This is a genomic window from Micromonospora sp. NPDC005806, assembly GCF_042871425.1.
Classification (GTDB): domain Bacteria; phylum Actinomycetota; class Actinomycetes; order Mycobacteriales; family Micromonosporaceae; genus Micromonospora.
The window spans coordinates 1-113,006 of sequence record NZ_JBIAIL010000010.1; the positions used below are offsets into that span (position 1 = coordinate 1).

99 protein-coding genes and 4 pseudogenes (1 of these 103 running past the window's edge) are annotated in these 113,006 nt (G+C 72.9%); 64 read left to right on the forward strand and 39 right to left on the reverse strand.

Translation table 11 applies throughout. The features are described 5' to 3' along the window. Positions 1-472 precede the first annotated feature (472 nt). A complete protein-coding gene (locus tag ACFYOS_RS13150) occupies positions 473-1,195 on the reverse strand; it encodes a hypothetical protein (RefSeq protein ID WP_387139620.1) in 723 nt (240 codons plus the stop codon). Between the two features lie 78 nt (positions 1,196-1,273). Between ACFYOS_RS13150 and ACFYOS_RS13155 the strand changes: the two genes are divergently transcribed. Then, positions 1,274-1,642, forward strand: coding sequence for an ArsC/Spx/MgsR family protein (locus ACFYOS_RS13155; protein WP_387139623.1), 369 nt, complete (start codon positions 1,274-1,276; stop codon positions 1,640-1,642). Between the two features lie 33 nt (positions 1,643-1,675). On the opposite strand, the gene ACFYOS_RS13160 is transcribed toward ACFYOS_RS13155, so the two are convergent. Continuing rightward, positions 1,676-1,888 carry a hypothetical protein gene (locus tag ACFYOS_RS13160; protein ID WP_387139625.1) on the reverse strand — a complete coding sequence of 71 codons (213 nt, stop codon included), beginning with the start codon at positions 1,886-1,888 and terminating at the stop codon, positions 1,676-1,678. On the opposite strand from ACFYOS_RS13160, the gene ACFYOS_RS13165 reads away from it, so the two are divergent. Continuing rightward, complete coding sequence (locus tag ACFYOS_RS13165) at positions 1,887-2,549, forward strand: hypothetical protein (RefSeq protein ID WP_387139628.1); 663 nt, start codon at positions 1,887-1,889, stop codon at positions 2,547-2,549. The two genes, ACFYOS_RS13160 and ACFYOS_RS13165, sit on opposite strands and share 2 nt — an antisense overlap. Positions 2,550-2,555: 6 nt before the next feature. Further along, positions 2,556-2,978: a hypothetical protein gene (locus tag ACFYOS_RS13170; RefSeq protein WP_387139631.1), complete on the forward strand. Its 423-nt coding sequence runs from the start codon at positions 2,556-2,558 to the stop codon at positions 2,976-2,978. Positions 2,979-2,987: 9 nt separating this feature from the next. Here ACFYOS_RS13170 and ACFYOS_RS13175 read toward each other — a convergent pair whose 3' ends face one another. After that, positions 2,988-3,533: a GNAT family N-acetyltransferase gene (locus ACFYOS_RS13175; RefSeq protein ID WP_387139634.1), complete on the reverse strand. Its 546-nt coding sequence runs from the start codon at positions 3,531-3,533 to the stop codon at positions 2,988-2,990. Positions 3,534-3,797: 264 nt separating this feature from the next. Here ACFYOS_RS13175 and ACFYOS_RS13180 point away from each other — a divergent pair, with 264 nt between their 5' ends. The 3 genes from ACFYOS_RS13180 to pulA all read left to right on the forward strand — a co-directional run bounded on the left by ACFYOS_RS13180 (position 3,798) and on the right by pulA (position 10,896). Continuing rightward, positions 3,798-4,475 (forward strand): hypothetical protein, encoded by a 678-nt coding sequence (locus ACFYOS_RS13180; RefSeq protein ID WP_387139637.1) that lies wholly within the window; start codon positions 3,798-3,800, stop codon positions 4,473-4,475. A 99-nt stretch (positions 4,476-4,574) separates the two neighbouring features. Continuing rightward, positions 4,575-5,225: a cellulose binding domain-containing protein gene (locus ACFYOS_RS13185; protein WP_387139640.1), complete on the forward strand. Its 651-nt coding sequence runs from the start codon at positions 4,575-4,577 to the stop codon at positions 5,223-5,225. A 172-nt stretch (positions 5,226-5,397) separates the two neighbouring features. Then, positions 5,398-10,896, forward strand: a complete 5,499-nt coding sequence (pulA, locus tag ACFYOS_RS13190) for a pullulanase-type alpha-1,6-glucosidase (protein ID WP_387139643.1) — start codon at positions 5,398-5,400, stop codon at positions 10,894-10,896. A gap of 77 nt (positions 10,897-10,973) precedes the next feature. Here the strand turns inward: pulA and ACFYOS_RS13195 are convergent, their stop codons facing one another. From ACFYOS_RS13195 to ACFYOS_RS13205, 3 genes are all read right to left on the reverse strand, one after another. Continuing rightward, complete coding sequence (locus ACFYOS_RS13195; RefSeq protein WP_387139645.1) at positions 10,974-12,998, reverse strand: hypothetical protein; 2,025 nt, start codon at positions 12,996-12,998, stop codon at positions 10,974-10,976. A gap of 361 nt (positions 12,999-13,359) precedes the next feature. Next, on the reverse strand, positions 13,360-15,636 hold the full coding sequence (locus ACFYOS_RS13200) for a hypothetical protein (RefSeq protein WP_387139648.1): 2,277 nt from the start codon (positions 15,634-15,636) through the stop codon (positions 13,360-13,362). Between the two features lie 104 nt (positions 15,637-15,740). After that, positions 15,741-17,216: an aminopeptidase P family protein gene (locus ACFYOS_RS13205; protein ID WP_387139652.1), complete on the reverse strand. Its 1,476-nt coding sequence runs from the start codon at positions 17,214-17,216 to the stop codon at positions 15,741-15,743. A 112-nt stretch (positions 17,217-17,328) separates the two neighbouring features. Between ACFYOS_RS13205 and asnB the strand changes: the two genes are divergently transcribed. Together asnB and ACFYOS_RS13215 are read left to right on the forward strand one after the other, a co-directional pair. Beyond that, positions 17,329-19,290 (forward strand): asparagine synthase (glutamine-hydrolyzing), encoded by a 1,962-nt coding sequence (asnB, locus tag ACFYOS_RS13210; protein ID WP_387139655.1) that lies wholly within the window; start codon positions 17,329-17,331, stop codon positions 19,288-19,290. A 67-nt stretch (positions 19,291-19,357) separates the two neighbouring features. Beyond that, positions 19,358-20,290 carry a carbohydrate kinase gene (locus ACFYOS_RS13215; protein ID WP_387139658.1) on the forward strand — a complete coding sequence of 311 codons (933 nt, stop codon included), beginning with the start codon at positions 19,358-19,360 and terminating at the stop codon, positions 20,288-20,290. A gap of 10 nt (positions 20,291-20,300) precedes the next feature. Here the strand turns inward: ACFYOS_RS13215 and ACFYOS_RS13220 are convergent, their stop codons facing one another. Then, positions 20,301-21,524 carry a multidrug effflux MFS transporter gene (locus tag ACFYOS_RS13220; RefSeq protein WP_387139661.1) on the reverse strand — a complete coding sequence of 408 codons (1,224 nt, stop codon included), beginning with the start codon at positions 21,522-21,524 and terminating at the stop codon, positions 20,301-20,303. Positions 21,525-21,604: 80 nt separating this feature from the next. Between ACFYOS_RS13220 and ACFYOS_RS13225 the strand changes: the two genes are divergently transcribed. Continuing rightward, on the forward strand, positions 21,605-22,093 hold the full coding sequence (locus tag ACFYOS_RS13225; protein WP_387139664.1) for a MarR family transcriptional regulator: 489 nt from the start codon (positions 21,605-21,607) through the stop codon (positions 22,091-22,093). Between the two features lie 18 nt (positions 22,094-22,111). On the opposite strand, the gene ACFYOS_RS13230 is transcribed toward ACFYOS_RS13225, so the two are convergent. Together ACFYOS_RS13230 and ACFYOS_RS13235 are read right to left on the reverse strand one after the other, a co-directional pair. Further along, the gene (locus tag ACFYOS_RS13230) at positions 22,112-22,942 is read right to left on the reverse strand and encodes an MBL fold metallo-hydrolase (RefSeq protein WP_387139667.1); all 831 of its coding nucleotides are present in this window, start codon (positions 22,940-22,942) and stop codon (positions 22,112-22,114) included. Continuing rightward, on the reverse strand, positions 22,939-23,343 hold the full coding sequence (locus ACFYOS_RS13235; RefSeq protein WP_387139670.1) for a thioesterase family protein: 405 nt from the start codon (positions 23,341-23,343) through the stop codon (positions 22,939-22,941). Before ACFYOS_RS13235 ends, ACFYOS_RS13230 begins: the two co-directional genes overlap by 4 nt. 114 nt (positions 23,344-23,457) lie before the next feature. Here ACFYOS_RS13235 and ACFYOS_RS13240 point away from each other — a divergent pair, with 114 nt between their 5' ends. Next, on the forward strand, positions 23,458-24,579 hold the full coding sequence (locus ACFYOS_RS13240) for a phosphatase PAP2 family protein (RefSeq protein ID WP_387139673.1): 1,122 nt from the start codon (positions 23,458-23,460) through the stop codon (positions 24,577-24,579). A 7-nt stretch (positions 24,580-24,586) separates the two neighbouring features. Here the strand turns inward: ACFYOS_RS13240 and ACFYOS_RS13245 are convergent, their stop codons facing one another. Genes ACFYOS_RS13245 through ACFYOS_RS13255 form a run of 3 tightly spaced genes read right to left on the reverse strand, consistent with a single transcriptional unit; the run spans position 24,587 to position 26,821 of the window. Further along, complete coding sequence (locus tag ACFYOS_RS13245; RefSeq protein ID WP_387139676.1) at positions 24,587-26,044, reverse strand: PH domain-containing protein; 1,458 nt, start codon at positions 26,042-26,044, stop codon at positions 24,587-24,589. Then, complete coding sequence (locus ACFYOS_RS13250) at positions 26,041-26,568, reverse strand: PH domain-containing protein (protein ID WP_387139679.1); 528 nt, start codon at positions 26,566-26,568, stop codon at positions 26,041-26,043. Before ACFYOS_RS13250 ends, ACFYOS_RS13245 begins: the two co-directional genes overlap by 4 nt. Before the next feature lie 22 nt (positions 26,569-26,590). Then, a complete protein-coding gene (locus tag ACFYOS_RS13255; RefSeq protein WP_387139682.1) occupies positions 26,591-26,821 on the reverse strand; it encodes a hypothetical protein in 231 nt (76 codons plus the stop codon). 241 nt (positions 26,822-27,062) lie between these two features. Here ACFYOS_RS13255 and ACFYOS_RS13260 point away from each other — a divergent pair, with 241 nt between their 5' ends. The 7 genes from ACFYOS_RS13260 (at position 27,063) to ACFYOS_RS13290 (ending at position 34,188) form a co-directional block, all read left to right on the forward strand. Further along, a complete protein-coding gene (locus ACFYOS_RS13260; protein WP_387139685.1) occupies positions 27,063-28,172 on the forward strand; it encodes an AAA family ATPase in 1,110 nt (369 codons plus the stop codon). Beyond that, positions 28,151-29,149 (forward strand): DUF58 domain-containing protein, encoded by a 999-nt coding sequence (locus ACFYOS_RS13265; protein ID WP_387140142.1) that lies wholly within the window; start codon positions 28,151-28,153, stop codon positions 29,147-29,149. Before ACFYOS_RS13260 ends, ACFYOS_RS13265 begins: the two co-directional genes overlap by 22 nt. Next, positions 29,146-30,096 carry a VWA domain-containing protein gene (locus ACFYOS_RS13270; RefSeq protein ID WP_387139687.1) on the forward strand — a complete coding sequence of 317 codons (951 nt, stop codon included), beginning with the start codon at positions 29,146-29,148 and terminating at the stop codon, positions 30,094-30,096. Before ACFYOS_RS13265 ends, ACFYOS_RS13270 begins: the two co-directional genes overlap by 4 nt. Before the next feature lie 637 nt (positions 30,097-30,733). After that, the gene (fabG, locus tag ACFYOS_RS13275) at positions 30,734-31,438 is read left to right on the forward strand and encodes a 3-oxoacyl-ACP reductase FabG (protein WP_387139690.1); all 705 of its coding nucleotides are present in this window, start codon (positions 30,734-30,736) and stop codon (positions 31,436-31,438) included. A 21-nt stretch (positions 31,439-31,459) separates the two neighbouring features. Then, positions 31,460-32,227, forward strand: a complete 768-nt coding sequence (fabI, locus tag ACFYOS_RS13280) for an enoyl-ACP reductase FabI (RefSeq protein ID WP_387139693.1) — start codon at positions 31,460-31,462, stop codon at positions 32,225-32,227. A 114-nt stretch (positions 32,228-32,341) separates the two neighbouring features. Further along, positions 32,342-33,373 (forward strand): ferrochelatase, encoded by a 1,032-nt coding sequence (locus tag ACFYOS_RS13285; protein WP_387139696.1) that lies wholly within the window; start codon positions 32,342-32,344, stop codon positions 33,371-33,373. After that, the gene (locus tag ACFYOS_RS13290; protein WP_387140145.1) at positions 33,322-34,188 is read left to right on the forward strand and encodes an HAD-IIA family hydrolase; all 867 of its coding nucleotides are present in this window, start codon (positions 33,322-33,324) and stop codon (positions 34,186-34,188) included. Before ACFYOS_RS13285 ends, ACFYOS_RS13290 begins: the two co-directional genes overlap by 52 nt. 13 nt (positions 34,189-34,201) lie before the next feature. Here ACFYOS_RS13290 and ACFYOS_RS13295 read toward each other — a convergent pair whose 3' ends face one another. Next, entirely contained in the window at positions 34,202-34,996 is a 795-nt protein-coding gene (locus ACFYOS_RS13295; protein WP_387139699.1) for a hypothetical protein, read from the reverse strand. 162 nt (positions 34,997-35,158) lie between these two features. Here ACFYOS_RS13295 and ACFYOS_RS13300 point away from each other — a divergent pair, with 162 nt between their 5' ends. After that, positions 35,159-35,971 (forward strand): DUF3097 domain-containing protein, encoded by an 813-nt coding sequence (locus ACFYOS_RS13300; protein WP_387139701.1) that lies wholly within the window; start codon positions 35,159-35,161, stop codon positions 35,969-35,971. Positions 35,972-35,989: 18 nt separating this feature from the next. Here the strand turns inward: ACFYOS_RS13300 and ACFYOS_RS13305 are convergent, their stop codons facing one another. Then, positions 35,990-36,436 carry a MarR family winged helix-turn-helix transcriptional regulator gene (locus tag ACFYOS_RS13305; RefSeq protein ID WP_387139704.1) on the reverse strand — a complete coding sequence of 149 codons (447 nt, stop codon included), beginning with the start codon at positions 36,434-36,436 and terminating at the stop codon, positions 35,990-35,992. A gap of 115 nt (positions 36,437-36,551) precedes the next feature. Here ACFYOS_RS13305 and ACFYOS_RS13310 point away from each other — a divergent pair, with 115 nt between their 5' ends. Further along, positions 36,552-37,028 (forward strand): MarR family winged helix-turn-helix transcriptional regulator, encoded by a 477-nt coding sequence (locus ACFYOS_RS13310; protein WP_387139707.1) that lies wholly within the window; start codon positions 36,552-36,554, stop codon positions 37,026-37,028. A gap of 14 nt (positions 37,029-37,042) precedes the next feature. Here the strand turns inward: ACFYOS_RS13310 and ACFYOS_RS13315 are convergent, their stop codons facing one another. Next, positions 37,043-38,356 (reverse strand): serine hydrolase domain-containing protein, encoded by a 1,314-nt coding sequence (locus ACFYOS_RS13315; RefSeq protein WP_387139710.1) that lies wholly within the window; start codon positions 38,354-38,356, stop codon positions 37,043-37,045. A 93-nt stretch (positions 38,357-38,449) separates the two neighbouring features. Between ACFYOS_RS13315 and ACFYOS_RS13320 the strand changes: the two genes are divergently transcribed. The 4 genes from ACFYOS_RS13320 (at position 38,450) to ACFYOS_RS13335 (ending at position 43,356) form a co-directional block, all read left to right on the forward strand. After that, positions 38,450-38,923 (forward strand): NfeD family protein, encoded by a 474-nt coding sequence (locus tag ACFYOS_RS13320; protein WP_387139713.1) that lies wholly within the window; start codon positions 38,450-38,452, stop codon positions 38,921-38,923. A 5-nt stretch (positions 38,924-38,928) separates the two neighbouring features. Beyond that, positions 38,929-40,035, forward strand: a complete 1,107-nt coding sequence (locus ACFYOS_RS13325; protein WP_387139716.1) for an SPFH domain-containing protein — start codon at positions 38,929-38,931, stop codon at positions 40,033-40,035. 151 nt (positions 40,036-40,186) lie between these two features. Then, positions 40,187-41,011 carry a hypothetical protein gene (locus tag ACFYOS_RS13330; RefSeq protein ID WP_387139719.1) on the forward strand — a complete coding sequence of 275 codons (825 nt, stop codon included), beginning with the start codon at positions 40,187-40,189 and terminating at the stop codon, positions 41,009-41,011. 128 nt (positions 41,012-41,139) lie between these two features. Further along, positions 41,140-43,356 carry a transglycosylase domain-containing protein gene (locus tag ACFYOS_RS13335; protein ID WP_387139722.1) on the forward strand — a complete coding sequence of 739 codons (2,217 nt, stop codon included), beginning with the start codon at positions 41,140-41,142 and terminating at the stop codon, positions 43,354-43,356. Positions 43,357-43,409: 53 nt separating this feature from the next. Here ACFYOS_RS13335 and ACFYOS_RS13340 read toward each other — a convergent pair whose 3' ends face one another. Together ACFYOS_RS13340 and ACFYOS_RS13345 are read right to left on the reverse strand one after the other, a co-directional pair. Further along, on the reverse strand, positions 43,410-43,847 hold the full coding sequence (locus ACFYOS_RS13340; RefSeq protein WP_387139726.1) for a GNAT family N-acetyltransferase: 438 nt from the start codon (positions 43,845-43,847) through the stop codon (positions 43,410-43,412). Positions 43,848-43,856: 9 nt separating this feature from the next. Further along, positions 43,857-44,468: a dTMP kinase gene (locus tag ACFYOS_RS13345; RefSeq protein WP_387139729.1), complete on the reverse strand. Its 612-nt coding sequence runs from the start codon at positions 44,466-44,468 to the stop codon at positions 43,857-43,859. A 131-nt stretch (positions 44,469-44,599) separates the two neighbouring features. Between ACFYOS_RS13345 and ACFYOS_RS13350 the strand changes: the two genes are divergently transcribed. The 4 genes and pseudogenes from ACFYOS_RS13350 to ACFYOS_RS13365 form a co-directional block, all read left to right on the forward strand. Continuing rightward, positions 44,600-45,157, forward strand: a complete 558-nt coding sequence (locus ACFYOS_RS13350) for a dihydrofolate reductase family protein (RefSeq protein WP_387139732.1) — start codon at positions 44,600-44,602, stop codon at positions 45,155-45,157. Between the two features lies 1 nt (position 45,158). Then, positions 45,159-46,004, forward strand: coding sequence for a TrmH family RNA methyltransferase (locus tag ACFYOS_RS13355; RefSeq protein ID WP_387139735.1), 846 nt, complete (start codon positions 45,159-45,161; stop codon positions 46,002-46,004). A 59-nt stretch (positions 46,005-46,063) separates the two neighbouring features. Then, a pseudogene (locus ACFYOS_RS13360) lies at positions 46,064-47,432 on the forward strand (PucR family transcriptional regulator ligand-binding domain-containing protein); the annotation flags it as partial. Positions 47,433-47,539: 107 nt separating this feature from the next. Further along, positions 47,540-48,034: pseudogene (locus ACFYOS_RS13365) on the forward strand (PucR family transcriptional regulator); the annotation flags it as partial. 8 nt (positions 48,035-48,042) lie between these two features. Here the strand turns inward: ACFYOS_RS13365 and ACFYOS_RS13370 are convergent. After that, positions 48,043-49,392 (reverse strand): hypothetical protein, encoded by a 1,350-nt coding sequence (locus ACFYOS_RS13370; RefSeq protein ID WP_387139738.1) that lies wholly within the window; start codon positions 49,390-49,392, stop codon positions 48,043-48,045. Between the two features lie 90 nt (positions 49,393-49,482). On the opposite strand from ACFYOS_RS13370, the gene murD reads away from it, so the two are divergent. Then, positions 49,483-50,829, forward strand: a complete 1,347-nt coding sequence (gene murD, locus ACFYOS_RS13375) for a UDP-N-acetylmuramoyl-L-alanine--D-glutamate ligase (RefSeq protein WP_387139741.1) — start codon at positions 49,483-49,485, stop codon at positions 50,827-50,829. Between the two features lie 43 nt (positions 50,830-50,872). Here the strand turns inward: murD and ACFYOS_RS13380 are convergent, their stop codons facing one another. Further along, entirely contained in the window at positions 50,873-51,844 is a 972-nt protein-coding gene (locus ACFYOS_RS13380; RefSeq protein WP_387139744.1) for a hypothetical protein, read from the reverse strand. Positions 51,845-51,932: 88 nt separating this feature from the next. Here ACFYOS_RS13380 and ACFYOS_RS13385 point away from each other — a divergent pair, with 88 nt between their 5' ends. Both ACFYOS_RS13385 and ACFYOS_RS13390 read left to right on the forward strand, forming a co-directional pair. After that, positions 51,933-52,805 (forward strand): hypothetical protein, encoded by an 873-nt coding sequence (locus tag ACFYOS_RS13385; RefSeq protein WP_387139747.1) that lies wholly within the window; start codon positions 51,933-51,935, stop codon positions 52,803-52,805. A 12-nt stretch (positions 52,806-52,817) separates the two neighbouring features. Then, positions 52,818-53,723: a hypothetical protein gene (locus ACFYOS_RS13390; protein WP_387139750.1), complete on the forward strand. Its 906-nt coding sequence runs from the start codon at positions 52,818-52,820 to the stop codon at positions 53,721-53,723. A gap of 72 nt (positions 53,724-53,795) precedes the next feature. Here the strand turns inward: ACFYOS_RS13390 and ACFYOS_RS13395 are convergent, their stop codons facing one another. Next, positions 53,796-54,692, reverse strand: a complete 897-nt coding sequence (locus ACFYOS_RS13395) for a glutamate cyclase domain-containing protein (protein WP_387139753.1) — start codon at positions 54,690-54,692, stop codon at positions 53,796-53,798. A gap of 259 nt (positions 54,693-54,951) precedes the next feature. On the opposite strand from ACFYOS_RS13395, the gene ACFYOS_RS13400 reads away from it, so the two are divergent. Beyond that, complete coding sequence (locus ACFYOS_RS13400) at positions 54,952-56,256, forward strand: aspartate aminotransferase family protein (protein ID WP_387139756.1); 1,305 nt, start codon at positions 54,952-54,954, stop codon at positions 56,254-56,256. Further along, complete coding sequence (locus tag ACFYOS_RS13405) at positions 56,253-57,743, forward strand: CoA-acylating methylmalonate-semialdehyde dehydrogenase (protein ID WP_387139759.1); 1,491 nt, start codon at positions 56,253-56,255, stop codon at positions 57,741-57,743. The genes ACFYOS_RS13400 and ACFYOS_RS13405 overlap by 4 nt, the downstream gene beginning before the upstream one ends. On the opposite strand, the gene ACFYOS_RS13410 is transcribed toward ACFYOS_RS13405, so the two are convergent. Further along, positions 57,715-59,097 carry an acyltransferase gene (locus tag ACFYOS_RS13410; RefSeq protein WP_387139763.1) on the reverse strand — a complete coding sequence of 461 codons (1,383 nt, stop codon included), beginning with the start codon at positions 59,095-59,097 and terminating at the stop codon, positions 57,715-57,717. The two genes, ACFYOS_RS13405 and ACFYOS_RS13410, sit on opposite strands and share 29 nt — an antisense overlap. 208 nt (positions 59,098-59,305) lie before the next feature. Here ACFYOS_RS13410 and ngcE (ACFYOS_RS13415) point away from each other — a divergent pair, with 208 nt between their 5' ends. From ngcE (ACFYOS_RS13415) to ACFYOS_RS13445, 7 genes are all read left to right on the forward strand, one after another. After that, positions 59,306-60,721 carry an N-acetylglucosamine/diacetylchitobiose ABC transporter substrate-binding protein gene (gene ngcE / locus ACFYOS_RS13415; protein ID WP_387139766.1) on the forward strand — a complete coding sequence of 472 codons (1,416 nt, stop codon included), beginning with the start codon at positions 59,306-59,308 and terminating at the stop codon, positions 60,719-60,721. A gap of 67 nt (positions 60,722-60,788) precedes the next feature. Beyond that, positions 60,789-61,697, forward strand: a complete 909-nt coding sequence (locus ACFYOS_RS13420; RefSeq protein ID WP_387139769.1) for a carbohydrate ABC transporter permease — start codon at positions 60,789-60,791, stop codon at positions 61,695-61,697. Then, positions 61,694-62,602: a carbohydrate ABC transporter permease gene (locus ACFYOS_RS13425; protein ID WP_387139772.1), complete on the forward strand. Its 909-nt coding sequence runs from the start codon at positions 61,694-61,696 to the stop codon at positions 62,600-62,602. The genes ACFYOS_RS13420 and ACFYOS_RS13425 overlap by 4 nt, the downstream gene beginning before the upstream one ends. A gap of 101 nt (positions 62,603-62,703) precedes the next feature. Continuing rightward, positions 62,704-63,078 carry a glyoxalase superfamily protein gene (locus ACFYOS_RS13430; RefSeq protein WP_387139775.1) on the forward strand — a complete coding sequence of 125 codons (375 nt, stop codon included), beginning with the start codon at positions 62,704-62,706 and terminating at the stop codon, positions 63,076-63,078. A gap of 4 nt (positions 63,079-63,082) precedes the next feature. Next, positions 63,083-63,391 (forward strand): ArsR/SmtB family transcription factor, encoded by a 309-nt coding sequence (locus tag ACFYOS_RS13435; RefSeq protein ID WP_387139778.1) that lies wholly within the window; start codon positions 63,083-63,085, stop codon positions 63,389-63,391. Beyond that, positions 63,384-63,659 carry an SRPBCC domain-containing protein gene (locus ACFYOS_RS13440; RefSeq protein WP_387139780.1) on the forward strand — a complete coding sequence of 92 codons (276 nt, stop codon included), beginning with the start codon at positions 63,384-63,386 and terminating at the stop codon, positions 63,657-63,659. The genes ACFYOS_RS13435 and ACFYOS_RS13440 overlap by 8 nt, the downstream gene beginning before the upstream one ends. A gap of 3 nt (positions 63,660-63,662) precedes the next feature. After that, positions 63,663-63,815, forward strand: coding sequence for a hypothetical protein (locus ACFYOS_RS13445; protein ID WP_387139783.1), 153 nt, complete (start codon positions 63,663-63,665; stop codon positions 63,813-63,815). 243 nt (positions 63,816-64,058) lie between these two features. Here the strand turns inward: ACFYOS_RS13445 and ACFYOS_RS13450 are convergent, their stop codons facing one another. Both ACFYOS_RS13450 and ACFYOS_RS13455 read right to left on the reverse strand, forming a co-directional pair. After that, entirely contained in the window at positions 64,059-64,628 is a 570-nt protein-coding gene (locus ACFYOS_RS13450; RefSeq protein ID WP_387139786.1) for a TMEM175 family protein, read from the reverse strand. 225 nt (positions 64,629-64,853) lie between these two features. Beyond that, entirely contained in the window at positions 64,854-65,843 is a 990-nt protein-coding gene (locus ACFYOS_RS13455; protein WP_387139789.1) for an N-acetylglucosamine kinase, read from the reverse strand. A 198-nt stretch (positions 65,844-66,041) separates the two neighbouring features. Between ACFYOS_RS13455 and ACFYOS_RS13460 the strand changes: the two genes are divergently transcribed. The 7 genes from ACFYOS_RS13460 (at position 66,042) to ACFYOS_RS13490 (ending at position 73,693) form a co-directional block, all read left to right on the forward strand. Then, on the forward strand, positions 66,042-67,004 hold the full coding sequence (locus ACFYOS_RS13460) for a MurR/RpiR family transcriptional regulator (protein WP_387139792.1): 963 nt from the start codon (positions 66,042-66,044) through the stop codon (positions 67,002-67,004). Further along, a complete protein-coding gene (locus tag ACFYOS_RS13465) occupies positions 67,001-67,750 on the forward strand; it encodes a sugar isomerase domain-containing protein (RefSeq protein WP_387139795.1) in 750 nt (249 codons plus the stop codon). Before ACFYOS_RS13460 ends, ACFYOS_RS13465 begins: the two co-directional genes overlap by 4 nt. A gap of 25 nt (positions 67,751-67,775) precedes the next feature. Next, a complete protein-coding gene (gene ngcE, locus ACFYOS_RS13470; RefSeq protein ID WP_387139798.1) occupies positions 67,776-69,188 on the forward strand; it encodes an N-acetylglucosamine/diacetylchitobiose ABC transporter substrate-binding protein in 1,413 nt (470 codons plus the stop codon). A gap of 22 nt (positions 69,189-69,210) precedes the next feature. After that, positions 69,211-70,152, forward strand: a complete 942-nt coding sequence (locus ACFYOS_RS13475) for a carbohydrate ABC transporter permease (protein ID WP_387139801.1) — start codon at positions 69,211-69,213, stop codon at positions 70,150-70,152. A gap of 13 nt (positions 70,153-70,165) precedes the next feature. Continuing rightward, positions 70,166-71,119, forward strand: coding sequence for a carbohydrate ABC transporter permease (locus tag ACFYOS_RS13480; RefSeq protein WP_387139804.1), 954 nt, complete (start codon positions 70,166-70,168; stop codon positions 71,117-71,119). 163 nt (positions 71,120-71,282) lie between these two features. After that, the gene (locus ACFYOS_RS13485) at positions 71,283-72,956 is read left to right on the forward strand and encodes a bifunctional 3'-5' exonuclease/DNA polymerase (protein ID WP_387139807.1); all 1,674 of its coding nucleotides are present in this window, start codon (positions 71,283-71,285) and stop codon (positions 72,954-72,956) included. A 143-nt stretch (positions 72,957-73,099) separates the two neighbouring features. After that, on the forward strand, positions 73,100-73,693 hold the full coding sequence (locus ACFYOS_RS13490) for an NTP transferase domain-containing protein (RefSeq protein ID WP_387139808.1): 594 nt from the start codon (positions 73,100-73,102) through the stop codon (positions 73,691-73,693). Between the two features lie 73 nt (positions 73,694-73,766). On the opposite strand, the gene ACFYOS_RS13495 is transcribed toward ACFYOS_RS13490, so the two are convergent. The 4 genes from ACFYOS_RS13495 to ACFYOS_RS13510 form a co-directional block, all read right to left on the reverse strand. Beyond that, a complete protein-coding gene (locus tag ACFYOS_RS13495) occupies positions 73,767-74,678 on the reverse strand; it encodes an amidohydrolase family protein (RefSeq protein WP_387139811.1) in 912 nt (303 codons plus the stop codon). Between the two features lie 5 nt (positions 74,679-74,683). Then, entirely contained in the window at positions 74,684-75,493 is an 810-nt protein-coding gene (locus tag ACFYOS_RS13500; RefSeq protein ID WP_387139814.1) for a metal-dependent hydrolase, read from the reverse strand. Positions 75,494-75,611: 118 nt separating this feature from the next. After that, positions 75,612-76,937, reverse strand: coding sequence for a glycosyltransferase family 4 protein (locus ACFYOS_RS13505; RefSeq protein ID WP_387139816.1), 1,326 nt, complete (start codon positions 76,935-76,937; stop codon positions 75,612-75,614). Positions 76,938-77,069: 132 nt separating this feature from the next. After that, on the reverse strand, positions 77,070-79,013 hold the full coding sequence (locus ACFYOS_RS13510; protein WP_387139819.1) for an amylo-alpha-1,6-glucosidase: 1,944 nt from the start codon (positions 79,011-79,013) through the stop codon (positions 77,070-77,072). A 42-nt stretch (positions 79,014-79,055) separates the two neighbouring features. Between ACFYOS_RS13510 and ACFYOS_RS13515 the strand changes: the two genes are divergently transcribed. The 6 genes from ACFYOS_RS13515 (at position 79,056) to ACFYOS_RS13540 (ending at position 86,195) form a co-directional block, all read left to right on the forward strand. Continuing rightward, the gene (locus ACFYOS_RS13515; RefSeq protein WP_387139822.1) at positions 79,056-81,758 is read left to right on the forward strand and encodes a glucosidase; all 2,703 of its coding nucleotides are present in this window, start codon (positions 79,056-79,058) and stop codon (positions 81,756-81,758) included. Between the two features lie 80 nt (positions 81,759-81,838). Beyond that, positions 81,839-82,537, forward strand: a complete 699-nt coding sequence (locus ACFYOS_RS13520; RefSeq protein ID WP_387139825.1) for an HAD family hydrolase — start codon at positions 81,839-81,841, stop codon at positions 82,535-82,537. 22 nt (positions 82,538-82,559) lie between these two features. Continuing rightward, positions 82,560-83,351: a DUF4184 family protein gene (locus ACFYOS_RS13525; protein WP_387139828.1), complete on the forward strand. Its 792-nt coding sequence runs from the start codon at positions 82,560-82,562 to the stop codon at positions 83,349-83,351. A 395-nt stretch (positions 83,352-83,746) separates the two neighbouring features. After that, positions 83,747-84,385, forward strand: a complete 639-nt coding sequence (locus ACFYOS_RS13530; protein ID WP_387139831.1) for a L,D-transpeptidase — start codon at positions 83,747-83,749, stop codon at positions 84,383-84,385. Between the two features lie 89 nt (positions 84,386-84,474). After that, positions 84,475-85,407, forward strand: coding sequence for a rhomboid family intramembrane serine protease (locus ACFYOS_RS13535; protein WP_387139834.1), 933 nt, complete (start codon positions 84,475-84,477; stop codon positions 85,405-85,407). Between the two features lie 92 nt (positions 85,408-85,499). Next, positions 85,500-86,195, forward strand: a complete 696-nt coding sequence (locus ACFYOS_RS13540; protein WP_387139837.1) for a hypothetical protein — start codon at positions 85,500-85,502, stop codon at positions 86,193-86,195. 57 nt (positions 86,196-86,252) lie between these two features. Here the strand turns inward: ACFYOS_RS13540 and ACFYOS_RS13545 are convergent, their stop codons facing one another. Together ACFYOS_RS13545 and ACFYOS_RS13550 are read right to left on the reverse strand one after the other, a co-directional pair. After that, positions 86,253-86,528 (reverse strand): hypothetical protein, encoded by a 276-nt coding sequence (locus tag ACFYOS_RS13545; RefSeq protein WP_387139840.1) that lies wholly within the window; start codon positions 86,526-86,528, stop codon positions 86,253-86,255. 47 nt (positions 86,529-86,575) lie between these two features. Continuing rightward, complete coding sequence (locus ACFYOS_RS13550; RefSeq protein WP_387139843.1) at positions 86,576-87,007, reverse strand: hypothetical protein; 432 nt, start codon at positions 87,005-87,007, stop codon at positions 86,576-86,578. A 409-nt stretch (positions 87,008-87,416) separates the two neighbouring features. Between ACFYOS_RS13550 and ACFYOS_RS13555 the strand changes: the two genes are divergently transcribed. The 5 genes from ACFYOS_RS13555 (at position 87,417) to ACFYOS_RS13575 (ending at position 93,068) form a co-directional block, all read left to right on the forward strand. Beyond that, positions 87,417-88,700, forward strand: a complete 1,284-nt coding sequence (locus ACFYOS_RS13555) for an ABC transporter substrate-binding protein (RefSeq protein WP_387139846.1) — start codon at positions 87,417-87,419, stop codon at positions 88,698-88,700. After that, entirely contained in the window at positions 88,697-89,692 is a 996-nt protein-coding gene (locus ACFYOS_RS13560; RefSeq protein WP_387139849.1) for a carbohydrate ABC transporter permease, read from the forward strand. Before ACFYOS_RS13555 ends, ACFYOS_RS13560 begins: the two co-directional genes overlap by 4 nt. Position 89,693: 1 nt before the next feature. After that, positions 89,694-90,530 carry a carbohydrate ABC transporter permease gene (locus ACFYOS_RS13565; protein WP_387139852.1) on the forward strand — a complete coding sequence of 279 codons (837 nt, stop codon included), beginning with the start codon at positions 89,694-89,696 and terminating at the stop codon, positions 90,528-90,530. A 9-nt stretch (positions 90,531-90,539) separates the two neighbouring features. Then, entirely contained in the window at positions 90,540-91,748 is a 1,209-nt protein-coding gene (locus ACFYOS_RS13570) for an ABC transporter ATP-binding protein (RefSeq protein WP_387139855.1), read from the forward strand. 141 nt (positions 91,749-91,889) lie between these two features. Then, positions 91,890-93,068, forward strand: coding sequence for an aromatic ring-hydroxylating dioxygenase subunit alpha (locus ACFYOS_RS13575; protein WP_387139858.1), 1,179 nt, complete (start codon positions 91,890-91,892; stop codon positions 93,066-93,068). A 33-nt stretch (positions 93,069-93,101) separates the two neighbouring features. Here the strand turns inward: ACFYOS_RS13575 and ACFYOS_RS13580 are convergent, their stop codons facing one another. From ACFYOS_RS13580 to ACFYOS_RS13600, 5 genes are all read right to left on the reverse strand, one after another. Next, positions 93,102-95,201, reverse strand: a complete 2,100-nt coding sequence (locus tag ACFYOS_RS13580) for a xanthine dehydrogenase family protein molybdopterin-binding subunit (protein ID WP_387139861.1) — start codon at positions 95,199-95,201, stop codon at positions 93,102-93,104. Beyond that, complete coding sequence (locus ACFYOS_RS13585; RefSeq protein ID WP_387139864.1) at positions 95,198-96,190, reverse strand: FAD binding domain-containing protein; 993 nt, start codon at positions 96,188-96,190, stop codon at positions 95,198-95,200. The genes ACFYOS_RS13580 and ACFYOS_RS13585 overlap by 4 nt, the downstream gene beginning before the upstream one ends. Continuing rightward, positions 96,187-96,729 carry a 2Fe-2S iron-sulfur cluster-binding protein gene (locus tag ACFYOS_RS13590; RefSeq protein ID WP_387139867.1) on the reverse strand — a complete coding sequence of 181 codons (543 nt, stop codon included), beginning with the start codon at positions 96,727-96,729 and terminating at the stop codon, positions 96,187-96,189. Before ACFYOS_RS13590 ends, ACFYOS_RS13585 begins: the two co-directional genes overlap by 4 nt. A gap of 132 nt (positions 96,730-96,861) precedes the next feature. Beyond that, complete coding sequence (locus ACFYOS_RS13595; protein WP_387140148.1) at positions 96,862-97,923, reverse strand: winged helix DNA-binding domain-containing protein; 1,062 nt, start codon at positions 97,921-97,923, stop codon at positions 96,862-96,864. A 151-nt stretch (positions 97,924-98,074) separates the two neighbouring features. Beyond that, positions 98,075-98,806, reverse strand: coding sequence for a YsnF/AvaK domain-containing protein (locus tag ACFYOS_RS13600; RefSeq protein ID WP_387139870.1), 732 nt, complete (start codon positions 98,804-98,806; stop codon positions 98,075-98,077). A gap of 367 nt (positions 98,807-99,173) precedes the next feature. On the opposite strand from ACFYOS_RS13600, the gene wrbA reads away from it, so the two are divergent. Then, positions 99,174-99,791 carry an NAD(P)H:quinone oxidoreductase gene (gene wrbA / locus ACFYOS_RS13605; protein ID WP_387139873.1) on the forward strand — a complete coding sequence of 206 codons (618 nt, stop codon included), beginning with the start codon at positions 99,174-99,176 and terminating at the stop codon, positions 99,789-99,791. Positions 99,792-99,859: 68 nt separating this feature from the next. On the opposite strand, the gene ACFYOS_RS13610 is transcribed toward wrbA, so the two are convergent. Further along, complete coding sequence (locus ACFYOS_RS13610; RefSeq protein WP_387139876.1) at positions 99,860-101,863, reverse strand: anthranilate synthase family protein; 2,004 nt, start codon at positions 101,861-101,863, stop codon at positions 99,860-99,862. A 262-nt stretch (positions 101,864-102,125) separates the two neighbouring features. Between ACFYOS_RS13610 and ACFYOS_RS13615 the strand changes: the two genes are divergently transcribed. The 3 genes from ACFYOS_RS13615 (at position 102,126) to ACFYOS_RS13625 (ending at position 106,727) form a co-directional block, all read left to right on the forward strand. Further along, positions 102,126-103,529 carry an FGGY family carbohydrate kinase gene (locus ACFYOS_RS13615; RefSeq protein ID WP_387139879.1) on the forward strand — a complete coding sequence of 468 codons (1,404 nt, stop codon included), beginning with the start codon at positions 102,126-102,128 and terminating at the stop codon, positions 103,527-103,529. Positions 103,530-103,752: 223 nt separating this feature from the next. Beyond that, positions 103,753-106,308 (forward strand): nitrate- and nitrite sensing domain-containing protein, encoded by a 2,556-nt coding sequence (locus ACFYOS_RS13620; RefSeq protein ID WP_387139882.1) that lies wholly within the window; start codon positions 103,753-103,755, stop codon positions 106,306-106,308. 5 nt (positions 106,309-106,313) lie between these two features. Next, positions 106,314-106,727, forward strand: coding sequence for a roadblock/LC7 domain-containing protein (locus ACFYOS_RS13625; protein ID WP_200215717.1), 414 nt, complete (start codon positions 106,314-106,316; stop codon positions 106,725-106,727). A 259-nt stretch (positions 106,728-106,986) separates the two neighbouring features. Here ACFYOS_RS13625 and ACFYOS_RS13630 read toward each other — a convergent pair. Next, positions 106,987-107,671 (reverse strand): annotated as a pseudogene (locus ACFYOS_RS13630) (DUF3159 domain-containing protein). Positions 107,672-107,760: 89 nt separating this feature from the next. Here ACFYOS_RS13630 and ACFYOS_RS13635 point away from each other — a divergent pair. After that, positions 107,761-108,648 carry a phosphatase PAP2 family protein gene (locus ACFYOS_RS13635; RefSeq protein ID WP_387139887.1) on the forward strand — a complete coding sequence of 296 codons (888 nt, stop codon included), beginning with the start codon at positions 107,761-107,763 and terminating at the stop codon, positions 108,646-108,648. On the opposite strand, the gene ACFYOS_RS13640 is transcribed toward ACFYOS_RS13635, so the two are convergent. Beyond that, positions 108,649-109,089 (reverse strand): YbhB/YbcL family Raf kinase inhibitor-like protein, encoded by a 441-nt coding sequence (locus ACFYOS_RS13640; RefSeq protein ID WP_387139890.1) that lies wholly within the window; start codon positions 109,087-109,089, stop codon positions 108,649-108,651. A 124-nt stretch (positions 109,090-109,213) separates the two neighbouring features. Between ACFYOS_RS13640 and ACFYOS_RS13645 the strand changes: the two genes are divergently transcribed. After that, a complete protein-coding gene (locus tag ACFYOS_RS13645) occupies positions 109,214-109,882 on the forward strand; it encodes a maleylpyruvate isomerase N-terminal domain-containing protein (RefSeq protein WP_387139893.1) in 669 nt (222 codons plus the stop codon). A gap of 47 nt (positions 109,883-109,929) precedes the next feature. On the opposite strand, the gene ACFYOS_RS13650 is transcribed toward ACFYOS_RS13645, so the two are convergent. Both ACFYOS_RS13650 and ACFYOS_RS13655 read right to left on the reverse strand, forming a co-directional pair. Continuing rightward, entirely contained in the window at positions 109,930-110,793 is an 864-nt protein-coding gene (locus ACFYOS_RS13650) for a DUF1028 domain-containing protein (RefSeq protein ID WP_387139896.1), read from the reverse strand. Between the two features lie 92 nt (positions 110,794-110,885). After that, a complete protein-coding gene (locus ACFYOS_RS13655) occupies positions 110,886-112,100 on the reverse strand; it encodes a low temperature requirement protein A (RefSeq protein ID WP_387139899.1) in 1,215 nt (404 codons plus the stop codon). 150 nt (positions 112,101-112,250) lie between these two features. Here ACFYOS_RS13655 and ACFYOS_RS13660 point away from each other — a divergent pair. Beyond that, positions 112,251-113,006 (forward strand): annotated as a pseudogene (locus ACFYOS_RS13660) (LLM class F420-dependent oxidoreductase) (its annotated part continues 216 nt past the right edge of the window); the annotation flags it as partial.

The window sequence follows — 113,006 nt, forward strand, 5'->3', positions numbered from 1 at the left end:
CGGTGGCGGATCATTCCGCCGGCCGGGCGGCCCGTGGAGGCGGGCCAGGGGACCGCACTGGTTGCGGCGCGGTCAGCCATGTACAACGACCCGCGCCCCGGCTTCATTCCAGCCCCCGGGCGGCCCCGACCACGACACAGGTGGCCATGAACCGGACACCCGGCGCACGAGCAGACAGTTCATCCGGACATTTCACTGGGAGTCAGCCGGCTCGGCGACGCCGTCCGGTGCCGAGGCGCCGGGCAGCTTGCAGATCTTGGGGCAGCTGCCACTCGTGGCGGCCGGAACGGTCCGAGATCGCGTTCGTCACCGGTGGGTGGAACGCCATGGAGGTCTCCGGGCCCGCGAGGCCTCCATGGCGTTCCACCCGAGGCGCCTGCCTGGGTGATATGCCCGACTCGCCGACCAGCGGCGGGCACCAAGGGTTTGGGGAGGTGGGACTTTCCGTGCGGTTGAGTGGAGCTTGAGCGGGTCAGGGGGCGGTCAGGAGGCGGAGGATCTCGTCGCGGGCGGCGCGTACGGCGGTGCGGGACTGGTCGGTGTGGTCCAGGGCGTCGAAGCCGTGCCGGCCGTCCGGTACGTCCAGTACGCGAACCGGCGTCCCCCGACGCGCCGCTTCCGCCAGGAACGCCTCGATCGTCGCCGCTACGTCCGGACGTTCCTGACCGGCCCGGGTCAGGACGAGGGGCGGCGGGGCGTCGGCCTCGGCGAGCGCGTCGAGCGGCCGGTAGCGCGGCTCGACCGCCCAGCCGGGCAGCGGGGCCAGCAGCGGGTAGGTGGCCGCCAGGCCGCGCAGCCACGGCGGCGGTTCCCGCAGCCAGTCGCCCAGCAGCAGGCCGCTGCCGGAGAAGAACCAGAGCGCCAGCCGCTCGGGATCCACTCGTTTGTCGGCGCGGACCAGGTCCACCGCCGCCACCAGCGCGGCTGCCTCCGGCGGGCCTGCCGGCATGTGCACCGGGAGGCTGGGGACTGCCGCCACCACTCCCTGCTCGGCGAGGAGCGCGCCGTAGCCCCGGTAGAGCAGCCACTCGCGCGGGTCGGGCGCGGCGGGTGGGAACGGTGCGCCGTGCACCAGGACCACGGCGGGGTGCGGGCCGTCGCCCGACGGCAGGTGCAGATCGACCTGGTCGTGCCGCTCGACCGGGGCCGGCGGCGGCGAGAGGACAAACGGTGTCTCCCAGAAACTGTTTCCCATGGAACCAATAATAGCGACCGAAGTCGAGGCGCGCACCATCCACGATGGACGGACAGCGGATCTGTCACCATGTCCGTCATGGAGATCTGGCACAACCCGTCCTGCTCGAAATGCGCCACCGCCCGGGCCACCCTGGACGAGGCGCGGGTGCCGTACCGGCTGCGGGCGTACCTGACCGAGCCGCCCACCGCGGCCGAGGTGATCGAGGTGCTGCGCCGGCTGGACGCCCGGGCCTGGGACATCTGCCGCACCGGCGAGCCGGCCGCCGCCACCCTCGGCATGGCCGACTGGCCCCGCGACGACGACACCGAACCCCGCTGGATCGCGGCGATGGTCGCGCACCCGGAGCTGATCCAGCGCCCGATCCTGCTGCTCGACGACGGCAGCGCGCTGGTCGCTCGTACCCCGGAAGCCCTGGACGAGGCGGTGCGCCGCACCGACCGGTGACGCGGGCCCGGCGGGGTCGTGATCGGAGGGCGGTCAGCGCCGACCGTCGGCCGGGGCGGCATCCCCGGTGGCCCGCGCGTGCCGCTCGCGCAGCCGGTCCCGGATCTCCTCCGGGGTGTACGCCCGACGCCGCCGCTCCGCCCGGACCACGACCACGCCGGTCGCCGCGACGCCGGCGAGACCGGCCAGCCCGAGCACCTTCCACCACCGCATCCGTTGCCGCTTCGGCATAAGGTAGACCTCCATGAGCATCAGCCTGGACGAGGCGGTGGAGCTGACCCGGACCGGTGACGTGTGGGTCTTCCGCGGGCGCAGCGTGCCGGACCGCGCCATCCAGCTCACTACCAACAGCCCAGTCAACCACGTGGGCATGGCAGTGACCCTGGACGACATGCCGCCGCTGATGTGGCACGCCGAGCTGGGCCGCTCGCTGCCGGACCTGTGGACCGGCACCCACCAGCGCGGCGTCCAGCTGCACGACCTGCGGGACGCGGTCTGCGTCTGGGCCAACCGGTACGGGCAGCGGGCCTGGCTGCGCCAGCTCGAACCGTCGGCCGACGCCGCGATGGAGGAGGCGGTGCTCCGTACCGTGGCCCGCCTCGACGGCACCCCGTTCCCGTCCACCGCCCAGCTCGCCTGGCGGTGGGCCCGGGGCCGGGTGCCCGACCTGCGCCGCCGGCCGTGGTCCACTCCGGACAGCGGCGGGGTGCCGGTGCGCGACCGGGCGTTGGAGACGGCCTACTGCGCCGAGGTGGTGGCGGTGACCTACGAGGCGATGGGACTGCTGCCCGCCGGCCGCCGGCCCAACTGGTACGACCCGGGCCGGTTCTGGAGCGGCGACGACCTCGACCTGACCAGCGGTGCCCAGCTCGGCGCGGAGATCGAGCTACGCATCCCGCCGCGCTGACCAGGTTTGCCGGGTCGTCCACGCGGCAATGGAGAGTCCCGTGAAGGCTTCACGGATCTCGACGCGCTGACGGACTTCTTCGACCGGTACGGCGTGGCGCTGACCACCGGCGACCTACCGGTCATCGCCGGCTGCTACGCCCTGCCCGGGCTGGTGGTGGCCGACACGTACAGCTTCTCGTTCACCTCCCCGGCGGCGGTGGCGCTCAGCTTCGTCGGGGCGGCCCCCGACTACCGGGAGCGGGAACTGATCGCGGCCAACGCGCAGATCGAGGACGTGCAGCAGGTCTCCGCCCTGATCACCGAGGTGGCGGTGCGCTGGGAGTTCCTGGACAGCCAGGGCCGGGCGGTGCCCGGCGAACGCTACCGCTACCTGCTGCGGGCAACCGACGACGGCCCGGCCATCTGCACCGTCATCCGTACCGCCTGAGCAGGGCGGTCAGCGGGTCGCCGTCGGCACCCAGAACCGGAGCTTGCCGGCCCGCTCGTCCTCCAGCACGCCGCCGTTGCGTTCGATCACCCGTCTCGAGGCCACGTTGTCCACGTCGCAGGTGACCAACGCCGGATCGATGCCCAGGCCACGCGCCCTCGGCAGGACCGCGCGCAGCATCGCGGTGGCGTGACCCCGGCGGCGGGCACCCGCGCGCACGTCGTACCCGATGTGGCCGCCCAGCTCTAGCAGGGCCGGGGTGAGCCGGTGTCGGACGGCGATCCGGCCCAGGTACTCGTCGCCCTCGACCCACCAGAGCGTGGTGACGGGCACCCAGCCCTCGGGTCGGGGCGTCTCCTCCCGTTCCTGGAGGCGCAGCTCGGTGACGTATCGGGCGAAGCCCTGGGCGGTGTGCCACGTGGCGGCGTGCTCGCGCAGCTCCCGACCGATCATGGTGAGGTCCTGCCCGGCACCGCGCCCCTCGGCGCGGAACTCCGCCATGGCGGCGAGGAAGCTGGCCTGCACCCGTGCCGTGGGTGGGATCATCGTGGGCACGGTGCCGAGTAGACCACGCCGGCCGGCGGCCCGGGGGCCCGCCGACGGGTTTTCCACAATGCACGGATTCAGTGACCTTGAGCGATATCGCCCAGTTCTGAGCCATTTCACACCAGGAGCCGGTGTGGCGGGGGCCGAACCGCGCGAGTCGATCATCCGTTCCGCCCGTCCGCTCGACCGGACGGCCGGAACGCGACTGCCCTGCTGGGAACCACCGACGACCATGGCTACGCTGGCGCCTCGGCTGCTATGAGGGGGGACATGATGAGCGCCGGGCAGGATCGGCCGTCCGGGCCGTCGTCGGCACCGCGGGTGTTGACGTCGGCGCCGTGGATCGTGGTGATGCTCGGTGTGGGGCTGCTGGCCAGCCTCCTGCTGGTCGCCCTGTTCTCCCTGCGCGAGGAGGAGCCGCGGACCGTCGGCGCCGCCGTCGACCCGCCGATCTACCTGCCGACGGCCGGGGCGCAGGCCACCTCCGCCGCGCCGAGCGACGCACCGCTCGCCGCGGTGGAAACCCCGGCCTCGCCGACCCCGTCGCAGAGCGTCCGGCCGCCGGCGACGGGCACCCCGGCCCGACCCTCGGCGTCGCCGACTCCGGCCACCTTGACCGCCCCGTCCACCGGCACCGTCACCGCCGCGTACGAGGCCACCGGGAGCGGCCGGGACTGGTTCGAGGCCCGGCTGACCGTCGCCAACGGCTCCGGCCGGAGCCGGAGCTGGGAGGTGGAGCTGCTCTTCGCCGGCAACGTGAAGAGCCTCCAAGCCTCCTCCCCCTCCGGGGTCTCGGTCAGCAACCAGGGCAGCGGTGCATTCGTGCTGCGCGGCACCGGGCCGCTGCCGTCGGGGAAGACCGCCGTGGTGAGCCTGCGATTCGTCCGTACGGGCACCGGTGACCGGCCGGGGCAGTGCACGGTCAACGACACGGACTGCGTCATCCGCTGAGCGGCGCGCTCCGGTGGGCGCGCCCGGGTGACGGGTAGGCACTTTCCGACATTGCTCCCGATCGCTACGCTCGCCGGACGGCACCGACAGGGGAGGGTCATGTCCGGCACGCGTCGCGACCGCCTGTCGCTCGGCGCGGCCATCGCCTCCGCACCCTGTATCCTGGTCTCGATCGGTGTGCTCGTCATGGTGGCGCTGCTGGTCGTCGCGCTGGGCGCGGCCCGGGGCCGGCGCACGCACGCCGGCTTCCCGCCGAGCCTGCCCGCCGCCACGGCGTCGCGCGTCCCGGCATCCGCCGGTGCCCCGGTGCTGCCCGGGCTGTCGCCCCGGTCGACCGTGCTGCCCAGCCCGCCGGTGGCGAGCCCGTCGGTCACCTCGGGCGCCGCCGGCGGCAGCGCCCGGCCCGGGCCGCCGGCGCCCCTGCCCCCGGCGTCGCCGATGACCGGACGGTTCGCGGTGGTGACCCGTTTCGACACCGGCTTCGTCGGCGAGGTGCTGATCGTCAACGCCGGCACGACCGCCCAGGGCTGGACGGTGCGGCTGACCTTCCCCGGTGGACAGGTGGCCGACACCTGGGTGGCCGAGGCGGAGCAGGGCCGGGCCACGGTGTCCGGCGGTGACCTGACGTACCGGAGCGGGGTGGACCTGGCGCCCGGCGCCTCGGCGCGGCTGCGGTTCCGCATCGAGCCCGCCGCCGGAACCAGCCCGGATGTCTGCACCGTCAACGGCGCGCGCTGCGCCGGCTTCTGACTGGGCACGGCACGGCACCGTCGATCGTGGCCCACCCTGACCGCGCGACCCGTCCAGGCCGGCCACGTTTCGCAAGACGACTGCTTTGTTGCGACTTGGTTTGCAAGGTATTGCAGAATGTTTCGGCAAGGGCTAGCGTGCGGGCGAATCAGCGACCAGAGAAAGGCCGTCGATGAAACCCCCGCCGATATCTCGCAAGGCGCTGCTCGCCTTGCTTTCCTCCCTGGTGCTCACCCTCGTCGGCGTGCCGGTGGCCATCCACCAGTTGGGTGCTGATGGCAGTGCCCGGTCCGCCACCCCCGACGTGCTCGCCGCCGCCGGGGCGCCGCAGTGGCGTACCGAGCCGTCCGCCGAGGCGCTGCTCGAGGCCGGCAGCAACAGCGCCCGGGCCGAGCAGTTCTACTTCGTGCTGCCGGACCGCTTCGCCAACGGCGACAAGCGCAACGACACCGGCGGCCTCACCGGCGACCGGCTCACCACCGGGCTGGACCCGAAGGACAAGGGCTTCTACCACGGTGGTGACCTCAAGGGCGTCATCGACAAGCTGGACTACATCCAGGGTCTCGGCACCACGGCCATCTGGCTCGCCCCGGTCTTCAAGAACCGACCCGTGCAGGGCACCGGCGCCGACGTCTCCGCCGGCTACCACGGCTACTGGATCACCGACTTCACCCAGGTGGACCCGCACTTCGGCACCAATGAGGAGCTGAAGAAGCTGGTCGGCCTCGCCCACCAGCGCGGCATCAAGGTCAACCTCGACATCCTCGTCAACCACACCGCGGACGTCATCAGGTACGCCGAGAACAGGTACGGCTACGTCGACAAGAAGACCGCGCCCTACCGGGACGCGCAGGGGCGGGCCTTCGAGGACCGCAACTACGCCGACGGCACCCGCGCGTTCCCGCAGGTCAACGAGAAGTCGTTCCCGTACACCCCGACCTTCGCCAGTGCGGCCGACGCGAAGGTGAAGGTCCCGGCGTGGTTGAACGACCCGACCATGTACCACAACCGCGGCGACTCCACCTTCGCCGGCGAGAACAGCGAGTACGGCGACTTCTTCGGCCTCGACGACCTCTGGACCGAACGTCCCGAGGTGGTCCGGGGCATGACCGACATCTACGGACAGTGGATCGGCAAGGCCGGGGTCGACGGCTTCCGCCTCGACACCGTCAAGCACGCCAACCTCGACTTCTGGCCGCAGTTCACCCAGGGCATCAACGCGGCCGCCGCCAAGGCCGGCAAGCCGGACTTCTTCATGTTCGGCGAGGTCTACAGCGCCGACCAGGAGATCGAGTCGACCTATGTGCGGCAGGGCGGCCTGCCGGCCACCCTCGACTTCTCCTTCCAGGAGGCCGCGCGCGGCTACACCGCCGCCGACGGCTCGGCCAAGGCGCTCGCCGACGTGTACGCCCGGGACGACCTGTACGCGGCCCGGAACACCGACGCCAACCGGCTGACCACCTTCCTCGGCAACCACGACATGGGCCGGATCGGCTCGTTCATCGCGGCGGCCGGCGGGGACGACGTCAGCCAGCTGCGCCGCGACCAGCTCGCCCACCAGCTGATGTTCCTCACCCGCGGCCAGCCCGTCGTCTACTCCGGTGACGAGCAGGGGTTCACCGGTCCCGGCGGCGACAAGGACGCCCGGCAGGACATGTTCGCCAGCCGGACCGCGGACTACCTCGACGACGACCTGATCGGCACCACCCGTACCCACGCCAGCGACCAGTACGACACCAGCCACCCGCTGTACCGGACCATCGCGGAGCTGGGCGAGCTGCGGCAGGCCCACCCCGCGCTGCGGGACGGCATCCAGGTCACCCGGTACGCGGCCGACGGCCCGGGCGTCTTCGCCTTCTCCCGGATCCTGCCGAAGGACCGCACCGAGTACGTCGTCGCGGTGAACAACGCCGCGACGACGCAGACTGTCAGCGTGGACACCTGGTCGTCCGGCGCCACCTTCACCGGCGTCTACGGCGGCGCCGCGACCGCGACGGCGGGCGCCGACGGCAAGCTGAGCCTGACCGTGCCGGCGATGTCGGCCGTGGTGCTCAAGGCCGACCGCACGATCCCGCAGGCGGGCGCCGCCCCGGGCATCACCCTCACCGAGCCCGGCGACGCCCCGGTGGCCACCAACGCCGCCGTCACCGCACAGGTCACCGGCGACCCGCTGGCCACCGTCACCTTCGCGGCGCGGGTGCCCGGCGGCAAGTGGACGCTGCTGGGCAGCGCGCACCAGGCGCCGTACACCGTCCACCACGACCTCACCGGCCTGGCCGGCGGGACGAAGGTCGAGTACAAGGCCGTCGTCCGCGACGGCAAGGGCCGCATCGCCAGCGCCCGCACCACCGGCGTGGTCGGCACCCCGGCGCAGAGCGCGTCGCGGGACTGGGCGATCGTGCACTACCAGCGCCCGGCCGGCGGGTACGCCGACTGGGGCCTCTACACCTGGGGCGACATCGACCCGGCGTACCAGACCGACTGGCCCAAAGGGCAGCCGTTCGCGGGTGAGGACTCCTTCGGCCAGTTCGCCTGGGTCAAGCTGAAGCCGGGCGCGAAGTCCGTCGGTTTCCTGGTGGTGGACTCCAACGGGACCAAGGACGTCCCGAACGACCGCGCCATCGACGTCACGCAGACCGGCGAGGTCTGGGTGAAGCAGGGCGACCCGACGCTCTACCCGACCCGGCAGGCCGCCACCGGCGAGCCCGACCCGCCGGTCGACCAGAGCACCGCGGTCATCCACTGGCGCAAGGCGGACGGCAACTACGACGGCTGGGGCCTGCACCTCTGGGACGGCGCGGCCAACCCGACCGACTGGGGCAGCCCGCTCAGGCCGGAGAAGATCGACTCGTTCGGCGCGGTGTTCCGGGTGCCCCTGGCCGCCGGCGCCACCGGGCTGAGCTACATCGTGCACGCCGGCGACGTGAAGGACCAGCCCGATGACCAGCGGCTGGACTTCGGCGCCGCCGGGCACGAGATCTGGCTCCTGGCCGGGGTCAAGGGCCGGCTGCTCCCGTCGACCTCCTCCGGGGTCGCCAAGGACCTCGACATCACCAAGCAGAAGGCGCAGTGGATCGACCGGTCCACCGTCGCCTGGCAGACCGGTCCCACCGACGGCAAGCGGTACGCCCTGCTCGCCGCCCCGACGGGCGGACTGAGCATCACCGACGGCGAGCTGGCCGGGACGTACACCACCCTGCCGCTGCGGGCGGAGCGCAACGGGCTCACCGAGGCCCAGCGCGCGGCCTGGCCGCACCTGTGGTCCTACCACACCTTCACGCTGGACCAGGCCGACCTGGCCAAGGTGCCGGCGGCGCTGCGCGGGCAGCTGGTGGTGACCGAGCGGGACGCCGACGGGCGGCTGCTCGGCGCGACCGGGGTGCAGATCCCCGGCGCCCTCGACGACGTCTACCGGGCCGCCACGCAGGCGAAGCTCGGGCCGACGTTCGCCGGCAAGGTGCCCACCCTGGCGGTCTGGGCGCCGACCGCCCGTACGGTGTCGCTCCAGCTCTTCGACTCGCCGGCGGCCCAGCCGACGACGGTGGCGATGAGCCGGAACGACACCACCGGCGTCTGGTCGGTGCGCGGCACGAAGGGCTGGACCGGCAAGTACTACCGCTACCAGGTCGAGGCCTGGCAGCCGGCGGCGCAGAAGCTGGTCACCGCCTCGGTGACCGACCCGTACTCGGTGGCCCTGGCGCCGGATTCGACGCACAGCCAGATCGTCGACCTGGCCGACCCGGCGCTGGCCCCGGCCGGCTGGGCGGGCCTGCGCAAGCCGGCGGCGGTGCCGTCGTCGAAGGCGCAGATCCAGGAGGCGTCGGTCCGCGACTTCTCCATCGCCGACACCACCGTCCCGGCCGAGCGCCGAGGCACCTACCTCGCCTTCACGGACCCGGAGACGGCCGGGATGAAGCACCTGAAGGCGCTCGGCGACGCCGGGGTCAACTACCTGCACCTGCTGCCGGCGTTCGACTTCGCCACCATCCCCGAGAAGCGGGCCGACCAGGCGCAGCCCGCCTGCGACCTGGCCGCGCTGCCGGCCGACTCCGACCAGCAGCAGAAGTGCGTCACGGCCGTGGCCGACAAGGACGGCTACAACTGGGGGTACGACCCGCTGCACTACACCGTGCCGGAGGGCGGCTATGCCGTCGACCCGGCCGGCGCGAAGCGGACCACCGAGTTCCGGCAGATGGTCGCCGGGATCAACAAGGCCGGCCTGCGCGTGGTGATGGACGTCGTCTACAACCACACCTCGGCCGCGGGCACCGACCCGAAGTCGGTGCTCGACCAGGTGGTGCCGGGCTACTACCAGCGGCTGCTGGAGGACGGCAGCGTCGCCAACTCGACCTGCTGCGCCAACACCGCCCCCGAGCACGCCATGATGGGCAAGCTCGTGGTGGACTCCCTGGTCACCTGGGCCCGGCAGTACAAGGTGGACGGCTTCCGGTTCGACCTGATGGGTCACCATCCGAAGGCGAACATCCTGGCCGTACGCGCCGCGCTGGACAAGCTCACCCTGGCCGACGATGGCGTGGACGGGAAGAGGATCCTGCTGTACGGCGAGGGCTGGAACTTCGGCGAGGTCGCCAACGACGCCCGGTTCGTGCAGGCCACTCAGGCCAACATGGCCGGCACCGGGATCGGCACCTTCAACGACCGGCTCCGCGACGCGGTGCGCGGCGGCGGGCCGTTCGACGGCAACCCGCGGATCCAGGGCTTCGCGTCCGGCCTCTGGACGGATCCGAACGGCGACGACGTCAACGGCTCGGCGGCGGAGCAGAAGGCCCGGCTGCTGCACCAGCAGGACCTGATCAAGGTGGGGCTGACCGGCAACCTGCGCGGCTACCGGTTCACCGACTCGTCCGGCCGGCAGGTCACCGGGGCCCAGGTCGACTACAACGGCTCGCCGGCCGGCTACACCGCCGCGCCCGGGGAGGCGGTCACCTACGTCGACGCGCACGACAACGAGATCCTGTACGACGCGTTGGCGTACAAGCTGCCGCAGGGCACCTCGGCCCAGGATCGGGCCCGGATGCAGGTGCTCGCCCTGAGCACGGTGGTGATGGGGCAGGGGACCGGTTTCGTGACGGCCGGCTCGGAGCGGCTGCGCTCCAAGTCGCTGGACCGCAACTCGTACAACTCGGGGGACTGGTTCAACCAGATTCGCTGGGACTGCACCCGGGGCAACGGCTTCGGCGCTGGTCTGCCGCCGGCGGCGGACAACGAGAGCAAGTGGTCGTACGCCAAGCCACTGCTGGCCGACCCGAAGCTGGTGCCAGACTGCGCGGCGATCGACCTGGCCGACGCCCGCTTCGCGGAGCTGCTGGAGATCCGCCGGTCCGCGCCGGTGTTCGGGCTGACCACCGCCGACCAGGTGCAGCAGCGGGTCGCCTTCCCGCTCTCGGGTGAGCAGGAGACGCCCGGCGTGGTCACCATGACCCTCGACGCCCGGGGTCTGGACGGAAAGTGGAAGTCGATCACCGTGGTCTTCAACGCCACGCCGGAGGCGGCGAGGCAGACGGTGACCGGGCTGCGCGGGGCAAACGTGGCGCTGCACCCGGTGCTGCGGAACTCGGCCGACCCGGTGCTCCGTACGGCCTCGTTCGACCGGGCCAGCGGCACGTTCACCGTGCCGGCCCGCAGCGTGGCGGTCTTCGTCCAGAGCTGACCCGACGACGGTCCGGCCCCCTGCCACCGAGGTGGCAGGGGGCCGGACGCCTGCGTCGATCCGTACGTGATCTTGGTTCAGTTGAAGCAGTCCTTGACGGTGCCGGCGCAGTTGGTGGGGTCGTTGTCGTTGACGGTGGAGTCGTCGTCGAGCTTGACCTTGCCGTTGTTGTTGAGGATGCCGCCGGCGACGCGGTGGGTCTTGGACGAGTCGGTGGCGGTGTTCTTCTTGACGCGGGTGTCGGTCAGGGTGACCTTGCCCTCGTTGTTGAAGATGCCGCCGCCGTTGAGGGCGGTGTTGTTCTTGATGTCGGTGTGCCGCAACACCAGGGTGGCGTCGTTGTCGTCGCCGTCCTTGTCCTTGCCGTCGTGCTCTTCCTTGAAGCCTTCCTTGAGCTCGACGTCGGTGTCGCCGTTGAAGATGCCGCCGCCGAAGCGTCCGGCGGTGTTCTCGATGATGTCGCTGTCGGAGATGGTGGCGGTGGCTTCCCGCTCCTTCTCGTCCTTCTTGTCGCCCTCTTCCTTCTTGTCGCCGCCGTAGGACGACCATTCCTTCTTCTTCTCGTCGTCGCTGGTGGTGTTGACGATGCCGCCGCCGTCCTTGTCGGCGTGGTTCTTGGCGACGACGACCTTTTCGAGCTTGAGGTCGGTGTCGACGGCGTAGATGCCGCCGCCGCTCTTGCTGGCGGTGTTGTTCTTGATCACGGTGAGGGTGATCTTGACGAAGCCGTCGGAGCTGAACACGCCGCCGCCGTTCTTGCCGGCCCGGTTGTCCTCGATGATGCTCTTGGACTCGTCCTTGCCGTTGTCGGAGCCGACGATCTCGACGGTGCCGGCCTCGTCGCGGTCCTTGCGGTCCTTGTCGTAGGAGCCGCTGTCGTAGCCGTTCTTGTCGTGGTCGTCCTTGTCGTTCTTGCCCTCGCCGTTGGCGATGGCGCCGCCGTTCTTGCCGGCGGTGTTGTTGCGGAATTCGGTGTCCTTGACCTTGAGGACGCCCTCGTTGAAGATGCCGCCGCCGTTCTTCCCGGCGTGGTTGTCCTCGACCTTGCTGTCCTCGATGGTGACCCGGCCGAAGTTGGCGATGGCGCCGCCGTTGTTCTCGGCGTTGTTGCGGGTCAGCTTCACCTTCTCCAGGTGGGCGCTGCCGCCCCGCTCGACCAGCAGCGCACCGCCGTCGCCCTCGCCCTCGTCCTTCTTGCGGTCGTCCTTCTTGTCCTTTTCCTTGTCCTTTTCCTTGTCCTTTTCCTTGTCGCCCGACCACGAACCCGGACCCTGCGAACCCGACCACGGACCCTGCGAGCCAGAGCCCGAGCCCGAGCCCGGCGCGGCCAGGGCCGCCGGCGCGGCCTGCACGGCCGCTCCGGTCTGGGCGGCGGGCGCCATCTGCACGCCCTGCCCGCCCAGGGCGGCCGGCGCACCCTGGGCACCCGGCGCGCCACCCGGCGCACCCTGGGCACCCGGCGCGCCACCCGGCGCACTGCCACCCGCGCCGCCCTGCCAGTCGGAGCCCTGCGAGCCGGAACTCGGCGCGGACCCGTACTTGAACTCGGCGGCGTTGCCGTCCTTGATGGTGAGGTCCTTCAGGGTCAGGTCACCACCGTCAGCGACCCGGAAGATCCGGAAGGCATCCTCGGAGTCCCGCTTGATCGTCGCGTCGTTGCCCTTGATCGTGATCTCCTGCTTGATCGTGGGCAGACCCGTGCCGGACTTCTTGTCAGCGAAGTCCAGCTCGTAGGTGCAACGCTCGGCCAGCTTCAACGTGCCGCCCTCGTCCCGGTTCAACAGATCGATCGCCTCGACCAGTTCCTCGTCGTCACACGGCACCTCCCGCACATCCCGATCGTCACGGTCCTTGTCGTCACGGTCCTTGTCGTCCCGGTCCTTGTCCCGCGCGTCGTCGCTGGTGAGCTGCTGGGCGGTCGACCACTTCACGTCGGCGAGCCGGTGGGGCCCGGTGACTCCGGTGGTCGCGTACGCCACACCGGCGAGGCTGACCGCTCCCGTCAGGCCCACGACGCCCGTGGCCAGCCAGATCCGGCGACGACGAATCGGGGAGGTCGTCTCCCGGGCGGCGTCATCGTTATTGCGAAGGTAGTTGGACATCGGAGCTCTCTGCCCTCTCCTTGTACCCGACAAGGTCGCTTCGCCACGGCGAGGCGGCCTTCGCTACAAATCGGTTGTAGCTGCTGAAGACCACCGTATGAGAACCTTCTTCACCTCGTGGACGTATACGAAAAAACCCCACATTAGGGGCGGGGGGTGCGGCCGGCCGCACGGCGGACCGCAGGGCAGCAGTGGGTCACGGCTGGCGAAGGGTGCTGCGGAGGGCGGAAAGCTAGCGGTCGTTTCCAGACCGACCCGCAAGGGTGACGACGGCCACGAACCGCTCGGTGGGGACGCCGGGGGAGAGGGGTCCCTTTCCGCCGTGGCCCGGCGGAAAGGGACCCCTCGGTTATGTGGTGGTTCAGTTGAAGCAGTCCTTGACGGTGCCGGCGCAGTTGGTGGGGTCGTTGTCGTTGACGGTGGAGTCGTCGTCGAGCTTGACCTTGCCGTTGTTGTTGAGGATGCCGCCGGCGACGCGGTGGGTCTTGGACGAGTCGGTGGCGGTGTTCTTCTTGACGCGGGTGTCGGTCAGGGTGACCTTGCCCTCGTTGTTGAAGATGCCGCCGCCGTTGAGGGCGGTGTTGTTCTTGATGTCGGTGTGCCGCAACACCAGGGTGGCGTCGTTGTCGTCGCCGTCCTTGTCCTTGCCGTCGTGCTCTTCCTTGAAGCCTTCCTTGAGCTCGACGTCGGTGTCGCCGTTGAAGATGCCGCCGCCGAAGCGTCCGGCGGTGTTCTCGATGATGTCGCTGTCGGAGATGGTGGCGGTGGCTTCCCGCTCCTTCTCGTCCTTCTTGTCGCCCTCTTCCTTCTTGTCGCCGCCGTAGGACGACCATTCCTTCTTCTTCTCGTCGTCGCTGGTGGTGTTGACGATGCCGCCGCCGTCCTTGTCGGCGTGGTTCTTGGCGACGACGACCTTTTCGAGCTTGAGGTCGGTGTCGACGGCGTAGATGCCGCCGCCGCTCTTGCTGGCGGTGTTGTTCTTGATCACGGTGAGGGTGATCTTGACGAAGCCGTCGGAGCTGAACACGCCGCCGCCGTTCTTGCCGGCCCGGTTGTCCTCGATGATGCTCTTGGACTCGTCCTTGCCGTTGTCGGAGCCGACGATCTCGACGGTGCCGGCCTCGTCGCGGTCCTTGCGGTCCTTGTCGTAGGAGCCGCTGTCGTAGCCGTTCTTGTCGTGGTCGTCCTTGTCGTTCTTGCCCTCGCCGTTGGCGATGGCGCCGCCGTTCTTGCCGGCGGTGTTGTTGCGGAATTCGGTGTCCTTGACCTTGAGGACGCCCTCGTTGAAGATGCCGCCGCCGTTCTTCCCGGCGTGGTTGTCCTCGACCTTGCTGTCCTCGATGGTGACCCGGCCGAAGTTGGCGATGGCGCCGCCGTTGTTCTCGGCGTTGTTGCGGGTCAGCTTCACCTTCTCCAGGTGGGCGCTGCCGCCCCGCTCGACCAGCAGCGCACCGCCGTCGCCCTCGCCCTCGTCCTTCTTGCGGTCGTCCTTCTTGTCCTTTTCCTTGTCCTTTTCCTTGTCCTTTTCCTTGTCGCCCGACCACGAACCCGGACCCTGCGAACCCGACCACGGACCCTGCGAGCCAGAGCCCGAGCCCGAGCCCGGCGCGGCCAGGGCCGCCGGCGCGGCCTGCACGGCCGCTCCGGTCTGGGCGGCGGGCGCCATCTGCACGCCCTGCCCGCCCAGGGCGGCCGGCGCACCCTGGGCACCCGGCGCGCCACCCGGCGCACCCTGGGCACCCGGCGCGCCACCCGGCGCACTGCCACCCGCGCCGCCCTGCCAGTCGGAGCCCTGCGAGCCGGAACTCGGCGCGGACCCGTACTTGAACTCGGCGGCGTTGCCGTCCTTGATGGTGAGGTCCTTCAGGGTCAGGTCACCACCGTCAGCGACCCGGAAGATCCGGAAGGCATCCTCGGAGTCCCGCTTGATCGTCGCGTCGTTGCCCTTGATCGTGATCTCCTGCTTGATCGTGGGCAGACCCGTGCCGGACTTCTTGTCAGCGAAGTCCAGCTCGTAGGTGCAACGCTCGGCCAGCTTCAACGTGCCGCCCTCGTCCCGGTTCAACAGATCGATCGCCTCGACCAGTTCCTCGTCGTCACACGGCACCTCCCGCACATCCCGATCGTCACGGTCCTTGCCGTCACGGTCCTTGCCGTCACGGTCCTTGCCGTCACGGTCCTTGCCGTCCCGGTCCTTGTCGTCCCGGTCCTTGTCCCGCGCGTCGTCCCGCGCGTCGCTGGCCTTCTGCGGCCCGGCCGCGTGGTTCTCCGCGACGCGCTTCGCGCCGTCGGACTTGTTGTCCCGAGCGGCGAGGCCACCGAGCGCCGCCAGCCCGACGACGCCGGTAAGCCCGGCCACGCCGGTGGCGACCCAGAGCGCTCGCCGCCTGCTCGTCGGCGGGGTCATCGGGGCCCCGCCGTCGGAAGTCGTTACGTCGTTGGACATCAGAGCTTCCGCCCTTTCGGTGTCTACCAAAGGGGTCGCACCACCCGAGGCGGTGCGACCAGCTACAAACCGGTTGTAGCCTCTGATCGACACCGTATGAGAAGGATCCTCGCGACGCGGACGGATACGAAGAAATCGCACATTAGACCCAGACACGATTGGGTGGCGCGGCGAGGGAGCGACGGCCCGCAACGGCCGCGAGCAGCGCAAACGGCGACGGGCCCGCCACCGACGTCCCACCACGACAAAGGTCGCAGACGTCGGCGGACGGGCCCGCCGTGGGTCGTACCTCCCGGTCAGCCCGGGAGGCGGGGGCCGGCCTCGCGCTGCTCGGCCAGCCAGGTCTCCACCTCGTCGGAGCGCCGCGGCAGCCCGGCGGAGAGGTTCACCGGGCCGTCGGCGGTGACCAGGATGTCGTCCTCGATCCGGACGCCGATGCCGCGCAGCTCCTCGGGGACCAGCTCGTCCTCCGGCTGGAAGTACAGCCCCGGCTCGACGGTGAGCACGTACCCCTCGCCGAGCGGGCCGTCCCGGTAGGTCTCCTTCCGGGCGTTGGCGCAGTCGTGCACGTCGATGCCGAGCATGTGGCTGGTGCCGTGCAGGGTCCAGCGCCGGTAGATCGTCGAGGCCGGGTCCATCGCCTCGTCCACGCTCACCGGCAGCAGGCCGAGGTCCTTCAGCGCCTCGGCGAGCACCCGCATCGAGGTCAGGTGCACGTCCCGGAATGCCACGCCCGGCTTGATCACGTCGATGCCGGCCTGCTGGGCGGCGTGGACCGCGTCGTACACCTGGCGCTGGAGCGGGGTGAACCGGCCGTCGACCGGCAGCACCCGGGTGACGTCCGCGGTGTAGAGGTTGCGGTTCTCCACGCCCATGTCCATCAGCAGCAGCTCACCCGGGCGGGTGGCGCCGTGGTTGTGCACCCAGTGCAGGATCGTCGCGTGCTCGCCGGCGCCGACGATCGAGCCGTACCCGACGTCGTTGCCGTCGTGCCGGGCGCGCAGCGCGAAGATCCCCTCGAGCAGCCGCTCGGAGACCGCGCGGTCCGCCGGCAGCGCCCGGGCCACGTCCTCGAACCCGCGGACGGTGGCGTCGCACGCCTCCTGGAGCTGGGCGATCTCCCACTCGTCCTTGACCAGCTTCAGCTCGGAGATCGTGATGGCCAGCTCCCGGTCGCGGCCCGGCTGGCCGTCGACCCGGGCCCCGTCGTACGGGCGCACCGCCGCGTCCACCCGGCCGTCGAAGCCGCGCAGCACCCGGGTACGCCCCGGCGCCAGGTCGGCCAGCGCCGCGTCCAGCTCGGTCAGGTCGGCGGTGGGCAGCCCCAGCTCGGTCGACTTCTCGTGCAGCGTCGGCCGCCGGCCCACCCACAGCTCGCCGTGCCGGCTGCGGAAGAACTCGTCGGTCTTCCGGGAGGACCGGGGCCGCAGGTACAGCGTGGCGTCACCGTTGGGCCGCAGCACCAGCACGCTGTCCGGCTCGAGATCGCCGGTCAGGTACGCGAAGTCGCTGCCCGGGCGGAACCGGTGGTCGGTGTCGTTGGCGCGTACCTTCTCGTTGCCGGTGGGGATGACCAGCGTCTCCCCGGGGAAGGCCGCGGCGAGCGCGGCGCGCCGCTTAGCGTAGTTGGGCACCTCCGGGCGAGGGCCGACCGGCAGTTCGGTGTCCCGCCAGCCCTGCCGCATGAACGCCAGGAACGCCTCCGGGAAGTCCGGGTCGTGCGACTCCGTGCCGTCCGCCGGCTTGCCCTGCTGCGTCCGCTCCTCGGCCATGATCCGTCCTCCTCGAGCCTCATCGCTGGTCCAGACGGTATCGCGCGCACGACGGCGGCGAGAGCCTGCGGTGCCGCGACGTCCGCTCAGGCCGCGTGGAAAGATGACCACCATGTGCGGACTCCTGGCCTTTTTCAGCGCGCGCGGTGACGCCGCCGCCCACCGCGACCACATCGCCGGAGCATTGGAGTGCCTGCACCACCGCGGCCCGGACGAGACCGGGGTCGAGGTGGTCGGCGACGCCTCCGGCCGGTACGCGGACGGAGTGTTCGCGCACAAGCGTCTGGCGATCATCGACGTGGCGCTCAGCCACGAGCCGCTGCCGTACGCGAACGGCCGCTACCTGCTCACCTTCAACGGTGAGATCTACAACTACATCGAGCTGCGGGACGAGCTGATCCGAGACTTCGGCGCGCAGTTCGCCACGAACGGGGACGGCGAGGTGATCGTCGCCGGCTACCACTACTGGGGTGAGCAGGTGCTCACCAAGCTGCGCGGCATGTTCGCCTTCGTGATCTGGGACCGGCAGGAGCGCCGGGCCTTCGGGGCCCGGGACTACTTCGGCATCAAGCCGCTGCACTACCTGGAGACCCAGGACGGGCTCTACCTCGCCTCCGAGAAGAAGGCGCTGCTGCCGTTCGCCCAGTCGGCCTTCCAGGGCGACGCCGGGATCGACACGGCCAACCTGAGCCACTACCTGACCCTGCAGTACGTGCCGGAGCCGGGCACCCTGCACAAGGGGATCAGCCGGATCGGGTCGGGGGAGTACCTGACCTGGAGCCCGGGCGGCCGGATCGAGGTGCGCCGCTGGTACCGGCCGGTGTTCCACCCCGCGCCGGTCGCCGACGAGCAGAAGCTCTACCACGAGATCCGGGAGACGCTGCGGGAGAGCGTCCGGATGCACATGCGGTCGGACGTGCCGGTCGGCTCGTTCCTCTCCAGCGGCATCGACTCCACCGCGGTGGTCGCCCTGGCCCGGGAGTTCAACCCGAACATCCTCACCTTCACCGTCGGGTACGACGTGCCCGGCTACTCCGAGATCGACGTGGCCCAGGACTCGGCCCGGCACCTCGACGTGACCACGATCCCGACCAAGATCGGGCCGCAGGACATGATGGAGGCGCTGCCGAAGATCGTCTGGCACCTGGACGACCCGGTGGCCGACCCGGCGCTGGTCCCGCTCTACTTCGTGGCGAAGAAGGCCGCCGAGCACGTGACGGTGGTGCTCTCCGGCGAGGGCGCGGACGAGTTCTTCGGCGGGTACACGATCTACCGGGAGCCGCTCTCGCTCAGCACCGTGAACGGGCTGCCGGGCGGGGTGCAGAAGGGCCTGCGCGCGGTCTCCAAGGCCATCCCGCAGGGCGTGAAGGGCAAGAGCTTCCTGGAGCGCGGCACCACTCCGATCGAGCACCGCTACTACGGCAACGCCCGGATGTTCACCGAGGAGGAGAAGCAGCACCTGCTGCGCCGCTACGACCCCTCGGTCCGCTACACCGACGTCACCGCGCCGATCTACGCCGAGTGCACCGAGCTGGACGACGTCACCAAGATGCAGTACGTCGACCTCTACACCTGGCTGCGCGGCGACATCCTGGTCAAGGCCGACCGGATCTCGATGGCGCACTCGCTGGAGGTGCGGGTGCCCTTCCTGGACCGTGAGGTCTTCAACGTGGCCGCCGGCATCCCGGTCGACCTGAAGCTGCCGCCCCGCTCCGAGGCCACCAAGTACGCCATGCGCCAGGCGCTGCAGGGCGTCGTCCCGCCGGCCATCGTCAACCGCAAGAAGCTGGGCTTCCCGACCCCGACCCGGGTCTGGCTGCGCGGCGAGATGTACGAGTGGGCCCGGCACGTGCTGGCCACCTCGGGCGCGGGTGACCTGATCGACCTGTCGTACGCGATGCGGCTGCTGGACGAGCACAAGCGGGAGGAGGCCGACCACTCCCGCAAGGTGTGGACCGTGCTGATCTTCTGCATCTGGCACGCCATCTTCGTGGCGAAGACCCTCGACCCGGGCATCCAGCGCAACCAGTCCGCCCTGCTCACCAAGCCGGTGGTCGGCAGCATGGTCCGCTGACCCGACGCGTCACGGGCTCCACCCGGATGCGCCAGGATCGGAGGTACCACGGAGGAGAGGAGCCGGCATGGGGTACGCGGTGGTGCTCGGCGAGGCGCTGGTCGACCTGCTCGACGCCGAGTACGACGGGCAGCCCGTCTACCGGCAGGCGATCGGCGGTGGGCCGCTCAACGTATCCGTGGCGGTCGCCCGGCTCGGCGGGGACGTCCAGTTCGTCGGGTCGTTCGGCGACGACGCGCTGGCCGAGCGGATCCGCGCCTTTCTCACCGCCGCCGGGGTCGGGCTCACCGGCGCGGTGACCGTAGCGGCCCCGACGGCGTTGGCGGTGGCCACCTTCACCGGCCCGGAACCGGACTTCCGCTTCTACGGCGAGCCCCGCTCGTACGCCCTGCTCGCCGCCGACGACCTGGACGTGGCCCTGGTCGAGGGCGCGGACGTGCTCTACTGCGGGTCGATCGTGCTGCTCGATCCGCCGGTGCTGGCCGCCGCCCGGCGCGCCTGGGCGATCGCCGGGGCGTTGCGGGTGTTCGACCCGAACGTGCGGCCCAGCCTGCTCGGCGGGCCCGCAGCGGTGGCCGCGCTGCGCGAGGTGGTCGCCGAGTTCGCCGCGAGCGCCCACCTGGTCAAGCTGAGCAGCGCCGACGCGCGGGTGCTCTACCCCCGGGAGCCGGTGGAGGGGGTCGCCGCGTACCTGCGTGAGTTGGGCGCGGCGACCGTGGTGGTCACCCTCGGCGCGGACGGCGCCCTGGTCGCCGCCGCCGACGACGTGGTACGCGTCCCCGCCCCGAAGGTCGCCGCGGTGGACGCCACCGGCGCGGGTGACTCGGTGATGGGGGCGCTCATCGCCGAGTTGCTCCTCGCCGGCGAGCCCGAGGACCCGATCGGCTGGCGGGAGCGGGTCGCCTTCGCCCTGCGGGTGGCCGGTCTGGTCTGCGAGTCTCCCGGTGGCGCGGTCGCCATGCCGGTCCGGGCGGCCGTGACCGCCCGGTTCTCCTCCTGACCTCGTCGGGTCACCGGGGACGGGTGAGGGTCCGGACGGCGACCAGGGACAACGTGGCGGTGGCGACCAGGACGCAGGCCATCGGGACCGCGCTGCCCTCGCCGCCCAGCCCGACGAGGGGCGCGACGAGCGCGCCGAGCACCGACTGCACCCCGCCGAGCAGGGCGGCGGCGGTGCCGGCGTGCCGGGGGTGCGCCTCCAGGGCCAGTGCGGTGCTGTTCGGCGTGACCATGCCCAGCGCGCCGACGAAGGCGACGAGGGACACCGCGACCAGGGCCAGGCTGCCGACGAACGCCCCGGTCAGCACGCCGAGGGCGGCCACCGCGTTGACCACGAGGGTGGTGACCAGCAGCCGGCGCGGGCTGAACCGGTCGAGCAGCCGGGCGTTGGCCTGCCCGTTCGCGACCAGCGCGAGCGCGTTGAGCCCGAAGCACAGGCTGAACGTCGTGCCCGAGACGCCGAAGACGTCCTGGAACACGAACGACGACCCGGAGATGTAGGCGAAGAGCCCGGCGAAGGCGAAAGCCTGGGTCAGCACGTACCCCAGGTACACCCGGTCGGCGGCCAGCGACCGCATGGTCCGGGCGGTGGCCGCCAGGCCGCCGGTGCTGCGCCGTTCGGTGGGCAGGGTTTCCGGCAGCCGCCGGGCGACCGCGACGGCGAGCAGCAGCCCGATCGCCGACAGGGCGAGGAAGACGGCCCGCCAGGACCCGAACCGCAGCACCAGGCTGCCCACGCTGGGCGCGGCCACCGGCGCCACCCCGAAGATCAGGGTGAGCTGGGAGAAGTACCTGGCCGCTTCCCGCCCGGAGTAGAGGTCGCGGACCACCGCCCGGGCGACCACCGTCCCCATGCCGCCGGCCAGGCCCTGGGCGAAGCGCGCGGCGGCCAGCGTGGGAGCGGTGGGCGCCACCGCGCAGACCAGCCCCAACAGGGCGTACGCGATGACGCCCACCAGCACCGGACGCCGCCGCCCCCAGCGGTCGCTGAGCGGGCCGGTGACGAGCTGGCCGAGCGCGAGGCCGACCAGGCAGGTGGTCAGCGAGAGCTGGATCTGAGCCTGGTCCGCGCCGAGGTCGCGGGTCATCGCGGGGAACGCCGGCAGGTACATGTCCAGCGAGAGCGGGCTGATCGCGGTGAGGGTGCCGAGCAGCACGAGCAGCGTGGCGCGGCCGCCGGGTGGCCGCGGCGCGTCGACGGACGGGCGCGCGATCGTCCGCGCGGTCTGGCTCACGGCGGGTCCTCCCAGGTTGATGATCTCGGCTACCTTAGCTCTGTAGGCAGAACTATTGCGATGTGAGGTAGGTGACCCGGGTGTCGAACGAGGAGACGGTCGACCGGCTCGGCGCCCTGGTGGGGGAACTGCACCGGCTGCTGCGCCGCAGCGCCGCCCGGCGGGCCAACCGGGTCGTCCTGCCCGAGGCCCAGGTGGAGCTGCTGCTGCTGGTCCGCGCCGAGCCCGGCATCAGCGGCAAGGAGGCGGCCCGACGGCTCGGCACGGCACCCAACACGGTGAGCACCCTGGTCCGCGACCTCACCGTCGCCGGGCTGCTGGACCGGGACCGCGACCCGGCGGACCGCCGGGTGGTGCGGCTCCGCCTCACCGACGCCGCCCGGGCCCGGATCGTCGATCACGCGGCGCACCGCACCGCCCTGCTCACCGAGGCCCTGTCCGCCCTCGACCCCGCCGCCCGCGGCGCGGTCCTGGACGCCGTTCCCGCTCTCGACGCACTGCTCGCCCGGCTGCGCGGGGCACCCGTGCCGGACGGCCCACCCCAGGATCGGGCTCGAACCTCGACCTAGTGGCCCCGCGCGGCAGGGTCAGGCGGTGCCGTCGAGTTCGGCGTAGCCGCGGCGGGCGGCGATCAGCCCGGGGCGGGCGCCGAAGGGCGACTCGGCGGCCACCCGCTCGGGCGGGGCGTTGCCGGTGTGGCCGGCCCGGATCTGCCAGGCCTGCTGGACGAGCTGGGCGTGCTGGGCCCGGACGAACTCGGCGTCCACCAGCTCGCCGTGCCCCGGCACCACCACCGTGCAGGGCGTGGTCAGCCGCAGCAACCCGGCCACCGCGTCCGGCCACTGGAGCGGGTACGACTCCTCGAACGCCGGCGGCCCGCTCTGCTCCACCAGGTCCCCGGCGACCAGCACATCCGCCTCCGGCACGTGCACCACCAGGTCGGCGTCGGTGTGCCCGTGCCCTGGGTGACGGAGCACCACCCGCCGGCCGCCGACGTCCAGCACGGCCTCGGTACGCACCGCGTACGTCGGGGCCAGCAGCTCGGTCCCGGCCAGCTCGGCGGCGAGCGCCGGCTGCTCGTCGCGCATCTCCTCGTACGCCGCCCGGCGCAGCTCGTCGGGGCGGTCCCGCAGCGCCGTCACGGCCAGCTCGTGCGCGTACACCGGGCGGGGCGGATCCGCGGCCAGGGTGGCGTTGCCGAAGCAGTGGTCGAAGTGGTGGTGGGTGTTGACGATCGTCCACGGGTGCGGGGTGACCGCCCGCGCCGCCTCGGCCAGCTCCCGGGCCTGCCCGGCAGTGGAGAGGGTGTCCACCAGCAGTGCCGCGCCGTCGCCGACCACCAGCGTCACGTTGACGTGCAGCAGCGGATCGCGCAGCACGTGCACGCGGTCGGCGACCTCGACGAACCGGGCGGTCATGACGCCCGCGAGGCGCGCTCGACGAAGCGCTGCCGATCGACCAGCACCCGCTCGACCCGCCCCTCGGCGACGGTCTCGTCGCCGTCGGTGACGGCCACCTCGAACAGCAGCCGCCGCCCGTCGACCTTGGCCAGCCGGGCGTGGGCGACCACCGGACGCCCGACCGGTGTGGCCGCGCGGTGCTCCAGCTCGACCCGGATCCCGACGGTGGTCGACCCGGGCGGCATCCGGGAGGCGGTGGCCGCCACGGTCGCCGCCTCGGCGAGGGCGAGCACCCGGGGCGTGCCGAGCACCGGCACGTCACCCGAGCCCACCGCCAGCGCGGTGTCGGCATCGGTGACCGTCAGCTCGACCCGGGCGGTCAGCCCCGGCGCGAAGGGCGACTCCGGCTGCTCCTGCATGCCCCGAGCCTAGACGAGCCGGGGCGGGCACGCCCGGTCTCCGTAGCGCCGGCGGACCGGCCCGGCGGTGGTCGCCGTCGGTCGATGCGTCGCCCGCCGTTAACCTTGACCGCGATGGCCGTCGTGACAGACCCCCAGCCCCCTGCCCGGACCGGTGCCACCGCCTCACCCGACGGCGGACGTCGTCGCGTGATCGCGATGGCGATCTGGGGGGTCGCCTTCGTGGCCGCCTGGTTCGCCATCGGGCTGCCCACCGATCCGGCGTACGCGTTCGTCTGGATCTGGGCGGCCACCATCGCCTGGAACTCCTCCCGGCCCTGGCGCAGCCACCTGCGGTTCGCCCGCGACTGGATCCCGGTGGTGCTGCTGCTGGCCGCGTACAACCTCTCCCGGGGGTTCGCCGACAACGGCGCGACGCCGCACGCCATGGAGCTGATCGTCGCCGACCGGTTCCTGGTGGGCTGGGCCACCGGCGGCGAGGTGCCCACGGTCTGGCTCCAGCAGCACCTCTACCGGCCCGAGGTGCACTGGTGGGACGTGCTGGTCAGCTGGATCTACTTCTCCCACTTCGTGGCGACGCTGGCCGCCGCGGCGGTGCTCTGGATGCGCAACCGCGCGCGCTGGGCGGCGTACATGCGGCGCTGGGGCTTCCTCTGCGCCGCCGGCCTGGCCACCTACTTCCTCTACCCGGCCGCCCCGCCGTGGTGGGCGGCCCAGAACGGGCTGCTCACCGAGGTCGCCCGGATCTCCACCCGGGGGTGGAAGGAGATCGGCATGCACGGCGCGGGCAATCTGCTCAACGCCGGGCAGATCGCCTCCAACCCGGTCGCGGCGATGCCGTCGCTGCACACCGCGTTCGCGCTCTTCGTCGTGCTCTTCTTCCTGCCCGCCACCCGCAAGCGGTGGTGGCCGCTGCTGCTGGCGTACCCGCTGGCGATGACCTTCACCCTGGTCTACAGCGGTGAGCACTACCTGATCGACGTGCTGGTCGGCTGGGCGTACGTGGGGATCACCTTCCTGGTGGTCGGCCTGGCCGAGCGCTGGTGGGCCGCCCACCGCTCTCGGCGCGCCACGGCGATGACCGCCGGGGAGCCGCAGCCGGCCATGGCCGCCTCCGCCGGTCCGGAGCGCGGCGACGCGGTCGCCGCCCGCCCGGCCGCCGCCGACGCGGTCGCGCCGCCGCGCGGCACGGAACCGGCCGCCGCCGACCCCGACGCGGTGCCGGCCGAGCGCTGACCCCGGGTCAGCCCCGGCGACCCCGGTCCGCGTGCCGGGCGAAGTGCGCCCGCGCGGTCAGCTCGGCCGCCAGCTCCCATGCCTCGGCCAGGTCCCGGTCGGGCGCCGCCGCGCCCGACCCGCCGGCCGTGTCCGCGTGCACCGTGGCCAGCCGCAACCGCCGCTGCGCCGGGCCCTGGGTCACCCGCACGCTTTGGATCCGGGCGTACGGCACCAGGGTCAACTGGCGGGTGAGCAGCCCGGAGCGGGCGACGAAGACCTCGGCGTCGAGGCCGGCACCCACGGCCGACCGGCTCAGCGGGCGCAGCCACCGGGCCCGCCCGGGCGGCGGCGTCGACGGCAGCGCGTCCAGCCGTACGCCGGGCAGCACCTCCGCGACCACCAGCCCGCCGGTGCCGGCGTCGCCGACCGGCAGCAGCCGGTCCGGCCGGTTCCGGTCGTCCGGCTCGGCGGCCGAGTAACCGGCCACCTCCAGCCGCAGCCGCAGCCAGCCCTTCATCCGCCAGAGCAGCGGCCAGGTGGCCCGGATCGTCTGCACCCGGTGCAGCGGCACCGTCTGCACGCGGGTCTCCAGCAGGCCGTTGCGGACCCGCAGGGTGTCGTCGTCCCGGTCGAGCCGGAAGCCCCAGTCGTCGAGCACCCGGCGTACCGGTTGCAGCAGCACACCGGCCATGGCGGTCAGCGTGCTGGCCACCGCGATGAACGACCACGAGCCCTCGGAGAGGAACTGCGCCACCACGAAGGCCAGACCGAACGGCAGCAGGAACGCCTGCGGGGTGAGCAGCTGGCTGACCAGCAGGTCCTCCTTGCGGACGGTGTGCAGCCAGCGTCCGGCCGGTGCCGGGGGCGGCGCCGCGCCGGCCGGGGGCGGCACCGTCTCCGGCGCGCGGCCGGCGACGGCGAGCAGTCGTTGCCGCAGCGCGGTGGCCTCGGCCACCCCCAGGTACGCCAGCGGCGCCTCCGTCTTGCCCCCGCCGACCACCTCCAGCCGCAGCTCGGCCAGGCCGGTGAGCTGCGCCAGCAGCGGCCGGACCACCTCCACGGCCTGCAACCGTTCGAGCGGGATCGCCCGGGTACGCCGCCAGATCAACCCCTCGTGCACCCGCAGCTCACGGCCCACCAGGTGGTAGCCGGTGTTCCACCAGCTGACCACCGACAGCACGGTCGCGCCGAGCGCGAAGACCGTGACCAGCACGGCGAACCAGCCGAAGCCGACCCGGGACAGCGTCGACCAGGAGAGGCCGGCGATCACCACGACCAGGGACTTGGCGCCGTGCAGCACCGGGCTCAGCGGGTGCAGCCGCTGCCGGGGCTCCTCCCCGCCCGGCGGCGGTGCGGGGTGGCTCCCCGGCCAGCCGGGACCGGCGCCGGCCGGGGTGGGCGGAGTCGGCGGCGGGGTGGCGGGTCGTCCGTCGTCGGCCGGGTGTTGCGGTGCGGGCTCCGGGTCGGCCGGGCCGTGGCTCACAGCCCCTCCGCCCGGTCCTCGCCCAGCGCGGTCAACCGGTCCCGCAGCCGGGACGCCTCCGCCGGCCGCAGCCCGGGCACCCGGGCGTCGCTCGCCGCCGCGGCCGTGTGCAACTGCACGGTCGCCAGGTCGAACGCCCGCTCCAACGGACCCGCGGTGACGTCCACGAACTGCATGCGGGCGTACGGGACGATGGACAGCCGCCGGACCAGCAGCCCGTGCCGGACCAGCAGGTCGTGCTCCCGTTCGGCGTACCCCCAGGCGTGCACCGCCCGGACGATGGTGACCGTCCGCCAGGCGGCCAGCAGCAGCACCACGCCGAGGGCGACGCCGGGCAGCCAGTGACCGGTGGCCGCCCAGGCCACGCCGAGCACCACCAGCGCCACGGCGAGCAGGATGCCGAGCCGGATCAGCTCCACCCAGATCAGGTCGCGGGAGATCGGCTGCCACCGGACGGTCTCCGGCCAGGGCTCCAGCGGGCCGGGCGGGGCCGGCGGCCGGCCGGCGGGGTCGTCACCGTTCACCGACGTGATCCGCTGCGCTCGTTCACTCTTCGAGGGTAGGCGATCCGGGCACCGCGACCACCTCGCGCAGGAAGCCACGCGCGTCGAGGAAGGCGCCGAGCGACGCCCGGTGCTCGACGCAGGCCAGCCAGGTCTTGCGCCGGTCGGGCTCGTGCAGGCGGGGATTGTTCCAGCGCAGCTCCCAGACGGCGGAGGCGCGACACCCCCGCGCCGAGCAGATCAGCGCCTCGTCAGCGGGAGTGGGAGTGGTCACCGGGGCGAGTCTAGGCCCGCACTCCGGGAGGTTTAGCGCCGGGCGGCCACGGGGGGAGCCGCCCGGCGACGGGGTGAATCGTACACACGCCAGTCCCTTTGTTGTCCACCCGTGTTCAGGGTTTTCCGTGCCGAGGGACGACGCGGCGAAAATCGTCCCTCTCCCGCCCTCGGCTCTCAGCCGGGCATGACAGTCTTGACACGCACCACGCTCGCGACGACGACCAAGCTGTGGAGGACCGGTGGCCCAGCCGACCACGCCCGACGCCCCGACCCCGACCGAGGCCGTGCCGGACGCGCCGCCCCCGGCCACGACCACCCCGGCGCAGGACGCCACCCTGCTCGAGCGGGCGCTGTTCGAGATCAAGCGGGTGATCGTCGGCCAGGACCGGATGGTCGAGCGGATGTTCGTCGCCCTGCTCGCCCGGGGCCACTGTCTGCTGGAGGGGGTGCCCGGCGTCGCCAAGACCCTCGCCGTGGAGACCCTGGCCAAGGTGGTCGGCGGCTCGTTCGCCCGGGTGCAGTTCACCCCGGACCTGGTGCCCGCCGACATCATGGGCACCCGGATCTACCGGCAGTCCAGTGAGAAGTTCGACGTCGAGCTGGGGCCGGTCTTCGTCAACTTCCTGCTCGCCGACGAGATCAACCGGGCCCCGGCGAAGGTGCAGTCGGCGCTGCTGGAGGTGATGAGCGAGCGCCAGGTGTCGATCGGCGGGGAGACCCACCGGGTGCCCGACCCGTTCCTGGTGATGGCGACCCAGAACCCGATCGAGCAGGAGGGCGTCTACCCGCTGCCGGAGGCGCAGCGGGACCGCTTCCTGATGAAGATCGTGGTGGGCTACCCGACCGATGCCGAGGAGCGGGAGATCGTCTACCGGATGGGCGTGGCCCCGCCGGAGCCGGCCCCGGTCTTCGACACCCCGGACCTGATCGCCCTGCAGCACAAGGCCGACCAGGTCTTCGTGCACAACGCGCTGGTCGACTACGCGGTCCGGCTGGTGCTCGCCACCCGAGCCCCCGCCGAGCATGGCATGCCCGACGTCGCCCAGTTCATCCAGTACGGGGCCAGCCCGCGCGCCTCGCTCGGCCTGGTCCGGGCCACCCGGGCGCTCGCGCTGCTGCGCGGGCGGGACTACGCCCTGCCGCAGGACGTGCAGGACATCGCCCCGGACATCCTGCGCCACCGGCTGGTGCTCAGCTACGACGCGCTGGCCGACGACGTCCCGGCCGACCACATCGTGCACCGGGTGCTGTCGACCATCCCGCTGCCGGCGGTCGCGCCCCGGCAGCAGGCCTCGCCGCCGCCACCGGCCGTCCCGACCGGCGCCGGCTGGCCCGGGCAGCGGCCGTGACCCCACCCGCCCGGCTGCCGGCCACCGGCGACCGCTCCGGCGCCGTCCTCGCCCGGTTGCAGCTCATGGTCACCCGCAAGCTCGACGGGCTGCTCCAGGGCGACTACGCGGGCCTGCTGCCCGGCCCGGGCAGCGAGGCGGGGGAGTCCCGCGAGTACCGCCCCGGCGACGACGTACGCCGGATGGACTGGCCGGTCACCGCCCGGACCACGATGCCGCACGTCCGGCGTACGGTGGCCGACCGGGAGCTGGAGACCTGGCTGGCGGTGGACCTCTCGGCGAGCCAGGACTTCGCCACCGCCGGGCCGCTCAAGCGGGACCTGGTGGTCGCCGCGGCGGCTGCCCTGGCCCACCTGACCGTGCGCGGGGGCAACCGGATCGGCGCGGTGGTCGGCACCGGCGCCGGGACTCCCGGGCAGACCGGCCGGTGGCGTGGCGCACCCCCGGTCACCGGTCCCGGGACCATGGTGCGGCTGCCGGCCCGGTCCGGCCGCCGGGAGGCCCAGGGCCTGCTCCGGGCCATCGCCGGGACCGAGATCCGCCCCGGCCGCCTCGACCTCGGCGCGCTGGTCGACATGCTCAACCGGCCACCGCGCCGGCGCGGGGTGGCCGCGGTGATCTCCGACTTCCGCGCACCGCCCGAGCAGTGGGGCCGGCAGCTCCGTAAGCTGCGGGTCCGGCACGACGTGCTGGCCGTCGAGGTGGTCGATCCCCGCGAGCTGGAACTGCCCGACGTGGGGGTGCTGCCGGTGGTCGACCCGGAGACGGGGGAGGTGCACGAGGTGCAGACCGCCGACCCCCGGCTGCGTCACCGGTACGCCGCGGCGACGGCCGCCGAGCGGGCGGCGGTCGCCGCCGAGCTGCGCGCCGCCGGTGCGGCTCACCTGCGGCTGCGCACCGACCGAGACTGGCTGCTGGACATGGTGCGGTTCGTCGCCGCGCAACGGCACGCCCGTACCCGAGGGACGACCCGATGATCCGTTTTCTGCAACCGTGGTGGCTGCTGGCCGTGCTGCCGGTGCTCGCCCTGGCCGCCGCGTACGTCTGGCGGCAGCTGCACCGCCGGACGTACGCGATGCGGTTCACCAACGTGGACCTGCTGCGGACCCTCGCCCCGAAGGGGTTGGGCTGGCGGCGGCACGCGGCGGCCACCGCGTTCCTGCTCTGCCTGCTGGTGCTGGCCACCGCGCTGGCCCGCCCGGCGGTGGACACCCGGGAGCCGCTGGAGCGGGCCACGGTGATGCTCGCTATCGACGTGTCGCTGTCCATGCAGGCCGACGACGTCGCCCCGAACCGGCTGGAGGCCGCCCAGGAGGCGGCCAAGCAGTTCGTCGGGGAGCTGCCGGAGAGCTACAACCTCGGGCTGGTGTCCTTCGCCAAGTCGGCGAACGTGCTGGTCCCGCCGACCAAAGACCGGGGGGCGGTGACCACCGCCATCGACGGGCTCGTGCTGGCCGAGGCGACGGCAACCGGGGAGGCGGTCTTCACCTGCCTGGAGGCGATCCGCTCGGTGCCCGCCGACGGCGCGGCCGGCATCCCGCCGGCCCGGATCGTGCTCCTGTCCGACGGGTACCGGACCGCGGGGCGGTCGGTGGAGGAGGCGGCCGGGGCGGCGCAGGCGGCGAACGTGCCGGTCTCCACCATCGCGTTCGGCACCGACTCGGGTCAGGTCGACATCGGTGGTCAGCTCCAGCGGGTGCCGGTGGACCGGATGGCGCTGTCGCAGCTCGCGGAGACCACCCAGGGCTACTTCTACGAGGCCGCGTCGGTGAGCGAGCTGAAGCGGGTCTACCAGGACATGGGCAGCTCGATCGGGTTCCGGACCGAGCCGCGGGAGATCACCCAGTGGTACGCGGGGATCGCGCTGCTGTTCGCCCTCTGCGCGGGGGCGCTGAGCCTGCTCTGGTCGTCCCGCCTGATCTGAGGCGGGACGGCCGGGGCCCGGCGGTGCGCCGGGACCGGGGCCCGGCCGGTGCGGTCAGTGACCGCCGCCAGCCAGGACGAAGAGGACGGCCACCCAGACGGCGGCGAGGGTGAAGCCCAACGGGGCGACGTAACGGCTCATGGGACAGCTCCGTGGCGACGGGACGGTCCGGGCGGCACGGGCCGGACCGTGGGGGTGGATCAGGACGTACGCACACGAAGTCGTGACCGGGGTGCTCCGCCGCGGGGCGGCCCGGGCGGGCCGCGCAGCACGGTCGCCCCGGACGGTGGCCGAGGAGACGGGCGATGCGGTGGGGCGGGAAGCTGGGTCAGCTGCGCTGACTGAGTCGTGGCTCAGCGGGGCTGACGGTCGGCCCGGCCACGACTGGGAGGATCGCTATCTCGCACAGCGATCACCTCCTGCGGTCGGCGGGGCCCGGAACGCGGGCGATCTTCCGGCCCGCAAACGAGATCATCGTACACCCGTCGCGCGCGGGGCGCGCACTCGGCCGACCGGTCGACGCACCCTGCCCAGGAGGGCCGTCGCGGGGCCCCGACGGGGTCCCGCGTTAGCGCTTACCTGCCGGTAACGCCTAGGCTCCGACCGACCGAGAGATCAGCTGAGCAGAGGGGGAAGCGTGGCCCGTACCGTGCTGGTGACCGGCGGAAACCGGGGGATCGGCCTGGCCATCGCGCAGGCCTTCGCCAAGCAGGGCGACCGGGTGGCGGTCACCCACCGCAGCGGCGACGCTCCCGAGGGACTGTTCGGCGTGAAGTGTGACGTGACCGACGCCGAGTCGGTGGACGCCGCCTTCACCGCCGTCGAGGCCGAGCTGGGCCCGGTGGAGGTGCTGGTCGCCAACGCCGGCATCACCGACGACACGCTGATCATGCGGATGTCGGAGGAGCAGTTCACCCGGGTGCTCGACACCAACCTGACCGGCGCCTTCCGCTGCGCCAAGCGGGCCTCGACGAAGATGCTGCGCGGCAAGTGGGGCCGGATGATCTTCGTCTCCTCGGTGGTCGGCCTCTACGGCGGCGTCGGCCAGGTCAACTACGCGGCGAGCAAGGCCGGCCTGGTCGGGGTGGCCCGCTCGATCACCCGTGAGCTCGGCAGCCGCAACATCACCGCGAACGTGGTCGCGCCCGGCTTCATCGAGACCGACATGACCGCGGCCCTCCCCGAGGAGCGGCGCACCGAATACCGCAAGTCCATCCCGGCCGGCCGCTTCGCCCAGCCGGAGGAGGTCGCCGCCGTGATCACCTGGCTCGCCTCGGAGGCGGCCGGCTACATCTCCGGCGCCGTCATCCCGGTCGACGGCGGCCTCGGCATGGGTCACTGAGAAACACGGAGGAATTGCGCAATGTCCGGACTGCTGGCCGGTAAGCGGCTGCTCGTCACCGGCGTCATCACCGACGCCTCGATCGCCTTCTCGGTGGCCAAGCTCGCCCAGGAGAACGGCGCCCAGGTCGTGCTCACCGGCTACGGCCGGCTCTCCCTGGTCGAGCGGATCGCCAAGCGGCTGCCCGAGCCGGCCCCGGTGATCGAGCTGGACGTCACCAACGCCGAGCACCTGGCCGGCCTCGCCGACAAGGTGCGCGAGCACGTCGACGGCCTGGACGGGGTGGTGCACTCGATCGGCTTCGCCCCGCAGAGCTGCCTCGGCGGCGGCTTCCTCGACGCGCCGTGGGAGGACGTGGCCACCGCGCTCCAGGTCTCCACGTACTCGTACAAGTCCCTGGCCATGGCGGCGCTGCCGCTGATGTCCGCGGGCGGCGCGGTGGTCGGCCTCACCTTCGACGCCACCAAGGCCTGGCCGGTCTACGACTGGATGGGCGTGGCCAAGGCCGGGCTGGAGTCCGCCTCCCGCTACCTGGCACTGCACCTCGGCAAGCGGCGCATCCGCAGCAACCTGGTCGCGGCCGGGCCGCTGCGCACCATCGCCGCCAAGTCGATCCCGGGCTTCGAGCAGTTCGAGGACGCCTGGGCCGAGCGCGCCCCGCTCGGCTGGAACCTCACCGACCAGGAGCCGGCCGCCCGCGCCTGCCTGGCCCTGCTGTCGGACTGGTTCCCGGCCACCACCGGCGAGATCGTCCACGTCGACGGCGGGTACCACGCGATCGGCGCCTGAGGTGCACGGAGGGGCCCCTTCTTGACGCCTCCGGCAGATCAGGGGGCCCCTTTCCACACCCGCACCCAGGGGGCGTCGCATCCCCGTCCTGCTCGGCGGGGAAGAATGGAAGCCATGGCGTACGACGCGTTGGTGCTGGTCTCCTTCGGCGGCCCGGAGCGGCCCGAGGACGTGCTGCCCTTCCTGCAGAACGTGACCCGGGGTCGGGGCGTGCCGCCGGAGCGGCTCGCCGAGGTCGCCGAGCACTACCAGCGCTTCGGCGGGGTGTCCCCGATCAACCAGCAGTGCCGTGAGCTGCTCGCGGCGATCCGCGAGGACTTCGCCGCCAACGGCGTCGACCTGCCGGTCTACTGGGGCAACCGGAACTGGGACCCGATGCTCGCCGACACCGTGGCGCAGATGCGCGACGACGGGATCACCCGGGCCCTCGCCTTCGTCACCAGCGCGTACGGCGGCTACTCCTCCTGCCGGCAGTACCAGGAGGACATCGCGACCGCCCGGGCCGCGGTCGGCCCGGACGCCCCGCTGATCGAGAAGCTGCGCCAGTTCTGGGACCACCCTGGCTTCGTCGAGCCACACGTCGACGCGGTGCGGGAGGCGCTGGCGCAGCTCGACCCGGCCCAGCGGGAGACCACCCGGCTGATGTTCACCGCGCACTCGATCCCGGTCTCGGCGGCCGCCACCGCCGGCCCGCACGGCGGCCGGTACACCGCCCAGCTCGAGGAGACCGCCCGGCTGGTGCACGCCGCGGCCGCTCCGGACCTGCCGTACGACCTGGTCTGGCAGAGTCGCTCCGGCCCGGCGCAGGTGCCGTGGCTGGAGCCGGACGTCAACGACCACCTGGCCGCCCTCGCCGAGCAGGGCGTGACCAGCGTGGTGGTCAGCCCGATCGGGTTCGTCTCGGACCACCTCGAGGTGGTCTGGGACCTGGACACCGAGGCGCTGGAGACGGCCAAGCAGCTCGGCCTGGACTTCGTCCGGGCCGGCACCCCGGGCACCGACCCGCGTTTCGTGGCGATGGTCCGCGAGCTGGTCCTGGAACGTACCGCCCCGGACGGCGAGCGGCTGCGTCGCCGCCTCGGCGAACTGCCCACCTGGGACACGTGCCCGGCGCTGTGCTGCGTGCCCCCGGCCCGCCGGCCCTGAGCCCGACCGACCTCCGACACCCCTGGGGACGACACATGCATGACCGCAAGCCGGTGCAGAGCTGGCTCACCGACATGGACGGCGTGCTGGTGCACGAGGGCCAGCCGGTGCCCGGCGCGCCCGAGTTCATCCAGAAGCTGCGCGCCTCCGGCAAGCCGTTCCTGGTGCTGACCAACAACTCGATCTACACCCCGCGCGACCTCCAGGCCCGGTTGGCCCGGATGGGGTTGGACGTGCCGGAGGAGGCGATCTGGTCGTCCGCCCTGGCCACCGCCAAGTTCCTGGACGACCAGCGGCCCGGCGGCACGGCGTACGTGATCGGCGAGGCCGGGCTGACCACGGCCCTGCACGCGGTGGGCTACGTGCTCAGCGACTTCGCGCCGGACTACGTGGTGCTCGGGGAGACCCGGACCTACAGCTTCGAGGCGATCACCAAGGCGGTCCGGCTGATCAACGACGGCGCCCGGTTCATCTGCACCAACCCGGACGCGACCGGCCCGTCCGTCGAGGGCGCACTGCCGGCCGCCGGCTCGGTCGCCGCGATGATCTCCAAGGCGACCGGGGTGGAGCCGTACTTCGTCGGCAAGCCCAATCCGATGATGATGCGCTCCGCGCTGAACACCATCGAGGCGCACTCGGAGACCACCGCGATGATCGGTGACCGGATGGACACCGACATCCTCTGCGGTCTGGAGGCGGGGCTGGAGACGATCCTGGTGCTCACCGGGATCAGCAGCCGGTCCGAGGCGGAGCGCTACCCGTACCGGCCGTCGCGGATCGTCAACTCGGTGGCCGACCTGATCGACGAGGTCTGAGCCCGGGCCGCGCTCAGGGACGCAGCGGGGCGTTGCAGGCGGCCACCAGGGCCTGCCGGCAGGCGGTGGTCAGCGGGCGCAGCGCCGCGTCCCGCTGCTGTGCCTCGTAGGTGTTCACCGCCCCGCCCGGGGCGCTCTCCCCGGCCAGGGCGAGCACCCGGTCCAGCACCGCGGCCCGGGCGAAGAGTCGCCGGGCCCGCGGGTCGAACCCGGGCGGCAGGTCGGTGGCACCGTCGGGGCGGCGCAGCGCGGCCAGGGCGCCGGCCAACTCCGGCCGCCAGTGGGCCACGTCGAGCCGGGTCAGCGCGGCGGTCGTCTCGGCGAGCGCGGCCGCCAGCTCGGCCTCGGCCTCGGCGGCGCCGGGCACCGCCAGGGACGCCTTCGGCGCGTCGGCCGGCAGCGGGTAGACCCGCCAGAGCACGGTCTCCCAGGTCATCCCCGACCCGGAGGTGTGGGTGCGCACCTCCGGGACCAGGCCGAGCCCGCTGGCCACCACGGCCTCGCCGGCCAGCAGCGCCGCGCCGGCGAAGTCGCCCGGGCCGGGCAGCCCGCGCGGGTCGCCCGGGGCGGGCAGCACCAGCCGGATCTCGTCCGGGGAGAGCTTGGCCAGGCTGGGCAGCGCCTCCCGCAGGGTGACGTCGGTCCAGGTGCCGGGGGCGTCCGCGACCAGGTGCTCCTCGTCGCCGGCGATCTGGTCGGCGACCTCGTCGAAGGGCACCAGGCCGGCGCGCCAGGCGCGTACCCAGGCAACGAACCGGCTCGACCGGCGCGGAGCCAGTGTGGCGGCGCCCGTTGCGGGGAGGGACATGCCGAAAAGGGTACGTGCTCGCCGCCGCCCCTGTCTCGGCTGCCGCTCCGGCGGCGTGACCTGCCCCCAACTACCCCCTTCGCCCCTTTCTGCGCCGCCACCGGGCCTGCCGGTCGGCGCGTCGCCGGGCGACGCGCCGACCCGGTGATTAGCGTGATCGACATGGCGGGGCGATACGACGGGGACGTGCTGACGGGAAACTGGCGGCGGCGGAAGGTCACCCCCGAGGTGGACGCCGAACCCGACCTCGTGGTCGAGGACGCCGAATCGGGGTTCTGCGGTGCGGTGGTCGGTTTCGAGGCCGGCGCGGTGGTGCTGGAGGACCGGCACGGCCGGCGCCGCAACTTCCCGCTACTGCCCGCCGCGTTCCTGCTCGACGGTCAGTCGGTCACCCTGCGCCGCCCGGCGCCCTCCCCGGTGCCCGCCGCCCGCCGACGGACAGCCTCCGGCTCGATCGCGGTCGACAACGTCCGGGCGCAGGTCGCCAAGGCCAGCCGGATCTGGGTGGAGGGCGTGCACGACGCCGCGCTGGTCGAGCGGATCTGGGGCGACGACCTGCGGATCGAGGGCGTGGTGGTGGAACCCCTGGACGGCATCGACGCCCTTGCCGCGGAGGTGCGCGCCTTCGCCCCGGGCCCGGGCCGCCGGCTCGGCGTGCTCGTCGACCACCTCGTGCCCGGCTCCAAGGAGAGCCGGATCGTGGCGACGGTGACCTCGCCGCACGTCCTGGTCACCGGCCATCCGTACGTGGACGTGTGGCAGGCGGTGCGGCCGGCGGCGCTGGGCATCCCGGCCTGGCCGGTGGTGCCGCCGGGGCGGCGCTGGAAGGAGGGGGTCTGCGCGGCCCTCGGGGTGGCCGAGCCGGCGGAGATGTGGCGGCACATCCTGTCCAAGGTGGACAGCTTCGCGGACGTCGAGACGCCGTTGATCAACGCCATGGAGCGGTTGATCGACTTCGTCACCGAGCCCGCGTAGCGACTGGGGCTGGTGGCGTCAGGCCGCCGACAGCAGGGCGTTCGCGCGCGCGAGGACGGCGTTCAGGACGCGCCCGGCGATCGTCAGCTCCGCCTCGGGCAGGTCGCCCCACAGCTTCGGCGTGATCTGATTGATCGTTTCGCGGACCTCGCGCCACTGCGCCTCCCCCCGTTCGGTGGCGGCGATGGTGTTCCCGGTCGTGCGCACCAGACCGGCGGCGGCCAGTTCCGCGACGCGCCGGCGGGCATCGGCCTCGTCGACCTTCAGGGCGTCGGAGATCCGCGCGAGGAGCGCGTCGCCGGTCAGGGTGCCACCGCTGGTGACGGTGAGCGTCAGCGTGACCCACTGCGGCTCGGTGATGCCGGTGCCGGCCAACTGGCGGTCCAGGAGGGCGTTGAGCGCCTTCTCCGTGCGGCCGATGAGCTGCGGGCCGAAGGTGGTCGGAGCGTCGGTGCTGCGGGTCATCGGGAATCTCCTCGGGTATGGTCCGGGTGCGCCGCGAATCGTTCGTGTCACTAACGTTCGGGATGACGTCGACGCTAATTCGTTAGTGCGACTAACGCAAGGATAGGATCGTGCCGTGAGCGACAGCACGCCCGCCGGCGCCGCCGAGCCGCAGACCGGCGCGAAGCGGCTGCGGGACCTGCGCACCCGCCTGCTCTCCCTAGCCGCCATGCACTCCGATCGCCGGGTCAACGCGGAGTTGGCCCGGGCGGACGCCCGCAAGTGGCACTACGCCGTGCTCGCCACGCTGGACGAGTTCGGCCCGGCCAGCCAGGCGCAGCTCAGCCAGCGGACCGGCATCTACCGCAGCGACCTCGTCGCCGTCATCACCGAGCTGACCGGTCGCGGGCAGGTGGAACGTGCACCCGATCCGGCCGACCGGCGCCGGAACGTCATCACCCTCACCCGGGCGGGGCGGGGGCAACTTCGCAAGCTGGACGAGTTGCTGGCCGGGGTGGAGGACGAGGTCTTCGCCCCCCTGACCCCGCCGGAGCGCCAGCAGCTCACCCGCCTGCTCGGCGCCCTGGTGCGCCATCACGACCCGCAGATGTGACCCCCCGACCGCGCTCAGGGCTCCTGGTCGGGAGTGCGGGTGAAGACGAAGGTGGCGATGTCCAGGGCGACCGGGTGACCGGACTCGTCGCGGAGGACGGTGAGGATCTCGCCGTCCTGGGAGCCGGAGCGGCCCCGCCAGCGGTCCGGACCCTCCGGGGTGAACCGGAGCGCCGGCCGGCCGGCCGTGCCGGCGAGCAGGTCACCGGTGGGGTCCGGGCGGAACTCGTACTCGATTCCCATCCACCACCAGCGGCCGGTCAGCTCGGCGAGATCGGCGGCGGGCTCCCCGGCCGGGCGCCATGGGGTGGGCGGGGTCGGCTCGGCGTCCAGCACCAGGGTGAGCACCTCGCGGGCCAGCCCGACGATGTGGTGCCCGCGGCTGAGTCCGTACGAGTTGGCGAAGTCGACCACGGCGGTGCGGCTGGGCCGGTGCACCGCGAGACCGGCGACGTACCCGGGCATCGAGCCGCCGTGACCCACGTACACCCGCTCGCCGACCCGGTAGAGCTCCACACCCAGGCCGTGCCCACCGGTCCAGGAGTCCAGATCGCTGATCACCACCGGGGCGCACATCTCGGTGAGCGTGGCCGGGGCGAGCACGTCCGGGGCCGGGTCGGCCAGGAACGCCGCCCAGCGGCTCAGGTCCGCGACGGTCGACCAGAGCTGGCCGGCCGGCGCCATCGCCCCGGTGTCGGTGCGCGGCTCCTCGCGCAGCGTGTCGTGCCAGGGGTGCACCACGTAGCCCCGGGCGTACGGCTCGGTCGGGTGGTACGTGGTCCGGTGCATGCCGAGCGGTTCGAGGATCCGCTCGCGGAGCAGCTCGGCCCAGGGTGTCCCGGTGACCCGCTCCAGCACCCCGCCGAGAAGCCCGTACGCCAGGTTGGAGTAGTGGTAGACCAGGTGCGGCGGGTGGGCGATCTTCTCCGGCGTCAGCCCGGCCACAAGGGTGGCCAGGTCGGCGCCCTCGGTCCGCTCCCACCACTGCCCGTCCGGCTCGCGCTGCAGGCCGCTGGCGTGCCCGAGCAGTTGCCGCAGGGTGAGCTCGCCGACCGGGGTGCCGGGCAGGTGCTTGTCCAGCGGGTCGTCGAGGGCGAGCCGGTCGGCGTCGCGCTGCTGCATCACCAGCACCGCGGTCATGGTCTTGCTGATCGAGCCGATCCGGTACTGCAGGTCCGCGTCTGGGCTGGGGTGGTCGCCGGCGACGGAGAGGTGGGCGAGACCGCCGTCCCGGACCACCCCGAGGGCGAGCGAGGGTCCCCGTCCCTCGGCCTGCGTCCGCGCGACCAGCGCGTCGATCCGTCGGGCGGTCTCGGGCAGCAGGGCCATGGTCGTCCTCCTCGGTGCTGGTCGGCGCGGTGCCGAGCTTAGGAGATCATCTCGGGGTCGTCGCCGCGTGCGTCGGCGTGTCACGATCGTGGGGTGGACGCCGTGCTGTGGATCGTGCTGGGTGTGGTGCTGGCGGTCGCCGAGATCTTCACGACGACCCTTTTCCTGATCATGTTCGCGGCCGGGGCGTTCGCCGCCGCCGGGGCCGCCGCGCTCGGCGCCCCGGTCGGCCTGCAGGCGCTGGTCTTCGCCGTGGTCTCCGCGCTCTGCGTGGCGGTGGTCCGGCCGGTCATCCAGCGGCACGCCCGCTCGGCGCTGGAGAGCGGCGAGCAGCCGTTCGGCGTCGAGGCGATCGAGGGCGCGACCGCCCTGGTGCTGGAGCCGGTGGACGCCGAGCGGGGCATGGTCAAGATCGACGGTGAGTTGTGGACCGCGCGGGCGTACGACGCGACGCGGAGTTACGCCGTAGGTGAGCGGGTGCAGGTGATAAAGGTCCGGGGCGCCACCGCCCTGGTCTGGCAGGACGACATTTCCACCCCGGGCGAGCTGCCCGAAGGGAAAAGGTGAACGGTATGGAAGTTGCAGCGGTCCTGTTGATCGCCGTGGCGGTGATCGTCGTGGTGACGCTGGTCAAGGCGGTGCGGATCGTGCCGCAGCAGCGCCAGGACGTGGTGGAACGACTGGGGAAGTACAAGCGGACCTTGAGCCCAGGGCTCAACCTGCTGGTGCCGTACGTCGATGCGGTGCGCACCAAGGTCGACATGCGGGAGCAGGTGGTCAGCTTCCCGCCGCAGCCGGTGATCACTTCGGACAACCTCGTCGTCTCGATCGACACGGTGCTCTACTTCAAGGTGGTCGACTCGGTCCGCGCCACCTACGAGATCTCCAACTTCCTGCAGGCCATCGAGCAGCTCACCGTCACCACGCTGCGCAACGTGATCGGCTCGCTGGACCTGGAGCGGGCGCTGACCAGCCGCGAGGAGATCAACCGCCACCTCTCCGGGGTGCTGGACGAGACCACCGGCCGGTGGGGGATCAAGGTGACCCGGGTCGAGATCAAGGCGATCGAGCCGCCGCCGAGCATCCGTGACTCGATGGAGAAGCAGATGCGCGCCGAGCGGGACCGCCGCGCCGCGATCCTCAACGCCGAGGGCCTCAAGCAGTCGCAGATCCTCACCGCCGAGGGTGAGAAGCAGGCCGCGGTGCTGCGCGCCGACGGTGACCGGCAGGCCCGGATCCTCCAGGCGGAGGGTCAGGCCAAGGCGATCCGTACCGTCTTCGACGCGATCCACCAGGCCAACCCGAGCCAGAAGGTGCTCGCCTACCAGTACCTCCAGGCGCTGCCGCAGATCGCCAACGGCTCGGCGAACAAGGTCTGGATCGTGCCGGCCGAGCTGACCAAGGCCCTGGAGGGGATGGGCGGCGCGCTGGGCGGGCTGGCCGGCATGGTCGGCGACGTGCCCTCCCCGGAGGCCAACAAGGGGGCCGGCGAGGTGGAGCGGGAGGCCGCCGAGGCCGCGCATGCCGCCGCCACCGCCGCCCAGGAGATCCACGACGAGGTACGCGTCGCCGAGGCGCAGGCCACCGGCGGCAACGCCCCGCAGGGGCTCCCGGCCCCCGAGCCGGTCGCCCCGGAGAGCCTGCTCAACGACCCCTCGGACCGGCGCGAACGGGGCTGATCCCGGACGTCCCCGGTCCGGGACGGCAAATACGAGAAAGCCTCATACGGCGCCCCGGCGCCTGCCACGATCGGTCTGAGGACGGGTGGTGAGCAGGAGCCGGGGCGCCTTCGCGCGTCCCGCGCCGCCCGCGGGCGGAGCGAGGTGACGCATGAAGGATCCGGCGAACCGGCTGTTCTCCAAGGAACTGCTCTCCAAGGAACTGTTCTCCAGAGAACCGGTCCCCGGCGCGCACGACCCCGCCGGACCGCTCGGCACCCGGCGTACCGGGGGCGGGTTCGGGGTGCTGCCGTTCGTCTCCGAGCCGGGCCGGGGCGCCCCGGCCACCGACGCCAGCTGGGCCTGGTCGGTACGCCGGTTCGCCCGCGCGGCGGTCTGGCTGCTGCCCGCGTACGCGATCCTCTACGGCCTGGTGGCGATGGCCAGCGATGGCGGGGTGGGCAACGACCCCTACCCGGCCGACGGGCGGCCGCTGTACCTGGTGAGCTGGGTGGCCGCGGTCTGGCTCGGGCTGCTCGCGCTGCTGGCGCTGACCGGGCTGCTCGCCGCCACCCGATGCCGACGGGTGGCCCTCGCCGGGCTGCTGTCCAGCATCGGCGGGATGGTGCTGATGCTGCCCTTCGCCGGGCTGGCGGAGCAGGCGCCGGTCTTCGGCCTCACCGCGCGCAGCATCGTCCTGTTCGGGGCATTCTGGTACAGTCTGGGCTGGTTCCTCACCGGGTGGTCGGTCGCCCGGTCCGGGATGTTCGCCTACGGGGACGGGATCATGCTGATGATCGCCGCCCCGCTGCTCGGCCTGGGCGGTGCGCTGATCGGCTCGCTGCAGACCTTCGGCGCGATCTTCACGCTGATCGCCGGCATCGGCATCGGCTACCGCTCGGGGCGACTGGTCCCCGCCATCATCGCCCGCGACGCAGCGGCCGCCAGCGTCACCGCCACGCCCGCCCCGCCGCCCAACGGCCCGCTCCCCAGCTGACCTTTCCGCCCCGCCGCGCCGATCGCGAGGTTTACCGGACGGGCGATAGCTGAGAGGTCGCCGTGAGGTAACTGACAGTTGGCTGGCGGAGTGGCCGGTTGGTGGCATTCGCGGCAATCCTGGAGCCCATGCCGTCTTCCCGGTCGCCGCTGTCGCGGCTCTTCACCGTGCTGCTCGCCGGCCTCCTCGCCGGCCTGGTCGTCGCGGTCGCCGCCCTGCCCGGCAACCTGCTCGGCGGGTTCGTCACCAAGTCGGTGCTCGGCGCGTACGCGGAGCTGCCCGACGCGCTGCGCACCCCCGCGCAGCCCCAGCGCTCCTACCTCTACGCCAACGACGGCAAGACCCTGATCACCACGTTCTACGACGTCAACCGCACGGACGTGCCGCTCGCGGAGATCGCCCCGGTGATGCGGCAGGCGATCGTGGCCGCGGAGGACCGCCGCTTCTACTCCCACGGCGGCGCCGACCTGCGTGGCATCGCCCGCGCCCTGGTCGCCAACGTCAAGGGCGGCGGCACCGAGCAGGGCGGCTCCACCCTGACCATGCAGTACGTCCGCAACGTGCTCAAGACGGATCCCACCCGCAGTGCCGAGGAGCGGCAGGCCGCCACCGAGCAGACCGTCGGGCGCAAGATCCAGGAGATCCGGTACGCGGGCGCGCTGGAGAAGACCCTCAGCAAGGACGAGATCCTCAACCGCTACCTCAACATCGCCTACTTCGGCTCCGGCGCGTACGGCATCGCCGCCGCCAGTCAGCGCTACTTCGGCAAGGCCCCGGCCGACCTGACCCTGGGCGAGGCGGCCCTGCTCGCCGGCCTGGTCCAGTCGCCCGACGAGTACAGCCCGATCGACGGGGACAAGGACCAGGCCCTCGCCCGCCGGGCGTACGTGCTCGACTCGATGGCGCAGACCGGCGCGATCACCGTGCAGCAGGCCGCCGCGGCCAAGGCGGAGCAGCTGACCCTGCACCCGACCGCCCAGCCCAACGGCTGCACCGCGGTCGCCCAGGGCCACGACGACTGGGGCTTCTTCTGCGACTACCTGCGGCGTTGGTGGCTCGGCCAGCCGGCCTTCGGCAACACCGTCAAGGAGCGCGAGCAGGCGCTGCGCCGCGGCGGCTACACCGTGGTCACCTCGCTGGACCCGAAGATCCAGCAGACCGCCCAGCAGCAGGCCACCAAGGTCTACGGGTACGACAACAAGCGCGCCCTGCCGATCGCCGCGGTCGAGCCGGGCACCGGCCGGGTGCTCGCCATGGCCGTCAACCGGCACTACAGCCTCGCCGACAACCCGGCCGGGCAGGCCAACCACCCGAACACCGTCAACCCGCTGATCTCCGGCGGCGCCAGCGTCGACGGCTACCAGGCCGGCTCGACCTTCAAGCTGTTCACCATGCTCGCCGCGCTGGAGTCCGGCAAGCCGCTCGCCACCGGCTTCGACGCCCCGGCCAAGCTGCCCACCCGGTACGGCTCGGACGCGGAGGGCAACTGCGACGGCAAGTGGTGCCCGGCCAACGCCAACCCGGAGTGGATGGACGGCTACCGGATGATGTGGGACGGCTTCGGCCGCTCCGTGAACACCTACTTCGTCTGGCTGGCCGAGCAGGTCGGCGAGGACAAGGTGGTGGAGATGGCGCAGCGGCTGGGCATCACCTTCCGGGCGGACTCCGACGCCGCCTTCGCCAAGGACGACGCCGAGAACTGGGGCGCCTTCACCCTGGGCGTGGCCGCCACCACCCCGCTCGACCTGGCCAACGCGTACGCCACCGTCGCCGCCGAGGGGACGTACTGCTCCCCGCTGCCGGTGGTCTCGGTGACCGCGGCCAACGGCGAGAAGGTCGACGTCGGCCAGCCCTCCTGTAGGAAGGTGCTGGACACCGACGTGGCCCGGGCCGCCACCGATGCCGCCCGCTGCCCGGTCGGCCAGCAGTCCGCGTACGGGCAGTGCAACGGCGGCACCGCCACCGGGGTCGACCGGATCGTCGGCCGGCCGGTCGCCGGCAAGACCGGTAGCTCCGAGCAGAACGCCACCGAGACCTTCGTCGGCTTCACCCCGCAGGTTGCCGCCGCGGGCATCGCGGCCAACCCCGACGACTCGACCGACCTGGTCGGCTCCGCAGTGCAGGCCAAGGTGATCGATGGGGTCGCCCGGGTGATCCGGACCGCGGTCGACGGCAAGCCGGTGAAGGACTTCACCGCGCCCAGCGACCAACTGGTCGGCGACCCGCAGCGCCCCCAGCCCAAGCCGGAGCCGCAGCCGACCCCGCAGCCCCGGCAACAGCAGCAGCAGGACCGAGGCCTCCCGCAGGACCTCCTGCGCTGGCTCCAGGGCCGCGGCCGCGGCTGAGTAGTGAGGAAGGGGCCCCTGCTATGCCGGACGCGTTGACAAGAGGCCCCTCCTTACCGCCCCGGCCCGCCGTGCTGAAGCGGGCGGGGGCCGACGCGGAACATGCCGGTCATGTCGTCGTGCACGGCGTACCCGAAGCGGCGGTAGAGGCTGACCGATCCGCCGGCCGCGAACAGGCCGACGAAGGTGCGCGACGAGGCCCGGCCGGCGATCCACTCCTCCAGCCGGGCGAGGATCGCCGCGCCCACCCCGCGCCGCTGCCGCTCCGGAACCACCGCCAGGTCCTGCAGGTAGTAGTAGATCGCCCCGTCGCCGACCAGCCGGCCCAGCCCGATCACCCGGTCGCCCTCGACCGCCACCACGGCGTGCAGCGAGGCGGCCAGCGACGCCGGGATCGCCGCCGCGTCGTACGCGTCGGTCCACCCGACCGCCGTGGTCACGGCGACGAACTCCTCGACCGTCGGTAGCCGGTCCTCCAGGCGGTACTCCACGTCCGGAATCTAACGTGGGGCGCGCCCGACCAGGGGCGACACCACCCGGTCCAGCGCCGCGGCCACCTCGGCCGGGTCGCCGTCGCCGTCGACCACCACGAACGACCCGAACTCCGGCAGCGCCTGGTAGGCGGCGTCCAGCGCGCGCAGGTGCGCCAACTCCTCGGTGTCGATGCCGCGTTCCGCCACCCGCCGCTGCGCCACCGCCGGCGAGGTCGCCAGGAAGCAGACCACCGTCGGGCGCGGGAAGATCCGGTACGCCGCGCGCACCGGCCGCCGCCCCCGGTCACCGCGGGCCGCCATGATCACGTACTGGCACCAGGTCCACCGGTCCAGCACCGCGGTCCGGCCGGTCAGCCGGGCCACCAGCACCGTGCGGGCCATCGCCACCGCGCGGACCGTCGCCTCCAGCGCCGGATAGAGGGTACGGCCGAACAGCGCCACCCCGTCGCGCCGGCCGAGCGCCCGGGCGAGCCGGTTCCACAGCGGCCGGCCGCCGGCGTTCTCGAAGTACGTCGCCGGCACGCCCTCGGCGGTCAGCCGCCGGGCGAGGGCTCGGGCCTGGGTGCTCTTGCCGGAGCCGTCGACACCGACCAGGGCGATCATCACGGGGCGGGCCACGAAACCGGACGGTAGCGGGCCCGGGCAAATCTCCTCGGAAGAAGGTGGGCCGGGCTGTCGGATCCGGTCGGGCGGCTCCGACCCACCGGTGAGCACGCCCGCCGGGGGGCGCCACCGAGCAGGAGGACACCATGCGCAAGCTCGTCTACTGGGTGCACCAGTCCGTCGACGGTTTCATCGAGGGGCCGAACGGCGAGTTCGACTGGCCGGCCATGGGGCCGGAGCTGTCCGCGCACTCCTTCGAGCTGACCGACCGCGCCGACGCCTTCCTCTACGGCCGCAAGGTATGGGGTCTGATGTCGTGGTACTGGCCGCGCGCCGAGCAGATCTCGCAGGACCCGCACGACCTGAAGTTCGCCCCGGTCTGGCAGCGGACCCCCAAGATCGTCATTTCCCGCACCCTCGAGAACGCCGAGTACGACGCCCGGGTGATCGGTCGCGACCTGGCCGCCGAGGTCGCGGAGCTGAAGGCGCAGCCGGGCCGGGAGCTGCTGCTCACCGGCGGCTCCGGCGCGGCGGCGGCACTGACCGCGCTGGGCCTGATCGACGAGTACCAGGTGGTCGTGCACCCGGTCGTGCTGGGCGGCGGCACCCCGGTCTTCCCCGACAAGGAGCGCCTCGACCTGCGGCTCGTGGAGACCCGGAGCTTCGACGGGAAGTCGGTGCTGCTGCGCTACGAGCGGGCCTGAGGTGGGTGGGGCAGCCCCGGCCAGGCAGAATCGTGCGGTGCCCGTCCACGAGATCACCGACCCCGACGACGGCCGGATCGCCGACTACCGTGCGCTGACCGACGTCGAACTACGTACCCGGTGGGAGCCGCCGCACGGCCTGTTCATCGCCGAGGGGGAGCTGGTGCTGCGGCGCGCGCTGCGGGCCGGCTACCCGGCCCGGTCGTACCTGGTCGACGCCAAGCGGGTGGACCAGCTCGCCGACCTCGACACCGGCGACGCCCCCGTCTACGCGGCCACCCCGGAGGTGCTCGAGCGGGCCACCGGCTTCCACGTGCACCGGGGCGTGCTCGCCTCGTTCCACCGCAAGCCGCTGCCGAGCGCCGCCGAGGTGCTGGCCACCGCCCGGCGCGTGGTGATCCTCGAGGACGTCAACAACCACACCAACCTCGGCGCGATCTTCCGGGCCGTGGCCGCGCTGGGCGTGGACGCGGTCCTGCTCTCCCCGACCTGCGCCGACCCGCTCTACCGGCGCAGCGTCCGGGTCAGCATGGGGGAGGTCTTCGCCATCCCGTACGCGAAGCTGGAGCCCTGGCCGGAGGCGCTCGCGCAGGTCCGGGCGGCCGGTTTCACCGTGCTGGCGATGACGCCGGCGCCGGACGCGGTGCCGATCCAGCGGCTGGACGCGACCCAGCGGGCCCGGGCGGCGCTGCTGATGGGGGCTGAGGGCGCCGGCCTGACCGGGGCGGCGATGGACGCCAGCGACGTCCGGGTGGTCATCCCGATGCGGCGCGGGGTGGACTCGCTGAACGTCGCCGCCGCCACCGCCGTGGCCTGCTGGGAGCTGGGCCGCGACGACCCGCTCTGACGCCTAGGACGGCGGCGGCCGGCGTCGGCGGTACGGCCGGTCGGTTCTCGTGGTTGGGGATGACGCAGGGTAACGTGTCGCCCGTGTTCCCTACCGTCCGTGAGGTGCTCGCCCTGGTGCCGGTGCGCCACGGCGCGCCCCGGCTGGTCGCCGGGGACGCGGGACTTGACCGGCCGGTCCGCTGGGTGCACGTGGCCGAGGTGCCGGACATCGCCACCCTGCTCGGCGGCGGTGAGCTGGTGCTGACCACCGGGATCGGGCTGCCGGCCGACGACGCCGGGCTGCGGGCGTTCATCGGCGACCTGGCCGACGTCGGGGTGTCCGGGCTGGTGGTCGAGCTGGGCCGCCGCTACGTGAGCGGGGTCCCCCGGGTGATGGCGGCGGCCGCGGAGCGGCGCGGGCTGCCGCTGGTCGAGCTGCGGCGGGCCACCCCGTTCGTGCGGATCACCGAGGCGGTGCACGCGCTGATCGTGGACGCCCAGCTCACCGAGCTGCGCGCCACCGAGGAGATCCACCAGCGGTTCACCGAGCTCTCCGTGGAGGGGGCCGGTCCGGCCGAGGTGGTCCGGCAGGCCGCCGAGCTCTCCGGGTGTCCGGTGGTGCTGGAGAACCTATCCCGGCAGGTGCTCGCGTACGACCCGGCGGGGGAGAGCGCCGAGCTGCTGCTGGACGGCTGGGAGCAGCACTCCCGGCGGATCCGGCCGGCCGGGCGGACCGCGTACGACCCGGACAGCGGCTGGCTGGTCACCACGGTCGGCGCGCGCGGCCAGGACTGGGGGCGGCTGCTGCTGCGCTGGCCGGCCGGCGGTGAGCTGACCACGAGCGGCCGCGCCCCCGCGCTGGTCGACGGTGACCATCCGGCACCGGAAGCCGGCTCATCGGGTGCCGCTGGGCCGGAGGCGGCAGCCGACCGTCGACCGGTGCCGGCCGACCCCGCCGACCCGGTCACGGACCCGCGGCCGTTCGCCGCCGCGCCGCCGACCCGGCTGACCATCCTCGTCGAGCGCGCCGCCTCGACGCTGGCCCTGGGCCGGCTGATCCGGCGCGACGAGGAAGGGCTGGAACGGCAGATCCACCGCACCCTGCTCACCGCGCTGCTCGACCACTCCCGCCCGGTGGACGAGGTGGCGCTGCGGGCCAAGGCACTCGGTGTCACGCTCGACCGGCGGCACCTGGTCGGCGTGGTGGTCCGCCACCGGGCCGACGACCCGGAGGCCGGCGAACCCGGCCCGGAGGCCGGTCCGGCCCGGCTGCGTGACCTCGCCGAGGCGGTCGGTCAGGCGCTGCGCGAGGCCCGGCTCACCGCCCTGACCAGCGCCGTCGACGACCATTCGGTGGGCGCGCTGCTCGCGCTCGCCGACCCGGCCGCCGAGGAGAAGGCGCTCGCCGCGTTCGCCGCCGCGCTGCGTCGGGTACGCCTCGACGCCGGCCCGGCCCGCCCGCCGGCCCCCCGTACCGCCGTCGCCCGGCCGGGCGACCCGGTAGTGGCCCGTCCGGTCGCGGTCGGCGCGAACCGGGTGCCGGAGGGCGGTTCCCGTCCCACGCCCGCCGGCGGCGTCATCCCCCGACCGACCGGTTCGACGGGCGTGATCATCGCGGCCGGTTCCGGGGTGGGCAGCCTGCGGGAGGCCGGGCGCTCGCTGGTGGAGGCGCGGCAGATCGCCGAGGCGGCCCGCCGGGACCGCCGGGACCTGCCGATCTTCCGGCTGCCGCACGTCGGGCTGGCCGGCCTGCTGCACCTGCTGCGGGACGAGCCGCGCCTGCAGACCTTCGTCGAACGGGAACTCGGCGCGCTGCTGGCCTATGACGCCCAGCATCCACGCGAGCAGCTGCTCGGCACCCTGCGGGCGTACCTGGAGCAGGGCCGGAACAAGTCGGCGGCGGCCGCCGCGGCGCACCTGTCCCGGCCGGCGTTCTACGAGCGGCTGGCCCGGATCGGCCGCATCCTCGACGTCGACCTGGACTCGGTCGAGGCGTGCCTCTCCCTCCACGTCGCCCTGCTCGCCCTGGACGCCGTCCGCGCCCCCTGACCCACCTGTCAGGTGAGGGCGGTGAGGGCCTTGGCGTAGGGGGCGGGGACGTAGTTCGGGCCTCCGGGGGTGAAGACGTCGGAGGTGGCCGCAGCGGTCCAGGCGGTGTCCGGCAGCGCCTCGACCAGGGCGCGGACCACCGGGGCGGCACGCCACTGCTCCTGCTGGGCGAGCAGGCTCAGCGCCACCACCGACTCCTCCACTTCGCCGACGCACTCGAACGGCTTGTGCCCGTCCACGCCGAGCAGCTCCCGGTAGCCGGGGATCTGCGTGGTGTCCGCGAGCAGGTCGCCGCCGAAGATGTGGGTGATCCGCTCCCGGGACATGAACGGGGCCATGGCCAGGAAGACGAACCGGCACTTCGGGCAGTCGCGGCACCACCGCTCGCTCGCGTCGCGCAGCTTGAACGCGGCGTTGCAGCTGGTCACCACGGCGTCGTACCGGTCGATCTCGGCGAACAGCCGGGCGATGTGCAGCTCGGAGAGCGACCGCAGCAGGGAGAAGTACGGCTCGGTGAGCCCGGCGTGCTCGGCGAGGGCGCCCCGCAGCAGCCCCTCCGCCTCGACGCCCTTGGACCACTGGTGGTTGATCTCGTGACCGTTCCAGATCAGGTTCGGGTCGGACGCCGAGCGCTCGTTGGACATCACCACCGGGCCGAGGCCGTGCAGCACGGCGGTGGCGACCGCGATCAGCGAGTTGATCGCGGTGACCGGGATGTGCCCGTTGCGCGCGCCCGCCGCGTTGAGGTCGAACAGCACCGGGTCGATCCGCCGCCGGGCCGCGAGGGGCACCAGGTCGGACGCCTCGTTCACCGAGATGATGACGTGGTTCGGGTTGACCGAGAAGGGCACCGGGTCGAAGCCGGCCCGGCGCAGCGCCTCCAGGCTGACGATGGAGTCCTTGCCGCCGCCGACCGCGGAGAGCGGGCGCCGGTCCGAGTCGTCGTACACCCGGGGCGGGGCGACCTCGCCGGCCGGCACCTCCGGGCGCAGCTCCAGCACGTGCGGGAGCTGGTTGCGGTACGCGTACTCGGCGAGGCCCTTGGTGTAGACGGCGGTGACGAACTCGACGGCGGCCGTGCCCAGCGGCGTCGGCAGCACCAGCCGGGGCGGCGCGGCGGTCTTGTAGTAGCTGACCCCGGCGACGACGTGCAGCAGTTCGAGGACCCGGTTGACGGTGGCCGCGGTCTCGTCCGACACCGGCTCGGCCGGCACCGGGAAGGTGATCACCTCGGTGAACCGCTGCTCGCCGTGGGGGCCGGTGAGGGCGTAGTCGAACAACGCCTCGCCGGTGGCGAAGTCGATCGAGTAGGACGGGAAGGTGAAGGCGTCCATCCGCCGGAGCTGCTCGTTGGGCACACGCCATACTAGGCCCTGGTTCGTCCGGCCGTGTCCGGCTGCGTCGGACCACGCCCGCCGACCGCCCGTCGCAACCCCCGAGGAGAGCCTGTGCGCCTGTCTGATCTGCGCGGACGTCACGTCGCCGTCTGGGGAGCCGGCCGCGAGGGCCGGGCCGCGGTGACCGCGATCGCCGCGCACGGCCCGGCCGACCTGGTGGTCGTCGACGACAGCGCGAACTTCCTCACCCTGCCCTGGGAGGGCCCGCTCGCCGAGGCCGCGCCGCTGGTCACCGGGGAGGAGGGCTTCGACCGGCTGGCCGCCGCCGAGGTGGTGGTCCGTTCGCCGGGCGTGCCGAACACCCACCCGTGGATGGTGGAGCTGCGCCGGCGGGCCGTCACCGTCACCCAGGGCAGCGCGCTCTGGATGGCCGACCACGCCGATCGGACCGTGGGCGTCACCGGCAGCAAGGGCAAGAGCACCACCTCCAGCCTGATCAGCCACCTGCTGACCGCGATGGACCGGCCGAACGTCTTCGGCGGCAACATCGGCGTACCGCTGCTCGACCTGCCCGAGGCCGAGCTGTACGTGCTGGAGCTCTCCAGCTACCAGTGCGCCGACCTGACCGACTCGCCCCGAGTGGCCGTGGTCACCGCGCTCTTCCCGGAGCACCTCGACGCGCACGGCGGGGAGCGGGAGTACTACCAGGACAAGCTCAACCTGATCGCGCACGGCCCGCACACCGTGGTGGTCAACGGCACCGACCCGCGGCTCGCGCTGGAGCTGGGGGACCGGGCGGCGGTGCGGGCCGGCCTTCCGGACGCCACCCACGTGGCGTCCGGACCGGACGGCGCCCCCTGGTTCCACCTGCGGGACACCCCGCTCTTCCCGCGCGCGGTGCTGCCGCTGGTGGGCCGGCACAACGAGGGCAACCTCTGCGTCGCCCTCGCGGTGCTCGACGCGCTCGGGGTCGACGTGGCCGGTCGCAAGGACAGCCTCGCCCTGGCGGTCGCCGAGTTCCAGGGGCTCGCCCACCGGCTGACCGAGATCTCCGACCCGTCCGGCCTCACCTTCGTCGACGACACCCTGGCCACCAGCCCGTACGCGGCCATGCACGCGATCGACGCCTACGAGGGGCGGTCGCTGACCGTGATCGTCGGCGGCACCGACCGGGGGCTGGACTACACCCCGCTGCGGGACCACCTGGCCGAGCGGGAGATCACCGTGATCGGCATTCCGGACAGCGGCCCGCGGATCGTGGCGGCGCTCGCCGGGTTGCCATCGGTGCGCACCGAGCTCGCCGAGGACCTGGTCGCCGCGGTGGGTTTGTCCCGCAAGCTCACCCCGGCGGGCGGGGTGGTGCTGCTCTCCCCGGCCGCACCGAGCTACGGCCAGTTCCGCAACTTCGAGCACCGCTCCGAGGTGTTCGCCCAGGCGGTCGCCGACACCGCCCGCTGAGCCAGGAGACCACGCCCGTCCGGCCGCTGCGTCCGCCGGGGAGTCAGGGCAGGGCCGCGTGCAGGGCGCGCATCGACCGGATGGCCGAGCGGATCTCCTGGAGGTACCGCCCCGGGGTGAGGGTGGGTTCCGGCACCCGGGCCAGCCCGGTCAGCGCCGGATCCACCCCGACCGTGTCGATCCCGCAGCGGTACGGCACCGCGAGGGTGCGCAGCGCATCGCAGTGCTGGAACGGCACGTAGATCGGCGCGGTCACCATCAGCACCGGGTCGCCGGTGGCCAGCCGCACGTGCTCGGCCCAGAACCGCTGGGTGTCGGCGGTGTGCGCCCGGCGCCGGTCCGGCTCGCTGGACGGGGCGGCGAGCACCCGGACCGGAGGCAGGCCGGCGGGGCGGTAGGTGCGCGAGGACCAGGCCCGGTGCGGGTGGTCGGCGTCCTCGCCGGTCTCCTCGCTCGGCGCCGTCACCCCGAACGCGGCGCGCACCCCTGCGTCGAGGACGTCCACCTCGGTGGTGCAGCCGGACACCCCGGCGTCGGCGAGCAGCTGTGACTCGACCGGGGAGAGCGCCCGGAAGCTGCCCAGCACCGCCACCTCGCCCGCGATTCCGGCGACGGTCCGCACCAGGTGCGCGGCGTACGCGGTGCGCCGCAGGCAGGCGTGTGCCAGCCCGCCGAGCACCAGCAGGTGGGCGTACCCGGGCAGGGCCGGCGGGGCGGCCCGGACCAGGCCCAGCGCCTCCGCCGAGTCCAGCACGAGCCGGACCGTGGCCGGGTCGAAGGCCGGCTCGCGGGCCTCGGGGCGTTCCCGCCCTTCCCGGAAGTCCCAGTGCCGGGCGGAGAACTCGTCCAGCCCGGTCAGCACGGCCGGCACGTCCCCGGCCGGCCAGTCGCCACCGAAGTGTCCGACCAGGGCCCGCAGTGGCGGGGAATTCACCCAGGCCCGTACTCCCGCGGCGAGCTCACCGCCGGTCGTCCCCGCCGCGCCGGCCGGCAGCGCCACCTCCGTCGTCCGCACCGGCGGATGCTACCGCCGGTTGGTACGCCCACACCGGCCGTTGTGGATCGTGGCTACCCTGTTGGGCAAAGGGGATCGGGGGTTGCCGATGGCGGGTGACGTGGTGCGCCGACGTTCCAGGGGCCGGGCGGGATCCGCCGACGGCTTCGTCCGGCTGGTCGCGCACACCGACCCGGTCGCGTTGATCGGCATCACGCTCTCCGTCGTCCTGTCCGTGGCGCTCGACCTGACCAACGCCGCCACCGGGGTGGAGTCGTTGCTCGCCGGGCTGATGGGGATCACCATCTCGCTGCTGGTGGACTCGCTGGCCCGGGCCGAGCGCCGGTTTTACCTGCGGACGCTGCTGGACGGGCCGCCCTGGCTGGTCCGCACCACCCCGCAGCTCGCCGGCGCGGTACGCGAGGCGGCCGAGCGGCACGCCGGCACCCGGGTGGCCGCCGAGGCGCAGCGCCGCTACGACGAGTTCCGCCTGGAGGCGGAGCAGCTCGCCGCCGGCCGGATCATCCGGCGCGGCGACGACGACGAGGACCTGATCGGCGCCACCCGGGACTGCATCCGCGAGCTGATCGGGCTGACCAACGTGATGCCCCGGGTCAGCGGGGAGATGAGCTGGTGGCGGGGGGACGTCGGCCGGCGCTACTGGGAGGCGAACCTGGCCGCCCTGGCCCGGGGCGTACGGATCACCCGGATCTTCGTCTACGCCACGCTCAGCGACGAACTGTCCGACCTGGTGGAGCTGCAGCGTCGGGCCGGCGTCCGGGTGGGGCTGCTGCCGTTCGGCGCGGTCAGCCCGCACCTGCACGTCAACCTGGCAGTCTGGGACGGTTCGAGCTGCTGGGAGGCGAGGATGACCGCGCACGGCGAGATCAGCGAGAACCAGTTCTCGGTCAACCGGTCGGACGTCGACCGGCTCACCCGGATCTTCCGGCTCTGCGCCGACGTCGCCGCCTTCCGGGACTGAGCGGGGCCGGCCATGACGTGGAGCGCCGTGCTGCTGGTGACCGCCGTGGTCTGGGCGGTCAGCGTGATCCGCTCGGTCCGGGTGCGTGCCTTCGTCTACAGCCTGCCGCTGCCGATGACCCTCGCCCTGGTCACCACGGGCCACCGGGTGGACGGGGCGCAGCTGCTCGGGGTGGTCGGGCTCAACCTCTTCTTCGTCACCGTCGCGGTCGCGTACCGCCGGCTGCGCTGGCCGATCCTCCTGGCCGACCTGGCCGGGGTCGCGGCGTACGTGGCGTTGAGCGCCGCGGTGCTGGCGGTCCGGGTGCCGTTCGAGGCAGCGCTCGCCGGGACGGTGGCGCTCTGGGCGCTGACCATGGTGCTGCTGCTGCGCCGCCGCGCCGCCGCCGCGCCTGCGCCGGGGGAGAGCGGAGCCGCCGGCGGCGCCGGGTCCGACGAGCCGGCCGACGCCCGGCGGGACGGGCTCGCCGCGCCCGCCAGGCTGGTGGTGATCTTCGTCGGTGCGGTGCTCACCGGGCTGCTCGGCGAGGTGCTGCGCGGCATGGTGGTCACCTTTCCGTACTCCGGGGTGCTGGTCGCGGTGGAGGCCCGCCGCCAGCTCGCCGACTTCAGCCGGCACTTCGCCCGCAACAGCCTGGCCCTGATCGGCTTCCTCGCCGCCCACCACTACCTCCAGGACACCTCGGCGGCCGTCGCCCTGGCCGGCGGCTGGGCCGCCTTCGCGCTCCTCGCCGCCGCCCTGCACCTGCCGCGCCGCCGGGCCCGGCCGGCCGCCGAGCCGGCCGACGAACCCGCTGCCCGACTCCACCCCGGCCCCGCTGCGGAGCGAGCGAGCCTGCCACCCGCGTCGCCGCCCCGCCGGCCCGAAAGGCCCCCGCTGTCAGGCCACCCACTGCCGGGACGCGGCGGCTCCGCATAACCCGCCCCCCGCCAGACCGCACCCCCCCTTTCCGTGAATCAGCGCGGATCCTGGACCGCGAGGTCCGCGGGGTCAGGCCGCTGCGACCAGCTCCGCGATCCGGGTCAGCGGCTCGGCGTACGCGGGCCAGTCCAGGCCGTCCACAGTGCGCTGCGCCCGGCGGCGTACGCCGTCGACCGCGCCGGCCCGCTCGACGATCGCGCTCAGCACCTCCGCCGACCACTCGGGGCGGAGCAGGTCGCGCAGGGTGGTCACCTCGGGGCGCAGCAGCGCCAGCGCGCCGACCAGCGCGGCGGCCGCCCAGTTGGAAGTGCCGCCGACCAGCAGCGCCTCGCAGCCGACCACGCAGCGGATCTCCGCGCCCCGGTCGACCACCCGCTCGACCAGCTCGGCCGGCAGCCGGCCCATGCCCAGCTCGTTGCCGCCGTCACCGATGCCGACGCGGAAGGCGGGGCCGGCGGTGAAGAGCCGCTCGAGCGGGGCGGTGTGCCCGCCGATGTCGTCGCCGCGCATGTTCCGGGGCCGGCCGTCGGCGCCCGGGCCGACGCGTTCGCAGGCGATCACGTGCGACAGCCGCGCGTACCGGGGCAGCACGCCGGCGGCCCAGTCGTCGTACCCCCGCAGCGGCGCCACCTCGAGGGGCACGCCGGGCGCGCCGGCGGCGATGGCGGCCGCGACCACCGGCGCGCAGGGTGCGTCGGTGACCAGCCGGACCTGGCCGCCGAGCGCGCGGAGCGCGGCGGCCAGCTGCACCGCGCCGATCGGGCCGTCGGTCTCCGCGGCCGGTGGCTCGGCGGCCGGGATGAAGAACCCGGTCAGCACGGCGGCGTCGGGCGCGGGCCGGCCGGCGAGCGACCGGGCGGCGGTGAGCAGCCCGCCCGCCGCCGGTACGGCGAGCGCCTCGCTGCCCCGACCCACGTCGCGCGCGGCCACCCGGGCCAGCTCGGCGACGGCCTCCTCGACCCGCATGGCGTTCCCTCCCCGACAGCGGCGGACGGGCCCAGCGTAGGCGCGCCGGTCCAGTGGTGCCGTGCTGCGGATCGAGTGGCTGACCGGCCGTGCCACCAGCGGAAAGGTTGGTGTGGAGCGCATTCGGCTCCGGAAACCGCAACGGGGGCGGTTGACGCGGTGTCAGGCGGTCACGGTCGCTGCGCTACACAGTGACAGTTGTCCCTGTCACCACCCGGTGAGAGCGTGCGAGGACCAACCGCCGCTGAAGGGTGCGACCATGACCTCCGACGACCTGCTGGCCCGACACCGGGCCGTGCTCCCGTCCTGGATGCCGCTCTACTACGCCGAACCGATCGAGCTGGTCTCCGGCTCCGGCCGCCGGGTGACCGACGCGCAGGGACGCAGCTACCTGGACTTCTTCGGCGGCGTGCTGACCAACATGATCGGCTACGACATCCCGGAGATCCGCGAGGCGGTCGAGCGGCAACTGCGCACCGGCATCGTGCACAGCTCCACGCTCTACCTGATCCGGCAGCAGGTGGAGCTGGCCGAGAAGGTCGCCCAGGTCTCCGGCATCCCCGACGCCCGGGTCTTCTTCACCAACTCCGGCACCGAGGCCAACGAGGCGGCGCTGCTGGTCGCCACCAACCACCGCCGCTCGCACCAGGTCCTCGCCGTACGCAACAGCTACCACGGCCGGTCGTACGCGGCGATGGGCGTGACCGGCAACCGGAGCTGGTCGGCCAGTGCGCTCAACCCGCTGCAGGTGGCCTGGCTGCACTCCGGCGAGCGACTGCGCGGCCTGCTGGCCCGCCTCGACGAGGCCGACCGGATCGACGCGGCCGTGGAGGACCTGCGCGAGGTCCTCGCCACCCAGACCTCCGGCGACGTGGCCTGCCTGATCGCCGAGCCGGTCCAGGGCGTCGGCGGCTTCGTGCACGGCCCGGACGGGCTCTTCGCGGCCTGGAAGAAGGTGCTCGACGAGCACGGCATCCTGCTGATCAGCGACGAGGTGCAGACCGGCTGGGGCCGCACCGGCGAGCACTTCTGGGGCTACCAGGCGCACGGCGTCACCCCGGACCTGCTCACCTTCGCCAAGGGCATCGGCAACGGCTTCGCCCTGGCCGGCGTGGTCGGCCGGGCGGACGTGCTGGAGTCGGTGCCGGCGATCAGCTTCTCCACCTTCGGCGGCAACCCGGTCTCCACCGCCGCCGGCAACGCCGTCCTCGACTACCTGCTCGACCACGACCTGCAGGCCAACGCCGAGCGGGTCGGCGCGATCCTCGGCGACGGCCTGCGGGCGGCGACGGCCGAGCTCGACTGCGTCGCCGAGGTCCGCGGCAAGGGCCTCATGCTCGGCGTCGAGTTCGTCCGCCCGGGCGCCCTCGATCCGGACCCGGCGCTCACCACCCGGGTGTTCGAGGCGTGCCGGACCGGCGGCCTGCTGGTCGGCAAGGGCGGCCTCTACGGCAACGTGATCCGGATGGGCCCGCCGCTGACCCTGACCGAGGACGAGGCCCGGGAGGGGCTGGCCATCCTGGTCGAGGCCATCCGCTCCTGCGCCGCCGAGCTGGTCGCATGAACACCATCGGGCACTTCATCGACGGCAAGCGGGTCAGCGGCGACTCCGAGCGCCGCGGCGACGTCTTCGACCCGGCCACCGGGCGGCGTACCGGGGTGGTGGAGCTGGCCTCCGCCGGGGACGTGGCGGGCGCGGTGGAGGCCGCCGACCGGGCCGCGCGGACCTGGCGGGACGCCTCGCTGGCCAAGCGGACGGCCGTGCTGTTCGCCTTCCGCGAGCTGGTCAACGCCCGGCGCGACCGGCTCGCTGAGGTGATCACCGCCGAGCACGGCAAGGTCCTCGCGGACGCCGCCGGCGAGGTGCAGCGCGGCCTGGAGGTCACCGAGTACGCCTGCGGCATCCCCTCGGCGCTGCGCGGCGGCTTCAGCGAGAACGTCTCCACCGAGGTCGACTCGTACAGCCTGCGGCAGCCGCTCGGCGTGGTGGCGGTGATCTCGCCGTTCAACTTTCCGGTGATGGTGCCGCTCTGGTTCGTCCCGGTCGCCGTCGCCTGCGGCAACGCGGTAGTGCTCAAGCCGAGCGAGAAGGACCCGAGCGCGGCGCTGCTGCTGGCCGAGTGGTTCACCGAGGCGGGCCTGCCGGACGGCGTGCTCAACGTGGTCAACGGCGACAAGGAGGCAGTCGACGCCCTGCTCGACCACCCCGGCGTGAAGGCGGTGTCGTTCGTCGGCTCCACTCCGGTCGCCCGGTACGTGCACCAGCGCGGCTCGCTGGCCGGCAAGCGGGTGCAGGCGCTCGGCGGGGCGAAGAACCACATGGTGGTGCTCCCCGACGCCGACCTGGACCTGGCGGCCGACGCGGCCGTCAACGCCGGCTTCGGCTCGGCGGGGGAGCGGTGCATGGCGATCTCCGCGCTGGTCGCGGTGGAGCCGGTCGCCGACGCCCTGGTCGCGAAGATCGCCGAGCGGATGGGTCGGCTGCGTACCGGCGACGGCCGGCGCGGCTGCGACATGGGCCCGCTGGTCACCGCCGCGCACGCCGAGCGGGTCCGCTCCTACGTGGAGTCGGGGATCGCCGCCGGCGCGGTGCCGGTGGTGGACGGGCGGGAGGTCGACCCGGACGGGGACGCGGACGGGTTCTGGCTCGGCCCGACCCTCTTCGACCACGTCACCCCGGGGATGTCGATCTACACCGACGAGATCTTCGGCCCGGTGCTCGGCGTCGTCCGGGTCGGCTCGTACGACGAGGCGGTCGACCTGGTCAACGCCAACCCGTACGGCAACGGCACGGCGATCTTCACCAATGACGGCGGGGCCGCTCGGCGCTACCAGCACGAGGTGGAGGTGGGCATGGTCGGGATCAACGTGCCGATCCCGGTGCCGATGGCCTACTACTCCTTCGGCGGCTGGAAGGCCTCGCTCTTCGGCGACCTGCACGCCCACGGCGCCGACGGGGTCGCCTTCTTCACCCGGGGCAAGGTGGTCACCAGCCGCTGGCTGGATCCGCGCCACGGCGGGGTCAACCTTGGCTTCCCCACCCAGACCTGAGCAGCCGCAGCGCCCCCGCCCCGGCCAGGTACGCCACCAGCGCCGGGGCGGGCAGCCCCAGCGGCTCGGGCGCGGCCTTGCGGGTCAGGCTGTTCAGCAGCAGCCCGGCGACGATGCCCGTGTACCCGGCCACCGCGAGCGCGGTACGGACCCGGGACCAGCCCGGGGAGCCCCGGGCGCTCTCCGGCCCGCGCCGCGCGTCGGCCGGCGGGGCGGATCGGCGGCTGCGGGCCTCGATCGGGCCGAAGATGGCGACCAGGGCGGCGAGGATGACGGCGAGGGCGAGTAGCCAGGGGATCCGCCAGGCCCACCACGCGGCCGAGCCGACCCGGGGGGTGGGCAGCACGCCGAGCGCGTCCAGCAGGCCGACCAGCAGCACCGCCGCGGTCAGGTGCCAGAGGAAGACGGTGAGCACCACCGTGTTCACCGCGATCACCGCCTGCCACGGGCCGCGCCGCCGCAGCCAGCGTCCGGCCGGCCCGCGCAGCAGCAGGATCAGCCCGAGCTGCGCGGTGGCCGCGGCGAGCAGGGCCAGGCTCGGCGGGGCGGCGTTGTCCAGCCGCTCGCCGGGCACGTTGAGCAGCACCACCGGGTACGGCCCGACGACCGTCAGCAGGACCAGCGCGGCCAGCCCGACGGCCAGCAGCGTGGCCCCGGCCCGCCGGGACAGCGGCAGCCGGCGACGGCGCGGGTTGTCCGGTGACCGGGCGTCGTACCAGGCGAAGCCGAGCTGGTGCACGGCCAGCCAGCCGAACAGGTAGTTGCCGGTGGCGAGCCCGGCCGGCCCGAGCAGCCGGCCCAGGTCGCCGAGCGCGACGAGACCGACCAGCACCACCGGCACGGCCAGCCCGAACCGTCGGTGCAGGGCGTACATCGGCGGGGTCAACGGCACCACGATCAGGTACGCCACCAGGAACCAGAGCGGGATGGTGGCGAACCACACCACGGTGCGGACCTCGACCGGGTTGGCGCCGCGGAGGCTGGCGACCGCCGCGCCGACCGCCAGCACCACCAGCAGCGCGGTGGTGGGGCGGACCAGTCGGGCGCTGCGGTCGATCAGCCAGCCGGTGGCGTTCCCGCCGCGGTGCCGGCGGGTGGTCAGCGAGGCGGCGTTGGCGTACCCGCCGACCAGGAAGAACACCGGCATCACCTGGGCCACCCAGGTCAGCGGCCAGGCCCAGGGGAGGTCGCCCAGGGCGGAGTGGCCGGTGGGGTGCCCGGCCCGGTCGTGCCCGATGACGGTGACCGCCCAGTGGCCGAGCACGACCATGGTGATGGCGAGCGCCCGGAGCAGGTCGACGTAGCGTTCCCGCCCGGCCGGCGTGCGCTCGGCGAGCTGCCGCAGGCGGCGCATGGGCCCAGGCTATGTCAGCTCGCGCCGGCCGGTGGTGATAACGGTTCGGTTGTCAGGGCTTGTGGTCCGCGTCGCACTGTCGTAGAAATTCTTCATCAACTTCAAATGAAGTGAAGACGAGCGACACCCAACACCTCCGTGCCTCGACGCCGCGGCCGCCGTTCCCCCATCTTCGGCGGGCCGCCCGTACCCGAACCGAGGAGAAGCGATGAACAGGCGTGACATCCTGCGGCGCACCGCCGCCGCCGGCCTGCTGGCCACTCCCGCCGCCGGCCTGCTGGCCGGCTGTGCCACCTCCGGCGGCGACGACAAGGGCGACGCCGGCACCTACAAGGGCACCAAGAGCGAGCAGAACCCGCTCGGCGTCAAGGAGGACGCCCCGCTCGAGGTGGTGATCTTCAACGGCGGCTTCGGCGAGGAGTACGCCAAGGCCCACGAGGCCATGTACAAGGAGAAGTACCCCAAGGCCGAGATCAAGCACTCCGCCACCCAGGAGATCAGCAAGACCCTCCAGCCCCGCTTCGTCGACGGCACCCCGCCGGACGTGGTGAACAACTCCGGCGCCGGTCAGATCGACTTCAACGGCCTGGTCAGCCAGAACGCCATCGCCGACCTGGGTGAGCTGCTCGACGCCCCGAGCCTCGACCAGCCCGGCAAGAAGGTGCGGGACACGCTGCTGCCCGGCGCCGTCGACGTCGGCTCGTACGACGGGAAGTTCCTGGTCCTCAACTACACGTACACCGCGTACGGCATCTGGTACTCCACCAAGCTCTTCACCGAGCGGAACTGGCAGTACGCGAAGACCTGGGACGAGCACATCGCGCTCTGCAAGCAGATCAAGGCGGCCGGGATCGCCCCCTGGACGTACGCGGGCAAGCACCCCCGCTACATGAGCTGGCCGCTGATCGCCACCGCGATCAAGTTCGGCGGGCCGTCGGTGGCGACCGCGATCGACAACCTCGAGCCGAACGCCTGGAGGTCCGACGCCATGAAGGCCGCGGCCGACGCCTGGTACCAGATCGTCAAGGACAAGTACATCCTGGACGGCTCGGCGGGCCTGGACCACATCCAGTCGCAGACCGCCTGGTGCCAGGGTAAGGCCGCCTTCGTCTCCTGCGGTTCCTGGCTGGAGAGCGAGCAGGCGAAGGTCACCCCGGCCGGCTTCAACATGACGATTGCGCCGACGCCGAGCCTGGGCAGCGGGGACAAGCTGCCGTTCGAGGCGCTTCGCGGCACCGCCGGCGAGCCGTTCATCGTGCCGGCGAAGGCGAAGAACGTCGCCGGCGGCCTGGAGTACTTCCGGGTGATGCTCTCCAAGAAGGGCGCGCAGGACTTCACGAAGAAGGTGTCCAGCCTGACCGTGGTGGCCGGGACGACCGAGGGAATCGAGCTGCCGTTCGGGCTCAGCACCGTGGTCAAGGCGCTGGAGGCGTCCGGCAGCAACGGCTTCAACTGGGTTTACAACAACTACTACCGGAAGCTCGAGCGCGAGCTGGTCGACGCCGCCTGCGGCGAGTTCTTCAGCGGCCGGAGCACCCCGGCCGCGTTCCTCGACGCGTGCCAGAAGGGCGCCGACTCGATCGCCCAGGACAGCTCGATCAAGAAGTACAAGCGGGCCGCGTAACGTCCGGTCGGTGGGGGCGGGCCGGTCCCGCCCCCACCGGTCCGCCGCTGGGGAGTAGGTCCTTCTCGTGAGACATGGCAAGTACCCGCTGATCATCATCTTCCTGGGGCCGCCGCTGCTGCTGTACGGCATCTTCGTGCTGTCGCCGTACGCGCAGGCCTTCCAGATCTCCACCACCGACTGGCTCGGCTTCTCCGCGAACGCGAACTCCGTCGGGCTGGACAACTTCCAGAGACTGCTGCACGACGATCGCGTATGGAATGCGATCAAGAACAACGCGATCATGCTCGCCCTGGTGCCGGTGGTGACGATCGGTCTCGGGCTCTTCTTCGCCACCATGCTCAGCATGGGCGGGCGCAAGGGCCGGGCCGGGGTGACCGGGGTGCGTGGCAGCGCCGTCTACCGGCTGGTCTACTTCTTCCCGCAGGTGCTGTCGGTCGTGATCATCGCTCTGCTCTGGAAGGAGGTCTACCACCCCACCAACGGCCTGCTGAACGGCGCGTTGCAGGCCCTCGGCCTGCCGACGCCGACGTGGCTCGGGGATCCGCGCACCGCCTTCTGGTGCGTGCTTGCCGTGATGGTCTGGAGCAACGTCGGGTTCTACGTGGTGCTCTTCGGCGCGGCCATGTCGGCCATCCCGCGCGACATCTACGAGGCGGTCATGCTCGACGGGGCCTCGCGTCTGGTGACCCTGCGCCGGATCACGATCCCGCTGCTCTGGGACACCGTCCAGGTCGCCTGGATCTACCTGGCCATCGCCGCCCTGGACGGGTTCATCCTGGTGCAGCAGATGACCGACGGCGGGCCCAGCTTCTCCTCGGACGTGATCGGTCTGCGGATGTACAACACCGCCTTCGCCAGCGAGTCCAAGTTCGGGTACGCCTCGGCTATCGGCGTCGTGATGTTCTTCCTGACCCTGTCGGTGGCGGTGCTGGCACTGCGAGCCGCCCGTCGTGATCGGATCGAGTACTCGTGACCACACTGGACCGGCCCACGGCGACCGGGGCGGAGCAGAGCGGGCCCGCCCGCGGTGACGCCCGACCCCTGCGCCGCGAGTTGGGCTTTGCCAACGTCTTCTCGCACGGGCTCCTGCTGTTCTGGGCCGCGCTGACCGCGCTGCCGCTGCTGTGGATGTTCCTCAGCTCGTTCAAGAGCGACAAGGAGATCCTCACCGACCCGTGGGGGCTGCCGGGCGGGCTGCGCTTCGAGAACTGGGCACGGGCCTGGACCGAGGCGCACATCGGCCAGTACTTCCTGAACAGCGGCGTGGTGGTGACCGGATCGCTTACCCTGACCATGCTCTTCGGCGCGACCGCGGCGTACGTTTTCGCCCGCTACGAGTTCCCCGGCCGGCAGGTGGTCTACTACCTCGTCGTCGGCGGGATGATGTTCCCGGTCTTCCTCGCCCTGGTGCCGCTCTTCTTCGTCGTGCGCAACGCGGGCCTCCTGCACACCTGGCTGGGTCTGATCCTGGTCTACGCCGCCTACTCGCTGCCCTTCACGGTCTTCTTCCTGACCGCCTTCTTCCGGACGCTGCCCACGTCGATCGCGGAGGCGGCGCTCATCGACGGGTGTGGTCACTTCCGGCTCTTCTTCCGGGTGATGCTGCCGATGGCGAGACCGGGACTGATCAGCGTCGCGATCTTCAACTTCCTCAGCCACTGGAACCAGTTCATCCTGCCCCAGGTGCTGATGCAGGGCGAGGACGCGAAGCCGGTGCTGGCACAGGGGCTCGCCGCGTTGGCGGTCAACCAGGGCTACCAGGGCGACTTCAGCGGCCTGTTCGCGGGCCTGACCATCGCCACCCTGCCGGTGCTGGCGGTCTACGTCGCGTTCCAGCGGCAGATCCAGACCGGCCTCACCGCAGGGCAGCTCAAGTGAGGCACGCCTGACCGTTTCTCCTGGTATCGGGCCGGTCGACGGTGTCGGCCGGCCCGCTCTTCACTTGACCGGTAGGAGTTCTCCTACCTATTGTGGTGGCCGTGACCGTGACCCACGTGCAACTCGTCTCCGTGCCCGTCAGCGACCAGGACCGGGCCCGCGACTTCTACGTCGACGTCCTCGGCTTCGACCTGATCTGGGACAACCCGATGGGCCCTGGTGGCCGGTGGATCCAGGTCGCCCCCAAGGGCGCGGCCACCGCCCTGACCCTGGTCACCTGGTTCCCGACCATGCCGCCCGGCTCGCTCAAGGGCCTGGTGCTGGAGACGGACGACCTCGACGGCGACGTGGCCCGACTGCGGGAGCGCGGCGTCGCCTTCGCCGACGGCGGCATCCAGACGGCGCCCTGGGGCCGCTACGCCACCTTCGACGACCCGGACGGCAACGGCATCGTCCTCCAGTCCACCCGGGTCTGAGGGGATGGACGTCTTCACGGCGCTGGCCAACCCCACCCGACGGGAGCTGCTCCGGCTGCTGCTGGAGCGCGGCGAGCAGCCGGTGCAGCAGCTCGCCGACCACTTCGACATGCGCCGGCCCAGCCTGTCGGAGCACCTCCGGGTGCTCAAGGACGCCGGCCTGGTGACCGAGCAGCCGATCGGCCGGCAGCGGTTCTACGCGCTGCGGCCCGAGCCGTTGCGCCAGGTGGCCGACTGGCTCTGCCCGTACGAGCGGTTCTGGCGGGCCCGCCTGGCCGACCTGCGCGAAGTGCTGGACGGTCTCGATGACTGAGCGGGCCGCCGTCGAGGTGGACCAGTTCCTGGCCCACCCGCCGGCCAAGGTGTGGCGTGCCCTGACCGATTCTGATCTGCTGGCCCGCTGGCTGATGCCGAACGACTTCCGGCCGCTCCCGGGTCATCGCTTCACCTTCCGCACCACCCCGCGCCCCGGTCAGGGCTTCGACGGCATCGTCCACTGCGAGGTGCTGGAGCTGGACGAGCCGCACCGGCTGCGCTGGGCCTGGCGGGGCGGCCGGCTGGACACCGTGGTCACCTGGTAGCTGGTGCCGGAGGGGCGGGGGACCCGGCTCTTCCTCGAGCACGCCGGCTTCGACCCGGACGACCCGGTGCAGCGGCGCACCTTCACCCTGCTGGACGGCGGCTGGCGCAGCCACGTCTGGCCCCGCCTGGACCAGGTGCTCGCCGAACTGGGATAGCGACTGGCTTCGGCTCGGCCGGGTGGTCTCCGGTCGAGCCGTTACAGGTTGGGGCTCACTGTGGAGCTGAGTCGTTGGTGACGTCAGCCGCGGGTCCGGGTCCCGGGACGCGAGACCCGCGGCGACCACGCCCGCTGGTCGGCGAGTCGTTTGCGACATCAGCTCGACAGCGGCTGCGGGACGGGTCCGCTTCCGGCCCGTCCCGGGCGCCTGTCCACCTTCCGCGTACGGCTTGGCGAGCGGTTACTCACGAGGGGCGGTGATGCCGTAGAAGATCGGGATGCCGAGGAAGATGGTCAACGCGATCCAGGGTGAGACGAACCCGAGCAGTCCACCGATGGGGAAGAACGCGGCCCCGAGCAGGGCTTTGCGCCGTTCCCGCCGGAAGAACCACAGACCTCCCTCCTCGACCAGTCCTGGATTTCGCACGAGGCAGTGGTCGAAGACCAGCCAGCTGGCCATCAACAGCGCGCCGATCAGCGCGTAGAAGCCGGTGGCTGCCTGCACGTCACTCTCGTTGCCCTCCTTCAGGAACCGGGCGACGACCGAGGTGGCGAAGGGCATCAGCGCGGCGCAGAAGAGCACACCAAGATTGGCCCAGGTCAACGGCACGTCGAGCGCCCTGAGCCGGGCGAATGACGTGCGGTGCCCGAGCCATACCACCGCCAGATTCACAAACGAGATCGTGTACGCGAGATAGACCGGCCAGTCCTCGAGGAGCCCGGCGACGAGCTGGCCGGGCCGGACCATGGGCGGCCGCAGGTCCAGCCCGAGCAGGGTGATGAGGATTGCGAGCACCGCGTCACTGAACATCTCAGTCCGGCGAACCGTTCTGTGCTGCCGACGCGCGGCCGCTGACGCGTTCACCCGATCCCCCAAGCAGCCCGTCTGACGAGGACAGTGCCAGCATGGCCCAGCAGCGATGGGCACGGTGCGGGTTCCGTCCGAGCGACGGCCCAGCCGCCGACTCCCCGCGGCCAAGGTGAACGGGACTCGGGGCTGGCGATGCCGTCCCGACGGCCGCGGTCGGCCGGTCGGTCAGGATGAGGTGGGCAGGAGGAGGGCGTGCAGGGCGGCCGGGTCGGTGACCTCGGGGAGGTCGCGGGCGGCGAGCCAGGCCGCTGCCGTCGCGCCGTCGCCGGCGCTCCGCAGTGCCGCGGCAGGCCAGCGTGCGGCCAGTTCGGTGCGGACCGCGTCGGCCAGTGGGGTCGCCCCGGTGAGCAGGCCGCCGCCGAGTACCACCGGGTCGGTGGCCCCGACCGGGCGGATCCGGCTGACGCTCTCGGCGAGCAGCGTGGCCGCCTCGGCGATGAGTGCCCCGGCGGTCGGCTCGCCCTCCCGGGCCGCCGTCACCACCAGCGGCGCGAGCCGAGCGAGCTCCACCGGCGGCCGGCGGGTGACCGCCTGCACCACCGACTCGGCGGTGGCCCGGGGGCGGCCCGCCACCTCGGGCGACCCGGTCAGCTCGGCGAGTATCCGCCGGGCCAGCTCGCTGGGCGCCGCCCCCCGGTCCAGGTCGGACAGGAGCCGGCGGACCGCCTCCCGGCCGAGCCAGAACCCGGAGCCGGCGTCGCCGAGCAGCCAGCCGTGCCCGCCTGCGACGCGGTCCAGTCGCAGGTCGCGTACCTGGGCGGCGATCGCCCCGGTGCCGGCGATGAGCACGGTGCCGTCCGGCGCGGCGGTGCCCGAGGCGTACGCGACCAGGGCGTCGCCGTGCACCGCGTACGGGCAGCGCAGCCCGGCGTCCGACCAGGCCCGGTCGAAGGCGGCCCGGCCCTGTGGGTCGGCGAGCAGCCGGCCGGCGCCGGCGAGCCCGATGGTGCCGGCGCGCACCCGGGCCGGGTCGACGTCGGCGAGCGCGGCACGCAGTGCGGCCAGCAGTTCCCCGGCGGCCCGCTCGGCGCCGTGGCTGGTCGGGTTACCGCCGCCGGCCCGGCCGGTGCCGAGGCGTACGCCGTCGAGGCGGACGGCGGCCGCCCGGGTGGACGTACCCCCGACGTCGAGGCCGACCACGACGGTGTCGGACATCCGATGGGCCTCCCTGCGCTCGCGCGTCGTGGCCCTTCATGCTGGTCGGCCCGGCTGCCCGAAGCAAGATCCGCGGGTCTGGCGCCGGCTGTGCGCCAGGTAACAGTTTGAAAACTTCGCCCACGCCCTTGACACGGAGGGGCCGTCAGTAAGAACTTTTACCACTAACAGTTAACACTCTTTTCCGAAAGGCGTCCCATGGTTGATCACGAGGTGGACACCGCCGCGGCGACCGCGGTGGTGGATGCCGACGCGGTCGACCGGCGGGGTGCGGTGGCGGTCTCCTCCGATGGGGTGCTGGCCAGGGTCCGGGCGGGGGCGGGGGAGCTGACGGGGGCGTTGCGCCGGGTCGCCGAGCACGTGCTCAGCGACCCGGAGGCGGCGGCCCGGGCCACCATCGTGGAGCTGGCCGAGCGCAGCGGCACCTCACCGGCGACCATCACCCGGTTCTGCCGGGCGATGGGCTTCGAGGGCTACGCCGACCTGCGACTCGGCATCGCCGCCGAGACCGGCCGGGCGCGCTCGGCCGGCTGGACCGTCGACATCGGACGGGAGATCCAGCCCAGCGACCCGCTGTCCCGGGTGCTCGACCAGATCATGGCCGCCGACACCCGCGCCATGCACGACACCGCCGCGCTGCTCGACCTCGGCGAGGTGGAGAAGGCCGCAGTGGCCATCGCCGGCGCCAGCCGGGTGAACATCTTCGGCGCCAGCGGCAGCGCGCTGGTCGGCGAGGAGATGCAGTTCAGCCTGCACCGCATCGGGGTGGCCGCGTGGGCCTGGAGCGACGTGCACGAGGGGCTGGCCAGCGCGGCGCTGCTCGGCGCGGGCGACGTCGCGCTCGGCATCTCGCACACCGGCCAGACCCGGGAGACCATCGAGATGCTCGCCGAGGCGGGCAGCCGGGGGGCCACCACGATCGCGCTGACCGGCTTCCCCCGCTCGCCGCTGGCCGAGCTGGCCGACATCGTGCTGGTCACCGCCAGCCAGGCCACCACCTTCCGGCCGGACGCGCTCTCCGCCCGGCATCCCCAGCTCGTCGTGCTCGACCTGCTCTACATCGCGGTGGCGCAGCGCACCCACGACCGCGCCCACGCGGCCTTCCGGCGTACCGCCCAGGCCGTCGACGGGCACAAGGCCGCGAAGGGGGCCACCTCATGATCAGTGCCCAGCGGTACGCGGACGCCGTCCGCCCGGTGCTCGACCGGCTGGTCGACAGCCAGGCCGACGCGGTCGACCGGGCGGCTGACCTGATCACCGCCGCACTGCGTGGCGGCGGCGTGCTCCAGGCGTTCGGCGCCGGCCACTCGGAGGCGTTCGCCGCCGAGCTGGTGGCCCGGGCCGGCGGTCTGGTTCCCACCAACCGACTCTCCCTGCACGATCTCGTGCTGCACGGCGACGCGCCCCGCGACGTGCTCGCCGACCCCAAGCTGGAACGCGACCCGGCCGTCGCGCACCAGCTCTGGGCCCTCGCGGCCGCGCAGCCGCGGGACGTGTTCGTGGTCGCCTCCCAGTCCGGCATCAACGGCTCGGTGGTCGAGCTGGCGACGTTGGTCAAGGAGCACGGCCACCCGCTGATCGCGGTCACCTCGGTCGAGCACACCGCTCGGGTCGCCCCCCGGCACCCGTCCGGGCACCGGCTCGCCGACCTCGCCGACGTCGTGCTGGACAACGGCGCGCCGTACGGCGATGCACTGCTGCCGCTCGAGGGCGGCGGCGCGGTCTGTGCGGTCTCGTCGGTCACCGCCGCGCTGCTGGCGCAGCTGCTGACCGCCGAGGTCGTACGACGGTTCCACCAGGCCGGGGAGGTACCCCCTATCTACCTCTCCGCCAACGTCCCCGGTGGGGACGAGCACAACCTCGCCCTCGAGTCGCGGTACGCCGGGCGCCTCCGGCGGACCGCCTGACCCGACACCACAAGGAGAGACAGAGATGTCGGTTACCCCCGAGAAGCCCGGCGACCTCAGCCGCCGGACCCTGCTGCAGCGGGCTGCCGCGGCCGGCCTGCTCGCCACCCCGGCCATGGGCCTGCTCAGCGCCTGCGCCGGCAGCGAGCCGGACAAGTCCGACGGCGGCGGTGCGGCGAAGAGCAAGGACAACCCGTTCGGCGTGAAGGACGGCAGCGCCGTCAAGGTGGTCATCTTCAACGGTGGCCTGGGCGACCAGTGGGCCAAGGAAGACAAGGTCGTCTTCAACGCCAAGCACTCGAAGGTCACGGTCAACATGTCTTCCACCCAGAAGATCAAGACCGAAGAGCAGCCGAAGATGGCGACGCAGCCGAGCGACCTCGTCATGAACTCGGGTGCCGACAGCATGGACCGCAGCACGCTGATCAACGAGGGTGCGATCGAGCCGCTCGACGACCTGCTCACCGCGCCCGCGTGGGACAGCGACGGCACGGTCGCTGACACTCTGCTGCCCGGCACCGTCACCGACGGCACCCAGAACGGCAAGTTCTACGTGGTGAACGTTGCCTACACGGTCTGGGGCAACTGGTACAACGCGGCCCTGTTCAAGAAGGAGGGCTGGCAGGCCCCGACCACCTGGGACGAGTTCTTCGCCCTCGCCCCGCAGATCAAGGCGAAGGGCATGGCGCCCTACGTCCACGACGCCGTCCACGGCTACTACCCCCGCTGGGCGCTCATGGCGGGCATCTGGAAGTCCGCTGGCAAGCAGGCCGTCATCGACATCGACAACCTGAAGGATGGCGCCTGGAAGGCCGACGGCGTCCTCAAGGCGCTGGAGCCGTGGGAGAAGCTGGTCAAGGACAAGCTGCTCCTGCCCGGCAAGCTCGACCACACCCAGTCGCAGCAGGCCTGGCTCGACGGCAAGGCAGCGTTCATCCAGGTCGGCACCTGGCTGAAGAACGAGATGGCCGCCACCATCCCGCCCGGCTTCGAGCTGACCCTGTCGGACTACTGGAGCAACGCCGGCGACAAGGCGGCGAAGGACGTGTTCGCCTCCTCCGGTGAGGGCTTCGTGGTGCCGAGCAAGGCCCCGAACAAGGAGGCCGCGAAGGAGTTCCTGCGGGCGATCCTGTCCAAGGCCGGCTCGGCGAAGTTCGCCGAGCTGACCAAGTCGCTGGCCTCCACCAAGGGCTCCGGCGACAACGTGCAGGACTCCGCCCTGGCGTCCGCGAACGCGCTGATGAAGAGCGGCAGCCAGGACCTGGTCTCGTTCAAGTTCCCGGACTTCTACGCCGACCTGGACAAGGAGAGCCAGAACCTGTCCGAGGAGCTGATGGCCGGCCGGCTCACGGCGCAGCAGTTTATCGACAAGATGCAGGCTGCGGCGGACAAGGTCGCCAAGGACTCGTCGATCAAGAAGCAGACCCGCACCGCCTGATCCGTTCGAGAGAGTGAGTCCAATGCGGCACGGAGTCGCGCGTTTCGTCACGGGGTTCCTGGCCCTGCCCGTCGCGCTGTACCTGTTCTACGTGGTGTGGCCGTTCGTGCAGGCGGCGGGATACTCGCTGACCGACTGGGGCGGGTACTCGGATTCCCAGCACTTCGTCGGGCTGGACAACTACGTCCGGCTGCTCTCCGACGAGCTGATCAGGAAGGCGTTCTGGCACAACGTCTTCTTCCTGGTCACCGTGCCGCTGTTCACCATCGCGCTGGCCCTGTTCCTCGCGTTCCTGCTCAATGTGGGCGGACGCGAGGACAGGGCCGGCATCCGCGGGGTGTTCGGCTCCGGCCTCTACAAGGTCATCTTCTTCTTCCCGCAGGTGCTGTCCCTGGTGGTCATCGCCGTGATGTGGCAGCAGATCTACCGGACGGACGGCCAGGGCCTGATCAACGGCCTGCTCATCAAGATCGGACTGGTCGACGCGGACAACCCGATCGCGTTCACCGCCGACCCGGAGCCCTTCCTCGGCATCCCGGCCGTGCTGTGGTGGCTGCTGCTCATCGCCGTGTGGAGCGGCGCCGGCTTCTACATGGTGCTCTTCTCCGCGGCCATGCAGTCGATCCCCAAGGACATCTACGAGGCGGCCATCCTCGACGGCGCGGGGCGCTTGCACACGTTCTTCCGGGTCACCCTGCCGCTGCTGCGGGACACCATCTCGGTCGCCTGGGTCTACCTGGGTTTCATCGCGCTGGACATGTACGCCCTGGTCTTCGTCATGACCCCGAGTCAGGGCGGCCCGAACCACGCCAGCGAGATCTTCGCCTCGGTGATCCAGTTCAACGCGTTCCAGAAGGGCCAGTTCGGCTACGCCTGCGCGATCGCCGTGGCGCTGGCAATCTTCACCATCCTGCTGGCCGCCCTCCAGTTGAGGATCACCCGTCGTGAGCGGATCGAGTTCTGAGGAGGCCTGGACGATGAGCACGGTGACCCACACCTCCGACGGGAGACGACCCGGCGCGGTGCCGCCGGCCGGTCCGGTAGCGGGCCGACGGGCGGGAGCCGCCGCCAGCGGCATCGGCCGGATCTTCAACGGCTTCTCGCACCTGTTCCTCGCGGTGTGGGCGGTCATGGTGATCTACCCGCTGGTCTGGGTGGTGATGTCCGCCCTCAAGACCGACTCCGAGGTGATCCGCGAGCCGCTGTCGCTGATCCCCAGGTCGCTGAGGTGGGGCAACTTCGCCCGGGCGTGGACGGCCGGGATCGACAGCTTCTTCCTGAACACGCTGCTCGTGCTCGTCGGCAGCGTGACCCTGACGATGCTGCTGGGCTCGATGGCGGCGTACGCGCTGGCCCGCTACGAGTTCCGCGGCAACCGGCTGATCTACTGGATGTTCCTGTCGGGGCTGACCCTGCCGATCTACCTCGCCGCGGTGCCGCTGTTCAAGGGCGTCTACAACATGAACGTGGTGTTCCCGCCGCTCGGCCCGAACAAGCACGCCATGCTGATCCTGGTCTATGTGGCCTGGTCGCTCTCGTTCACGGTGTTCTTCATGCACTCGTTCTTCCGGACGCTGCCCGACTCGATCGCCGAGGCGGCCATGGTCGACGGGGCCTCGCACACCCGGACCTTCTTCAGCGTGATGCTGCCGATGGCCAAGCCGGGCCTGATCAGCATCGGCATCTTCAACGTGCTCGGCCAGTGGAACCAGTGGTACCTGCCGACCCTGCTCATGCAGTCGGTCTCCGGTGAGCCGAAGCACCAGGTGATCGCCCAGGGCCTGATCGAACTGTCGGTCAACCAGGGCTACAAGTCCGACTGGTCGGGTCTGTTCGCCGGCGTCACCATGGCGATGCTGCCGGTGCTGATCGTGTACATCGTCTTCCAACGCCAGGTCCAGTCCGGCCTGACCGCCGGCGTGGGCAAGTAACGCTCCGCCGCCAAGCGCGCGCACCGCGGGCGGGGAAGCGCGCAGATTCACGGAAAGAGTGGCCATTCCGCGTCGGATGGCCACTCTTTCCGTGAAAGAGCGCCCACCGGTCCGGGCGCGGGACGGTGGGCGAGTGTCGGAGGGGCCAGGCAGAATCGCGTCCGTGCTGGTGGCGGTGGTGTCGGACGAGCGGGGCGGGGGTGTGCTGCAACCTCTCGACCCCACCGGTCGGCCTGCCGGTCCCGCCGAGCCGGTCGACGACCTGGCGGCCGCGGTGGCGGCCCGGGAGGCCGCCGACCGGCCCCGCTGGGTCTGGGCCACCGGCGCCACCGGCTACCCGGCGCTGCTGCGCGCCGGGGTCCGGCTGGACCGCTGCCACGACGTGGAGCTCACCGAGGCGCTGCTGCTCGGGCACGCCGGTCGCTGGGGCGAGCCCCGCTCGCTCGCCGCGGCCTGGGCCCGGCTGACCGGTGCGCCCGTCCCGCCCGACCCGGCGCCCCGCCCGCCGGAGCCGCCCGGCCACGGCCAGGGCGCGCTCTTCGACGCGCCCTCCGGCCCGCCGGGCCCGGGCATCGAGGCGTTGACCCGGGTGTACGCCGACCAGCTCGCCCGGATCGCGGCGACCGAGCACCCCGGCCGGTTCCGGCTGCTGGTGGCCGCCGAGTCGGCCGGTGCGCTGATCGCCGCCGAGATGGGGGCGGCCGGCCTGCCCTGGCGGGCCGACGTGCACGACGCGATCCTCGCCGAGCTGCTCGGCGAGGCGTCCCCGGTGGGCGGTCCGCCCCGCCGGCTGGCCGAGCTGGCCGCCCGGATCGCCGCGGCGTTCGGCGTACGCCAGCTGCATGCCGACTCCCCGGCGGAGCTGCTGAAGGCGTTCGCCCGGGCGGGCGTGGAGCTGCCCAACACCCGGGCCTGGGTGCTGCGCGGGGTGGAGCATCCGGCGGTGCCGCTGGTGCTGGAATACAAGGAGCTCTACCGGATCTGGACGGCGCACGGCTGGGCCTGGCGGGACGCCTGGGTTTCCGAGGGCCGCTTCCACCCGGAGTACGTGCCCGGCGGGGTGGTCTCCGGCCGGTGGGCCACCCGGGGCGGCGGGGCGTTGCAGATCCCGAAAGTGATCCGGCGGGCGGTGGTGGCCGACCCGGGCTGGACCCTGGTGGTCGCCGACGCGGGGCAGCTGGAGCCCCGCGTGCTCGCCGCGGTCTCCGGCGACGAGCGGCTGGCCGCCGCGGGTGGCGCGGGGGACCTCTACGCCGCGCTGGCCCGGGACGCCTTCGCCGGTGACCGGGCGCGGGCCAAGGTGGCCCTGCTCGGCGCCATGTACGGGCAGACCGGCGGCGCGGCGGTACCCGCCCTGGCGGTGCTCAAGCGGAACTACCCGACCGCGTTCGGGTACGTCGAGGCGGCCGCCCGCACCGGTGAGGCGGGCGGATTGGTCCGGTCGTGGCTGGGGCGTACCTGCCCGCCGGGCTCAGTGGGCTTCGGCGACGGGGAGGACGCGGATCCGGACGCCGGGGCGGACCCGCAGGGTCCCCGGGCCCGGGCGGCCCGCTCGCGCGGCCGGTTCACCCGCAACTTCGTCATCCAGGCCACCGCCGCCGAGTGGGCCTCCACGCTGCTGGCCACACTGCGCACGGGGCTGGTCGGCACCGGCGCCGAGCTGGTCTTCTTCCAGCACGACGAGGTGATCGTGCACTGCCCGGCAGAGCGGGCCGACGCGGTGGCGGCGGCGGTCACCGCGGCCGGCGCCCGCGCCACCGCGCTGCTCTTCGGGGACACCCCGGTCCGGTTCCCGCTCGACCTGTCCGTCGTGGACTGTTACGCCGACGCGGCATAGTCGGCGCAATTTTCCGTTTTGCCCCGCTACCCGCTCCCGGGGGCGCTCGTTGGGCCCGGTGTGCGTACGACGGGACGGCCCGGGCGCGGCTGCCCCGGTCCGTCCCCCTGGTCGAGGGGGCACAGCTGAACCGGATCGCAGGAATGATCATCGCCGCTGGTGGGGGCCGTCGGATCGGCGGGCCCGAGGCGTTGCTGCACCAGGGCGAGAAGCCCCTGGTGAGCCAGATGATCGACACGATGGGCACGGCGGGCTGCGAGCAGATCGTGGTCGTGCTGGGCGCGGCGGCCGAACAGGTACGCCAGACGACCGACCTGACCGGTGCCACCGTGGTGGTCAACCGGGCGTGGGGCACCGGGGTCGGCTCCTCGATCCGCGCCGGGCTCGCCGCACTGACCGACGAGGGGATCGAGGCGGTCGTGGTGGTGCCGGTCGACATGCCCGGGCTCACCGCCGCCGCGGTCCGGCGGGTGGCCGCCCTGCCGTACCCGGACGTGCTGGTCTGCGCCACCTACGACGGGCTGCGCGGCTACCCGATGCTCTTCGGCCGCCGGCACTGGTCCGGCATCGCCACCCTGGCCAGCGCCGACGTCGGCGCCCGTCCGTACCTGCTGGCGCACAAGGACCGGATCGTCGACATCTCCTGCGACTCGGTGGCCGACGGCAGCCGGATCGACAGCCCCGAACTCATGGCGCTCTACGGCCTCAGCATCCCCGAGCAGCGGGTCGGCGCCTGACCGGGGCATCGCCCCGGCAGCTGCCCACCCAACCGGGCTGAGTGCCCCCGGCTCGTCGGCGTCGTGGCGTCGTTCAGAGGTCGAACAGGGCGGCGGCGTTGCCCCAGCAGACCGCCCGCAGCCAGTCGTCGCCGAGGTCGAGCCGGGCCAGGCCGGTGAGCTGCTCCGCGTACGGGTAGGGGATGTTCGGGAAGTCGCTGCCCAGCAGCACCTTCCCGGCCAGGCCCAGCTCGCGCAGCCGGGGCAGCTGGTCCGCCGGGAACGGCTCAGCCTCGTCGAAGAACGAGGTGAACACCATGGTGGTGTCCAGCCGGACCCGCTCGTACGCCGAGGCCAGGTCGAGGAACGCGGCATAGTCCGGGGCACCCAGGTGCGCCACGATCGCGGTCAGGCCGGGATGCCGGGCGAGCAGCGCGGCGAACGGCGCCGGTCCGGTGTGGTCGGTGCGCACCGGCGCATGGCCCGCGTGCACCACCACCGGCACGCCCGCGTCGGCCAGCAGCCCCCAGACGGCGTCCAGCGCCGGGTCGGTCGGCAGGAAGCCGCCCACCTGCAGATGCACCTTGAACACCCGCGCCCCGGCGTCCAGCGCCGCGGCCACGTAGCCGGCCGCTCCGGGCTCCGGGAAGAAGGTCGCCGAGGCCAGGCAGCCGGCGGTACGCGCGGCGAAGTCCAGCGTCCACCGGTTCAACGACTCCGCCATCTCCGGCCGGTGCGGGTACGCCAGCGCGGTGAACGCCCGTACGCCGAGCCGGCGCAGGTGTGCCACCCGGGCGTCGTCGTCCCACCGGTACCGGATCGGCCACTCCCGGCCGACCAGCGGCCCCGCGGAGTCGAAGTACGCCCACACCTTCTGCAGCAGCCGCGGCGGCAGGAAGTGGGTGTGCACGTCGGCGAGCCCGGGCAGCCCCAGCCGCTGCCAGAACCCGGGCACCGCCGCGTCCTCGGCCGGCGGCCGCGCCTCGCCCGCCGGCACGTGCAGCATGTCGATCAGACCTCGATGTTGAACCGTTGCAGGACCGACGGTGCGACCAGCCCCACCGCGGCGAGCGCCGCGAGGACGGTGAGCGCGGCCCGCAGCACGATCGTCTCGGCCTTGCTCCCGGTCCGCAGCGCGATGCTGTTGGGCAGGCCGACCATCATCCACATCCGCCGCTTGATCGGGATGGGCCAGAGGATCGGCACCCCGGCCCGGGTGATCATGTCGCCGAGGATGTGCACGAAACAGCCCACGCCGACCGCGGTGCCGATCAGCGGATAGCCCCGGTCGCCGGGAAGGTTGGCGAAGGTGAACCAGGCGGCGGCGGCCGAGGCCAGGGTGACGATCACCCAGCCGGCCCGCTCGGCCCACTCGTCGAAGAGCCCACGCAGCGCCAGCCCGATCATGAAGAACAGGATGCTGACCACCGCCCACTTGCCGAAGTGGGCGCAGAGTGCGGTGGTGCCCCAGCCCACCAGGACGGTGAACGGGATGGTGTGGGTCAGCGTCCGGTGCCCGTTGTTGCGGCGCGGGTCCTTGCTCAGCTTGGTGGCGTAGTAGACGCCGAGCGAGATCTTCTCCATCACCTCGGCGAGGAACAGGCTGAACACGCCGAAGGTCCGGGCCACGGTGGCCCCGCCCTGGTTGCGGGTCACCTTGCCGGAAAGGTCGAGGTCGGGAAAGAGCGCCCCGCCCGCGCAGACCGCGGTGCCCACCGCCAACGCCAGCGGCGTCTGGTGGTAGTCGGCGAACTGGTCCAACGCCCAGGAGCCGGTCAGCCACACCGCCGCGCCGGACAGCGCGTGGGACGGTCCCATCATGTCGACTCGCCCTTCCCCAGAGATCTTGATCGACAAAACTACGCCACTGTAGTTAACCGTCGGGTCCAGGGACATCACCCGGACGGTCCACTGGGGAAGGGGCGGACCGGTGCGTGACTCAGCTCGCGGCCTCGGCCAGCAGATTCCCGTCCGGGATGGTGATGGCGGACCGGCACCCGGCCAGCAGCGCGGCTGCCCGGCGGGCCTGGAACGCGCCGTGTTCCCGCCGCGCTGCGGCGTAGCTGCCGACGGTCCGGGCCGCGACGGTGGCCCAGCCGTAGCGCCGGGCGACCATGGTGCGGGCGCGGCGGGCCACCCGGCGGGCGAAGACCTCGTCGCCGAGAAGCCGGTCGACCGCGCCGGCCAGGGCGTCCGGGTCGCTGTGCGGGAAGGTCACCCCGGTGACGCCGGGCTCGACGATCTCGGCCAGCCCGCCGGTGCTCGCCACCGCGAGTGGCGCGCCGGCCGCGGCCGCCTCCAGGGCGATCATGCCGAACGGCTCGTAGAGGCTGGGGACGACGGTGGCGTCGGTCGCGGCGAGCACCGCCGGGAGCTGGGTGGCGTCCATGAAGCCGGCGAACCGGACGCTGTCCCCGACGTGCAGCCGCCGCGCCTGGTCCACCAGCTCCTCCCGGTACGGGCCGTCGCCGGCGATCACCACGCGCAGCCCGGGGTGTCGGTCCCGCAGGTACGGCACGGCGTGCACCAGGTGCTGCACGCCCTTCTCGTAGACCAGCCGGCCCGCGTACCCGACCAGGGGGCCGGCCCCGGCGAAGCGGGCCCGGGCGGAGACGACCGCGCGGGGGCGGGCGCGCCAGGCCCGGTCGTCCACCCCGTTGGGCACCACGTCGATCCGCCCGGCCGGTACGTCGAACAGTCGCGCCACCTGGTCCCGCATGTAGCCGGAGCAGGCGATCACCCGGTCCGAGGCGTTGCTCAGCCAGTGCTCGACGCCGTGGATGGTGCGGTTCATCTCCTCGGGCAGCCAGCCCTGGTGCCGGCCGGCCTCGGTGGCGTGGATGGTGGTGACCAGGGGTCGGGAGAGGTGCTCGGCCAGGGTGACCGCGGTGTGCGCGACCAGCCAGTCGTGGGCGTGGATCACGTCGTACCCGCCGGACTCGGCGGCGCGCAGGGCCACCCGGGTGAGGGTGTGGTTGAACGCCATGGTCCAGGCGAGCAGGGAGTCGGTGGCGAGTGGGAAGCGGACCGGGTCCTCGGCGGCCCGCAGGATCCGGACGCCGTCGGCGTACTCCTCCAGCGGCGCGCCCTCGGCGTGCCGGGTGATGACGGTGACCTCGTGGCCGGTGGCGGCCAGGGCGACGGAGAGGGCGTGCACGTGGCGGCCGAGTCCACCGACGAGCACGGGTGGGTACTCCCAGGAGAGCATCAGCACCCGCTGCTGCCGGGCGGGCTGGAGGTCGATCACTTCGGCGTCAGCAGACATGCGGCGGCCCCCTTTGAGTTGTGTGTCCCGCACCGCGCGACGCGCCGCGCCGGGCGCTTCGTGGGGTCGCCGCCCATCCTGCCGAGTGGTCGATAACCAGCGGAGACACGCTGGTTGCCGGTGTGTAACGGGTTACCGGCGGGCGCGCCGGACGCGTAGCAGTTCGGCCACCGACCAGGCCTGGAACGGGCAGCCGGTGGCGGTGTGCGGCGGGAGACCGTCGGCCGTCTCGCTCACCGAACCCAGGCCGAACTCGGTCAGGTGCCCCTCCAGGCCGACCAGCAGGTCGGCGGTCGGCAGCCCGGCCCGGCGGTACGCGTCGACGAACGGCCCGATCAGCCACGGCCACACCGTCCCCTGGTGGTAGCCGGCGTCCCGCTCCGCCGGCCCGCCCCGGTGCCGCCCGACGAAGCCGGGGGAGTCGGGGGAGAGGCTGCGCGGGCCGAGCGGGGTGAACAGGGCCTCGGTGACCCGGCGCAGTGTCGCCTCGTCCGGTTCGAGCGGGCCGTACGGCAGCGACCAGGCGAGCAGCTGGTTGGGGCGGAGCAGGTCGTCGTCGTGGTGCGCCGTTCCGCCGAGCGGGTACGCGGGCGCCGGCGCGTCTACCACGTCGTGCAGCCAGCCCGCCGGCGTCGGGAACCGCTCCCGGAACGCCGCGGCCGCCCTCGTGTGCAGCCCCCACACCGCGGTGGCGTCCCGGCCGGCCAGCTCGGTCAGCTCGGCGAGGCCGGCCAGCCCGTTGACCCAGAGCGCGTTCACCTCCACCGGCTTGCCGGTACGCGGCGTCACCGGCACCCCGTAGACCCGGGCATCCATCCAGGTCAGCGCGACCTCGGGCGGGCCGCCCTGGGTGAGCAGCCCGTCGGCCGGGTCGACGCCGATGCCGTACCGGGTGCCGGCGACGTGCGCCGCCACCACGGCGTGCAGCGCGGGCAGCAGCTCGTCGCCGAGGTCGGTGTCCCCGGTGGCCGTGACGTGCCGGGTCACCGCGTGCAGGAACCACAGGGTCGCGTCGACGGTGTTGTACTCCACCCGCCCGGTGTCGGCGGTGTTCGCCAGCATCCCCTCGGACAGCGTCGCCGCGTACGCCCGCAGGAGCTCCCGCCCCTCGTCGGCCCGGTTGGTGCAGAGGAACAGTCCCTCGTACGAGGTCATGGTGTCCCGGGACCAGGCGCCGAACCACGGGTAGCCGGCCACCACGTCCGGCCGGGTGGCGGTGTGGACCACGAACGCGTCGGCGGCGAGGGCGAGGGTGGCCTCCACCGCGTCGTCCGGTTTGGCGGTGGCCACCACGGACCGGTGACGCCGCCGGGCCGCCTCGACCAGCGCGGTCGCCGCGGGCGGCTCCTCGGCCAGGTCGTCCGCCCAGGCCAGCACCGACACCGTGGCGCCCGGCTCGTCCAGCGCCCCGGAGAACCGGCCCGCGTACCAGAGGTCCTCGTCCGGGTTGAGGCCGCGCGCTGCCTCCTCCCGGTGGTGCACGCCCAGCCACCACTGCCCCTCGGGCGTCCAGTCCGGCCCGGCCAGCCGGAACGCGCCCTCGACCACCGCCCCGCCGGCCACCGGGTCCAGCCGCGGGGTCGGCCCGTCCGCGCGGCGCTCGCCGTGCGCGTCCCGCCAGGTGCAGGCTGCCGCCAGGTCCAGCCGGACCGGGCCGCCGGAGACCAACCGGTGCACGACCGCCACGCACGACCGGCCGTACGCCATGGCGATCTCCCGCTCGATCACCGCGTCGCCGATCCGCCACCGCCAGCGGGGCACGCCGTCGGTCAGGTCGAAGCGCTCCAGCAGCTCGAAGCCGCGCGGGTCGACCACCCCGGCGGACCACTCGTGCGCGCCGAGCCGGGCCCGCGCCCCGGAGGGGAGGATCACCGCCGGGTCGAGGCTGACCAGTCCCACCCGGCGGGACGCCGGCGTCTCCCCGGCCACCACGAGCAGCCCGTGGTAGCGCCGGGTGCGCAGCCCGCTGATCGTGCCCATGGCGTAGCCGCCTCGGCCGTCGGTCACCAGCCACTCCCTGGTGGAGCCGGTGGACAGCTCGCCGCAGACCTGCGGGCCAAAACGAATGTCAATCAACTTTCCTCCACCTCCGGCGAGGTGTGACGCCTCACGGCGACAATGGCCGCTGTGGTGGAGTACCCCGGCGGCGTCGAAGATGTGCAGGTGATCACCGACCGCCCGATTTCCGCGACCCCCGACCCCGAGCGGCACCGGCTCGCCCAGGCCGACGCCGGGGAGCAGGACTGGCGCGCATGGGGTCCCTATCTGTCCGAGCGGGCGTGGGGGACGGTACGGGAGGACTACAGCGAACACGGCACGGCGTGGGACTACTTCCCCCACGATCACGCGCGGTCCCGAGCCTACCGGTGGAACGAGGACGGGATGGCCGGCGTCTGCGACGACCGGCAGACCTTCTGCTTCGCCCTGGCGCTGTGGAACGGGCGGGACCCGATCCTCAAGGAGCGGATGTTCGGCCTCGGCGGCGACGGCGGCAACCACGGGGAGGACGTCAAGGAGTACTGGTGGTACGAGGACTCCACCCCCACCCACTCCTGGATGCGCTGGCGCTACCACTACCCGCAGGCCGCCTTCCCCTATGACGAGCTGGTCGCGGTGAACGCCCTGCGCGGCCGGGACGACACCGAGTACGAGCTGGTCGACACCGGGATCTTCGACGACGACCGGTACTGGGCGGTGACCGTCGACTACGCCAAGGCGTCCCCCACCGACCTGTGCGTCCTGGTCACCGTGGCCAACCGGGGCGACCGGGACGAGACCCTGCACGTGCTGCCCACCCTCTGGTTCCGCAACAGCTGGGCCTGGGGGCTGCCCGGCTGCGACCGGGTGCCCCGGATCGTCGGCGACGGCGCCCGGCTGGTCGGTGAGCACTGGGTGCTCGGGCAGATCCTGCTGGAGGGCGACGGGGAGCCCACCCCGCTGCTCTGCGACAACGACACCAACGCCGAGCGCCTCTGGGGGCTGCCCGGGCGCTCGCCGTACCCGAAGGACGGCATCAACGACCACGTGGTGGCCGGCGCGGCCACGGTCAACCCGGACCGGGAGGGGACCAAGGGCGCGCTGCACTACGTCCTCGACGTGCCGGCCGGCGGGCAGCGGCAGATCCGGCTCCGGCTGACCCGCACCGCCCCGCCGCCGGCGAGCGCCCCGCCGCCGCCGGCCGACCTGGGCGACGACTTCGACGCCGTGATCTGGGCCCGGCGGGCCGAGGCCAACCGCTTCTTCGCCGGCGTCATCCCGGCCGGGGCCACCGCCGACGAGGCCCTCGTCGCCCGGCAGGCCATCGCCGGGCTGCTGTGGGGCAAGCAGTTCTACCATTTCGACGTCAAGCGGTGGCTGGAGGGCGACCCGGGGTCGTCGCCGCCGCCCGCCGGTCGCCGGCACGGGCGCAACAGCGCCTGGTGGCACATGAACAGCTTCGACGTGATCTCCATGCCGGACCCCTGGGAGTACCCCTGGTACGCCGCCTGGGACCTGGCCTTCCACTGCGTCACCATCGCCCGGGTCGACCCCGGCTTCGCCAAGGATCAGCTGCTGCTCCTGCTCCGCGAGTGGTATCTGCACCCCAACGGGCAGATCCCGGCGTACGAGTGGGCGTTCGGCGACGTCAACCCGCCGGTGCACGCCTGGGCGGCGCTGAAGGTCTTCGAGATCGACGGCTCCCGGGACCACGAGTTCCTCGCCCGGGTGATGCACAAGCTGCTGCTCAACTTCACCTGGTGGGTCAACCGCAAGGACACCGGCGGCAACAACCTCTTCGAGGGCGGCTTCCTCGGGCTGGACAACGTCGGCCCGTTCGACCGCTCGGCCGCCCTGCCGGTCGCCGGGGTGCTCGAACAGTCCGACGGCACCGGCTGGATGGCCATGTACGCGCTGAACCTGCTCGACATGGCCATCGTGCTGGCCGAGCACGACCGGGCGTACGTGGACACCGCCACCAAGTTCTTCGAGCACTTCGCGTACATCGCCGCCGCGGCGTACCACCAGGGGCTCTGGGACGACGAGGACGCCTTCTTCTACGACGTGCTGCGGCTGGCCGACGGCACCCAGGTGCCGCTGAAGGTCCGCTCGGTGGTCGGCCTGCTGCCGTTGGCGGCGGTCACCCGGCTCACCGCGCGCACCCTGCGCCGCCTGCCCGAGTTGGGCGCCCGGCTGCGCTGGTTCCTCACCAACCGCCCCGAGTACGCCGACGTGGTCGGCGCCCGCCGGCTCGGCCCGGACGGTCGCCAGCAGCGGCTGCTGTCCATGGTCGGCCCGGACGAGATGGTCAAGCTGCTCGCCCGGATGCTGGACACCGACGAGTTTCTCTCCGAGTACGGCCTGCGCACGCTCTCCCGCGCACACCTGGACAAGCCGTTCACGGTCACCCTCGGCGGGCAGGAGTTCAGCGTCGGCTACGAGCCGGCCGAGTCGACCAGCGGCCTGTTCGGCGGCAACTCCAACTGGCGTGGCCCGATCTGGATGCCGACCAACTTCCTGCTGATCAGCGCGCTGCGCGACTACGCCGCCTTCTTCGGCGACGACCTCCAGGTCGAGTACCCGACCCGGTCCGGGGTGAAGCGGAGCCTGGACGAGATCGCCGACGACCTCTCCGCCCGGTTGATCTCCCTGTTCACCCGGGACGACTGGGGCCGGCGGCCGATCTACGGGGCCTGCCAGCTGTTCCAGACCCACCCCGACTGGCGGGACCTGATCGCCTTCCCCGAGTACTTCCACGGCGACAACGGCGCCGGACTGGGGGCGTGGCACCAGACCGGCTGGACCGCCCTGGTCGCCGACCTCATCCTCACCCTGCGTCGCTGACCCGCCCCGCCGGAAACCCGGCTGTGGTGGCACGGCGGACGCAGTAGCGTGTTGCGGTCCACCAACGGGAGGGGTACGCGATGCCACAGCGCCGGGAGGCGGCGGTGCTCGTTTTCGACGCCGACGACACGCTCTGGGAGAACAACGTCCTCTTCGAGCGGGTGATCGACGACTTCCTCGCCTGGTTGGACCACCCGACCCTGGACCGCGCGGAGATCCGGGCCGTGCTGGACGACATCGAGCGGGCCAACGCGGTTGCTCACGGCTATGGCAGCAAGGTCTTCCTGCGCAGCCTCGGCGAGTGTCTGGAGAAGCTGCGCGAGCGCCCGGCCACCACCCGGGAACGGGCCGAGCTCGAGGACCTGGCCGCGGCGCTGGTCGGCCACCAGGTGGAGCTGATGCCCGGCGTCGCGGAGACCCTGGACGACCTGGCCACCCGGCACGAGCTGCTGCTGCTCACCAAGGGCGACCAGGAGGAGCAGCAGCGCAAGCTCGACGCCTGCGGGCTGCTGCACCACTTCCGCGCCGCGCACATCGTGCCGGAGAAGGACGTGGACACCTACCGCTGGCTGGCCCGCGAGCACGCCTTCGACCCGGCCGCCGGGTGGATGATCGGCAACTCCCCGCGCTCGGACATCCTGCCCGCCCGGGCCGCCGGGATGAACGCGGTCTTCATCCCGAACGAGAACACCTGGGTGCTGGAGCACGACGAGCTCGACCCGGGCGATGTCGGGGTGATCCGGCTGGCCGCCTTCCCCGACCTGGTGCAGCACTTCTGACCAGGCGGGTAACGTCCGACTTGTGCCGCTGACCTTCCCCTCGCACCTCGCGCCGGTGCTGCCGCTGAAGCTGTGGCGGCCGCGGTGGTTCGACGGGGTGGCGCTGGCCACCGGGGCGGTCGCGCCGGACGTGGGCTACCTGTTCACCGGCACCCGGTTCGAGGTCGGCCTGCGGACCCACACCCTAGGGGGGCTGCTCTGGTGGTGCCTGCCGGTCGCGCTCGCGTACGCCTGGATCGTCCGTCGGGTGATCGCCGGGATCGCGGTGCACCTGCCCGGCGAGCGCCTCTTCGCCTGGCGGGACCACGCCGCGCTGGGCGGGGTCCGGCACCCCTGGCAGGTCACCGTCTGCTCGGCGCTGATCGGCGCGTTCAGCCACGTGGCGTGGGACCGGGTCACCCACACCGAGCGGTTGCCGCGCCTGCTGGGCATCGCGGACTTCCACGCGGCGACCGGCCTGTACTGGTGGCAGTTCGCGGACGTGGTCGGCAGCGGGGGCGGGGCCGCCGTCGTGGTCACCCTGGCGGTGCGGGCCGCGCGTCGTCGTGAGATCTTCGACGGCGTACGACCGCCCGCGCCGCCGGCCCGGCCCGTCGTCTTCTGGGCGGTGGCGCTGCCGGTCGTCGCGCTGGGCAGCCTGGTGCTGCCGGTCCTGCCCGCCGCCACCGTCCCGGCGCCGGCCGGGGTACGGCTGCTGCACCTGTCAGCGCTCGCGCTGATCGCCGGGGCGGCCGCGGCCGGCGGCCTCACCCCGGCCCGGTCCGACGCCGGGCGGGCCGATCGCCTCGAGGAGCAACAGCGCCAGATCGGCTGACCCTGTTACGCCGACATGCCGCATTTCAACGTTGGTATCAATCACACTTCTGCCGGCCCCGGGAAACCTTGTTCGTCCTGCGGCCGGATGCCTAACCTGAGCCGGCGTTCACGGCTCTTCGGGGTGAGTCGGGGACGCGCCGAAGTCCGGTAGTTGGGCACCGTGGAGCTGAGTGCAGGCGGGCCGGCTCGCCGTGTTGAGCCCGGCGTGGGCGGCGTGCCACGCCCGCCGCGCTCGCAACGGCGAATTCCGCTACCACACCGGACGGCTGGGGGTCAGGACCGGGGAGTTGCGGACCCGGTCCTGACCCGTCCGGCACCCCGCGTCCCGGCACCCGGGAAGATCACCTTTGACGGGGCCGTACAAGTCCCGGGTGACGTGCGAGGATCCTCCGCGTGAAGCCGACGAGGGCCGCCCAGCTGACCACCCTTCCGCCCGACGCGCGGCAGGTCGTCATCGTCACCGGCGACGGCTATCGCACCACCCACGCCACAGTGGAGGCGTACGCGAGGTCCGGCGACCAGTGGAGCCCGGCCCTTCCGGCGCTGCCGGCCCGGATCGGCGCCGAGGGGTTCAGCGACCAGCACGTCGAAGGCGTGCCCACCACGCCGACCGGCGTGTACGTCGTCGGCCCGACGATGTACGGCATCGCGGCCGACCCGGGTGTCCGTTACCCCTACCACCGGGTCGCCGCCGACGACTGGTGGAACGCGAACCCCGACTCCCCGCACTACAACAGCTTCCAGCGGTCGGACCTCCACCCGGGCGGGCACAGCGAGGCGCTCTGGCAGGAGGACCCGGCGTACACGCACTTCGCGGTGATCACCTACAACATGCCGCCGACCGTCGCGACCCCGGTGCCGAACGCCGGCAGCGGCATCTTCCTGCACGAGTTCAGCCGCGCCGGCGGCAACCCCACGGCCGGCTGTGTGAGCCTCTCCCACCAACACCTGGTCGACGTGCTCACCTGGCTCGATCCCGGGGCGTCGCCGCACATCGTCCTCGCCCCGGCGGAGCACCTCGGCCGCTACTGATCCGATCCCCCGGGCGGCCGACCCGTCCGTCCACCGCGGAGCTCTCCGCATCCCGTCCCGTCCAACCGAGATCCAGGACCGAGCCCGACATGGACACCATCAGCACCGGTCAGCCGCCCGCCGAGGAGGCGCGCAGCACCTGCTACCGGCACCCCCGGCGGGAGACGCTGCTGCGTTGCACCCGCTGCGACCGCAACATCTGCCCCGACTGCATGCGCGCGGCCCCGGTGGGGCACCGCTGCCCGGATTGCGTACGCGACGACAACCGGACCGTCCGCCAGGCCCGTACGGTGTTCGGCGGCCGGGTGGCCACCCGGCCGGTGGTGACCTACGTGCTGATCGCGCTCACCGTGCTGGTCTACCTGGTCGAACTGGTCCGCCCGGCGATCATGGACCAGTTCGACAGCCTTGGCACCGGACTGGTCGACGACGCCGGCCAGCGGTACGTCGACGACGGCGGCCTCCACCCGGGATATCAGCTCATCGGGATCGCCCACGGCGAGTGGTACCGCCTGATCACCTCGGCCTTTCTGCACCTGCTGCCGACCCAGGGCGTCCTTGGCATCCTGCACATCGCCTTCAACCTGTACTGGCTCTGGCTGCTCGGCCGGGTCGTCGAGGAGCGGCTGGGCGCGGTGCGGTTCCTCGCGGTCTACCTGCTCGCCGCGCTCGGCGGGTCGGTCCTGGGCTTCCTCGTCGACCCGCACCAGGCCGCCGTCGGCGCCTCCGGCGCGGTGTACGGGCTGGCCGGCTGCTACTTCGTCCTCACCCGACGGCTGCACCACCACCCGATCGACCCCAACCGGGTGATCATCCCGTTCCTGATCTGGATGGTGTTCTCCGCCGGGTGGACCTCGTGGGAGGGGCACCTGGGCGGTCTGCTGGCCGGGGGCGCCGTCGCCGTCGGCATGGCGTACGCGCCGGCGAAGCGGCGGACCCTCGTGCAGACGGCGGTGACCGTCGGCCTGGCCGTGCTGCTGCTCGGGCTGGTGGTGCTGAAGTCGCTCGACCTGGCCACCTGAGCGGGTACGGCGAGGCGGCGGCCGACATCGTGCGGATCGCGGCCAGCCCGATCGGCTCTGGTGGGGAGTGGCGGTCGGGGCGACACTGAGTCATGACACCTCAGCGCGTACCACTGCTCGCCAGCCTGGTCGTGCTGCTCGCGGCGGCCTGCTCGACGACCGACCGCGGCGGCGCGGCCCCGGCCCCCACGACGGCGCCCGCGCCCGCCGCCACCACACCCGCCGCCACCCCGGCGGCGACCACGCCCGCGCCCGCCACCACCGCCGCGTCTCCGGCGGCCGGCGACTGGCGGGTGACGTACGGGTGGGCGGTGCCCGCCGCGCCGGCCCGCGTCACGCACACCGTGCCGGTGCCGGTGACACCCGCGCCGGGGGAGCCGCTGCCCGTCCTGGTGCAGATCCAGGTCGGCGACCATCCGGCGGAGGGGTTCAGCCGGATCAGCTTCGCCTTCCGCGGCCCCGCCCCGTCCTACCAGGTCGCCTATGTCGCCCGGGTGGAATCCGACGGCAGCGGCACCCCGGTGAGCCTGCCCGGCAACGCCTTCCTCGCCGTCCGCTTCGACCCGGCCCAGGCACACGACAGCAGCGGCCGGAGCACCGTGAGCGCGCCGCCGCGGGCCATCGGCTACCCGACGCTGCGCGGCTGGGCGCCCGCCGGGGACTTCGAGGGCTACGTCAGCTTCGGCCTCGGGGTGCAGACTTCGGGCACGCGGCTGCCGCTGCGGCTGGGCGAATCGACCCGGCCGGACGGCACTCACGTCGTCTCGGTCGACGTGCGGCGGAGCTGACCTCGGCGGCACCGACCGCGCCGACCGGACGGCCGGCGCGGTCGGGCCCGACCTGCCTCAGGCGACCTCACCGCGGACGATCGCCACGGCCACCCGGCAGAACTCGTCCATGTCCGGGTTGAACCCGGCGGCGATGTCCGGGTGCAGGCCGGCGCGGGTCTCGTCGAGCAGCCGACGGCAGACCTCCTCGACCGGCTCACCCGCGTAGCTGGCGCGGATCCGGTCGGTGGCCGCCTGCAGGGCCGAGGTCAGCTGATCCTCCAGCGGGCCGCGCAGCTTCTGCTGCACGGGATCGAGCCCGCTCGGGTCGAGCGTGACATGTGGCTCCGACATCGGCACTCCCTTCGTCGGCGTCCGCGGTACCCCACCGCGGCCGTCGGTCAAACCACGTGCGGTACGGCGGCCACCCGGACCTGGTACGAGAAGTCCTCGGCCGGCTCCTCGACGTACGACAGCCGGCGGATCTGCCGGTCGTCGTCGTAGAGGGCGACGTCGACCAGCACCCCGAGGTGGGCCAGGCCGATGTTCGCCACCCGCTTCTTGTCCTGGAGCACCGCGCAGACCCCGCCCAGCAGCGTGCTGGCGTCGGAGGTGCGGTGCCCGGGCGGGCAGCGCAGGATCAGGTCCACCTCGACCGGCCCGGCGAGCGGGGTCCAGCCGGTGCGCTGGGCCGCCGTGCAGGCGGCCTGGAGCAGGACACGGACCCTCGTCGCCTGCCGGTGCCCGGCGGCGAAGATGGACAGGGCCTCGGTCTTGACCGGGGGCAGGCCGCTCACCTCGAACGTCAGGGCGAGAGCGCGGGTGTCCTGCACGACGGCACCTCCTCGTTGGGCTGATCCTGCCCAACCGGTGGTACCGCAGAGGGACGTTCGCGCGAGAACCAACCGATCGGGCGGGCTGGGGGTCGGCCGGAGGCGTATCGACTTCGACGGCGACGCGCTGGCTGCGGAGCAAGCTGAACGCTAGTGCACCCGGCGCACGCTGGGTAGCCTCGCCGTCCACAGACTGAGACCACACGTGCCGCGCGGTGATCTTCCCCACCACGACCTGTCGTGTCTTCCCGTGACCGTCAGGTTTCGCAGCGTGGCAGGTCGGGCACTGTCAGCCGCACGAAACGCCCGGGGCGCGAGCGGGCCGGCCGTTACCGGCGTCCCGACCGTCTCGCCGTGCGCCGGGGCACGGGTGACTTCCCCCGGCTCTCGCCGAAGAAGGGGGAGGGCGATGACGACAGACCCCGACAGGGCCGCACACCGGCGGCGGCCAGGGAAGCGTGCGGCGGCGGCAGCCGCCGCACTGGCGTTGGTGGCGCCGTTGGCGGCCTGCGGTTCTGGTGGTGCCGGTGGTACGCCGACGATCAACCTGTACTACCCGCCGGAGCAGAACCTGCAGAAGGTGGTCGACGACTGCAACGCCCAGGCCCAGGGGCGTTACAAGATCGTCTACCGGGTGCTGCCGCGGCAGGCCGACGACCAGCGGGTGCAGCTGGTGCGTCGGCTCGCCGCGCAGGACAGCGGGATGGACGTGCTCGGCCTCGACGTCACCTGGGCCCAGGAGTTCGCCAGCGCGAACTGGATCAGGGAGTGGACCGGCCAGGACAAGGCCGAGGCGGAGCAGGGCACCCTCGCCGGCCCGCTGGACACGGCCCGGTACGAGGGCAAGCTGTACGCCGCGCCGAAGAACACCAACGTCCAGCTGCTCTGGTACCGCACCGACCTGGTGCAGCAGCCGCCGGAGACCTGGGACGAGATGATCTCCGCGGCCCAGCAGCTCAAGCAGCAGGGCAAGCCGTACCAGGTGCTCACCATGGGCGCCCAGTACGAGGGCCTGGTCGTCCTCTACAACACCCTGGCCGAGAGCGCCGGCGGCAAGATCCTCAGCGACGACGGCAAGAAGGCCGTGATGGACGCCGGCACCGTGCGCGCCCTGGACCAGCTGAAGAAGTTCGCCACGTCGGGCCTGACGTCGCCGTCGTTCAGCAACGCCACCGAGGACCCGGTCCGGCTGGAGTTCCAGTCCGGCGCCGGCGCCTTCGAGGTCAACTGGCCGTTCGTCTACCCGGCGATGCAGGAGGCGGCCCCGGACCTGGCGAAGAAGGTCAAGTGGGCGCGGGTGCCGGGCATCGACGGGCCGAGCAAGGTCACCATCGGCGGCGTCAACATGGCGGTCAGCACCTACTCGAAGCACCCGACCGAGTCCTTCGAGGCGGCGAAGTGCATCCGCAGCGCCGAGCACCAGAAGTTCTCCGCGGTCAACGACGGCGTGCCGCCGACCATCGAGAAGGTCTACGACGACCCGGAGATGGACAAGGCGTACCCGATGAAGGAGACCATCGTGGAGGAGCTCAAGGAGCCGGCGGTCCGACCGCTGACCCCGGCGTACCAGAGCATCTCCACGGTGATGTCGGCGGTCCTGTCGCCGCCGTCGGGCATCCGGCCTGAGCAGACCGCGAACGAGCTGCGGAAGGCCATCGCCGACGCCCTCGAGTCGAAGGGGGTCCTCCCGTGAGCGTGAACGCCACTCCCGCCGGCGCCGACGTCGCCGCCGAGGCCGAGCGCACCGCCGGCCGGCACGTCGCCGTGCCGGCGCAGCGGGCCCGCCGCCGGACGAAGCCGCCGCTGAGCGAGAACAAGCGGGCCGAGCGCCGCCTCGGCTGGCTGCTCTGCGCGCCGGCCGCGCTGGTCATGGTGCTGGTCACCGCGTACCCGATCCTCTACTCGGTCTGGCTGTCCCTGCAGCGCTTCGACCTGCGCTTCCCCGACGAGCGCCAGTTCGTCGGGCTGGACAACTACGCGACCGTGCTGACCAACCAGTTCTGGTGGACCGCGTTCGGGGTGACCGCGCTGATCACCGTGGTCACTGTCGCGGTCGAGCTGGTGCTCGGCATGGGGCTGGCGCTGATCATGCACCGGACGCTGGTCGGCCGGGGCATCGTCCGCACCGCGGCGCTGATCCCGTACGGCATCGTCACGGTCGTCGCCGCCTTCTCCTGGCGGTACGCCTGGACGCCCGGCACCGGCTACCTGGCCAACCTCTTCGACGGCAGCGCCCCACTGACCGAGCGGGCCAGCTCGCTGGCGATCATCATGCTGGCCGAGATCTGGAAGACCACGCCGTTCATGGCGCTGCTGCTGATGGCCGGGCTGGCGCTGGTGCCGGAGGACCTGCTCAAGGCCGCCTCCACCGACGGGGCGACCGCCTGGCAGCGGTTCACCAAGGTGATGCTGCCGGTGATGAAGCCGGCGATCCTGGTCGCCCTGCTGTTCCGCACCCTGGACGCGTTCCGGGTCTTCGACAACATCTTCGTGCTCACCGCCGGCGGCAACGAGACCTCGTCGGTGTCGATGCTCGCCTACAACAACCTGATCCGGGGGCTGAACCTCGGCATCGGCTCCACGATGTCGGTGCTGATCTTCCTCACCGTGGCGATCATCGCCTTCGTCTTCGTGAAGCTGTTCGGCACCGCTGCGCCCGGCAGCGACGATGGGGAGAGGCGCTGAGATGGCCACCGAAACCACCACGCGGGCGAAGCTGCGCTGGGGACTGCTGGACGTCATCGTCGTCGTCTTCGCGCTGGTCCCGGTGCTCTGGATCGCCGCGCTGTCGTTCAAGACCCCGGCCACCCTCACCGACGGGAAGTTCTGGCCCCGGGAGTGGACGCTGGACAACTACCGGACGATCTTCGACACCGACCAGTTCGTCCGGGCCCTGGTCAACTCGATCGGCATCGCGCTGATCGCCACCCTGATCGCGGTGGTGCTGGGGGCGATGGCCGCGTACGCGATCTCGCGGCTGGACTTCCCCGGCAAGAAGCTGCTGGTCGGGGTGTCCCTGCTGATCGCGATGTTCCCGCAGGTGTCGCTGGTGTCGCCGCTGTTCGAGATCGAGCGGCAGCTCGGCCTCTTCGACACCTGGCCGGGGCTGATCCTGCCGTACATCACCTTCGCCCTGCCGCTGGCGATCTACACGCTGTCGGCGTTCTTCAAGCAGATCCCGTGGGACCTGGAGAAGGCGGCGAAGATGGACGGCGCCAGCCAGGGCCAGGCGTTCCGGCGGGTGATCGCTCCGCTGGCCGCGCCGGGGCTGTTCACCACGGCCATCCTGGTGTTCATCTTCTGCTGGAACGACTTCCTCTTCGCCATCACGCTGACCTCCACCGAGCGGGCCCGGACGGTGCCGGTGGCGCTGTCGTTCTTCACCGGCGAGTCGCAGTTCGAGGACCCCACCGGGGCGATCTGCGCCGCCGCCGTGGTGATCACCATTCCGATCATCCTGTTCGTGCTCTTCTTCCAGCGCCGCATCGTCTCCGGCCTGACCTCCGGCGCAGTCAAGGGATAGGTGGTAGTCATGGCTGACATCGTGCTCGACAAGGTGAGCAAGCAGTTCCCGGACGGGACCACCGCGGTGCGGGACGTCGACCTGGAGATCGCCGACGGTGAGTTCGTGATCCTGGTCGGCCCGTCCGGCTGCGGGAAGTCGACCACCCTCAACATGATCGCCGGCCTGGAGGACATCAGCTCGGGCGAGCTGCGGATCGCGGGGGAGCGGGTCAACGACCGGGCGCCCCGGGACCGGGACATCGCCATGGTGTTCCAGTCGTACGCGCTCTACCCCAACATGACCGTGCGGGAGAACATGGCGTTCCCGCTCCGGCTCGCCAAGCTGGACAAGGAGACGATCAACACCAAGGTCGAGGAGGCGGCGAAGGTCCTGGAGCTGACCCCGCTGCTGGACCGCAAGCCGGCCAACCTCTCCGGTGGCCAGCGGCAGCGGGTGGCGATGGGCCGGGCGATCGTCCGCCAGCCCAAGGCGTTCCTGATGGACGAGCCGCTGTCCAACCTCGACGCCAAGCTGCGGGTGCAGATGCGGACCGTGGTGTCCCGGCTGCAGAAACAGCTCGGCACCACCACCGTCTACGTGACCCACGACCAGACCGAGGCGATGACCCTCGGCGACCGGGTGGTGATCATGCGGGGTGGCGCGGTGCAGCAGGTCGGCCCGCCGCAGGAGCTGTACGACCACCCGCGCAACCTCTTCGTCGCCGGGTTCATCGGCTCGCCGTCGATGAACTTCCTGCTCGCCGCCGTCGAGGACGGCCACCTGCGCACCGCGCTGGGTGACGTGCCGATCGGCGACCGGGTCCGCCGCCAGCTCCAGGGCGCCGACGCGCCGCGCGAGCTGATCCTCGGGATCCGCCCCGAGCACTTCGAGGACGCCGCGCTGGTCGACGACGAGACCCGCCGCCGGGGCATGGAGTTCGAGGCGCCGGTGGAGATCGTCGAGTCGATGGGTTCCGACAAGTACGTCTACCTCACCGTCGAGGGGGAGCGGGCCACCGCGGCCGAGCTGGAGGAACTGGCCGCCGACGCGGGCGCGGCGGACTTCAGCGGCACCGGCGCCAGCCTGGTCACCCGGCTGTCGGCGGAGTCTGCGGTGCGGGAGGCCGAGAACCGGCGGGTCTGGTTCAACCTGGAGAAGATCCACCTGTTCGACCCCGGCACGGGGCGGAACCTCACCCTGCACGAGGGCCGGGCGGCCGGCGCGCTCGCCGACTGACCCGACGCGCTCGACGGGGCCGGCGGCAGTGTGCCGCCGGCTCCCCAGCGGCCGCCCTTGACCGCGAGTACCGCCCCGGTGGTTGGATCGGGGCTACCCCGGCGGTGTGGAGCTGCTGATGCCGGGCGGCAGGAGGTGGCGATGTCTGTTCGCTTCGACGGCCCAGCCGCACCGTTGGACGCTGACGACCTCGTCGTGGCGTCGCTGCCGTTCGGCAGCTCACGCACGTTGCCGGCAGCCGCGTACACCTCCCGGGCGGTGCTGGCGTGGGAACGTCGACACCTCTTCGGCGGGGGCTGGGTCTGCGTCGGCCGGAGCGTGGAGCTGCGCGGGGCCAACCAACGGGCGGTCACCGTGGGCGACATCGGGGTGCTGCTGACCTGCGACGGCGCGACGGTGCGGGCCCTGGCGAACGTGTGCCGGCACCGCGGCCACGAGCTGCTGGCTGCGGGCGCGACAGCGGACCGGGCAGCGATCGTGTGCCCGTATCACGGATGGGCCTACCGGTTGGACGGCACCCTGGCGGCGGCGGCCGGCATGGGCGGCGTCGCGAGCTTCGATCCCGCGGACCACGGCCTGATCGAGCTACCGGTAGCGCACTGGCAGGGCTGGGGCTTCGTCAACGCGGCGGGTGCGGCTCCGCCGTTCGCCGACTACCTCGGCGCCCTCGACGAGCTGATCGATCCGTACCAGCCCGAACGCCTGCGCCTTGGCGACCGTCACGTTTACGACGTCGCGGCGAACTGGAAAGTGATCGTGGAGAACTACCACGAGTGTTACCACTGCCCCCGTATCCACCCGGAGCTCTGCCGGGTCTCGCCGCCGGCGTCCGGCGACAACTGGGACCTGCCGGGCGCCTGGATCGGCGGCTCGATGGACCTGCGCGACCACGCCGAAACCATGTCGCTGGACGGTCGGTCGCGTGGGCTGTTCATCGAGGGAGCTCCCCGCCGGACGGTCCGGTACGTCGCCCTCTTCCCCAACCTGCTGATCTCGGCACACCCCGACTACGTCATGACGCACCGGATCGAACCGCTCGCGCCGGACCGGACCCGGGTCGAGTGCAGCTGGTACGTGCCGCCGCACGCGACCGACGTGGCGTACGCGGTGGAATTCTGGGACATCACGAACCGCGAGGACTGGGCGGCGTGCGAATCCGTCCAGCGCGGGTTGTCCTCGCCCCACTATCGGGTGGGACCCTTGGCCCCGAACGAGGACGCGGTCCATCAGTGGATGAGCTTCCTCGCCCGGGCGTACCAGGATCCCGTGGCCGCGTTCACCGCCGCCTGTCTGTCGCGCAACGGCGACCGCCCGGCCTAGCTTGGCCGCAGTCTCACCTGTGCGCGGCCCGGTTCACTGCACGGACCGGTGGTCCAGCAGCTTGTCCAAGCGGATCGGCAGGTCCCGGATCCGTACGCCGGTCGCGTGGTGCACCGCGTTGGCGACGGCCGCGGCGCTGCCCACGATGCCGATCTCGCCGATCCCCTTCACCCCGGCTGGGTTCAGCTCCGGGTCCTCCTCCGGCAGCCAGTACGCCTCGATCCGCTCCACGTCGGCGCAGCCGCTGATGTGGTAGGTGGCGAGGTCGTGGTTGACCCAGTCGCCGTACCGCTCGTCGAGCAGGCCCTCCTCGTGCAGCGCCATCGACAGACCCATCGTCATGCCGCCGACGAGTTGGCTGCGGGCGGTGGTCGGGTTCACCACCCGGCCGACGGCGAACACCCCGAGCATCCGGTCCACTCGCACCTCGCCGGTGTCCGCGTCGACCCGCACCTGCACGAAGTGGGCGCCGTACGCGTACCGGGCCAGCGGGCGTTGCCCGCTGATCTCGTCGGCGGTGCTCACCTCGACGGTTAGCCCCTCGGCGGGCACCACCGCGTCCCGGAGCCGCTCCCGCAGCCGCTCGCAGGCCCGGATTACCGCCCAGCTCCACGAGGCGGTGCCCATCGAACCGCCGGCCACCCCCGCCTCCGGCAGGTCGCTGTCGCCCACCCGGATCGTGACCCGGTCCACCGGGACGGCCAGCGCGTCGGCCGCCACCTGCCACAGCGCCGTCCGGGCGCCGGTGCCGATGTCGGTCGCGTTGATCCGTACCTCGACGGTGCCGTCCGGGGCGGCGGTGGCCGCCGCAGCGGCGGGCCGGGAGCGAGCCGGGTAGCTGGAACCCGCCACCCCGCTGCCGATCAGCCAATGCCCATCGCGCCGGGCCGCCGGCGTCGGGTCGCGGCCGGCCCAGCCGAACCGCCGCGCCCCCTCGCGCAGGCAGGCGACCAGGTTCCGGCTGCTGAACGGCAGCCCGCGGTCGGGGTCGACGGTGAGGTCGTTGCGGACGCGCAGCTCGACCGGGTCGACCCGGCACGCCGTCGCCAGCTCGTCCATCGCGGACTCCAGCGCGTACGCGCCCGGACACTCGCCGGGCGCCCGCATCCAGAACGGGGTCGGCACGTCCAGCCGGGCCAGCCGGTGGGTGGTGCGCCGGTGCCGCCCGGCGTACATGCTGCGGGTGTAGACGGCGGTCTGCTCGGCGAACTCGTGCACGGTCGAGGTCTGGCTGATGGCGTCGTGGCAGACCGCGGTGATCCGCCCGTCGGCGTCCGCGCCGAGCCGGACCCGTTGGATGGTCGGGGTGCGGTACCCGATCGGGCCGAACAGCTGCTGCCGGGTCAGGGCCAGCCGGACCGGCCGGTCCGCGTGCCGGGCGGCGAGCGCGGCGAGCACCACCGCCGCCTTGGGGGCACCCTTGCTGCCGAAGCCGCCGCCGACGTGCTCGGCGACCACCCGGACCGCCTCCTTCGGCAGTCCGAACAGCTGCGCCAGGGTGGCCTGCACCGGGGACGAACCCTGGTTGGAGTCGTGCACCAGCAACCGTCCGTCCGCCCACCGCGCGGTGGTGGCGTGCGGCTCCATCGGGTTGTTGTGGTAGGCCGGGGTCCGGTAGGTGGCGTCGACCCGGACCTCGGCGGCCGCGAACCCGGCGTCGAAGTCCCCGTCGGCGGTGTCGGTCGGGTAGCCCGGGTTGACCTTGTCCGGCCGGTACAGCCCCGGGTGGTGCTCGGAGAGCACGGTGCTGTGCGGCTCGGTGTCGTAGTCGATCCGGACCAGCCGGGCCGCCTCGCGGGCGGCCTCGATGGTCTCCGCGACCACGACCGCGACGAACTCCCCCCGGTAGTGCACGGCCGGTTCCTGCAACAGGAACAGGGTCGGGTCCACACCGGGCGCCAGGCTGGGCGCGTTGCCATGGTGCAGCACGTCCAGCACGCCGGGCACGGCCAGCGCCGGGGCGGCGTCGATCCGGCTGATCCGCCCGCGTGCCGCCGTTGCCGACACCACCCAGCCGTACGTCACGCCGTCGACCGGGTACTCGACGGCGTACCGGGCCGCGCCGGTGACCTTGTCCCGGCCCTCCAGCCGCGGGTGCTCCCGGCCCACCGCGCCGATGGGCGGCGCGCTCATCGGGGCACCGTCCCGGCCAGTCCGGTCAACGCGCGGACGGTGAGGTTGCGGATCAGCGGCACCTTGAACCCGTTGTCCGGCAACGGGCGGGCCGCGGCGAGTTCGGCGTCCGCCGCCCGGGCGGCCAGGTCGGCGCTGAACGGGCGGCCACGCAGCGCCTCCTCCGCCCGGTACGCCCGCCACGGCCGGTGGGCGACCGCCCCGTACGCCAACCGGACGTCGCGGACGATGTCCCCGTCCAGGTCCAACGCCGCAGCCACCGAGCCGACCGCGAACGCGAACGTCGCCCGGTCCCGCGCCTTGAGGTAGGTGCAGCGTCTGGCGAACGGCAGCGACGGGACCCGTACTGCGGTGATCAGCGCGCCACGGGGGAGGGTGGTCTCCCGCTCGGGGTGGTCCCCGGGCGTCCGGTGCAGTTCGACCACGGGGATCTCCCGGGCCCCGCCCGGGTCGTGCATCTCCACCACCGCGTCGAGGGCGGCCAGGGCGACCGCCAGGTCCGACGGGTGGGTGGCGACGCACTGCTCGGACCAACCGAGGATGGCCAGGTCCCGGTTCTGCCCGTGGCGCGCCGCGCAGCCGGTGCCGGGCTCCCGCTTGTTGCACGCCTTTCCGATGTCCTGGAAGTAGCCGCACCGGGTGCGCTGCAGCAGGTTGCCCGCGGTGGTGGCCATGTTGCGCAGCTGTCCCGAGGCGCCGGCGAGCAGCGCCCGGGACAGCAGCGGGTGGTCGCGTCGGACCACCGGATGCGTGGCGAGGTCGCTGTTGCGCACCGTGGCCCCGATCCGTAACCCGCCGTCCGGCAGGGTGTCCACCGTGTCCAGCGGCAGGCCGGTGACGTCCACCAGCAGGTCCGGCCGTTGCACGCCGAGCTTCATCAGGTCCACCAGGTTGGTCCCGCCGGCGAGGTACGCCGCCTCCGGTTCCCCGTCGAGTAGCGCGACCGCCTCCGCGACGTCGGCTGCCCGGTGGTAGCGGAAGGGCCTCATCGCGCCGCCGCCGCGGCCCGGATCGCGGCCACGATGTTCGGGTACGCGGCGCAGCGGCACAGGTTGCCACCCATCCGTTCCCGCACCTCCGCGTCGGTCAGCTCCACCGGTGCGGTGAGGTCCTCGGTCACCGCGCTGGGCCAGTCACGGGCCACCTCGTCGAGCATCCCGCGGGCGGAGCAGAGCTGGCCGGGTGTGCAGTAGCCGCACTGGAATGCGTCGTGCGCGACGAAGGCCGCCTGGAGCGGGGACAGGCCCTCCGGGCCGGCGAGTCCTTCGACGGTGACCACCGTCCGGCCGTCCAGGGTGACCGCCAGGATCAGGCAGCTCTTCACCCGCCGGCCATCGAGGAGCACGGTGCACGAACCGCACTGTCCGTGGTCGCAGCCCTTCTTGCTGCCGGTCAGGGCGAGCCGCTCGCGCACGGCGTCCAGCAGGGTGGTCCGGTTGTCCAGGGTCAGCTCGTGCCCGATGCCGTTGAGGGTGAGCGTGACGGTGGACGACCGCCCGTCTTCCGCCGGTTTTCCGCTCTCCCGCATCGCATCAGACTACCGTTATTCGGTGTATCTGCCGACAAATCGGGCGGCCCCCGCCGACCTCGACACCCCGGCCGACCTGGCTCGGCGCCGGGCGGTCCGAGGTGTCGAGGACAGCCGGTGACACCCGCGCCGTCACCACGAGGGGTGCAACGGCAGACCGAGGAAGGTGGCGTAGCCGGCCAGGGCCGCCTCGACCCGAGCCCGGACCGCGGCGTCGAACGGGACCAGCGGATGCACCGTCGCGGTCACCCGGGTCTTGCCGATGGTGCGTTTCCAGGTGCCCACCACCCGGCCGGCGCGGACGACGATGGACTGGAAGACGCCGTTGCCGCCGGGGATGACCGCCTGCTTGTGCGCCGGGTCCAGCATCAACGCGCGATCTTTGAAGCCGAGCAGGTACTCGTCGAATCCGGGCAGCGTGTGCACGTCGTCGACCGGCTCGCGGGGCGCGTCGAGCAGCGCCGCGTCGACGATCGCCTCCGCGCCGTCCACCTCGACGGTGGTGAGGGCGTCGCCGGCCACCGCGATGCCCCGCCGCGCGTCGGTGGCGGTCAGCCCGGTCCAGCCGGCGAAATCCTGCCGCGTGGTCGGCCCGTGGCTGCGGAAGTATCGCCGGGCCAGGATGCCGAGCGCCTCGTCCCGGTCGGGACGGCGCGGGTCGGGCACCCACTCGTCCAGCAGCGCGAACGTCTGCTCCTTGCCGACGTGCGGGGCGATGCAGGTGACCGCGCGCTGGCTCGCGTACCAGAGCAGGTGGTAGCCCCGCTGCCCGCCGGTGTCGAGACCGGCGGCGTGGAGCGTGGCCAGGCACTCCGCGCGGGTGAGCCGGCTCCCCCCGGCCAGCGCGGTGCCGAGCACGTCGGCGGCCCGGTCCGCGTCGGCCTCGGTGAGGCCGAGCTGCGTGCGGCGGGCCGCGGCGCCGGCCAGGGTGCGGACCCCGGTCACCGCCAGCATCCAGTGGGCGTCGCGGGACGGCACCAGGTGCACCGTGCCGCGCATCGGCCAGGTCCGCAGCGCCTCCCGCCGCTCCAGCGCCGCCCGCACGTCGGCCTGGGTGCGGCCGGGCAGGCGTACGCCGAGCGACCATTCGCCGCTCGCGACGTCCTGGGCCTGCATGGCGCCGAACCACTCCACCACCTCGGCCACGCCCTCGGGGCGGGCCGTCGGGTGCGGGCGCAGCAACAGGCTGGTCATGCGTAGCGCCAGCGCCTCCGCACCGGTGAGCTGTACGGGCACGCCGCCTCCCGTCGATCGTGGACGGCCAGCATAGGCGGCCCGACCGACGTTTCCGGCGCGGCCCGACCGGGCGGGTGGGCCGCGACCCACCCGCCCGGGATGCGGGCGGTCACCCGTCGTGGCGCGCTCCCTCCGGCACGTCCGCGTCGACGAGTTCCCGGCGGACCTGCGCGTGGACCGGCCGTTCCTCGACGACCTCGTCCCGGGCCAGCCGGACCCGCTCGACCGGGACCCGCTCCTTGACCGCCACCGGGCGCTCGGCGTACAGGAGCAGCTCGGGCTGCTCCGCACCGGCGCCACGGACCGCACCGGGGTCCGTGACCGGCTCGTGGACGACGCTCACCTCGTCGTGCGCGACCGGCACGGTGGCCTGTGCGTTGTCGGTCACCACGCGCTTGCGCAGCCGGGCCGTGCCGACCGGCTCGCGTTCCGTGCCGAACCGCACCCGCTCCTCCGAGCGCACCACCGCCGGTGGACCGGTCGCCCGGCGTGGCGGCTGCTCCGGCACCCGGACCGCGCCCTGCCCCGACAACTGGTAGTGCCGGTAGAGCAGGGTGAGCTGGTCGACGCCGAGCGACTGGTTCGTGCCGCTCTCCACGGCGGGAGCGCCGCGCACCGTCGACCTGTCGTAGGGCAGCCGCACCCGGCCCGCCTGCAACCGGGCACCGTGCAGCGGGGCCATCGACTCGTCGCGCGCCACCACGTCGGTCTGCACGCTGACCCAGGTGGGCTCCCCGGCGGCATCGGCCCAGACCTGCCCCACACTGCCGATCCTGGCGCCCGAGCGGTCCTGGACGTCCTGCCCGTACAGCGAACGGATCTGCTGTTCGGTCAGCCGCATCGTTCGTCCTTCCTCTCGTGGGTCATCGAGAGGATCCCCGTGCGGGCCGACGGCATGCCGGGGAAGCCGGACGAATAGGAGGGGGTGGAGGCGAAGACCCTGATCGCGCTGCGCCAGCCTCGTCGCCGGCGGAGCGCGATCCCCCGTTCAGGTTCCGGTGCGGGGCGGCGGCTCTGCCGACACCGGTGCGAACAGGATCCCCGGTGCCGGGATTCCGGGAGCCGGTTCCGATCGGAACTTGCGCAAATCTTGAGCAGCGGCAAGGGATCGATACCGGTGCACCTCCGCCCGGTCGCCCAGCGGCGTTTGCCACCGCAAGTAACGGGTAACCGCCGGAGCTGACCCGACACCGAGGAGGAAACGTCTGATGGATGGCCAGGTCAAGGTCGCGGTGATCTACTACAGCGCGACCGGCATCACCTACCAGATGGCGCAGGCGGCGAGCGAGGCCGCCGGGGAGGCCGGAGCCGACGTACGCCTGCGCAAGGTACGTGAGCTGGCGCCCGACGAGGCGATCCGCTCGAACTCGGGCTGGCAGGCGCACCGCCTGGAGACCCAGGACGTGATGGAGGCCCAGCCGGACGACCTGGCCTGGGCCGACGCGGTGATCTTCGGCTCGCCCACCCGCTACGGCATGATCGCCGCGCAGCTCAAGCAGTTCATCGACACCACCGGGCCGCTCTGGGCCAATGGCGCGCTGGCCAACAAGGTCTACAGCGGCTTCACCTCGACGGCCACCTCGCACGGCGGCCAGGAGGCGACCCTGCTGTCCTTGTTCACGGTCTTCTACCACTGGGGCGGCATCGTGGTGACCCCCGGCTACACCGACCCCAGCCAGTTCGTCGCCGGCAACCCGTACGGCGGCTCGCACACCAGCAACAACGGTGAGATCCCGCCGGACCACCTGGCCCTCACCGCCACCGCGCTGACCGCGAAGCGGGCGGTGCAGATGAGCGCCGCGCTGAAGCGGGGCCTGGCCGGCTGACCGGTACGTGGCGACCGGTGGCCGAACGAGGGCTCTCGACCCGTCCGGACCACCGGTCACCCTCACCCCTACCCCCGATCGCCCGGTCCATGCCCCGTCACCGCGGGGCGGGCGAGCACCTGCCCGAGCAGGTCCGCGAGCACGGCCATCCCGTCGCGGCTGAGCACCGACTCCGGGTGGAACTGCACGCCCGCGAAGCCTGGCCCGCGCAGGGCGTGTACCGCCCCGTCCACCGGATCGCGGGACAGCTCCACCGGGCCGTACGGGGTGGCGAGCCGGTCCGCCCCGGCCCGGGCGGTGAAGCTGGCGTAGAAGCCCACCCGGCGGGGCGTGCCGAAGAGCCGGATCTCCCGCTGCAACCCCTGGTAGGGCGCGTCCCGGCGGTGCAGCGGCAGCCCGAGCAACCCGGCGAGAAGCTGGTGGCCGAGGCAGACCGCGAGCGTGGGGCGCCCGCCCGCCACCAGCTCCGCCAGCAGCCCACGCATCGCCGCCATCTTCGGGTCGGCCAGGTCGTTCGGGTCGCCCGGGCCGGGACCGACCACCACCAGGTCGTACCCGTCGACCGGGCCGGGGCGGTGCCAGTCGCGGCGCCGCATGCTCAGGCCGAGCGCGCCGAGCTGGTGGGCGAGCATCCCGGTGAAGGTGTCCTCGCCGTCCACGATCAACGCCCGCCGACCGGCCAGCCCCGGCAGCGCCGTCGCGCCCGGGTTGCGCTGGTGCAGCCAGAACCGGGCCAGCGGCGCGTTGCGGGCGGCGAGCGCGGCACGCACCTCCGGGTCATCGGCGAGCGACCCTGGGCCGCGGCGCGGGGTCAGCCGCGCCGAGCCGGAAGGGTCGTCCGGCCGTTCCGGGTCGCCGCCCGGCACCGGACGCGCCGAGCCGGGCTGCCGGTCGGCCGCCGGGGCGTCCGGGGCGAGGCCGAACGCGGCGAGCACCCCGGCCGCCTTCGCGTGCGTCTCCGCCACCTCACCCTCGGCCGTGGAGTGCCGGACCAGGGTCGCCCCGACCGGCACCCGCAGCTCGCCGGCGGGGGAGAGCTCGGCGGTCCGGATCAGGATCGGCGCGTCGAGGGTCTGCCGACCCTCGGCGTCCCGACCGAGCAGGGCGAGCACCCCGGCGTAGTACCGGCGGCCGGTCCGCTCGTGCCGGGCGATCACCCGGCAGGCGTTCTCCATCGGGCTGCCGGTGACCGTCGGGGCGAACATGGTTGCCCTTAGCACCTCCCGGACGTCGAGAGAACCCCGCCCGGCGAGCAGGTACTCGGTGTGCGCCAGGTGCGCCATCTCCTTGAGGTACGGCCCGACCACCTGGCCGCCGCGCTCGGCGACGGTGGCCATCATCTTCAGCTCCTCGTCGAGCACCATGTACAGCTCCTCGACCTCCTTCGGGTCGTGGAGGAAACGCAGCAGCGCGTCCCGGTCGGCCGGCGCGCCGGTGTGCCGGAAGGTGCCGCTGATCGGGTTCATCATGACCAGGCCGTCGTCGACGCTGACGTGCCGTTCCGGGCTGGCCCCGACCAGGATCCGGGTGCCGGTGTGCACCAGGAACGTCCAGTACGCCCCGCGCTCGCCCAGCAGCAGCCGGCGCAGCGCGGCCAGGGCCGCCACCAGGGGCTCGCCCGCCACGGTGGCCCGCAGGGTGCGGTGGATGACGAAGTTGGCGCCCGCGCCGCAGCCGATCTCCTCGGCGAGCACCCGGTCGACGGTCGTCGCGTACTCGGCGTCGGAGAGGTCGAAGGTCGCGTCGCGGGTCACCACCGGCGCGTCGGGCAGCGCGGCCACCACCTCGGTGAGGGGGATCCGCCGGTGTTCCTCGACGACCAGGCACTCCAGCGGCGTGCCGTCGTCGACGCAGGCGAACCCGCGCTCGGCGATCTGCCGGTACGGGACCAGGGCCAGCGTGTGTGGCCCGGGCCCCCCGTCCCGCAGCGGTATGTCGGCGAGCCGGTCGGCGGTGCGTACCGTGCCGGTGAAGAGCTCGAGGTGCTCGGCGCCCTCGCGGCGGACGAGCGCGAACGGGCCGGGTTCGGCGCCGGCGGCGACGGCGGCGAGCGGGTCGTGCGGGCGGGTCATCGGGTCTCCTCGGTGGGCCGGTGGCCGCCGTACGGGGCGACCCGGTGTGCCGGGGAGCGGGACCGGCGGCCGCCTCGTCGGGCGGCCGCGTGGGAAAGCTACGCGCGGGGGTGGGCCGCCAGGTCGGCGGGCCACCAGCAGGACACGTGCGCGGGCATGGCGATCACTGTACGCGACCGCCCCGCCCCCGGGGAGCCCGATCGCCGCGCCCGCGCGCGGATCTTGGCTTCGGCGCGGCCCCCGGCGGGTAGGTTGACCGGGGATGGACATTCTCGCTCTCGACCTGGGCACCTCCTCGGTGCGGGGACTCGTGCTGGAGGCGGACGCCACCCCGCGTCCCGGCGCGCTGGCCCGGCGGAAGGTGCAGCTGGCCACCGGCGAGGACGGCACCGGCACGCTGGACGGCCCGGCCTACCTCGCCTGCCTCGTCGAGTGCCTGGACGAGCTGGCCGGCGGCGGCCACCTGCGCGACGTCGAGCTGGTCGCGGCCTCGGCGCAGTGGCACTCGGTGCTCCCGCTCGGGGGCGACGGCGCGCCACTGGGGCCGGTGCTGACCTGGTTGGACACCCGGCCGGAGCCGCTCCCCGCCGCGCCGGGGCCGGCCGACCCCGAGGCGTTCCACGACCGCACCGGCGCGTGGTGGCACCGCTGCTACTGGACGGTGCGGCTGCCCTGGCTGCGGGAGCGGGCCGGGGTCCGGGTCGGCCGGTTCGTCGGGCTGGTCGAGTACGTCCTCGGCGCGCTGCTCGAGGACGCGCCGATGTCCATGTCGATGGCCTCCGGCACGGGCCTGCTCGACCTGCGGCGGCTGGATTGGGACCCGGAGGCGTGCGAGCTGGCCGGCGTACACCCCGGGGACCTGCCGGCGCTGGCCCCGCAGCGGTGGCACGGCCGGCTCCGCCCGGAGCACGCCCGGCGCTGGCCGCAGCTGGCCGAGGCGCGCTGGGCCACCCCGGTCGGTGACGGCGCCGCCTCCAACGTCGGTTCCGGCTGCGTCGACGCGTCCCGGGCGGCGGTGACCGTCGGCACCTCCGCCGCGGTACGCCTCATCCAGGCGGTTCCCGCCGAGGCGGAGCTGCCGCCCCTGGCCGACCAGCTCTGGCGCTACCGGGTCGACCACGAGCACGTGGTGACCGGGGCGGCCTACTCCAGCGGGGGGAACCTGTACGCCTGGGCCCGCCGGGAGCTGCGGCTGCCCGAGGGCGCCGAGCTGGAGGCCGCGCTGGCTCGGGCGGCCCGGGACCTGCGGGTCCGGGCCAACCCCCGGCTCGGCGGCGACCGGCCGCCCGGCGTCGCCCCGGCCGGGTGCGGGGAGCTGTCCGGGTTGAGCTTCGGCAGCACCGCCGTCGAAGTACTCGCCGGCCTGATGACCGGCCTGTGCGGAATGGTCGCCGACGACCTCGCCCTGCTGGAGTCGGACGTGGAACGTCCGGTCGAGGTGGTGCTGGGAGGCGGCGCGATGGCGGCCTCGGCCTGGTGGCGCGGCGTCTTCGCCGACGCCCTGGCCCCCCGTTCGGTGCGCTACCAGCGCAATCCGGAGGTCGGGGCGACCGGTGCCGCGCTGGTGGCCACGGGCCGGATCGCCGAGGCCGCGCACCTCGGCGGCATCGGCCGGACGGACGAGTCGGACGAGCTGAACACCGTAGGCGGGGACCGGCCGGGCTGACCCTTCCTGGTCGTGCGGTCCAGCAGCCCGTTGACACCACCCGGTGGCCTGGTTGGATGGACCCCGCTCCCCGTCGGCGGGAGTCGTGGGGACCGAGGAGGCAAGTGTGGGCGCAGGTCCCGACCCGGCTCGCGGGCCGGCCCCGCGGCCGCGCCGCGCTCCGTCCGACGACCGGCCGGCCCCGCACCGACGGCGCCTGGCCTTCCGGTTGCGGGACTGGCGGATGCGCACCAAGCTCGCCACCGTGCTGGTCATCCCGTCGCTCGCCTTCCTGGTGCTGGCGGGCGTACAAACCGCGGGACTGGTGGGGCAGACCACCGCGCTGAGCGACTTCGCCCAGCAGGTCGGCATCGGCCGGCAGATCACCACCGCGGTGGACCGGCTCCAGCAGGAGCGGGACCGGGCCGCGGGGGAACTGGCCGCGCTGCGCCGGAACGGCGGCGGCGCCGAACGGGACGCGGCGATCGCCGCGCTGGAGCCGTTGCAGGCCGCCTCCGACCAGGCCATGGCCGAGCTGCGTCACGCGGCCGAGCCGCTCGCCGGCGCCGACGCCGCCTGGCGGGTCGCCTACTCCGAGGTCCTGGAGGCGTACGACCAGGTCATCTACATCCGCGCCGCGATCCCGCCCGCGGTGCTCAGCAGCGACACCATCCTGAGCAACTACCACCGGGCCGTGGCCGCCCTGCTCAACCTGCTCACCGAGCCGTCGCCCGGAGACAACCAGCGGGCGCTCACCAACGCCGTGCTGCGGTACGTGCAGCTGGCCCGGGTCAAGGAACTCTCCTCGCGGGTCCGGGCCGAGCTGTACGCGGCGGCCCGTGCCGGCCGGTACGAGGTCGACGGCCAGGTGACCCTGACCGACCTGCGGGCCCAGCAGCTCACCGCGCTGGGCGCGTTCCGGATCGCGGCCACCGCCGACCAGATCCGCCGGTACGACGAGACGTCGCAGGATCCGGCGTTCGTGGCGGCCACCAAGCTGGAGGAGCAGACCCTCCCCGACGACGCCGCCGAGCCCGTGCCGCTGCCCGCGCCGCAGTGGTGGGCAGCCAGCGAGCAGCGGCAGGAGCTGCTGCGCCAGCTGGAGGGTGAGGTGCTCGACGACGCCGTCCGCCGCGCCGACGACGCCAGCGCGACACAGTTGCGGGACACCCTGCTGGTGGTCGGCGGCATCCTCGCGGTGCTCCTGGTGGCCGTGCTCATCTCCCTGCTGGTCGGTCGCTCGATCGACCGGTCGATGCGGCTGCTGCGCAGCCAGGCGCTGCGGATCGCGCAGGTCGAGCTGCCGCACACCCTCGACCGGCTGCGCGTGGTGGACCGCCCGGTGGGCGCGATCGACGTGCCGCCGGCGGTGGTCGGCTCGCAGGACGAGATCGGCGAGCTGGCGGAGGCGTTCGTCGCGGTGCACCGCAGTGCGGTCGACGTCGCGGTCGAGCAGGCGATGATGCGGCGCAACGTCAACGCCATGTTCGTCAACCTGGCCCGGCGCAGCCAGGTGCTGGTCGAGCGGCAGCTCGAACTCCTCGACGAGCTGGAACGCGAGGAGAGCGACCCGGACCAGCTGGAGAACCTGTTCAAGCTCGACCACCTGGCCGCCCGGATGCGGCGCAACGACGAGAGCCTGCTGGTGCTCGCCGGCACGGAGTCCAGCCGGCGGTGGAATCGGCCGGTCGGCCTGGGCGCGGTGCTGCTCGCCGCAAGCGCCGAGATCGAGCAGTACCAGCGGGTGCGTCACGAGACCCACGCCGGGCTGCACGTGGTCGGGCACGCCGTCGGCGACCTGGTGCACCTGTTCGCCGAGCTGCTGGAGAACGCCACTGCCTTCTCCCGCCCGGACACCGTCGTGCGGGTCGTCACCCGTGCCGAGGGCAACGGCGCGCTGGTGGAGATCGCCGACCACGGGCTCGGGATGAGCTCGGCCGCGCTGGCGGAGGCCAACGCGGTGCTGGCCGAGCCGCCGGCGGCGGACGTGGCGGCCTCCGAGCGGATGGGTCTGTTCGTGGTGAGCCACCTGGGCGCCCGGCACGGGGTCGAGGTGCGGTTGTGGGGCGAACCCGAGGGCCTGATGGCCCGGGTTCGGCTCCCCGCCGAGCTGCTGGCCCCGGCGCCGGTCGCCGACCTGGACCAGCCGGCCGCACCGCGGATGCTGACCACCCAGATGGCTTCGGTCTCCCGGCACTCGGCGTTCACCGCCGGGTCGGCGTCCCCGCGGTCGGGCGAGTTCCCGGTCGCGGGTCGCCGCCCGACGTCGCCGTCGGCGGAGCTGCCGGTCGCCGGTGGTCCTCCGGTGTCGCCGCTGACGGGACTGCCGCTCGGGTCCGGCCATCCGGCGTCGCCGGCGACCGAGTTGCCGGTGGCGCACCGCCGTTCGGAGGCGTACTCCGGGGTACCGGCCGGGCCGCCGCTGGGCATGCCGCGGCAGGCCCGCGCGGTGCCGTTCCGGGCCGAGGACGTGCTGACCCCGTCGGCCGGATCGCCGGGCGGTGGCGGGTGGTTCTCCCGCCAGGGGCCGTCGTCCTCGGTGCTCGGTGTGACACCGCCGACCACCGCCACCCCGATCACCGGAGGAACCAACGAGCGGGGTCTGCCGGTACGTGTACCGATGGCCCAGCTCGCCGCCGTCACCGAGACCGCCCCGAGCCCGCCGACGTCGCGACACGATCCGGATCCGGACGCGGTCGGCGGCATGCTCTCCCGCTTCTACAGTGGGGTGCGGCGGGCGGAGGCCGAGGAGACCGTAGTGATGTTCATGCCGCGCGACGAAGGGGGACGACAACTGTGAGGACGTTGAGCCAGGAGGCACGCGACCTGAGCTGGTTGGTGAACGCGTTCGCGGAGCGGGTCCCGGGGGTGGCGCACGCCGTGGTGGTCTCCTCCGACGGCCTGCTGGTGGCGATCTCCGCCCACCTGCCGCGCGACCACGCGGACAAGCTCGCCGCGGTGACCTCGGGCCTGATGAGCATCACCGCCGGCGCGGCGCAGATGTTCGACGGGGACGTCGTCAAGCAGACGGTGGTCGAGATGGGACGGGGCTACTTCCTGGTCATGCAGATCCGGGACGGCTCGATCCTGGCCACCCTCGCGGCCGCGGACGCCGACATCGGCGTGGTCGGCTACGAGATGGCCCGGCTGGCGAAGCAGGCGGGCGAGATGCTCACCCCGGCGCTACGCGCCGAACTCCAGCAGGCGTTGCCCCGCTGAGCGGGGCCGCCCCGGCCGGCGGCGTATCGCCCCGGCCGGACCGAGCCCCCGGTCGGCCGACGGCCTGATTCCCACGGTGAGACCGGGTGAGCCGGCCGTCCGGCCGACGCGGCGGACGGACCGGCCCACCATTTCGCCGTTAGACGAACTTGCCGTGAAAAAGGCTGCGAAATTCCGGCCGTCACGGGATCACACGACGGGCGGGAACGGAGTAACGTACGTCACCGGAGAGGCCGCTCCCCCCGTGGCGGCCTCTCTTTTACGTCTCCGGCCCGCCGTCCGCATCGGACGGCGGGACCGGGTGCCGCAGCCCCGGGTGACCGGGCGGCAGCGAGCGCCGGATCACCACCCAGCTCTCCGCCAGCGCAGCCGCGACCAGCGGCCAGGTCAGCGCCACCCGGGCCACCACCAGCGCGATCACCTGGCCGCCGAGCCAGAGCGGCACGAAGACCGCCAGCCGCAGCGAATAGGTCGCCGCCCAGACCCAGCTGCCCCGGGCGTACGCCCGCAGCAGCGCGGGATCCCGCCGCCACCGGCCGCGCTGCCCCAAACGCCGCGCCGACCACGACGCCGAGCAGCGGCCAGCGCACCACGATGCTGACCACCCAGGCGAGCCCACTGGCCGCATTGGACACCAGCTGCACCAGGAAGAAGTCGCTGGCCCGCCCGGTCCGCAGGGCGATCAGCGCGGCCACGCAGACGGCGAGCAGCCCGATCACCACCGAGCGCGGCCGGTCCCCGCGGCCCAGCCGCCTGCCGGCCATCACCGCGCCGGTCGCCACCGCGGCGGCCACCCCGCCCCACAGCCCGGCGGCCAGCCAGCCGACGGCGAACGCCACCGGCGGAAGGGTCGCGTCGACTGCGCCCCGCCGGCCCCCGAGCAGGTCCGCCAGGGACTCCGTCCGCTCCCGCGACGGCCGTTCCCGCTCCGGCGTGCTGGTCACCCCGCTCACCCCCTCCACCTGTGCTTCCTCAACCTAGTCGGCCGGGGTCGATGTCTCGACGAGCGCCGATCCCGGTAGGCCGTTACGGTGTGCGGGTGCGCGATACGGCGAGGGGCTGGACGGCGGTCTGGTTGGTCGTACTGGCCCTGGTCCAGGCGGCCGCGTTGTTCCTGGTGTGGCGCTTCGCCGTGCACACCCGGCTCGGCCAGTGGCTGGACACGGTGGCACTGACCGGCAACCAGATCGGGCAGAGCCGCATCGACGGGCCGGTGGACCGCATCCTCAACGCCATGTCGGTGGTGTCCCTGCTGGTAGCCACGGCGATGATCGGCTTCATCGCGCTGATCCGAGGCCGTAAGGCGCTCGCCGTCACGGCCACCCTGCTGATCGCCGGTGCGAACGGGAGCACCCAACTGCTCAAGCACTATCTGGTCCGCCCCGACTTCGGCATCGACCCGGAGCGGGCGGCGGCCGGCAACAGCCTGCCGAGCGGGCACACCGCGGTGGCCGCGTCGGTGGCGGTCGCGCTGATCCTGGTGCTGCCGGCGAAGCTGCGGGTGCCGGGCGCGTTCCTCGGTGCCGGGTACGCGGCCGCCGCCGGGGTGGCCACCCTCTCCGCCGGCTGGCACCGGCCCAGCGACGCCGTCGCCGCCTTCCTCGTGGTCGGCGGCTGGGCCGCGGTCGCCGGCCTGATGCTGCTGTTCTTCCAGCGGGAACGGGCCGCGATCTCCGCGGCCGACGCGCATCGGGTGGCCGCCGCGGTGCTCGGCCTCGGTGGCGTGCTCGCGCTCGTCGTGTCCGGACTCGCTCTCGCCTGGCTGGCCTCCCGGTCCGGGACGCCCGCCGACGAGCTCAGCCGCCGTCCGCTCCTCATCGGATACGCGGGCAGCGCGGCCGGCATCGTGGGGACGATGGCCCTGGTGGCCGCGCTGGTCCTCGCGGTGGTGCACCGGCTGGTGCCCCGCTACAAGGGCTGATCAGCGGTAGAACGTGCCGACCATGGTGCCGCTGGCGAACTCGTTGTCGGTGAGCGCCCGGTGTACGTCCTCGGCGTGCGGCGAGTCCGGCAAGGTCAGCGGGCGTTCCAGCGCGTAGAGACGGAAGAAGTACCGGTGCGGATCCTCGTGCCGAGGCGGGTTCGGGCCGCCCCAACCGGTGGTGCCGAAATCATTGGGCCACTCCCGGCCCCCCAATGGCACCCCGCCCTCGGCGACCCCTTCCGACCGCGGCGAGATGTCGGTCACCAGCCAGTGCAGGAAAGGAGTCTTCCCGCCGTCGGGATCCTCGACGATCAGGACCAGCTGGTCGGTGCCGTCCGGTACCTGGGACCACTCCAAGGGCGGAGAGACGTTCCCGCCCTCCTGCGAGAAGCGTCCCGGTAGCAGGTCGTGGTCATTGAACGCGGTACTGCGGAGCATGATGCCGGCCATGGTGCGGCCCCTCCTCTCCTCGGTCCAGCGGCGCGTACCCGGCCGGCGGGCGGCGAAACGGCGGGTGGCAGGCTGGCCCGGCACGGAGGGACGGACCGGACGGGGAGGACGGGTGGAGACGGTACGGGTGGCGTTCCGCGACGAGTGCGGGCGGCTTGAGGACGTGCTGCGGGGCCTCGACGAGGCGGACCTGGACCGGCCCACGCCCTGCCCGCCGTGGGCGGTGCGGGACCTGCTCGCGCACGTGCGAACCGGCGCGGGGCGACTGGTCGACATGCTCGCCGCGCCGGCCCCCGAGCGGGCGGAGGTGGACGCCGCCGCCTACTTCGGGGCGGCCAAGTTCACCCCGGAGGTGGACGGGGCGCGGATCGACAGCGCCCGGCATGAGGCGCGGGAGCTGCCCGGCGTACCCGAGGTGGCGGAGGGCTTCGCGAGGGCCTGGCGGGCCGCCGACGCGGCGGTCGCCGCGCAGCCGCCGGGGCGGCTGGTCCGCACCCGGCACGGCGACGCGATGACGCTGACCGAGTTCCTGCGTACCCGGGTGGTGGAGGTCGGGGTGCACGGCCTGGACCTGGCCGACGCGCTGGATCGCCGGCCGTGGCTGACGCCCACCGCGGCGGAGGTGGTGGCCGACCTGCTTGCCGACGGGCCGGTGCCGGACGGGCTCGGCTGGGACGCGCTGACCCTGGTCCGCAAGGCCACCGGCCGGGCACCGCTGACCGAGCGGGAGCGCACGCTGGTCGAGGAGTCCGGCTTCCGCTGGCTCTCCTTCGGCAGCTGATCCGGCGCGCCCTCGCCAGGTCGCCGACCGGCGGCGGGCCCGCGCGGTCAGTCGGCGGCGCGGGCGGCCGGGACGTGCGGTGCGGTGCGGCGAAGGTGGTCCAGGACGATCGGGTCGATCCGGGTGGGGACGATCCGCTCTTCCAGGTTCTCCACTCCGGCCCAGGAGGCGAGCGCGTCATCCAGGCCGGCCGGGCCGACCGGGTGGCCGGCCGCGGCCAGCAGCACCGCCACCTCCTCGGCGAGCGGGCCGGTGAGGTCGCGCAGGGTGGCCGGGTCCGGCTTGCCGAAGAGCATGGTGTGGATGTCGAGCAGGCGGCCCAGCTCGGTGACCGGGTCGGGGTGGTCATCCACCCGCAGGTCCACCAGTTCGTCGCCGGTGCCGGCGTAGCCGCCGCGGCGCTGCACCACCAGCAGGCCGGCGCTCTGCCGGCCGCGCCGGTCGCCGCCGGCCCGGTCACCGGCGTGCAGCGCGGCCAGCAGCCGCTGCGGGAAGGGCAGCTCGGTGCCGCCCAGCCAGGCGTCCCGGATCGCGTCGATGACCTGCGGGCCGGCCAGGATGTTGCCCTGCGCGGCCCAGCCGTCGCCGGCCTGGCCGCCGGCCCACGGGTGGCAGCGCGGCCCGGTCCAGGTGGCCCCGTCGCCGGTCGCGCCGACCACGCCGAGCTGCCGGTCGTCCCGGCCCGGGTCGGCGGCGACCAGGCCGGCAATCACGTCCGTGGCGGCCACGCCGCTGCGTAGCAGCGCCAGCCCCTGCCCGCGGTACGCCAGGTTGACGTGTGCCTGGGTGGCCACCGCGCCCACCTCGGCCGCGGCGGCGGGGACCAGGGCCCCGGCGGCGAGGAACTTGCTGGCCACGGCGACGCCGTGCAGGAGGCCGTCGGCGGAGCGGGCGACGATCGAGAAGGTCACCGGCGGATGGTAGCGCCGGGGCGTCGCGCGCCGCCGTCCCCGCCTGGCGCGAGCCGACAGCCGGTCAGCCGGCCTGGCCGGGCGGGCGTCCCTCAGAACGGCGGGGCGGCGGCCTCGGGCGGGCGACCCCAGGCCCGGCGGGCGTCAGCGACCGCCACCCCGAGCAGCACGACCGCGGCGGTCGCCGCCGAGGCCAGCGACGCCACGTGCGCCAGCAGCGGCGCCGAGGCCAGGAGGATCAGGATGGCCACCCAGCGCGACGGCGACACCCGGCCGAAGACCTCGTACTCGAAGCGCGCCCGACCGGCAAGGAAGAGGGCCGGGCCGCCGAGGATCATCGAGATCCAGGCGATGTGGCTGTGCCCGGTCGGATGCTGGGTGACCAGCTCGTAGCCGATCGCGGTGGCCACCACGCCGATCACCATCATCAGGTGGGTGTCGGCGGCCGACCGGCCGATGGTGGCGGGATGGGCTGCCTTCATCACCGCCTCGCCCAGGATCTGCCCGGCCCGCTGCACGTAGATCCGCCACAGCAGCACCGACGTGACGATCGCCGTGGCGAAGGCGGTGGTCCGGGGCAGGTCGGGCCGGTGTCCGCTGTAGGCCAGGCCGGCGACGAGGACCGTCTCGCCGAGCGCGACGAGGAAGAACTGCTGGTACCGCTCGGCCAGGTGCTCCCCGGCGATGTCCCAGCGGGAGATGGTGGAGCGGCCCAGTCCGGGCACCGGCCAGCCGGTCCGCGTCGCCAGGTACTCCACGGCGACGGCGGTCGTCCAGAGCACCACCCGTGGATTGGTGGGCAAGAACGCCCCGGTCAGCCAGAGCACGCCGGTCGCCCCCAACGTGATCAGCATGCGCAGTTTCAGCCGGCGGTACGGGTGCTTGCCCAACGCCACCAGCAGGATCGCCGGCCGGAACACCTGCGCCACCACGTACGCGATGGCGAAGGCGAGGCCGGATTGGGTGAACGCCCTGGGGATCGCCACCCCCATCACCATGCTGCACACCAAGGTGATGATCACGATCGCCTGGATCCAGATGCGGTACGGGTCGTACCGGCTGGTCGTCCACGCGACTCCCTGCCAGATCGCCCAGAGCGCGAGCCCCAGCAGCAGCGTCTTGCCGCCGCCGGTGATCGCCCGCTGCACCGTGCCGTGTCCCGGTTCCACCGCCAGGTCCTGGAAGGCACGGGCGCCGATCCGGGTGAGCGCGAAGACGAACACCAGGTCGAAGAAGAGCTCCAGGAACGTCGCCCGCTTCGCGGCTTCCTCCACCGGGAGCAGACCCGGCGGTTCGGCGGTGCTCACGCTGGCCTCCCCCCGTCGGTCCGGCCCCTTCTGGCAGTCGTAACACCCTTTCCGGGCGGGCCGGTGCGGATCACGGGTATCGGCCCGGTCCGGATCTTGCTCCGGGCGGCGGCGAGCGGGCACGATCGACCGGTGACGAACCGATGGGGCATGACGGTGCCGCTGAGCGGCATCCCGCTCGCCGACCACGCGGCGGTCTACGCGGCCCTCGACCGGTCCGGCTTCACCGACGTCTGGTCGTCGGAGGTCGCCGGGACCGACGCGTTCACGCCGCTGGCGCTCGCCGCGGCGTGGCAACCCCGGCTCCGCCTCGGCACGGCGATCACCCCCGTCTTCACCCGGGGGCCCGGGCTGCTCGCGATGAGCGCCGCCGCCCTCGCCGAGGCCGCCCCCGGGCGCTTCGCGCTCGGTATCGGCGCCTCCTCGCCGGTGCTCGTCCGCGACTGGAACGCCGTGCGGTTCTCCGAGCCGTTCAAGCGGACCCGGGACGTGCTGCGCTTCCTGCGCGCCGCGCTGCGCGGGGAGACCGTCGACGAGGTGTACGACACGTTCACCGTCCGCCGGTTCACTCTGGAACGCCCGCCGGCCGCGCCGCCGCCGGTGCTGCTGGCCGCGCTGCGCCCCGGCATGCTGCGGCTCGCCGCCGCCGAGGCCGACGGAGTGATCCTCAACTGGCTCTCCGCCGACGACGTGCCGACCGCCCTCGGCGAACTCGGCGAACGCCGGCCCGGCTTCGAGGTCACCGCCCGGATCTTCGTCTGCCCGACCGAGGACGCCGCGCACGCCCGGGCGCTGGGCCGCCGGCTGATCACCGCCTACCTCACCGTGCCGGCGTACGCGGCCTTCCACCGCTGGCTCGGTCGGGACAAGGTGCTCGGCCCGATGTGGGAGAAGTGGGCGGCCGGT

Coding starts and splice junctions, on each gene's coding strand:
- ACFYOS_RS13545 (WP_387139840.1), bottom strand. CDS start 86,528: ATGTCGGAGCCACATGTCACGCTCGACCCGAGCGGGCTCGATCCCGTG.
- ACFYOS_RS13555 (WP_387139846.1), top strand. CDS start 87,417: ATGACGACAGACCCCGACAGGGCCGCACACCGGCGGCGGCCAGGGAAG.
- ACFYOS_RS13455 (WP_387139789.1), bottom strand. CDS start 65,843: ATGTCCGACACCGTCGTGGTCGGCCTCGACGTCGGGGGTACGTCCACC.
- ACFYOS_RS13515 (WP_387139822.1), top strand. CDS start 79,056: ATGGCCGCTGTGGTGGAGTACCCCGGCGGCGTCGAAGATGTGCAGGTG.
- ngcE (WP_387139798.1), top strand. CDS start 67,776: ATGTCGGTTACCCCCGAGAAGCCCGGCGACCTCAGCCGCCGGACCCTG.
- ACFYOS_RS13520 (WP_387139825.1), top strand. CDS start 81,839: ATGCCACAGCGCCGGGAGGCGGCGGTGCTCGTTTTCGACGCCGACGAC.
- ACFYOS_RS13270 (WP_387139687.1), top strand. CDS start 29,146: ATGATCCGTTTTCTGCAACCGTGGTGGCTGCTGGCCGTGCTGCCGGTG.
- ACFYOS_RS13575 (WP_387139858.1), top strand. CDS start 91,890: ATGTCTGTTCGCTTCGACGGCCCAGCCGCACCGTTGGACGCTGACGAC.
- ACFYOS_RS13565 (WP_387139852.1), top strand. CDS start 89,694: ATGGCCACCGAAACCACCACGCGGGCGAAGCTGCGCTGGGGACTGCTG.
- ACFYOS_RS13610 (WP_387139876.1), bottom strand. CDS start 101,863: ATGACCCGCCCGCACGACCCGCTCGCCGCCGTCGCCGCCGGCGCCGAA.
- ACFYOS_RS13490 (WP_387139808.1), top strand. CDS start 73,100: ATGATCATCGCCGCTGGTGGGGGCCGTCGGATCGGCGGGCCCGAGGCG.
- ACFYOS_RS13215 (WP_387139658.1), top strand. CDS start 19,358: ATGGGGTACGCGGTGGTGCTCGGCGAGGCGCTGGTCGACCTGCTCGAC.
- ACFYOS_RS13465 (WP_387139795.1), top strand. CDS start 67,001: ATGATCAGTGCCCAGCGGTACGCGGACGCCGTCCGCCCGGTGCTCGAC.
- ACFYOS_RS13410 (WP_387139763.1), bottom strand. CDS start 59,097: ATGCGCCGCCTGCGGCAGCTCGCCGAGCGCACGCCGGCCGGGCGGGAA.
- ngcE (WP_387139766.1), top strand. CDS start 59,306: ATGAACAGGCGTGACATCCTGCGGCGCACCGCCGCCGCCGGCCTGCTG.
- asnB (WP_387139655.1), top strand. CDS start 17,329: ATGTGCGGACTCCTGGCCTTTTTCAGCGCGCGCGGTGACGCCGCCGCC.
- ACFYOS_RS13395 (WP_387139753.1), bottom strand. CDS start 54,692: ATGCGGGTCGAGGAGGCCGTCGCCGAGCTGGCCCGGGTGGCCGCGCGC.
- ACFYOS_RS13230 (WP_387139667.1), bottom strand. CDS start 22,942: ATGACCGCCCGGTTCGTCGAGGTCGCCGACCGCGTGCACGTGCTGCGC.
- wrbA (WP_387139873.1), top strand. CDS start 99,174: ATGGATGGCCAGGTCAAGGTCGCGGTGATCTACTACAGCGCGACCGGC.
- ACFYOS_RS13620 (WP_387139882.1), top strand. CDS start 103,753: ATGCGCACCAAGCTCGCCACCGTGCTGGTCATCCCGTCGCTCGCCTTC.
- ACFYOS_RS13285 (WP_387139696.1), top strand. CDS start 32,342: ATGGCGTACGACGCGTTGGTGCTGGTCTCCTTCGGCGGCCCGGAGCGG.
- ACFYOS_RS13150 (WP_387139620.1), bottom strand. CDS start 1,195: ATGGGAAACAGTTTCTGGGAGACACCGTTTGTCCTCTCGCCGCCGCCG.
- ACFYOS_RS13305 (WP_387139704.1), bottom strand. CDS start 36,436: ATGACCCGCAGCACCGACGCTCCGACCACCTTCGGCCCGCAGCTCATC.
- ACFYOS_RS13330 (WP_387139719.1), top strand. CDS start 40,187: ATGAAGGATCCGGCGAACCGGCTGTTCTCCAAGGAACTGCTCTCCAAG.
- fabI (WP_387139693.1), top strand. CDS start 31,460: ATGTCCGGACTGCTGGCCGGTAAGCGGCTGCTCGTCACCGGCGTCATC.
- ACFYOS_RS13600 (WP_387139870.1), bottom strand. CDS start 98,806: ATGCGGCTGACCGAACAGCAGATCCGTTCGCTGTACGGGCAGGACGTC.
- ACFYOS_RS13195 (WP_387139645.1), bottom strand. CDS start 12,998: ATGTCCAACTACCTTCGCAATAACGATGACGCCGCCCGGGAGACGACC.
- ACFYOS_RS13615 (WP_387139879.1), top strand. CDS start 102,126: ATGGACATTCTCGCTCTCGACCTGGGCACCTCCTCGGTGCGGGGACTC.
- ACFYOS_RS13480 (WP_387139804.1), top strand. CDS start 70,166: ATGAGCACGGTGACCCACACCTCCGACGGGAGACGACCCGGCGCGGTG.
- ACFYOS_RS13180 (WP_387139637.1), top strand. CDS start 3,798: ATGAGCGCCGGGCAGGATCGGCCGTCCGGGCCGTCGTCGGCACCGCGG.
- ACFYOS_RS13185 (WP_387139640.1), top strand. CDS start 4,575: ATGTCCGGCACGCGTCGCGACCGCCTGTCGCTCGGCGCGGCCATCGCC.
- ACFYOS_RS13640 (WP_387139890.1), bottom strand. CDS start 109,089: ATGCTCCGCAGTACCGCGTTCAATGACCACGACCTGCTACCGGGACGC.
- ACFYOS_RS13435 (WP_387139778.1), top strand. CDS start 63,083: ATGGACGTCTTCACGGCGCTGGCCAACCCCACCCGACGGGAGCTGCTC.
- ACFYOS_RS13590 (WP_387139867.1), bottom strand. CDS start 96,729: ATGCGGGAGAGCGGAAAACCGGCGGAAGACGGGCGGTCGTCCACCGTC.
- ACFYOS_RS13315 (WP_387139710.1), bottom strand. CDS start 38,356: ATGGCCCTGCTGCCCGAGACCGCCCGACGGATCGACGCGCTGGTCGCG.
- ACFYOS_RS13505 (WP_387139816.1), bottom strand. CDS start 76,937: ATGTCTGCTGACGCCGAAGTGATCGACCTCCAGCCCGCCCGGCAGCAG.
- ACFYOS_RS13570 (WP_387139855.1), top strand. CDS start 90,540: ATGGCTGACATCGTGCTCGACAAGGTGAGCAAGCAGTTCCCGGACGGG.
- ACFYOS_RS13495 (WP_387139811.1), bottom strand. CDS start 74,678: ATGCTGCACGTGCCGGCGGGCGAGGCGCGGCCGCCGGCCGAGGACGCG.
- ACFYOS_RS13205 (WP_387139652.1), bottom strand. CDS start 17,216: ATGGCCGAGGAGCGGACGCAGCAGGGCAAGCCGGCGGACGGCACGGAG.
- ACFYOS_RS13325 (WP_387139716.1), top strand. CDS start 38,929: ATGGAAGTTGCAGCGGTCCTGTTGATCGCCGTGGCGGTGATCGTCGTG.
- pulA (WP_387139643.1), top strand. CDS start 5,398: ATGAAACCCCCGCCGATATCTCGCAAGGCGCTGCTCGCCTTGCTTTCC.
- ACFYOS_RS13295 (WP_387139699.1), bottom strand. CDS start 34,996: ATGTCCCTCCCCGCAACGGGCGCCGCCACACTGGCTCCGCGCCGGTCG.
- ACFYOS_RS13595 (WP_387140148.1), bottom strand. CDS start 97,923: ATGACCAGCCTGTTGCTGCGCCCGCACCCGACGGCCCGCCCCGAGGGC.
- ACFYOS_RS13540 (WP_387139837.1), top strand. CDS start 85,500: ATGACACCTCAGCGCGTACCACTGCTCGCCAGCCTGGTCGTGCTGCTC.
- ACFYOS_RS13235 (WP_387139670.1), bottom strand. CDS start 23,343: ATGCAGGAGCAGCCGGAGTCGCCCTTCGCGCCGGGGCTGACCGCCCGG.
- ACFYOS_RS13475 (WP_387139801.1), top strand. CDS start 69,211: ATGCGGCACGGAGTCGCGCGTTTCGTCACGGGGTTCCTGGCCCTGCCC.
- ACFYOS_RS13350 (WP_387139732.1), top strand. CDS start 44,600: ATGCGCAAGCTCGTCTACTGGGTGCACCAGTCCGTCGACGGTTTCATC.
- ACFYOS_RS13400 (WP_387139756.1), top strand. CDS start 54,952: ATGACCTCCGACGACCTGCTGGCCCGACACCGGGCCGTGCTCCCGTCC.
- ACFYOS_RS13460 (WP_387139792.1), top strand. CDS start 66,042: ATGGTTGATCACGAGGTGGACACCGCCGCGGCGACCGCGGTGGTGGAT.
- ACFYOS_RS13390 (WP_387139750.1), top strand. CDS start 52,818: ATGACGTGGAGCGCCGTGCTGCTGGTGACCGCCGTGGTCTGGGCGGTC.
- ACFYOS_RS13160 (WP_387139625.1), bottom strand. CDS start 1,888: ATGGAGGTCTACCTTATGCCGAAGCGGCAACGGATGCGGTGGTGGAAG.
- ACFYOS_RS13405 (WP_387139759.1), top strand. CDS start 56,253: ATGAACACCATCGGGCACTTCATCGACGGCAAGCGGGTCAGCGGCGAC.
- ACFYOS_RS13335 (WP_387139722.1), top strand. CDS start 41,140: ATGCCGTCTTCCCGGTCGCCGCTGTCGCGGCTCTTCACCGTGCTGCTC.
- ACFYOS_RS13535 (WP_387139834.1), top strand. CDS start 84,475: ATGGACACCATCAGCACCGGTCAGCCGCCCGCCGAGGAGGCGCGCAGC.
- ACFYOS_RS13580 (WP_387139861.1), bottom strand. CDS start 95,201: ATGAGCGCGCCGCCCATCGGCGCGGTGGGCCGGGAGCACCCGCGGCTG.
- ACFYOS_RS13300 (WP_387139701.1), top strand. CDS start 35,159: ATGGCGGGGCGATACGACGGGGACGTGCTGACGGGAAACTGGCGGCGG.
- ACFYOS_RS13240 (WP_387139673.1), top strand. CDS start 23,458: ATGGCCGTCGTGACAGACCCCCAGCCCCCTGCCCGGACCGGTGCCACC.
- ACFYOS_RS13450 (WP_387139786.1), bottom strand. CDS start 64,628: ATGTTCAGTGACGCGGTGCTCGCAATCCTCATCACCCTGCTCGGGCTG.
- ACFYOS_RS13385 (WP_387139747.1), top strand. CDS start 51,933: ATGGCGGGTGACGTGGTGCGCCGACGTTCCAGGGGCCGGGCGGGATCC.
- ACFYOS_RS13165 (WP_387139628.1), top strand. CDS start 1,887: ATGAGCATCAGCCTGGACGAGGCGGTGGAGCTGACCCGGACCGGTGAC.
- ACFYOS_RS13500 (WP_387139814.1), bottom strand. CDS start 75,493: ATGATGGGACCGTCCCACGCGCTGTCCGGCGCGGCGGTGTGGCTGACC.
- ACFYOS_RS13585 (WP_387139864.1), bottom strand. CDS start 96,190: ATGAGGCCCTTCCGCTACCACCGGGCAGCCGACGTCGCGGAGGCGGTC.
- ACFYOS_RS13155 (WP_387139623.1), top strand. CDS start 1,274: ATGGAGATCTGGCACAACCCGTCCTGCTCGAAATGCGCCACCGCCCGG.
- ACFYOS_RS13440 (WP_387139780.1), top strand. CDS start 63,384: ATGACTGAGCGGGCCGCCGTCGAGGTGGACCAGTTCCTGGCCCACCCG.